At 71.6% G+C, this 114,822-nt stretch carries 100 protein-coding genes and 3 pseudogenes (2 of these 103 only partly in view); 58 read left to right on the forward strand and 45 right to left on the reverse strand.

Annotated features, from left to right (window positions below; genetic code table 11):
* Positions 1-470, reverse strand: the 5' portion of a protein-coding gene (locus ACFOX0_RS09790; RefSeq protein WP_377543802.1) for a TrmH family RNA methyltransferase. The gene continues 364 nt to the left of window position 1, outside the view; only the first 470 of its 834 coding nucleotides appear in the window; its start codon is at positions 468-470; its stop codon lies off the left edge, out of view.
* Between the two features lie 315 nt (positions 471-785).
* Between ACFOX0_RS09790 and ACFOX0_RS09795 the strand changes: the two genes are divergently transcribed.
* Together ACFOX0_RS09795 and pulA are read left to right on the forward strand one after the other, a co-directional pair.
* Entirely contained in the window at positions 786-1,466 is a 681-nt protein-coding gene (locus ACFOX0_RS09795) for a cellulose binding domain-containing protein (RefSeq protein ID WP_377543804.1), read from the forward strand.
* Positions 1,467-1,661: 195 nt separating this feature from the next.
* Positions 1,662-7,121 carry a pullulanase-type alpha-1,6-glucosidase gene (gene pulA, locus ACFOX0_RS09800; protein WP_377543806.1) on the forward strand — a complete coding sequence of 1,820 codons (5,460 nt, stop codon included), beginning with the start codon at positions 1,662-1,664 and terminating at the stop codon, positions 7,119-7,121.
* 197 nt (positions 7,122-7,318) lie between these two features.
* Here the strand turns inward: pulA and ACFOX0_RS09805 are convergent, their stop codons facing one another.
* The 5 genes from ACFOX0_RS09805 to ACFOX0_RS09825 form a co-directional block, all read right to left on the reverse strand.
* Positions 7,319-8,701 (reverse strand): right-handed parallel beta-helix repeat-containing protein, encoded by a 1,383-nt coding sequence (locus tag ACFOX0_RS09805; protein WP_377543808.1) that lies wholly within the window; start codon positions 8,699-8,701, stop codon positions 7,319-7,321.
* A 283-nt stretch (positions 8,702-8,984) separates the two neighbouring features.
* Entirely contained in the window at positions 8,985-10,130 is a 1,146-nt protein-coding gene (locus ACFOX0_RS09810) for a right-handed parallel beta-helix repeat-containing protein (RefSeq protein WP_377543810.1), read from the reverse strand.
* Between the two features lie 730 nt (positions 10,131-10,860).
* On the reverse strand, positions 10,861-11,343 hold the full coding sequence (locus tag ACFOX0_RS09815; protein ID WP_377543812.1) for a hypothetical protein: 483 nt from the start codon (positions 11,341-11,343) through the stop codon (positions 10,861-10,863).
* 20 nt (positions 11,344-11,363) lie between these two features.
* Positions 11,364-13,130, reverse strand: a complete 1,767-nt coding sequence (locus tag ACFOX0_RS09820) for a RyR domain-containing protein (RefSeq protein WP_377543814.1) — start codon at positions 13,128-13,130, stop codon at positions 11,364-11,366.
* A gap of 131 nt (positions 13,131-13,261) precedes the next feature.
* Positions 13,262-14,764 (reverse strand): aminopeptidase P family protein, encoded by a 1,503-nt coding sequence (locus ACFOX0_RS09825; protein WP_377543816.1) that lies wholly within the window; start codon positions 14,762-14,764, stop codon positions 13,262-13,264.
* A 115-nt stretch (positions 14,765-14,879) separates the two neighbouring features.
* On the opposite strand from ACFOX0_RS09825, the gene asnB reads away from it, so the two are divergent.
* Positions 14,880-16,835 carry an asparagine synthase (glutamine-hydrolyzing) gene (gene asnB, locus ACFOX0_RS09830; protein ID WP_377543819.1) on the forward strand — a complete coding sequence of 652 codons (1,956 nt, stop codon included), beginning with the start codon at positions 14,880-14,882 and terminating at the stop codon, positions 16,833-16,835.
* 77 nt (positions 16,836-16,912) lie between these two features.
* Here asnB and ACFOX0_RS09835 read toward each other — a convergent pair whose 3' ends face one another.
* Positions 16,913-18,013: a lytic polysaccharide monooxygenase gene (locus tag ACFOX0_RS09835; RefSeq protein WP_377543821.1), complete on the reverse strand. Its 1,101-nt coding sequence runs from the start codon at positions 18,011-18,013 to the stop codon at positions 16,913-16,915.
* A gap of 320 nt (positions 18,014-18,333) precedes the next feature.
* Here ACFOX0_RS09835 and ACFOX0_RS09840 point away from each other — a divergent pair, with 320 nt between their 5' ends.
* A complete protein-coding gene (locus ACFOX0_RS09840; protein ID WP_377543824.1) occupies positions 18,334-19,266 on the forward strand; it encodes a carbohydrate kinase family protein in 933 nt (310 codons plus the stop codon).
* 58 nt (positions 19,267-19,324) lie between these two features.
* Here the strand turns inward: ACFOX0_RS09840 and ACFOX0_RS09845 are convergent, their stop codons facing one another.
* From ACFOX0_RS09845 to ACFOX0_RS09865, 5 genes are all read right to left on the reverse strand, one after another.
* Positions 19,325-20,155, reverse strand: coding sequence for an MBL fold metallo-hydrolase (locus tag ACFOX0_RS09845; protein ID WP_377543826.1), 831 nt, complete (start codon positions 20,153-20,155; stop codon positions 19,325-19,327).
* The gene (locus ACFOX0_RS09850) at positions 20,148-20,558 is read right to left on the reverse strand and encodes a thioesterase family protein (protein WP_377543829.1); all 411 of its coding nucleotides are present in this window, start codon (positions 20,556-20,558) and stop codon (positions 20,148-20,150) included. The genes ACFOX0_RS09845 and ACFOX0_RS09850 overlap by 8 nt, the downstream gene beginning before the upstream one ends.
* Before the next feature lie 197 nt (positions 20,559-20,755).
* The gene (locus ACFOX0_RS09855) at positions 20,756-22,195 is read right to left on the reverse strand and encodes a PH domain-containing protein (protein WP_377543831.1); all 1,440 of its coding nucleotides are present in this window, start codon (positions 22,193-22,195) and stop codon (positions 20,756-20,758) included.
* Positions 22,192-22,704, reverse strand: coding sequence for a PH domain-containing protein (locus ACFOX0_RS09860; protein ID WP_377543834.1), 513 nt, complete (start codon positions 22,702-22,704; stop codon positions 22,192-22,194). Before ACFOX0_RS09860 ends, ACFOX0_RS09855 begins: the two co-directional genes overlap by 4 nt.
* Entirely contained in the window at positions 22,701-22,931 is a 231-nt protein-coding gene (locus ACFOX0_RS09865; RefSeq protein WP_377543837.1) for a hypothetical protein, read from the reverse strand. The genes ACFOX0_RS09860 and ACFOX0_RS09865 overlap by 4 nt, the downstream gene beginning before the upstream one ends.
* A 253-nt stretch (positions 22,932-23,184) precedes the next feature.
* Here ACFOX0_RS09865 and ACFOX0_RS09870 point away from each other — a divergent pair, with 253 nt between their 5' ends.
* Genes ACFOX0_RS09870 through ACFOX0_RS09880 form a run of 3 tightly spaced genes read left to right on the forward strand, consistent with a single transcriptional unit; the run spans position 23,185 to position 26,308 of the window.
* Entirely contained in the window at positions 23,185-24,306 is a 1,122-nt protein-coding gene (locus ACFOX0_RS09870) for an AAA family ATPase (protein WP_377543840.1), read from the forward strand.
* Between the two features lie 44 nt (positions 24,307-24,350).
* The gene (locus ACFOX0_RS09875) at positions 24,351-25,361 is read left to right on the forward strand and encodes a DUF58 domain-containing protein (RefSeq protein WP_377544240.1); all 1,011 of its coding nucleotides are present in this window, start codon (positions 24,351-24,353) and stop codon (positions 25,359-25,361) included.
* A complete protein-coding gene (locus ACFOX0_RS09880) occupies positions 25,358-26,308 on the forward strand; it encodes a VWA domain-containing protein (RefSeq protein ID WP_377543842.1) in 951 nt (316 codons plus the stop codon). The genes ACFOX0_RS09875 and ACFOX0_RS09880 overlap by 4 nt, the downstream gene beginning before the upstream one ends.
* A 310-nt stretch (positions 26,309-26,618) precedes the next feature.
* On the opposite strand, the gene ACFOX0_RS09885 is transcribed toward ACFOX0_RS09880, so the two are convergent.
* The 4 genes and pseudogenes from ACFOX0_RS09885 to tnpB all read right to left on the reverse strand — a co-directional run bounded on the left by ACFOX0_RS09885 (position 26,619) and on the right by tnpB (position 30,835).
* Entirely contained in the window at positions 26,619-27,344 is a 726-nt protein-coding gene (locus ACFOX0_RS09885; RefSeq protein WP_377543844.1) for an alpha/beta hydrolase, read from the reverse strand.
* Positions 27,345-27,411: 67 nt separating this feature from the next.
* Entirely contained in the window at positions 27,412-28,077 is a 666-nt protein-coding gene (locus tag ACFOX0_RS09890) for a response regulator (protein ID WP_377544241.1), read from the reverse strand.
* Between the two features lie 516 nt (positions 28,078-28,593).
* Positions 28,594-29,382 (reverse strand): annotated as a pseudogene (locus ACFOX0_RS09895) (sensor histidine kinase); the annotation flags it as partial.
* Positions 29,383-29,455: 73 nt separating this feature from the next.
* On the reverse strand, positions 29,456-30,835 hold the full coding sequence (tnpB, locus tag ACFOX0_RS09900) for an IS607 family element RNA-guided endonuclease TnpB (protein WP_377543846.1): 1,380 nt from the start codon (positions 30,833-30,835) through the stop codon (positions 29,456-29,458).
* A 361-nt stretch (positions 30,836-31,196) separates the two neighbouring features.
* Here tnpB and ACFOX0_RS09905 point away from each other — a divergent pair.
* The 5 genes and pseudogenes from ACFOX0_RS09905 (at position 31,197) to ACFOX0_RS09925 (ending at position 36,017) form a co-directional block, all read left to right on the forward strand.
* Positions 31,197-32,124 (forward strand): annotated as a pseudogene (locus ACFOX0_RS09905) (IS110 family transposase).
* A gap of 345 nt (positions 32,125-32,469) precedes the next feature.
* The gene (fabG, locus tag ACFOX0_RS09910; RefSeq protein WP_377543848.1) at positions 32,470-33,174 is read left to right on the forward strand and encodes a 3-oxoacyl-ACP reductase FabG; all 705 of its coding nucleotides are present in this window, start codon (positions 32,470-32,472) and stop codon (positions 33,172-33,174) included.
* Between the two features lie 101 nt (positions 33,175-33,275).
* On the forward strand, positions 33,276-34,043 hold the full coding sequence (fabI, locus tag ACFOX0_RS09915; protein WP_377543851.1) for an enoyl-ACP reductase FabI: 768 nt from the start codon (positions 33,276-33,278) through the stop codon (positions 34,041-34,043).
* A gap of 101 nt (positions 34,044-34,144) precedes the next feature.
* Positions 34,145-35,176, forward strand: a complete 1,032-nt coding sequence (locus tag ACFOX0_RS09920) for a ferrochelatase (protein WP_377543854.1) — start codon at positions 34,145-34,147, stop codon at positions 35,174-35,176.
* A 61-nt stretch (positions 35,177-35,237) separates the two neighbouring features.
* Entirely contained in the window at positions 35,238-36,017 is a 780-nt protein-coding gene (locus ACFOX0_RS09925; protein ID WP_377543857.1) for an HAD-IIA family hydrolase, read from the forward strand.
* A gap of 112 nt (positions 36,018-36,129) precedes the next feature.
* Here ACFOX0_RS09925 and ACFOX0_RS09930 read toward each other — a convergent pair whose 3' ends face one another.
* Entirely contained in the window at positions 36,130-36,915 is a 786-nt protein-coding gene (locus ACFOX0_RS09930) for a hypothetical protein (protein ID WP_377543860.1), read from the reverse strand.
* A gap of 99 nt (positions 36,916-37,014) precedes the next feature.
* Here ACFOX0_RS09930 and ACFOX0_RS09935 point away from each other — a divergent pair, with 99 nt between their 5' ends.
* A complete protein-coding gene (locus tag ACFOX0_RS09935) occupies positions 37,015-37,833 on the forward strand; it encodes a DUF3097 domain-containing protein (RefSeq protein WP_377543862.1) in 819 nt (272 codons plus the stop codon).
* Between the two features lie 6 nt (positions 37,834-37,839).
* On the opposite strand, the gene ACFOX0_RS09940 is transcribed toward ACFOX0_RS09935, so the two are convergent.
* Positions 37,840-39,159 carry a serine hydrolase domain-containing protein gene (locus ACFOX0_RS09940; RefSeq protein WP_377543864.1) on the reverse strand — a complete coding sequence of 440 codons (1,320 nt, stop codon included), beginning with the start codon at positions 39,157-39,159 and terminating at the stop codon, positions 37,840-37,842.
* Positions 39,160-39,268: 109 nt separating this feature from the next.
* On the opposite strand from ACFOX0_RS09940, the gene ACFOX0_RS09945 reads away from it, so the two are divergent.
* Both ACFOX0_RS09945 and ACFOX0_RS09950 read left to right on the forward strand, forming a co-directional pair.
* The gene (locus tag ACFOX0_RS09945; RefSeq protein ID WP_377543866.1) at positions 39,269-39,730 is read left to right on the forward strand and encodes an NfeD family protein; all 462 of its coding nucleotides are present in this window, start codon (positions 39,269-39,271) and stop codon (positions 39,728-39,730) included.
* Positions 39,731-39,759: 29 nt separating this feature from the next.
* Complete coding sequence (locus ACFOX0_RS09950; protein ID WP_377543869.1) at positions 39,760-40,905, forward strand: SPFH domain-containing protein; 1,146 nt, start codon at positions 39,760-39,762, stop codon at positions 40,903-40,905.
* A gap of 177 nt (positions 40,906-41,082) precedes the next feature.
* Here ACFOX0_RS09950 and ACFOX0_RS09955 read toward each other — a convergent pair whose 3' ends face one another.
* Positions 41,083-43,956 carry a hypothetical protein gene (locus tag ACFOX0_RS09955; RefSeq protein WP_377543871.1) on the reverse strand — a complete coding sequence of 958 codons (2,874 nt, stop codon included), beginning with the start codon at positions 43,954-43,956 and terminating at the stop codon, positions 41,083-41,085.
* A 194-nt stretch (positions 43,957-44,150) separates the two neighbouring features.
* Between ACFOX0_RS09955 and ACFOX0_RS09960 the strand changes: the two genes are divergently transcribed.
* Positions 44,151-45,008, forward strand: coding sequence for a hypothetical protein (locus ACFOX0_RS09960; RefSeq protein WP_377543873.1), 858 nt, complete (start codon positions 44,151-44,153; stop codon positions 45,006-45,008).
* Positions 45,009-45,018: 10 nt separating this feature from the next.
* On the opposite strand, the gene ACFOX0_RS09965 is transcribed toward ACFOX0_RS09960, so the two are convergent.
* On the reverse strand, positions 45,019-46,206 hold the full coding sequence (locus ACFOX0_RS09965) for an FAD-dependent monooxygenase (RefSeq protein WP_377543876.1): 1,188 nt from the start codon (positions 46,204-46,206) through the stop codon (positions 45,019-45,021).
* 158 nt (positions 46,207-46,364) lie between these two features.
* The gene (locus ACFOX0_RS09970) at positions 46,365-47,012 is read right to left on the reverse strand and encodes a PadR family transcriptional regulator (RefSeq protein WP_377543878.1); all 648 of its coding nucleotides are present in this window, start codon (positions 47,010-47,012) and stop codon (positions 46,365-46,367) included.
* A 67-nt stretch (positions 47,013-47,079) separates the two neighbouring features.
* Between ACFOX0_RS09970 and ACFOX0_RS09975 the strand changes: the two genes are divergently transcribed.
* Together ACFOX0_RS09975 and ACFOX0_RS09980 are read left to right on the forward strand one after the other, a co-directional pair.
* Positions 47,080-47,559: a GNAT family N-acetyltransferase gene (locus tag ACFOX0_RS09975; protein WP_377543881.1), complete on the forward strand. Its 480-nt coding sequence runs from the start codon at positions 47,080-47,082 to the stop codon at positions 47,557-47,559.
* A gap of 93 nt (positions 47,560-47,652) precedes the next feature.
* Entirely contained in the window at positions 47,653-47,994 is a 342-nt protein-coding gene (locus ACFOX0_RS09980) for an MmcQ/YjbR family DNA-binding protein (protein WP_377543884.1), read from the forward strand.
* Between the two features lie 162 nt (positions 47,995-48,156).
* On the opposite strand, the gene ACFOX0_RS09985 is transcribed toward ACFOX0_RS09980, so the two are convergent.
* Complete coding sequence (locus tag ACFOX0_RS09985; RefSeq protein WP_377543887.1) at positions 48,157-49,341, reverse strand: serine hydrolase domain-containing protein; 1,185 nt, start codon at positions 49,339-49,341, stop codon at positions 48,157-48,159.
* A gap of 87 nt (positions 49,342-49,428) precedes the next feature.
* Between ACFOX0_RS09985 and ACFOX0_RS09990 the strand changes: the two genes are divergently transcribed.
* Genes ACFOX0_RS09990 through ACFOX0_RS10000 form a run of 3 tightly spaced genes read left to right on the forward strand, consistent with a single transcriptional unit; the run spans position 49,429 to position 51,698 of the window.
* Positions 49,429-50,085, forward strand: coding sequence for a response regulator transcription factor (locus ACFOX0_RS09990; protein WP_377543890.1), 657 nt, complete (start codon positions 49,429-49,431; stop codon positions 50,083-50,085).
* Positions 50,082-51,266 (forward strand): sensor histidine kinase, encoded by a 1,185-nt coding sequence (locus ACFOX0_RS09995; protein ID WP_377543893.1) that lies wholly within the window; start codon positions 50,082-50,084, stop codon positions 51,264-51,266. The genes ACFOX0_RS09990 and ACFOX0_RS09995 overlap by 4 nt, the downstream gene beginning before the upstream one ends.
* Positions 51,267-51,299: 33 nt before the next feature.
* Complete coding sequence (locus ACFOX0_RS10000; protein WP_377543895.1) at positions 51,300-51,698, forward strand: MmcQ/YjbR family DNA-binding protein; 399 nt, start codon at positions 51,300-51,302, stop codon at positions 51,696-51,698.
* Between the two features lie 45 nt (positions 51,699-51,743).
* Here the strand turns inward: ACFOX0_RS10000 and ACFOX0_RS10005 are convergent, their stop codons facing one another.
* From ACFOX0_RS10005 to ACFOX0_RS10015, 3 genes are all read right to left on the reverse strand, one after another.
* Complete coding sequence (locus ACFOX0_RS10005; RefSeq protein WP_377543897.1) at positions 51,744-52,451, reverse strand: polysaccharide deacetylase family protein; 708 nt, start codon at positions 52,449-52,451, stop codon at positions 51,744-51,746.
* 99 nt (positions 52,452-52,550) lie between these two features.
* Positions 52,551-53,666 (reverse strand): polysaccharide deacetylase family protein, encoded by a 1,116-nt coding sequence (locus ACFOX0_RS10010; RefSeq protein WP_377543900.1) that lies wholly within the window; start codon positions 53,664-53,666, stop codon positions 52,551-52,553.
* A 238-nt stretch (positions 53,667-53,904) separates the two neighbouring features.
* Entirely contained in the window at positions 53,905-55,527 is a 1,623-nt protein-coding gene (locus ACFOX0_RS10015; RefSeq protein WP_377543902.1) for a glycoside hydrolase family 43 protein, read from the reverse strand.
* A 256-nt stretch (positions 55,528-55,783) separates the two neighbouring features.
* On the opposite strand from ACFOX0_RS10015, the gene ACFOX0_RS10020 reads away from it, so the two are divergent.
* The 5 genes from ACFOX0_RS10020 to ACFOX0_RS10040 all read left to right on the forward strand — a co-directional run bounded on the left by ACFOX0_RS10020 (position 55,784) and on the right by ACFOX0_RS10040 (position 60,586).
* A complete protein-coding gene (locus ACFOX0_RS10020) occupies positions 55,784-57,073 on the forward strand; it encodes an extracellular solute-binding protein (RefSeq protein ID WP_377543904.1) in 1,290 nt (429 codons plus the stop codon).
* A gap of 43 nt (positions 57,074-57,116) precedes the next feature.
* A complete protein-coding gene (locus ACFOX0_RS10025; RefSeq protein WP_377543906.1) occupies positions 57,117-58,097 on the forward strand; it encodes a carbohydrate ABC transporter permease in 981 nt (326 codons plus the stop codon).
* Entirely contained in the window at positions 58,094-58,933 is an 840-nt protein-coding gene (locus ACFOX0_RS10030; RefSeq protein ID WP_377543908.1) for a carbohydrate ABC transporter permease, read from the forward strand. Before ACFOX0_RS10025 ends, ACFOX0_RS10030 begins: the two co-directional genes overlap by 4 nt.
* Before the next feature lie 133 nt (positions 58,934-59,066).
* Positions 59,067-60,083 carry a LacI family DNA-binding transcriptional regulator gene (locus tag ACFOX0_RS10035; protein WP_377543911.1) on the forward strand — a complete coding sequence of 339 codons (1,017 nt, stop codon included), beginning with the start codon at positions 59,067-59,069 and terminating at the stop codon, positions 60,081-60,083.
* A 47-nt stretch (positions 60,084-60,130) separates the two neighbouring features.
* Positions 60,131-60,586 carry a cellulose binding domain-containing protein gene (locus ACFOX0_RS10040; RefSeq protein WP_377543913.1) on the forward strand — a complete coding sequence of 152 codons (456 nt, stop codon included), beginning with the start codon at positions 60,131-60,133 and terminating at the stop codon, positions 60,584-60,586.
* A 453-nt stretch (positions 60,587-61,039) separates the two neighbouring features.
* On the opposite strand, the gene ACFOX0_RS10045 is transcribed toward ACFOX0_RS10040, so the two are convergent.
* Positions 61,040-61,447 (reverse strand): MerR family transcriptional regulator, encoded by a 408-nt coding sequence (locus ACFOX0_RS10045; RefSeq protein WP_377543915.1) that lies wholly within the window; start codon positions 61,445-61,447, stop codon positions 61,040-61,042.
* Between the two features lie 87 nt (positions 61,448-61,534).
* Between ACFOX0_RS10045 and ACFOX0_RS10050 the strand changes: the two genes are divergently transcribed.
* Entirely contained in the window at positions 61,535-62,596 is a 1,062-nt protein-coding gene (locus tag ACFOX0_RS10050; protein WP_377544244.1) for an aldo/keto reductase, read from the forward strand.
* A 350-nt stretch (positions 62,597-62,946) separates the two neighbouring features.
* Here ACFOX0_RS10050 and ACFOX0_RS10055 read toward each other — a convergent pair whose 3' ends face one another.
* Positions 62,947-63,276, reverse strand: coding sequence for a hypothetical protein (locus ACFOX0_RS10055; protein ID WP_377543918.1), 330 nt, complete (start codon positions 63,274-63,276; stop codon positions 62,947-62,949).
* Between the two features lie 252 nt (positions 63,277-63,528).
* Here ACFOX0_RS10055 and ACFOX0_RS10060 point away from each other — a divergent pair, with 252 nt between their 5' ends.
* The gene (locus ACFOX0_RS10060) at positions 63,529-64,329 is read left to right on the forward strand and encodes a helix-turn-helix domain-containing protein (RefSeq protein WP_377543920.1); all 801 of its coding nucleotides are present in this window, start codon (positions 63,529-63,531) and stop codon (positions 64,327-64,329) included.
* Positions 64,320-64,502: a DUF397 domain-containing protein gene (locus tag ACFOX0_RS10065; protein ID WP_377543922.1), complete on the forward strand. Its 183-nt coding sequence runs from the start codon at positions 64,320-64,322 to the stop codon at positions 64,500-64,502. Before ACFOX0_RS10060 ends, ACFOX0_RS10065 begins: the two co-directional genes overlap by 10 nt.
* Before the next feature lie 243 nt (positions 64,503-64,745).
* On the opposite strand, the gene ACFOX0_RS10070 is transcribed toward ACFOX0_RS10065, so the two are convergent.
* Complete coding sequence (locus ACFOX0_RS10070) at positions 64,746-65,393, reverse strand: FMN-dependent NADH-azoreductase (protein ID WP_377543924.1); 648 nt, start codon at positions 65,391-65,393, stop codon at positions 64,746-64,748.
* 118 nt (positions 65,394-65,511) lie between these two features.
* On the opposite strand from ACFOX0_RS10070, the gene ACFOX0_RS10075 reads away from it, so the two are divergent.
* The 4 genes from ACFOX0_RS10075 (at position 65,512) to ACFOX0_RS10090 (ending at position 69,181) form a co-directional block, all read left to right on the forward strand.
* On the forward strand, positions 65,512-65,997 hold the full coding sequence (locus tag ACFOX0_RS10075) for a MarR family winged helix-turn-helix transcriptional regulator (RefSeq protein ID WP_377543926.1): 486 nt from the start codon (positions 65,512-65,514) through the stop codon (positions 65,995-65,997).
* Positions 65,998-66,157: 160 nt separating this feature from the next.
* A complete protein-coding gene (locus ACFOX0_RS10080; RefSeq protein ID WP_377543928.1) occupies positions 66,158-66,967 on the forward strand; it encodes a TrmH family RNA methyltransferase in 810 nt (269 codons plus the stop codon).
* Positions 66,968-67,008: 41 nt separating this feature from the next.
* Positions 67,009-68,460 carry an argininosuccinate synthase gene (gene argG / locus ACFOX0_RS10085; RefSeq protein ID WP_377543930.1) on the forward strand — a complete coding sequence of 484 codons (1,452 nt, stop codon included), beginning with the start codon at positions 67,009-67,011 and terminating at the stop codon, positions 68,458-68,460.
* Between the two features lie 100 nt (positions 68,461-68,560).
* Positions 68,561-69,181, forward strand: a complete 621-nt coding sequence (locus ACFOX0_RS10090; protein WP_377543932.1) for a TetR/AcrR family transcriptional regulator — start codon at positions 68,561-68,563, stop codon at positions 69,179-69,181.
* 5 nt (positions 69,182-69,186) lie between these two features.
* Here the strand turns inward: ACFOX0_RS10090 and ACFOX0_RS10095 are convergent, their stop codons facing one another.
* Both ACFOX0_RS10095 and ACFOX0_RS10100 read right to left on the reverse strand, forming a co-directional pair.
* Complete coding sequence (locus tag ACFOX0_RS10095) at positions 69,187-69,474, reverse strand: ribbon-helix-helix domain-containing protein (protein WP_377543934.1); 288 nt, start codon at positions 69,472-69,474, stop codon at positions 69,187-69,189.
* A complete protein-coding gene (locus tag ACFOX0_RS10100; protein ID WP_377543936.1) occupies positions 69,471-69,746 on the reverse strand; it encodes a hypothetical protein in 276 nt (91 codons plus the stop codon). Before ACFOX0_RS10100 ends, ACFOX0_RS10095 begins: the two co-directional genes overlap by 4 nt.
* A 194-nt stretch (positions 69,747-69,940) precedes the next feature.
* On the opposite strand from ACFOX0_RS10100, the gene ACFOX0_RS10105 reads away from it, so the two are divergent.
* A complete protein-coding gene (locus ACFOX0_RS10105) occupies positions 69,941-71,662 on the forward strand; it encodes a PucR family transcriptional regulator (protein ID WP_377543938.1) in 1,722 nt (573 codons plus the stop codon).
* A gap of 36 nt (positions 71,663-71,698) precedes the next feature.
* Here ACFOX0_RS10105 and ACFOX0_RS10110 read toward each other — a convergent pair whose 3' ends face one another.
* A complete protein-coding gene (locus ACFOX0_RS10110; protein ID WP_377543940.1) occupies positions 71,699-73,042 on the reverse strand; it encodes a hypothetical protein in 1,344 nt (447 codons plus the stop codon).
* 48 nt (positions 73,043-73,090) lie between these two features.
* Between ACFOX0_RS10110 and murD the strand changes: the two genes are divergently transcribed.
* From murD to ACFOX0_RS10125, 3 genes are all read left to right on the forward strand, one after another.
* Positions 73,091-74,479 carry a UDP-N-acetylmuramoyl-L-alanine--D-glutamate ligase gene (gene murD, locus ACFOX0_RS10115; protein ID WP_377543942.1) on the forward strand — a complete coding sequence of 463 codons (1,389 nt, stop codon included), beginning with the start codon at positions 73,091-73,093 and terminating at the stop codon, positions 74,477-74,479.
* 97 nt (positions 74,480-74,576) lie between these two features.
* Complete coding sequence (locus ACFOX0_RS10120; protein WP_377543944.1) at positions 74,577-75,053, forward strand: hypothetical protein; 477 nt, start codon at positions 74,577-74,579, stop codon at positions 75,051-75,053.
* A gap of 94 nt (positions 75,054-75,147) precedes the next feature.
* A complete protein-coding gene (locus tag ACFOX0_RS10125) occupies positions 75,148-76,995 on the forward strand; it encodes a glycoside hydrolase family 15 protein (RefSeq protein WP_377543946.1) in 1,848 nt (615 codons plus the stop codon).
* 51 nt (positions 76,996-77,046) lie between these two features.
* On the opposite strand, the gene ACFOX0_RS10130 is transcribed toward ACFOX0_RS10125, so the two are convergent.
* Complete coding sequence (locus ACFOX0_RS10130; protein WP_377543948.1) at positions 77,047-77,520, reverse strand: DUF2231 domain-containing protein; 474 nt, start codon at positions 77,518-77,520, stop codon at positions 77,047-77,049.
* Positions 77,521-77,559: 39 nt separating this feature from the next.
* Positions 77,560-78,576: a hypothetical protein gene (locus ACFOX0_RS10135; protein WP_377543950.1), complete on the reverse strand. Its 1,017-nt coding sequence runs from the start codon at positions 78,574-78,576 to the stop codon at positions 77,560-77,562.
* A gap of 132 nt (positions 78,577-78,708) precedes the next feature.
* Between ACFOX0_RS10135 and ACFOX0_RS10140 the strand changes: the two are divergent.
* A pseudogene (locus tag ACFOX0_RS10140) lies at positions 78,709-78,990 on the forward strand (aminotransferase class III-fold pyridoxal phosphate-dependent enzyme); the annotation flags it as partial.
* Positions 78,991-79,062: 72 nt separating this feature from the next.
* Here the strand turns inward: ACFOX0_RS10140 and ACFOX0_RS10145 are convergent.
* Positions 79,063-80,517, reverse strand: a complete 1,455-nt coding sequence (locus tag ACFOX0_RS10145; protein WP_377543952.1) for an acyltransferase family protein — start codon at positions 80,515-80,517, stop codon at positions 79,063-79,065.
* 166 nt (positions 80,518-80,683) lie between these two features.
* Between ACFOX0_RS10145 and ngcE (ACFOX0_RS10150) the strand changes: the two genes are divergently transcribed.
* The 5 genes from ngcE (ACFOX0_RS10150) to ACFOX0_RS10170 all read left to right on the forward strand — a co-directional run bounded on the left by ngcE (ACFOX0_RS10150) (position 80,684) and on the right by ACFOX0_RS10170 (position 85,345).
* Positions 80,684-82,099, forward strand: a complete 1,416-nt coding sequence (gene ngcE / locus ACFOX0_RS10150; RefSeq protein ID WP_377543954.1) for an N-acetylglucosamine/diacetylchitobiose ABC transporter substrate-binding protein — start codon at positions 80,684-80,686, stop codon at positions 82,097-82,099.
* Between the two features lie 15 nt (positions 82,100-82,114).
* Complete coding sequence (locus tag ACFOX0_RS10155; protein WP_377543956.1) at positions 82,115-83,023, forward strand: carbohydrate ABC transporter permease; 909 nt, start codon at positions 82,115-82,117, stop codon at positions 83,021-83,023.
* Positions 83,020-83,916, forward strand: coding sequence for a carbohydrate ABC transporter permease (locus ACFOX0_RS10160; protein WP_377543958.1), 897 nt, complete (start codon positions 83,020-83,022; stop codon positions 83,914-83,916). The genes ACFOX0_RS10155 and ACFOX0_RS10160 overlap by 4 nt, the downstream gene beginning before the upstream one ends.
* An 86-nt stretch (positions 83,917-84,002) precedes the next feature.
* Positions 84,003-84,554, forward strand: coding sequence for an RNA polymerase sigma factor (locus tag ACFOX0_RS10165; protein WP_377543960.1), 552 nt, complete (start codon positions 84,003-84,005; stop codon positions 84,552-84,554).
* A complete protein-coding gene (locus ACFOX0_RS10170; protein WP_377543962.1) occupies positions 84,551-85,345 on the forward strand; it encodes a zf-HC2 domain-containing protein in 795 nt (264 codons plus the stop codon). The genes ACFOX0_RS10165 and ACFOX0_RS10170 overlap by 4 nt, the downstream gene beginning before the upstream one ends.
* Positions 85,346-85,417: 72 nt before the next feature.
* Here the strand turns inward: ACFOX0_RS10170 and ACFOX0_RS10175 are convergent, their stop codons facing one another.
* Entirely contained in the window at positions 85,418-86,440 is a 1,023-nt protein-coding gene (locus tag ACFOX0_RS10175) for an N-acetylglucosamine kinase (RefSeq protein WP_377543964.1), read from the reverse strand.
* Between the two features lie 203 nt (positions 86,441-86,643).
* Here ACFOX0_RS10175 and ACFOX0_RS10180 point away from each other — a divergent pair, with 203 nt between their 5' ends.
* From ACFOX0_RS10180 to ACFOX0_RS10220, 9 genes are all read left to right on the forward strand, one after another.
* Positions 86,644-87,600, forward strand: coding sequence for a MurR/RpiR family transcriptional regulator (locus tag ACFOX0_RS10180; protein WP_377543967.1), 957 nt, complete (start codon positions 86,644-86,646; stop codon positions 87,598-87,600).
* Between the two features lie 51 nt (positions 87,601-87,651).
* Complete coding sequence (gene ngcE, locus ACFOX0_RS10185; protein ID WP_377543969.1) at positions 87,652-89,088, forward strand: N-acetylglucosamine/diacetylchitobiose ABC transporter substrate-binding protein; 1,437 nt, start codon at positions 87,652-87,654, stop codon at positions 89,086-89,088.
* A 16-nt stretch (positions 89,089-89,104) separates the two neighbouring features.
* Positions 89,105-90,013 (forward strand): carbohydrate ABC transporter permease, encoded by a 909-nt coding sequence (locus ACFOX0_RS10190; protein WP_377544247.1) that lies wholly within the window; start codon positions 89,105-89,107, stop codon positions 90,011-90,013.
* A complete protein-coding gene (locus ACFOX0_RS10195; RefSeq protein ID WP_377543971.1) occupies positions 90,013-90,945 on the forward strand; it encodes a carbohydrate ABC transporter permease in 933 nt (310 codons plus the stop codon). Before ACFOX0_RS10190 ends, ACFOX0_RS10195 begins: the two co-directional genes overlap by 1 nt.
* A 39-nt stretch (positions 90,946-90,984) precedes the next feature.
* Complete coding sequence (locus ACFOX0_RS10200) at positions 90,985-92,001, forward strand: methyltransferase (RefSeq protein ID WP_377543973.1); 1,017 nt, start codon at positions 90,985-90,987, stop codon at positions 91,999-92,001.
* Positions 92,002-92,112: 111 nt separating this feature from the next.
* Entirely contained in the window at positions 92,113-93,021 is a 909-nt protein-coding gene (locus ACFOX0_RS10205) for a hypothetical protein (RefSeq protein WP_377543976.1), read from the forward strand.
* A 34-nt stretch (positions 93,022-93,055) separates the two neighbouring features.
* A complete protein-coding gene (locus ACFOX0_RS10210) occupies positions 93,056-93,427 on the forward strand; it encodes a PIN domain-containing protein (protein WP_377543978.1) in 372 nt (123 codons plus the stop codon).
* 93 nt (positions 93,428-93,520) lie between these two features.
* Positions 93,521-93,784: a hypothetical protein gene (locus ACFOX0_RS10215; protein WP_377543980.1), complete on the forward strand. Its 264-nt coding sequence runs from the start codon at positions 93,521-93,523 to the stop codon at positions 93,782-93,784.
* Positions 93,785-93,850: 66 nt separating this feature from the next.
* A complete protein-coding gene (locus tag ACFOX0_RS10220) occupies positions 93,851-95,563 on the forward strand; it encodes a bifunctional 3'-5' exonuclease/DNA polymerase (RefSeq protein ID WP_377544250.1) in 1,713 nt (570 codons plus the stop codon).
* Positions 95,564-95,633: 70 nt separating this feature from the next.
* Here the strand turns inward: ACFOX0_RS10220 and ACFOX0_RS10225 are convergent, their stop codons facing one another.
* The 4 genes from ACFOX0_RS10225 to ACFOX0_RS10240 all read right to left on the reverse strand — a co-directional run bounded on the left by ACFOX0_RS10225 (position 95,634) and on the right by ACFOX0_RS10240 (position 99,238).
* Positions 95,634-96,275 carry a hypothetical protein gene (locus tag ACFOX0_RS10225; RefSeq protein ID WP_377543982.1) on the reverse strand — a complete coding sequence of 214 codons (642 nt, stop codon included), beginning with the start codon at positions 96,273-96,275 and terminating at the stop codon, positions 95,634-95,636.
* Positions 96,272-97,696, reverse strand: a complete 1,425-nt coding sequence (locus ACFOX0_RS10230; protein ID WP_377543985.1) for an AAA family ATPase — start codon at positions 97,694-97,696, stop codon at positions 96,272-96,274. The genes ACFOX0_RS10225 and ACFOX0_RS10230 overlap by 4 nt, the downstream gene beginning before the upstream one ends.
* A gap of 55 nt (positions 97,697-97,751) precedes the next feature.
* Positions 97,752-98,114, reverse strand: a complete 363-nt coding sequence (locus tag ACFOX0_RS10235) for a hypothetical protein (RefSeq protein WP_377543987.1) — start codon at positions 98,112-98,114, stop codon at positions 97,752-97,754.
* Between the two features lie 737 nt (positions 98,115-98,851).
* The gene (locus tag ACFOX0_RS10240; RefSeq protein ID WP_377543989.1) at positions 98,852-99,238 is read right to left on the reverse strand and encodes a hypothetical protein; all 387 of its coding nucleotides are present in this window, start codon (positions 99,236-99,238) and stop codon (positions 98,852-98,854) included.
* 112 nt (positions 99,239-99,350) lie between these two features.
* On the opposite strand from ACFOX0_RS10240, the gene ACFOX0_RS10245 reads away from it, so the two are divergent.
* Both ACFOX0_RS10245 and ACFOX0_RS10250 read left to right on the forward strand, forming a co-directional pair.
* Entirely contained in the window at positions 99,351-100,196 is an 846-nt protein-coding gene (locus tag ACFOX0_RS10245) for a helix-turn-helix domain-containing protein (protein ID WP_377543991.1), read from the forward strand.
* 7 nt (positions 100,197-100,203) lie between these two features.
* Positions 100,204-100,413, forward strand: coding sequence for a DUF397 domain-containing protein (locus ACFOX0_RS10250; protein ID WP_377543993.1), 210 nt, complete (start codon positions 100,204-100,206; stop codon positions 100,411-100,413).
* A gap of 110 nt (positions 100,414-100,523) precedes the next feature.
* On the opposite strand, the gene ACFOX0_RS10255 is transcribed toward ACFOX0_RS10250, so the two are convergent.
* Positions 100,524-100,661 (reverse strand): hypothetical protein, encoded by a 138-nt coding sequence (locus ACFOX0_RS10255; RefSeq protein WP_377543995.1) that lies wholly within the window; start codon positions 100,659-100,661, stop codon positions 100,524-100,526.
* 52 nt (positions 100,662-100,713) lie between these two features.
* Between ACFOX0_RS10255 and ACFOX0_RS10260 the strand changes: the two genes are divergently transcribed.
* Positions 100,714-100,920 carry a hypothetical protein gene (locus ACFOX0_RS10260; protein ID WP_377543997.1) on the forward strand — a complete coding sequence of 69 codons (207 nt, stop codon included), beginning with the start codon at positions 100,714-100,716 and terminating at the stop codon, positions 100,918-100,920.
* Between the two features lie 336 nt (positions 100,921-101,256).
* A complete protein-coding gene (locus ACFOX0_RS10265; protein WP_377543999.1) occupies positions 101,257-101,850 on the forward strand; it encodes a nucleotidyltransferase family protein in 594 nt (197 codons plus the stop codon).
* A 39-nt stretch (positions 101,851-101,889) separates the two neighbouring features.
* Here ACFOX0_RS10265 and ACFOX0_RS10270 read toward each other — a convergent pair whose 3' ends face one another.
* From ACFOX0_RS10270 to ACFOX0_RS10280, 3 genes are all read right to left on the reverse strand, one after another.
* Positions 101,890-102,837, reverse strand: coding sequence for a carbohydrate ABC transporter permease (locus ACFOX0_RS10270; RefSeq protein ID WP_377544001.1), 948 nt, complete (start codon positions 102,835-102,837; stop codon positions 101,890-101,892).
* Entirely contained in the window at positions 102,834-103,856 is a 1,023-nt protein-coding gene (locus ACFOX0_RS10275) for an ABC transporter permease (protein ID WP_377544003.1), read from the reverse strand. The genes ACFOX0_RS10270 and ACFOX0_RS10275 overlap by 4 nt, the downstream gene beginning before the upstream one ends.
* A 71-nt stretch (positions 103,857-103,927) precedes the next feature.
* On the reverse strand, positions 103,928-105,622 hold the full coding sequence (locus ACFOX0_RS10280; RefSeq protein WP_377544006.1) for a hypothetical protein: 1,695 nt from the start codon (positions 105,620-105,622) through the stop codon (positions 103,928-103,930).
* A 452-nt stretch (positions 105,623-106,074) separates the two neighbouring features.
* Between ACFOX0_RS10280 and ACFOX0_RS10285 the strand changes: the two genes are divergently transcribed.
* Positions 106,075-108,948 (forward strand): glycoside hydrolase family 3 C-terminal domain-containing protein, encoded by a 2,874-nt coding sequence (locus ACFOX0_RS10285; RefSeq protein ID WP_377544008.1) that lies wholly within the window; start codon positions 106,075-106,077, stop codon positions 108,946-108,948.
* The gene (locus ACFOX0_RS10290; protein ID WP_377544010.1) at positions 108,945-110,933 is read left to right on the forward strand and encodes a beta-galactosidase; all 1,989 of its coding nucleotides are present in this window, start codon (positions 108,945-108,947) and stop codon (positions 110,931-110,933) included. Before ACFOX0_RS10285 ends, ACFOX0_RS10290 begins: the two co-directional genes overlap by 4 nt.
* 231 nt (positions 110,934-111,164) lie before the next feature.
* Here the strand turns inward: ACFOX0_RS10290 and ACFOX0_RS10295 are convergent, their stop codons facing one another.
* The gene (locus tag ACFOX0_RS10295) at positions 111,165-112,646 is read right to left on the reverse strand and encodes an alpha-L-fucosidase (protein ID WP_377544013.1); all 1,482 of its coding nucleotides are present in this window, start codon (positions 112,644-112,646) and stop codon (positions 111,165-111,167) included.
* A gap of 61 nt (positions 112,647-112,707) precedes the next feature.
* Positions 112,708-114,822: the 3' portion of a glycoside hydrolase family 2 TIM barrel-domain containing protein gene (locus ACFOX0_RS10300; protein WP_377544015.1), read on the reverse strand. The gene runs 936 nt beyond the window's last position; the window shows 2,115 of its 3,051 coding nt (coding positions 937-3,051); its start codon lies beyond the right edge, outside the window; its stop codon occupies positions 112,708-112,710.

Raw genomic sequence — 114,822 nt, forward strand, 5'->3', positions numbered from 1 at the left:
GGGTCGGCGGCGTGCCCGGTGACGACCAGCCCGGCGGCGCCGAACGCGTCGGCCGACCGGACCAGGGTGCCGATGTTGCCGGGGGTGGTCGGCCGGTCGAACACCACCGCCAACAGGTCCGGTCCCGCCGGTACGCGGGTCAGGTCGTCGGCGCGCAGCCGGACCACGGCGAGCAGTTCCGGCGCCTCGTCGGACTTCCCGCCGAGTTCGTGCAGCAGGTCGGGGGCCATCGCGACCGGGGTCGCCCCGGGGACCTCGGCCAACGTCCGGCGGGCCCATTCGGACAGCGGCCGGTCGTCGGCGTACAGCAGCGCCGTGACGTCCCAGCCGTGTTCGACGGCGAGGCTGACCGGTCGTACCCCCTGGACCAGGAACTCGCCGGTCCGCTGGCGTTTGGTGCGGTTGGTCAGCAGGGCCTGCCACTGCTGGAAGGTCGCGTTACGCGTGGTGACCCGCAGGGTCCTGGGCATCGCCGGTCCTTTCCGGCCGGTGGCGGCGCCGGCACGCGACGTAGTACACCAAACCAGGGCGGTCCCCGGCGAACGGACTCCCGGCGCGACCGAGGTGAGCACGGCGGAGCGTCCCGCATCCACCGGCTGCGCGGGCGGAAAACCTGGTCCGACCGGACATCTCCCGTTGCCGAGATAGTCAGGGATCGCTACGCTCTGCGGGCCGAAAACTTCCGGAGACGGAAGGCTTGAGTCGTAACGGGACCGGGGAGGCAAATGTCCGGCGCTCATGCCGTTGCCAAGGACGAGGGGCGGACACCCGGGCCACTCGCCTCGGTGCCATGGCTCGTGGTGGTGGTCGGCGCGGCGATGATGGTGAGTCTCTTCCTCATCGCGCTCGGCACGCTGATCCCACAGCGACGTCCCGGCCTGCCGTTGACCGACCCGCCGGGCGCGCCGCTGCTGCCACCGGCGGTCGGCCAGCCCGCGCAGCAGGAGCCGTTCCCGGTGGCGTCCGGCGGTCCGATGGTGCCCGACTCGCCGACCCCGGTCACCGGCGGTCGCGGTGCCGCGAGCCGACGGGCCGAGCCGCCCCCACCGGCGGAGGCGCCGCCACCGGGCCAGCCGCCGGCCGGCCAGAACCCGCCCGCCGGTCAGAACCCGCCTGACCCCGGGCCGCCGCCCGGTCCGCCGCAGATGAGCGGCCGTTACCAGGTGACCCAGGGTTGGCCGGACACCTTCATCGGCGAGGTGCTGGTGCGCAACGTGTCCTCGTCGACCCGGTCCTGGACGGTGACGCTGACCTGGCCCGCGCAGGTGGGGGAGCTGCGGACCTTCTGGATCGAGGGTCAGCCCCAGGGCACCGGCCACCGCTCCGGCGCCCGGTCCGTCTTCACCAGCGGCGTGGCGCTCCGGCCGGACGGCACGGCGTTGTTGCGGTTCCAGTACAGCCGTACGGGCGGCGACGGCCGGCCGAGCGGCTGTCAGGTGAACGGCGCCAGCTGCGTCGTGACCTGACCTTCCACCTGCTCCGATGTGGATCGACGGGCCTCGCCGTGCCCGTCGATCGGCGTTTCTTGCGCAAGTATTGGTTCATGTTGCGACCGTGTTTGCAAGGTATTGCACAAGCGCTTTCACAGGGGCTAGCGTGCGGGCGAATCAGCGACCACAGAAAGGCCGTCGATGACACCCCCGCATCGTCACCGAGCCACCGTGTTCGCAGCCGCCGGGCTGCTCGCTCTCTCCCTGGTCGGCGCGCCGGTCGCCGTACCCCAGGTCGGCGCCGACGCCGCGCCCCGACCGGCGGCCTCGGCCACCGGCGCGCAGCAGTGGGCCGCCGAGCCGTCCGCCGACGTCCTGGCCGCGGCCGCCACCCGCCCGCGGGCCAAGGGCGAGCAGTACTACTTCATGCTGCCGGACCGGTTCGCCAACGGCGACCCGCGCAACGACCGCGGCGGTCTGACCGGCGACCGGCTCGCCACCGGCTACGACCCGACCGACAAGGGCTTCTACCACGGCGGTGACCTGTTGGGGGTGCTGGACCGGCTGGACTACATCCAGGGCCTCGGCACCACCGCGATCTGGCTCGCGCCCATCTTCAAGAACCGTCCGGTGCAGGGCACCGGCTCGGACGTGTCGGCCGGCTACCACGGTTACTGGATCACCGACTTCACCCAGGTCGACCCGCACTTCGGCACGAACGCGGACCTGAAGCGGCTGATCGACCAGGCGCACCGGCGGGGCATCAAGATCTTTCTCGACGTGATCGTGAACCACACCGCCGACGTCATCCGGTACGCCGAGAACAAGTACACCTACGTGGACAAGACCACCAAGCCGTACCGGGACGCCCAGGGGCGGGCGTTCGAGGACCGCAACTACGCCGACGGCAGCCGGGCCTTCCCCGCGGTGAACCTGCGCTCGTTCCCGTACCCGCCGACCTTCGCCACCCCGGCCGACGCGCGCGCCAAGACCCCGGCCTGGCTCAACGACCCGACCATGTACCACAACCGCGGCGACTCCACCTTCGCGGGCGAGAACAGCGAGTACGGCGACTTCTTCGGCCTCGACGACCTGTGGACCGAACGACCCGAGGTGGTCCGGGGCATGACCGACATCTACGCCGACTGGGTCCGCGACACCGGCATCGACGGCTTCCGGCTGGACACCGTCAAGCACACCAACCTGGACTTCTGGCCCCAGTTCAGCCAGGGCATCAGGCGCGCCGCCGACCGGGCCGGCAAGCCCGACTTCTTCATGTTCGGCGAGGTCTACAGCGCCGACCCGGAGATCGAGTCGACGTACGTGCGCCGCGGTGGCCTGCCGGCCACCCTGGACTTCAGTTTCCAGGAGGCGGCCCGCGGTTACGCCGCGGCCGGCGGCCCCGCCAAGGCGCTCGCCGACGTCTACGCCAAGGACGACCTCTACTCCTCGCGGGACACCGACGCGAACCGGTTGCCGACCTTCCTCGGCAACCACGACATGGGCCGGATCGGCTCGTTCATCGCGGCCGGGAAGCAGGACCCGGCCGCCGAACTCGCCCGCGACCGGCTCGCCCACCAGCTGATGTTCCTCACCCGGGGCCAGCCGGTCGTCTACTCCGGCGACGAGCAGGGCTTCACCGGACCGGGCGGCGACAAGGACGCCCGGCAGGACATGTTCGCCTCGAAGACCGCCGACTACCTCGACGACGACCTGATCGGCACCGACCGGACCCACGCGTCCGATCAGTTCGACCCGAATCACCCGCTCTACCGGACCATCGCCGAACTCGGCGCGCTGCGCCGCCAGCACCCCGCGTTGCGCGACGGCGTGCAGGTCACCCGGTACGCCGCGGACACCGCCGGCGTCTTCGCCTTCTCCCGGATCGACCCGACCGACCGGGTCGAGTACCTGGTGGCGGTCAACAACGCGAACACCGGACGAAAGGTCACCGTGGACACCTGGTCGGCGGGCACGACCTTCACCGGCGTCTACGGCGCCACCGGCGGCACGACGGCCGGCGCGGACGGCAAACTGGCCGTGACCGTGCCGCCGATGTCCGCCGTCGTCTACCGGGCCGGCACCCCCGTCCCGCTGCCGTCGGCCGCGCCGACCGTCCGGATCACCGACCCGGCACCGAACGGGACCGTCGCCACCCGGGCCGGCGTGGTCGCCGACGTGACCGGTGACCCGCTCGCCACGGTGACGGTGGCCGCCCGGGTCGACGGCGGCCCGTGGACCCTGCTCGGCGCCGCCGACCGGGCACCGTACCGGGTGTACCACGACCTGACCGGGTTGCCGGCCGGGGCCCGGATCGAGTACAAGGCGGTGGTGCGCGACACCACGGGACGTACCGCCACCGCCCGGTCCACCGCCCGGGTGGGCACCCCGCCCGAGGCGGCCTCCCGGGACTGGGCCGTGGTGCACTACCAGCGTCCGGCCGGCGGCTACGACGGCTGGGGCCTCTACGCCTGGGGCGACATCGACCCGGCGTACGTGACCACCTGGCCGGCCGGGCAACCGTTCGCCGGCGAGGACTCCTACGGCCGGTTCGCCTGGGTGAAGCTCAAGCCCGGCGCGAAGTCGGTCGGCTTCCTGGTGGTCGACAAGGCCGGCGACAAGGACGTCGCGGTGGACCGGACGATCGACGTGACGCAGACCGGTGAGGTGTGGGTCAAGCAGGGCGACCCGGCGATCTATCCCACCCGCCAGGCGGCCACCGGGCAACCGGATCCGCCGGGTGACGAGTCCACCGCCGCGATCCACTACCGGCGGGCCGACGGCAACTACGCCGGTTGGGGGCTGCACGTCTGGGACGGTGCGGCCGACCCGACCGACTGGGCGCACCCGCTGACCGGCACCCCGGACGCGTACGGGGTCACCTTCCGGGTGCCGCTGGCCGCCGGCGCCACCGGGCTGAACTACATCGTCCACAACGGTGACGCCAAGGACCTCCCCGACGACCAGCGGCTCGACTTCGCCGCGGCCGGCCGCGAGGTGTGGCTGCTCGCCGGCACCCCCGGCCGGCTGCTGCCCGGCACCGCCGGCGTCAAGCACGACCTCGACATCACCAAGCAGAGGGCACAGTGGATCGACCGGGCCACCGTGGCGTGGCAGGCCGGCCCCACCGACGGCCGGCGGTACGACCTGGTCTCCGCCCCGAACGGCGGGCTCTCCGTCGTGGACGGCAGGCTGACCGGGACGTACACGTCGGTGGAACTGCACGCCCGGCGCGACGGGCTCACCGAGGCCCAGCGGGCGCGGTTCCCGCAGTTGTGGAGCTACCACACCTTCGGCCTGGACGCACGCGACCAGGCCCGGGCCAAGGACCTGCTGCGCGGGCAGCTCGTGGTCACCGAGCGGGACGACGCGGGCAACCTGCTGTCGGCCACCGGCGTGCAGATCCCCGGCGCGCTCGACGACCTGTACCCGGCCGCGACCGACGCCCGGCTGGGCGCCACCTTCGCCGGTGGCCGGCCCACCCTGTCGGTGTGGGCGCCCACCGCGCGCACCGTGTCGCTGCAACTGTTCGACACCCCGACCGCCGCGCCGCGTACCGTCGCCATGCGCCGCGACGAGCGCACCGGGGTCTGGTCGGTGCGCGGCGACCGGAGCTGGACCGGCCGCTACTACCGCTACCAGGTCGAAGCCTGGCAACCGGCGGCGCGGAAGATGGTCACCGCGGCGGTGACCGACCCGTACTCGGTGGCCCTGGCCGCCGACTCGACGCACAGCCAGATCGTCGACCTCGCCGACCAGCGGTTGGCGCCGACCGGCTGGGCCGGGCTGCGCAAGCCACCGGCCGTCCCGGCGGCGAAGGCGCAGGTCCAGGAGCTGTCGGTGCGCGACTTCTCGATCGCCGACAGCAGTGTGCCGGCCGCGCAGCGCGGCACCTACGGCGCGTTCACCGACCCGGCCAGCGTCGGCATGAAACACCTCAAGGCGCTCGGCGACGCCGGGGTCACCCACCTGCACCTGCTGCCGGCGTTCGACTTCGCCACCGTCCCGGAACGCCGGGCCGACCAGCAGCAGCCGCCGTGCGACCTGGCGGCGCTGCCGCCGGACTCCGACCGGCAGCAGGCCTGCGTCGCAAAGGTCGCCGACACCGACGGCTACAACTGGGGGTACGACCCGCTGCACTACACCGTGCCGGAGGGCGGCTACGCGGTCGACCCGGACGGCGCGCACCGGACCACCGAGTTCCGGCAGATGGTGCAGGGCGTCAACGACGCCGGGCTGCGGGTGGTGATGGACGTCGTCTACAACCACACCTCGGCCGCCGGCACCGACCCGAAGTCGGTGCTGGACCAGATCGTCCCGGGCTACTACCACCGGCTGCTCGACGACGGTACGGTGGCCAACTCCACCTGCTGCGCCAACACCGCGCCGGAACACGCGATGATGGGCAAGCTGGTGGTCGACTCGATCGTCACCTGGGCGACGGCGTACAAGGTGGACGGTTTCCGGTTCGATCTGATGGGTCACCACCCGAAGGCCAACATCCTGGCCGTCCGGGCCGCCCTGGACAAGCTGACGGTCAACCGTGACGGCGTCGACGGCCGGGCGATCCTGCTCTACGGCGAGGGCTGGAACTTCGGCGAGGTGGCCGACAACGCCCGGTTCGTCCAGGCCACCCAGGCCAACATGGCCGGCACCGGGATCGGCACCTTCAACGACCGGCTGCGCGACGCGGTGCGCGGCGGCGGTCCGTTCGACGCCAACCCGCGCGTGCAGGGCTTCGCCTCCGGCCTGTTCACCGACCCGAACGGCGACCCGGTCAACGGAACGGCGGCCGAGCAGAAGGCCCGGCTGCTGCACTACCAGGACCTGCTCAAGGTCGGTCTGACCGGCAACCTGGCCGGTTACCGGTTCACCGACTCGGCCGGGCGGCCGGTCACCGGCGCCGAGGTCGACTACAACGGTGCCCCGGCCGGCTACACCGCGGCGCCGGGGGAGGCCGTCACGTACGTCGACGCGCACGACAACGAGATCCTGTACGACGCGCTGGCGTACAAGCTGCCGCAGGGCACCGACGCGACGGACCGGGCCCGGATGCAGGTGCTCGCCCTGTCCACCGCGCTGATGTCGCAGGGCACCGGGTTCGTCACGGCCGGGTCGGAGCGGCTGCGCTCCAAGTCCCTCGATCGCAACTCGTTCAACTCCGGTGACTGGTTCAACCAGATCCGCTGGAACTGCGCCGACGGCAACGGCTTCGGCGCCGGCCTGCCGCCGGAGCAGGACAACAAGGACAAGTGGCCGTACGCGAAGCCGCTGCTGGCCGACCCGAAGCTGGTGCCGGACTGCGCGGCGATCGACCTGACCGACGCCCGCTACGCCGAGCTGCTGCGGATCCGGGCCTCGTCGCCGGTGTTCGGCCTGCCCACGGCGGCCGACGTGCAGCGGCGGGTGTCCTTCCCGCTCTCCGGCGAGCAGGAGACCCCCGGCGTGCTCACCATGCGGCTGGACGGTCGCGGCCTGGACCGGCAGTGGACCTCGGTGACCGTGGTCTTCAACGCCGGTCCGGCGGCGGCGAGGCAGACCGTCGCGGGGCTGCGCGGCGCCGACGTGGCGCTGCACCCGGTGCTGCGCGGGTCGGCCGACCCGGTGCTGCGCACCGCGTCGTTCGACCGGGCGAGCGGCACGTTCACCGTGCCGGGGCGCAGCGTGGCGGTCTTCGTGCAGCGGGGCTGACCCTTCCCGTACGGCGGGAGGCCGGCGCACCCGCTCGCGGGTACGCCGGCCTCCCGGAGTCGGGCTCGCCGGGCTCAGCCGACGCAGTTCGGCACCAGGCGGGCGTGCGGTGAACCTTTTCAACCTGAACCACGCGGCGCTTGGGCACCGTTTCGACCTGCGCCAACGACGGACCGCAAGGGGAGGTTGAAAAGCGTTCAGTCGGTCGGCCGGTTGCGCCCGATGACCGACTTGGCGTCCACCGTGATCGGCACGTTGGTGGCGATACCGCCGGGCGCGATGGCGGCGGAGTTGTCGGTCACCCTGGTCTCGGTGAGCGAGACGGTACCGCCGAGGTTGGCGATGCCGCCCCCGGCCGAGGCCGGCCCGATCGCCTCGTTGCGAACGAGCCCGGCCTGCCGGACGACCAGCGCGCCGGTGTTGCGGATGCCCCCGCCGTCGCCCTGGGTGGCGAAGTTGCCGCGGACCTCGCCACCCTCGATGACGGTCTGCCCCGCGGCGTTGTCGATGCCACCGCCGGCGGTGGCGGTGTTCCTATTGACCGTGCACTGCCGCAGGGTGAGCTGACCGCCGTTCTCGATGCCGCCGCCGCTGCCGGTGGCCCGGTTGCCGCTGACCGTGCAGTACATCAGCTTGACGGTCGTGGCCGGGTTGACGAAGATGCCGCCGCCGAGGGTCCCCGCGGTGTTGTGGTGCACCGTCACCCCGTCCGTCAGCAGGCTGCCGGCCGACACGAAGAGGCCGCCGGCGCGCTGCGCGGCGCTGTTGTGCAGCACCTCGACGTCCAGGAACGTCAGGATGCCGGTGCTCCGGATGCCGCCACCGCTGCCGAGCGTGCTGTTGTCGCTGATCAGGGTGTGGGAGAGGGAGGTCGAGCCGTTGTTGGAGATCGCGCCGCCGCCCGGGGCGTCGAGGGCCTGGTTGTGGGTGAGGCTGCTCGCACGGACGGTGAGGGAACCCAGGGCGTCGACCAGGATCCCGCCGCCGCCCCGGGGGTCGGCGGCCGGGGCCTGACCGCCGTTAACGGTCAGGCCTTCCAGGGTGAGGTCCCCGCCGGGGGCGACCTCGAAGATCCGGAACGCGGCGGCGCTGGCCGCCCGGACGATCGAGGTGTTCTTGCCGGTGAGCGTGATGCGCTGGGTGATGGCCGGCAGGCCGTTCCCGGTCCCGGTCGGGCTGTTCGGGTTGAATGCCTGCCCGGCGGTCAGCAGGTAGGTGCAGTTTTCGGCGAGCTTGAGAGTGCCGCCGCGGCCGCTGTTGGCCAGGTCGACAGCCGCGATCAGCTTGTCGGCGGCGCAGGCGACCGGCTGGGCTGCGGGGTCGTCGCCGGGCTGCTCGCTCGAGCCGGTCGGCGCGCTCGGACCCGGCTGGCCGATATTGGCCGGCGGGCCGCCGTAGACCGCGGCCGGGTCGACGTTCCGCCGGAACAGCACAGCCAGGTGCGGTGTGGCGGCGAGGACGCCGACCGTGGCGACCGCGGCGACACCGGTCATGCCGGCGACGAGCCGGCGAACTTGTCGCCCGCCGGCCCGGCTGACCGGGCGCGGCGGGTCTGGATAGCTCTGTTGGTCGTTGGACATGACGCTCCGTTCCCCCGCGTACCTGGGCTCCGCCGCATCGGGACGTCGACGGCTGATTCGCCCAAGAAGGATTTAAATGATCAATCGTCACGATAGCGGTGCTACTGCCGGATATTGGCTGCCACTTGAAACATCGCACCTTAGATACAAAACAGAACAAACTTGCACGAGTGGGCTGGAAAGTTGAGCGGCCCGTCCCACCGGTTGCCGGATGAGACGGGCCGCTCGGTTTCCAGGTGTGTCGGCGCGGTCGCTCCACCGTGGAGCCGCCGCGGATCCCGGCTCAGCCGAAGCAGTTCGGGACCACGCCGGCCGTGCAGTTGCTCGGCCGGTTGCGAATGGCCAGCGACTGCGCGTCCACCGTCAACGGCGTCGTGCTGAAGATGCCGCCCGGCCCGGTGACCGCGGAGTTGTCGATCACCGTCGTCCCGATTTCCGAAATCGTGCCGCCGAGGTTCGCGATACCGCCACCGGTCGTGCCCGCGGAGTTGCGGCTGATCTCGTCCCGACGCAGGACCAGCGTGCCGGCCGCGCCGTTGAGGATCCCGCCGCCGGCCTGGTTGGCCGTGTTGTCGGAGACCGTGGAGTCCTCGCTCACGAACTGCCCGTTGTTGTAGACACCACCGCCGTTGGTGATGGCATCGTTCCGGTGAACCGTGCTCCCCAGGAGCGTGAACGCACCGAGGTTGAAGATGCCGCCACCGTTGCCGAGTGCGGTGTCCTCGCTGATCTCGCTGTCCTGGACCTGGGTGATGCTACCGCCGGCGGCGAAGATGCCACCGCCGTTGCCCGCTGCGGTGTCATTGCTGACGGTGGTCCGCACCAGCAGCGCGTTGCCGCCGGCCGCATTGGCCAGTCCGCCTCCGTTGCCGGCGGTGCTGCGGTCGTCGGTCAGATTGACGTCCGTAAGCCGCAGCAGGCCGGCGTTCAGGATGCCGCCGCCGTCGCCGGTGCTGGTGTTGAACGTGACGTTGCTGGTCTTGATCTCGGCGGTGCCGTAGTTCGCGATGGCACCGCCACCGGCACCGGCACCCAGCACGGCGTTCCGCGAGACGCTGGTGTTCTCGACCGTGAGCGATCCACCGGCCCGGACCAGGATGGCCCCGCCACCCTCGGTCCCCGTGGCGCCCTGGGTCCCCGTGGCGGTCACCTGGCCGCCGTTGAGGGTCAGTCCCTTGAGCGACAGGGAGCCACCGACGCCGACATCGAAGAGCCGAAACGCGGCCGCGCTGGCGGCGCGGACGATCGAGGTGTTGTTACCGACGATGCTGATGGGCTGGGTGATGACGGGCAGCCCGTCGTTGGCCGCCGCTCCCACCCCGACCGTCGAGAGGCTGTAGGTGCAGTTGTCGGCCAGTTGCAGGATGGCGGCACCACCGGCATTGGCCAGGCTGATCGCCGCGATCAGCCGGTCGGGATCGCAGGGCACCGACCGGGTGTCGGAGTTCTGGCCACCGGGCGCTCCCGGGCTGGTGGGTGCTCCTGGGCTGGTGGGTGCTTGTGGGCTGGTGGGTGCTTGTGGGCTGCCGGGTGCTTGTGGGCTGCCGGGTGCTTGTGGGCTGCCGGGTGCTCCTGGGCTGGTGCTTGCTCCTGGGCTGCCGGGTGCTCCCGGGCTGCCGGGTGCTCCTGGGCTGCCGGGTGCTCCTGGGCTGCCGGGCGCTCCCGGGCTACCGGGCGCTCCTGGGCTGCCGGGTGCTCCCGGGCTGCCGGGTGCTCCCGGGCTACCCAGGCCGCCGGGGCTGGTCGAGGCGCTCGAGCTGGGTCGGGTCAGGGCGCCCAGGGCCGGCACGCCGGTGATCGCGCTGACCGCCGCGAGTCCGGCCACGCCGGCCACCCCGGCGGCGAGCCACCGGGCCCGACGCCCGACTCCACGCCCCAACGGGGTCGAGGAGTGTGCATGCTTCGATGAATTCTGGGACATGATGCTCCGTTCTTTCTCGCTGCGAGACGTGGTCGCACCGCCATGTCGGGCGTGGACCGCTACAAACGGGCTGTAGCAACTGAAAGCACCGTATAGCGGATGTAACGGACCTCGCGGGCCTATACGAAAACACCGCACATTGGGTACATAAAAACCCGAACAGCGCGAAAGTGGCTCACAATTCGCGATGTGCTCCGCCCTCCGGGTCCGGCCGGAGGGACTGGATGCGAGTCGGCGGTCAGCCGCGGCGGGCGCCGGCCGGCCAGAGGACCGTCACCGGCACCCCCTGCGCCTGGGCCGCCCGGACCACGTCCGCGGTGTCACCGAGCACCGCCGACGGGCGGCCGTCCCAGACCGCAAGCAGCAGGTCGCACCGGCGCAGCAGCTCCTGGCTGGCCGCCATGTACGCCGGTCGCCCCGACCGGGCGAACGGCATGTACGACACCGTCGACGCCCGGTTCAGCAACTCGTCGAAGGCGGGCAGGTTGTGTCGGGTCACCGCCCGGCTGCGGTAGTCGGTGGCCGGGATGACCACCTCGTAGGTGCCGCCCCGGGCGAGGATCGCGCGGGCGAACAACTGATCGGCCCCGTCGGCCAGGCAGGTGACCCCGTGCAGGTCGGCCGCGGGGTAGCCGGCCAGGGTCTCGGCCAGGCAGGCGTAGACCAGATCGGCGGTGCCGTCGGCGAGCGAGACGTGTCCGGTGACCCCGATCCGCGGCATTGTGCACCGTCCGTTCCTCGTCACGCGTCACCGACCCGGACGATCCGGAAGCCGGCATCGGCCAGGATGGCCGGGAGTTCGCGGATCGCGTCGTGGTTCCGCTCGCGCATGTCGTCGTGCAGGTGGTCCCACGCCCGGACGGCCGGATGCAGCAGCCGATCGTCGTCGCGGTCCTCGGCGTAGCGCCAGCCGGCGGCCACCCGGGCGGAGAGCCAGCGCTGGTGTTCCAGGATCGCCAGCCGTTCGATCTCCGACTCGGCCAGCGAGTGCTCCTCGCCCGGACCGACCCGGGGCGACAGCGCGCAGCCCAGCTCGCGCAGCTTCCGCCCGATGTCCTTGGCCTGGTCCCGGTTGGTCCGCCGCAACGGCTCGGGCAGATCCTCCCAGGGCACCAGGGCCGGGTTGGCCTCCGGCTGCTCGCCGTGCCGCCGACGGGACATCAGGTAGCTCTCGTGGATCACCCGGGCCAGCCGTTCGACCAGGTCGTCGCCGATCAGCGCGGGGTCGCAGGCGGCGTGCACCACGCCGTACAGCCGCAGCGCGCCGGACAGGTCGTCGAGCAGGTGGTCGCCCCGCTCGTGGTCGAACGCGGCGCGCAGGCTGGCCAGCCGGTCCAGCCGGACCACCACCGAGCCGGGGCCGCCGTGCCACAACTGCTCGGCCGTCAACGCGGTCTTGAGCGCCCGCTCCTCGTCGTCGTAGCAGATGAACACCCGGTCCGGCGGCAGCGCGAACCGGTCGTCGTTCAGCAGCTCGGGCAGCCCGCCGTCGTACGGGATGATCCGGCAGACCCGGGACAGGAAGGGATACCGGTGGGTGAGCTGCGCGGCGGTCGTCGTCGCCTCGTCGTCGACCAGCGCCACCGGCACCTGGTTCGGACCGTGCGGCTCGCGGACCCGCCACCGCCGGGCCAGTTCGGCCAGCACCGCCCGGCCGAACGCGGTGGCCCCGAGGATCACCACCCGGGGCGGGCCGCCGCGGACCGCGACCAGCGGCTCCTGGACGAACAGCTTGCGGGCGGCCAGGTCGTCGATGTTGAAGAAGTCGACCCGCGCCCCGGGCGGCTCCGCCAGCCCCAGGTGCCGGGCCTGCAGGGCCAGGCAGAGTTCCGGGTCGGCGACCTGGGCGTACACGCAGAGCGGGGTGCGTCGGCCGCGCCGGGCGGCGGAGAGCGCGATCGCGGTGTTGCCGGCGCTGTCGTCGGTGCAGGCGTACAACGCCCGGGCCCGGTCGATGCCGGCGGCCCGCAGCACGTCGGGGTCGCGGGCCGCGCCGGCCACCCGCAGGGCGTCCGGGCCGGCGTCCGTCGGCACGGCGCCGGACCCGGTGCCGGTCACCGCCCCGGACGGTACGGTCACCACCTTCTCGCCGGCGGCCCGGAGCCGGCGGGTCAGGGTGCTGGCGACCATGCCGTCCCCGCAGACGATCACGTGATCCCGGGACCGCCGGATCCGCCACCGGCGCAGTTCGGTGGCGAACAGCGCCCGGCCCGCCTCGACGAACGCGTAGACGGTGAACGCCGGCGCGCTGAACCGGGCGATGTCCAGCAGGACCGGGTACGGCCCACCCTCGTCCAGCGGCGGTGACCCGAGCACGAACAGTTGGAGGTCGTAGTACAGCAGGTCCAAAGGGCTGCCGCTGAGGCTCTGACCGTCGGGGGCGTACTCCCGCAGTCCGAAGTAACCGAACACCACGGAGACCACGCCGATGGCGGCGAACAGCAGCCGCAGCACATTGGCTGTCGGCGCGCGGCGCGGATCGCCGAAGCCGCCGTCGGACACACGCATCCCCTGTCCATCGCCGCAGGTGGTGACGCAGCGCTATCGTACCGTCGGCGCTGGGCAGCGGAAAGCGTGAAAGATCCACAGTGGGGTCGCGGCGGGCCTGGACCGCCGCGACCCCGGTCACCGTCGGTGGCTCAGCCGGGCAGCCGCGGCCCGGCCTCGCGCTGGGCGGCGAGCCAGTTCTCGACCTCGTCGGCGGTGCGCGGCAGGCCGGCCGAGAGGTTGACCGCCCCGTCCGGCCCGACCAGCACGTCGTCCTCGATCCGGATACCGATCCCGCGCAGTTCCTCGGGGACCAGTTCGTCCTCGGGCTGGAAGTACAGGCCCGGCTCGACGGTCAGCACGTAGCCCTCGCCGAGCGTGCCGTCCCGGTAGGTCTCCTTGCGGGCGTTCGCGCAGTCGTGCACGTCGATGCCGAGCATGTGTCCGAAGCCGTGCAGCGTCCAGCGCCGGTAGACGGTGGACTTCTCGTCCATCGCCTCGTCCACACTCACCGGCAGCAGGCCCAGCTCCGACAGCCCCTCGGCCAGCACCCGCATGCAGGTCAGGTGGACGTCCTTGAAGGCCACTCCGGGCCTGATGAACTCGATGCCGGCCTGCTGCGACGCGTACACGATGTCGTAGACCTGGCGTTGCAGCGGGCTGAACGTGCCGGAGACCGGCAGCACCCGGGTGACGTCGGCGGTGTAGAGGTGCCGGCCCTCGACGCCCATGTCCATCAGCAGCAGCTCGCCGGGGCGGGTGGTGCCGGTGTTGCGGACCCAGTGCAGGATCGTGGCGTGCTCGCCGGCGCCGACGATCGAGCCGTACCCCACGTCGTTGCCGTCGTGCCGGGCGCGCAGCCCGAAGACGCCCTCCAGCAGCCGCTCGGCGACCGGCCGGTCGGCCGGCAGCACCCGGGCGACGTCCTCGAAGCCGCGTACCGTGGCGTCGATCGCGTCCTGCAGCTGGGCGATCTCCCACTCGTCCTTGACCAGCTTGAGCTCCGAGATCGCGATCGCCAGCTCCCGGTCGCGGGCCGGCTTGTCGCCGGGCCGGTCGGCCTCGTCGAAGGAGCGCACCGCCGCGTCCACGCCCGCGTCGAAGCCGCGCAACACCCGGGTACGCCGGGGCGCGAGATCGGCCAGCGCGGCCGGCAACTCGGTCAGCGGGGCGGTTTCCACCCCCAGCTCGGTGGCCTTCTCGGTGAGCGTGTGCCGGCGGCCGACCCACAGCTCGCCGTGTCGGCTGCGGAAGAACTCGTCGTTGTCCCGCGACGAGCGGGGCCGCATGTAGAGGGTGGCGTCGTGGCCGGAGCCGGTGGGCCGCAGCACCAGCACGCTGTCCGGTTCGTGGTCACCGGTCAGGTACGCGAAGTCGCTGCCCGGCCGGAACGGGTGGTCGGTGTCGTTGGCGCGCACCTTCTCGGTGCCGGTCGGGACGACAAGCGTCTCGCCGGGGAACGCGGCGGACAGGGCGGCCCGGCGCTTGGCGTAGTTGGGCACCTCCGGCCGGGGGCCGACCGGTAGCGAGGTGTCCCGCCACCCGGTGCGCATGAACGTGAGAAACTTTTCCGGAAAGTCCGGATCGTGGGACTCCGTTCCCTCCGGCGTCGTACCGACCTCGGCCCGCTCGTCACCCACCCGCTCGTCACCCATCTGCCCGCTCCCTCACCTGCCGACGTTCACCCGCGACGGTACCTCCCCGCTGGGGCCTCCCGGTGTCCGACCGGTGCCGGCACGGGCCGCATCCACGCGTGGAAGGATGGCTCCCATGTGCGGACTTCTGGCCTTTTTCAGCGCGCACGGCGACGCCGGCGCGCACAGCGATGCGATCGCCGGCGCGTTGGAATGCCTGCACCACCGGGGGCCGGACGAGACCGGCGTCGAAGTGATCTCCGAGGGTTCCTACGCGGACGCGGTCTTCGCCCACAAGCGGCTGGCGATCATCGACGTGGCGTCCAGCCACGAGCCGCTGTCCTACGCCGGTGGTCGGTACCTGCTCACCTTCAACGGTGAGATCTACAACTACATCGAGTTGCGGGACGAGCTGATCCGCAACCACGGTGCCCAGTTCGCCACGGCCGGCGACGGTGAGGTGATCGTCGCCGGTTACCACTACTGGGGCGAGCGGGTGCTCACCCGGCTGCGCGGCATGTTCGCCTTCGTCATCTGGGACCGCCAGGAGCGGCGGGCGTTCGGCGCCCGGGACTACTTCGGGATCAAGCCGCTGCACTACCTGGAGACCCGCGACGGGGTCTACCTGGCCTCGGAGAAGAAGGCGCTGATGCCGTTCGCGCCGGCCGCGCACGCCGGTGACGCCGGGATCGACACCGCCAGCCTGTCGCACTACCTGACCCTGCAGTACGTACCCGAGCCCGGCACCCTGCACCAGGGCATCCGCCGGATCGGCTCGGGGGAGTACCTGACCTGGTCGCCGGGCGGCCGGATCGACGTGCGCCGGTGGTACCGGCCGGTGTTCCGGCCCACCGCGCCGGACGACCCGCAGAAGCTCTACGACCGGATCCGGGAGACGCTGCGGGAGAGCGTCCGGATGCACATGCGCTCCGACGTGCCGGTCGGGTCGTTCCTGTCCAGCGGCATCGACTCGACCGCCGTGGTCGCGCTGGCCCGCGAGTTCAACCCCAACATCCTCACCTTCACCGTCGGGTACGACGTGCCGGGCTACTCGGAGATCGAGGTGGCCCAGGACTCGGCGCGGCACCTGCAGGTCACCACCATCCCGACCAAGATCGGGCCGCAGGACATGATGGACGCGCTGCCGAGGATCGTCTGGCACCTGGACGACCCGGTCGCCGACCCGGCGCTGGTGCCGCTCTACTTCGTGGCCAAGAAGGCCGCCGAGCACGTCACCGTGGTCCTGTCCGGCGAGGGCGCGGACGAGTTCTTCGGCGGGTACACCATCTACCGCGAGCCGCTGTCCCTCGGAGCGGTCAACGGCCTGCCCGGCGGGGTCCAGAAAGGGCTGCGCGCGGTCTCCAAGGCCATCCCGCAGGGCGTCAAGGGCAAGAGCTTCCTGGAGCGCGGCACCACCCCGATCGAGCAGCGCTACTACGGCAACGCCCGGATGTTCACCGAGGAGGAGAAGCAGGACCTGCTGCGCCGGTACGACCCGGCCGTGCGCTACACCGACGTGACCGCGCCGATCTACGCCGAGTGCCAGGAACTCGACGACGTCACCAAGATGCAGTACGTCGACCTCTACACCTGGCTGCGCGGCGACATCCTGGTCAAGGCCGACCGGATCTCGATGGCGCACTCGCTGGAGGTGCGGGTGCCGTTCCTGGACCGGGAGGTCTTCGACGTGGCCGCCACCGTACCGGTGGACCTGAAGCTGCCGCCCCGCTCGGACGCCACCAAGTACGCCATGCGACAGGCCCTCGACGGCGTCGTCCCGCCGGCCATCGTCAACCGGCGCAAGCTCGGCTTCCCCACCCCGACCCGGGTCTGGCTGCGCGGCGAGATGTACGAGTGGGTCCGGCACATCTTCTCCATCTCGGGTGCCGGTGAGCTGCTCGACCTCAACTACGCGATGCGGCTGCTCGACGAGCACAAGCGGGGGGAGGCCGACCACTCGCGCAAGGTGTGGACCGTGCTGATCTTCTGCATCTGGCACGCCATCTTCGTGGCCCGCACCCTCGACCCGGGCATCCAGCGCAACCAGTCGGCCCTGCTGACCAAGCCGGTGGTCGGCTCGATGGTGCGCTGAGCCGCCCGTACACCCGAACCGGGCCCGGCGCGTGGATGGCGCCGGGCCCGGTCGGCTCCGTGGGGAGGAGTCGGCCCTTACGGGCTGGTGCAGGTGATCGACGGCGGGGTGTTCGGCGTGCTGGCGTTGCCGATGAAGCCGAACGTGGTGCTGCCGTCCGGTGCCACGGTCCCGTTGTAGGCCGCGTTCTTGACGGTCACCGCGCTTCCGCTCTGGGTGAAGCTGCCGCTCCACAGCGAGGTGATGGTCTGCCCGTTGGCCCACGACCATTTCGCGGTCCAGCCGTTGAAGGCCGCGCTGCCGTGGTTCATGATCTGCACCTCGGCCTGGAAGCCGCCGGACCACGCGCTGGTCACCCGGTAGATCGCCATGCAGTTGCCGGTGGGCGGCGGGCCGGTGGTGGGGTTGCTGGTCGGCGGGTTGGTGGTGGGGTTGCTGGTCGGCGGCGCGGTGGTCGGCGGCGGGTTCTGTCCGCCACCGATGCCGGTTACCTCACCGTTGCCACCGTCGAAGGTGACGTCCGAGCAGCCGAAGAAGTTCTCCTGGCTGTCCGAGCGCACCCAGCGGGAGTAGATGATGTGCCGGCCGCTCTTGCCCGACGGCAGGTTGCCGCTGAAGTAGTAGTGGCCGTCGTTGGTGCCCGGCCCGCCGATCGACGGCGGGTTGGTCACCGTCAGGAACGGTTGGTCCTCCAGGTCCGACCAGGCCAGCGGCCGGGTCGGGCTCCAGCTGTCCTTGGTGACGTAGAAGTAGAACGTCCCGGGGTGGTGGGCCCAGTTGCTGTAGTTGAAGTTGAAGTTCCGACCCGCGGTGAGGTGGGTCAGCGGCCAGTCGGTGCGGGCCAGGTCGTAGCCGGCGAAGCCGGTGTTGCCGCCGCTGCACAGCTTGCCGTCGGGGATGAAACCGGTGGTACGACCACCGGCGTCCGAACGCAGCACGCTGAACCAGTTGTAGAGCGAGTTCGTCCCGCTCTGCGCGACGGCGGCCGCGCACGCCGGGTTGTTGGGCTTGATCTCACCGGTGCTGGTGAGGCCGTCCTTCCAGCACAGGTAGGTACGGGCGCCGGGGGTCATGGCGGCACCGTGCGCGTTCGCGGCGGGTGCCGCGACCACGGCCACGACGCCGGCGGTCAGCGCGGCCACGGCCGCCACCGCCAGGGCTCTGGTCAGGGGTTTCACCGGTTTTTCTCCTTCCGGGACCGGCTCCTGATGGGAGCGGTCGGTCCCGTGGACGACGAGCGGAATGGTGCGACGTCGGTCCGGTGCGCGCGTGTGCCGCGGAGGTGCCGAGGGGCGATGGGCACTACGGCGGAACGCACGTCCGGTCACGACGTGTGCGTCGCGTGGCTCCCAGCCGGCACCCGCGAGCGGCGTTCAGCCCCACGCCGCCTCGGTAACGGTCATCGCACCACAGATCGGTCGTTCATTCAATAGGCAGCGCTCGATTTGCTGGATGATGCGGCATGCTTGTCGCCACGGTGACGTGAAGGAGAGATCAAATGGGGTACGCGGCGGTGCTCGGCGAGGCACTGATCGACCTGCTGGACGGCGAGTGCGACGGGAAACCGGTCTACCGGCAGGCGGTCGGCGGCGGCCCGCTCAACGTCGCCGTCGGCGTCGCCCGGCTCGGCTCGGCCGTGGAGTTCGTCGGTTCGCTCGGCGACGACGCGCTCGCCGGCCGGATCGCGGACTTCCTCACCGCCGCCGGGGTCGGCCGGCGTGGCCTGGTGACCGTACCGGCGCCCACCACGCTCGGCGTCGCCACCTACGCCGGCGCCGAGCCGGAGTTCCGCTTCTACGGCGACCCGCCGTCGTACGGGCTGCTCACGCCGGACCACCTCGACCCGGACCTGATCGAGGGCGCCGACGTGCTCTACGCCGGCTCGATCGCCCTGCTCTGCGCGCCCACGCTGGCCGCCGCCCGGCGGGCCTGGGCGCTCGGTCGCGGACTGCGGGTGTTCGATCCGAACGTCCGGCCCAGCCTGCTCACCACCCCGGCCGCACCGGCCGACCTGCGGGCGACGGTGGCCGAGTTCGCCGCCGGGGCGCACCTGGTGAAGCTGAGCGCCGCCGACGTCGAGGTGCTCTACCCCGGCAGCACCGTCGAACGGGCCGCCGCGGAGCTGCGCTCGCTCGGCGCCGGTGCGGTGGTGGTGACCCGGGGCGCGGACGGCGCGCTGGTGCTCGCCGGGGCGGACCCGGTGCCGCTGCCGGCGCCACGGGTCCACGCGGTCGACGCCACCGGCGCCGGGGACTCGGTGATGGCCGCCCTGATCGCCGGCCTGCTCGCCGACGGTCCGGTGACCGACCCGGCCGGCTGGCCGGGTCGGGTGGCGTTCGCGTTGCGGGTGGCCGGCCTGGTCTGCGAGTCGCCCGGCGGCGCGGTCTCGATGCCCACCCGGGCCGAGGTGGCCGCCCGCTTCCCGGACTGACCGGCGCGGTCCGCGCCCCGGTCGCCCGGGTCGGCGGCGGAACGGCTGCGCGGTCCGCTCAGCCGTCCCCGGCCAGCTGGGCGTAGCCGCGGCGGACGGCCACCTCGGCGGTGCCCGGCTCGAACGGCGCCCGCGGCACGAGTTCGTCCACCGGCGCGCCGTCGGCGTGCCCGTCGCGGATCAGCCAGGCCAACCTCGCCAACCGTTCGTGCTGGGCGGTCAGCTCCTCGGTGCCCAGCACCGCCCCGTGCCCGGGCACCACCGCGGTACGCGGCGTGACCAGCCGCGCCAACTCGGCCACGGTGTCCGGCCAGTCCACCGGATAGCCGTCCTCGAACGAGGGCGACGAGCCCTCCTCGACCAGGTCACCGGCCGCCAACACGTCGGCGTCCGGCACGTGCACCACCAGGTCGCCGGCGGTGTGTCCGCGGCCGAGGTGCAACAGCAGGACGTGCCGGTCGCCCAGGTCCACCGTGGCGCTCTGGTGCACCGTCCGGTCCGGCGGGACGATCGGCGTGCCGAGCAGGTCGGCCGCCAACGCGGGATCGGTCGGCAGGATCTCCTCGTACGCCTGCCGGCGCAGCCGCTCGGGCTGCTCGGCCAGCAGTCGGGCGGTCACCTCGTGCGCCCAGATCGGCCGGGGCGGGTCGGTGCCCAACACCGCGTTGCCGTAGCAGTGGTCGAAGTGGTGGTGGGTGTTGACCAGCACCAGCGGCGACGGGGTGACCTGCCGGACCGCGGCGGCCAGTTCGGTCGCCTGGGCCGTGCTGGACAGCGTGTCCACCAGCATCGCCTGCTCGGCGCCGACGATCAGCGTGACGTTGACGTCGAGGATCGGGTACCGCAGCACGAAGACGCGGTCGCCGATCTCGGTGAAGCCGTCACTCATGGGTGCCCGAGGCCCGTTCGACGAACCGGTGCCGGTCGACCAGCACCCGTTCGATCCGGCCCTCCGCCACGGTCGTCGTCCCCTCGGTGACCCGCACCTCGAACTCGAGCCGGTGGCCGTCCACCCGGACCAGCCGGGCCTGCGCGACCACGGTACGGCCGATCGGGGTGGGCGCCCGGTGGTCGAGTTCGACCCGCGACCCCACGGTGGTCGTTCCGGAGGGCAGGTCCCGTGCCGTCGCGGCGACCGTGGCCGCCTCGGCCAGGGCGAGCACCCGGGGCGTGCCGAGCACCGGTACGTCGCCCGAACCGACCGCCTGGGCGGTGTCCGAGTCGGTGACGGTCAGCTCCACCCGGGCGGTCAGCCCGGCGGTGAGGGTGCGCTCCCGCTGCTGCTGTTCCATCCGCACAGCCTAAGCGGTGCACCGCCCGTCGGCCGGGGGCTCGCCCCGGACGTACCGGGAATCCGGACCGGGCGTGGCCGGTCGGCCGACGGGTGGACGCCGCCCCGGGCGGAGCTTCCTTCGGTGCCGCCGTGCGGTCGGTCCTGGGGCGGGCCGGGGACGGTGCCCACGCGCGGCGTGGTCCGGGGTCGAGCGCATCAGCGGCCGTCGGCGGCGCGCGCGGCCCGGGCCCGGTCGGTCAGCTCGGCGGCCAGCGCCCAGGCCTCCCGGACGTCCCGGTGGTGGGCCACCGCGTCCCGGCCCCCCGCGGTGTCGGCGTGCACGGTGGCCAGGCCCAGTCGGCGCTGAGCCGGCCCCTGGACCACCCGGACGCTCTGGATCCGGGCCAGCGGCACCACGACCACCTGTCGGGTCAACAGCCCGTGCCGGACCGCGAAGACGGCGTCGGACACCCCGGCGCCGAGCACCTGCCGGGACAGCGGACGCAGCCAGCGGGCCCGCGGCGGCGGCGCGGTCAGCGGCAGGGCGAGCAGGTCCACCCCGGGCAACACCTCGGACACGATCGCCCGCGCGGTCGGCAGGCCGCCGACCGGCAGCAACCGGTCGGCCTGGTTGCGCTCGTCGTGCTCGCCGGGGGTGATCCCGGCGACGTCCAGCCGCAGCCGCAGCCAGCCCGGCATCCGCCACAGCAGCGGCCAGGTCGCGGCCACCGCCTGCACCCGGGGCAGGGGTACGGTCTGCGCCCGGGTCTCCAGCAGGCCGTGCCGGATTCGCAGCGTCGCGTCCAGCCGGTGCAGCCGGAAGTTCCAGTCGTCCAGCACCCGGCGGACCGGTTGCAGCAGGACGCCGGCCATGGCGGTCAGCGTGCTGGCGACCGCGATGAACGACCAGGAGCCCTCGGAGAGGAACTGCGCGATCACGAAGGCGACGCCGAGCGGCAGCAGGAACGCCTGTGGCGTGAGTAGCTGGCTGACCAGCAGGTCCCGGTTGGCGACCGCGTGCACCGGCCGGCCGGGCGCCGGCCCGGCACCCGGTACCCGGCGCCACGCCGGCCCCTCGACGCCGACCGGCGGCGGCCCAGCCGCGGCGGTCCCGGCGGGGCCCGGTGATCCATCGGTCGTCGGCGCCCCGGTGACCGGGCCGTCGCCCGGCCGGACGCCGCCGGGCGGTCCGCCCGGTCGGGCCGGGAGGCGGCTCGCCAGCCCGAGCAGCCGGTCCCGCAGCGCCACCGCCTCGGCCACCGACAGGTAGGCCAGCGGTGCCTCGGTGCGACCGCCGCCGACCACCTCCAGCCGCAGCTCGGCCAGGCCGGTGAGCTGCGCCAGCAGCGGCCGGACCACCTCCACCGCCTGCAACCGCTCCAGCGGGATGGCCCGGGTCCGGCGCCACAGCAGGCCCTCGTGGATCCGCAGTTCCCGACCCACCACGTGGTAGCCGGTGTTGTACCAGCTGACCACCGACAGCACGACCGCCCCGCACACCAGTACGGCGACCAACGCGGCGAACCAGCCCAGCCCCAGCCGGGACAGGGTCGACCAGGACAGCCCCGCGACGATCACGACCAGCGACTTGGCGCCGTGCAGCAGCGGGCTCAGCGGGTGCAACCGCCGACGGGGTTGCGCCGGCGGCTCGGTCACAGGCCCTCCGCGCGGTCTTCGCCGAGCGCGGTGAGCCGGTCGCGCAGCCGGGACGCCTCGGCGGGCCGCAGCCCCGGCACCCGGGCGTCGCTGGCCGCCGCGGCGGTGTGCAACTGCACGGTGGCCAGGTCGAAGGCGCGTTCCAGCGGGCCGGCGCTGACGTCGACGAACTGCATCCGGGCGTACGGCACGATGGACAACCGGCGGACCAGCAGGCCGTGCCGGACCAGCAGGTCGTGATCCCGCTCGGCGTAGCCCCAGGCCCGGACCGCCCGGACGATCACCCAGACCCGCCACCCGCCGAACAGCACACCCAGCCCGAGAACCAGGCCGAACAACCCGTAGCCGGTGAGCGCCCAGGCGACCCCCGCCCCGCCGAGCAGCACCAGCAGGACGCCGGCCAGCCGGAGCAGCTCCACCCAGATCAGGTCGGTGGAGACCGCCTGCCAGCGTACGGTCGCCGGCCACGGCTCCAGCGGGCTCGTCGGACCGTCCCCGGCAGTAGTCACGTGTCGAGCGTAGGCGATGGCGGGAACGGTTCCACCTCGCGTAGGAAGCCGCGCCCGGCGAGGAAGTCGCCCAACGTGGGCCGGTGGTCGGCACAGGCGAGCCAGGTCTTGCGCCGGTCCCGGTCGTGCAGGCGGGGATTGTTCCACCGCAGGGCCCAGACGGCCGAGGCCCGGCAGCCCTTGGCCGAACAGACGGCCTCGGTCAGCGGTGGGGGAGAGTGGGTCACGCCTGGAGAGTCTACGGCGGTGGGTCGGACGCCAGGCGCGGCGAAGTTTTTAGCGCCGGGCGGCCACGGGGGGAGCCGCCCGGCGACGGCTGAATCGTACACGCGGAAAACCCCCTTCTGTCTACCCGTGTCGGCCACCAGTTTGTGATCATGCCGGTCGGAGCCGTAAATCCGGTTCTCGCCGTACGCCCTCGGGACGGGACGTGCGAGGCTTGTACCGCAGCCGTTGACGACACCCCGCCGTGGAGGACAGGTGGCCCAGCCGACCACGCCCGACGCCCCGACACCGTCCGACGCCACGCCCACCCCGGGGCCGGCCGCCCCGGGCGGCGCCAGCACCCCGGCCCAGGACGCGACCCTGCTCGAACGCGCGCTGTTCGAGGTCAAGCGGGTGATCGTGGGCCAGGACCGGATGGTGGAGCGGATGTTCGTCGCCCTGCTGGCCCGGGGGCACTGCCTGCTGGAGGGCGTACCGGGGGTGGCCAAGACCCTCGCGGTGGAGACCATGGCCAAGGTGGTCGGTGGGACCTTCGCCCGGGTCCAGTTCACCCCGGACCTGGTGCCGGCGGACATCATGGGGACCCGGATCTACCGCCAGTCGAGTGAGAAATTCGACGTCGAACTCGGCCCGGTGTTCGTCAACTTCCTGCTCGCCGACGAGATCAACCGGGCGCCGGCCAAGGTCCAGTCGGCGCTGCTGGAGGTGATGGCGGAGCAGCAGGTCTCGATCGGCGGCCAGACCCACGAGGTGCCGCATCCGTTCCTGGTGATGGCCACCCAGAACCCGATCGAGCAGGAGGGCGTCTACCCGCTGCCCGAGGCGCAGCGGGACCGGTTCCTGATGAAGATCCTCGTCGGTTACCCCACCGACGCCGAGGAGCGCGAGATCGTCTACCGGATGGGGGTCACCCCGCCGGAGCCGGTGCCGGTGTTCAGCCCCAGCGAACTGATCGCCCTGCAGCGCAAGGCCGACCAGGTGTTCGTGCACAACGCCCTGGTCGACTACGCGGTCCGGCTGGTGCTGGCCACCCGCTCGCCGGCCGAGCACGGGATGCCCGACGTGGCGCAGTTGATCCAGTACGGCGCCAGCCCGCGCGCCTCGCTCGGCATCGTCCGGGCGACCCGGGCACTGGCCCTGCTGCGCGGCCGCGACTACGCCCTGCCGCAGGACGTGCAGGACATCGCCGGTGACATCCTGCGGCACCGGTTGGTGCTCAGCTACGACGCGCTCGCCGACAACGTGCCGGCCGACCACATCATCGGGCGGGTGCTGACGACCATCCCGCTGCCGTCCGTGGCGCCCCGGCAGAACGCCACACCCACCCCGTCGACCTCGCCCCAGCCGGGCAGCAACTGGCCCGGCCGGCTGCCGTGACCGCACCGGCGGCCGGCACCGGTGCCGGTGGGTTCACCGGCGCCCTGGACGCGTCCGCCGCCGGCACCGGGGCCACCGCGGCCCGCGCCGAGGCCGTGCTGTCCCGGCTGCAACTGCTGGTCACCCGCAAGCTCGACGGCCTGCTGCAGGGCGACTACGTGGGCCTGCTACCCGGTCCGGGCAGCGAGGCGGGCGAGTCCCGGGAGTACCGTCCCGGCGACGACGTGCGGCGGATGGACTGGCCGGTGACCGCCCGTACCACCACGCCGCACGTCCGGCGCACCGTCGCCGACCGGGAGTTGGAGACCTGGTTGGCGGTGGACCTGTCGGCCAGTCTCGACTTCGGCACCGGCCGTTGGCTCAAGCGGGACCTGGTGGTCGCCGCGGTGGCGGCGGTCGCCCACCTGACCGTGCGCGGCGGCAACCGGATCGGTGCCGTGGTGGGCACCGGCACCGGGACCACCGCCGGCCCCACCGCCGGACGGTCCCGGTTCGGCCGCCGCGCCCGTACGGCGGCCGGGCCCGAACCCACGCCGGGAGCCGTCCGGCGCCTGCCCGCCCGATCGGGACGCAAGGAGGCGCACGGGCTGCTGCGGGCGGTGGCCGGCACCGAGATCCGACCGGGCCGCAGCGACCTCGGCGCGCTGGTGGACATGCTCAACCGACCGCCGCGCCGGCGTGGCGTCGCCGTAGTGATCTCCGACTTCCTGGCGCCCCCGCAGCAGTGGGGCCGGCCGCTGCGCAAACTGGCCGTCCGGCACGACGTGCTGGCGATCGAGGTGGTCGACCCGGTGGAGCTGGAACTGCCCGACGCCGGGGTGCTCGAACTGGTCGACCCGGAGACCGGTGGCCTGCACGAGGTGCAGACCGCCGACCCGCGGCTGCGCCGCCGGTACGCCGAAGCCGCCGCCGCCGGCCGGGCGGCGATCGACGCCGAACTGCGCGCCGCCGGGGCGGCGCACCTGCGCCTACGTACCGATTCCGACTGGCTGCTCGACATCGTGCGTTTCGTGGCCGCCCAGCGGCACGCGCGCACCAGGGGGACCACGAGATGATCCGTTTCCTGCAACCGTGGTGGCTGCTCGCCCTGCTGCCGGTGCTCGCCCTCGCCGCGGCGTACGTGTGGCGGCAGCTGCACCGCCGGGCGTACGCGGTGCGGTTCACCAACGTCGACCTGCTGCGCACCCTGGCGCCCAAGGGTCTGGGCTGGCGGCGGCATGCCGCCGCCGGCGCGTTGCTGCTGGCCCTGCTGGTCCTGGCCACCGGGCTGGCCCGGCCCTCGGTGGACACCAAGGAGCCGCTGGAACGGGCGACGGTGATGCTGGCCATCGACGTCTCGCTGTCGATGGAGGCCAATGACGTCGCGCCGACCCGGCTGCAGGCGGCGCAGGAGGCGGCGAAGCAGTTCGTCGCGGAACTACCGCCGACGTTCAACCTCGGGCTGGTGGCGTTCGCCAAGTCGGCGAACGTGCTGGTGCCGCCGGGCAAGGACCGCGGCGCGGTGACCGCCGCCATCGACGGGCTGGTGCTGGCCGAGGCGACCGCGACCGGTGAGGCGGTGTTCACCTGCCTGGAGGCGATCCGCTCGGTCCCGGCCGACGGCGCCCAGGGCATCCCGCCGGCCCGGATCGTGCTGCTGTCCGACGGCTACCGGACCTCGGGACGCTCGGTCGAGGAGGCGGCCGCCGCGTCGGCGGCGGCGAACGTACCGGTCTCCACGATCGCGTTCGGGACCGACTCGGGACAGGTCGACATCGGCGGGCAGACCCAGCGGGTGCCGGTGGACCGGGCCGCCCTGGCCCAACTGGCCGAGACCACCCAGGGGTTCTTCTACGAGGCGGCCTCGGTGACCGAGCTCAAACAGGTCTACCAGGACATGGGCAGCTCGATCGGGTTCCGCACCGAACCCCGGGAGGTGACCCAGTGGTACGCCGGGATCGCGCTGCTGCTGGCCCTCTGCGCGGCCGGGATGAGTCTGCTGTGGACGTCCCGGCTGCCCTGACCGGCGGCGCGTCGCGCGTCCGCCGGCCTCGGCTGCGCGTGGGTCAGTGGGTTGTCCCGCTGACCAGCACGAACAGGTAGACGACCCAGACGGCGGCGAGGGTGAAGCCCACGGGGGCGACGTAGCGGCTCATAGCGGCTCTCCGGTGGTGACAGGCACTCGATGATCGGGACGAGGGTGCTGGAGAGAGTCGCAGCCGGGCGCACGCCGCCGCGCGACCCCGCGTGGTCAGCCCGGAACGGGCGTCGAGGATCCGGCGCGGGTGGTGCGGGGGCGTGGGAAGCTGGGTCGGCTCAGGCTGAGTCGGTGCTCAGCGGAGCGGACCGAAGGCCCGGCTACGACTGGGAGGATCGCTATCTCGCACAGCGATCACCTCCACTGGTCGGCCGGACGGAATGGAACCGGAGGCGATGTTACACCGCGTCGCGGTGGCCCGCCCGATAGGCCGACCGGTTCGAGTTGGCCGATCCGAACGGCCGACAGCGTCCGTACCGCGGCCATGACCGGCAGCCGGACCGGTGGGTGACGGAGCGGTCCGGCGCCGGCGGACGATCGCCGACCCGGCCAGCGTGATGATCGTCACGGTCGACCCGCCGTCCGCAGTGGACCGTCGATGGGCGGACGCCGTGGCCAGCCGCCCGATCCGGACCTCCGGCACCCGTCGGATCCAGTCGTCCGGGGCCAGCGCGGCCCAGACCCGGGCTCCGGTGCCCAACCGGTCCATCCGGTCGGCACCCATGCCCGGCGCTCCGAGCGCCACCAGGTCGGTGACCTGTGGGCCCAAGGCGGGCGCGGCGAGCCCGACGACGAGCGCGCCGTAGCTGTGCCCGATGACGGTGACCCGGGCCGCCGGCCGCCCGGCGGTCAGGCCGGCCAGGAACGCGACCAGCGCCCGCGCGCCGGCCCTGGCCCGGTCGTCCCGGGCCACCGTCAGGCCCAGGCCCTCGGGCGGGTCGTAGCCGAGCCAGGCCAGCACCGCGACCCGGGCGGTCGGTGCGGCGCTACGCAGGGCGTCGTACACGACCCGGGCCTGCACCGCCGGTGCCCGGCGGGCGACGCCGCCCAGCCCACCGTGGAGCCGTTGTCCGCCCCCTACGGCGGGGTTACTCGCCGGCGGCCACCAGACCCGACTCGTACGCCACCACGACGGCCTGGGCGCGGTCGCGCAGGCCGAGCTTGCCGAGGATCCGTCCGACGTGGGTCTTCACGGTCTGCTCGGCGACGAACAGCTCGGTGGCGATCTCGGTGTTGGACCGGCCCCGGGCGATCAGCCGCAGCACCTCGGTCTCCCGGGCGGTGAGCGCCGCCAGCGAGGTGGGCCGGGGGCGGTCCCGACCGGGCCGGGCGGCGAACTCGGCGATCAGCCGCCGGGTCACGGCGGGTGCCAGCAGCGCGTCCCCGGCGGCGACCACCCGTACCGCGTGCACCAGGTCGGCGGCGGGGGCGTCCTTGAGCAGGAAGCCGCTGGCCCCGGCGCGCAGCGCCTCGTAGACGTGGTCGTCGAGGTCGAACGTGGTGAGGATGAGCACCCGGGGCCGGTCCGCGCCGGGCCGGTCGCCGACCAGTTGCCGGGTCGCCGCCAGGCCGTCCAACACCGGCATCCGGACGTCCATCAGCACCACGTCCGGGTCCAGCCGGCGGGCGGCGGCGACCGCCTCGGCGCCGTTCGCGGCGTCGCCGAGCACCAGCATGTCGTCCTGGGCTGCCAGCAGCGCGCCGAAACCCTGGCGCACCATGGCCTGGTCGTCCGCGATCAACAACGTGATCATGCGGGGGGGTTCCTCCTCCGGGTGGTGGTAGGGCAGCCGGGCGGTGACGGTGAACCGGCCGTCGGCCGGTCCGGCGGTGAACCCGCCGCCGAGCAGGGTGGCCCGCTCGCGCATCCCGATCAGCCCGTGTCCGGCCGGCCGGCCCGGATCGGGCGGCCCACCGAGCGGGTTGTCGACGTGCAGGTCCAGGTCGCGCCGGCCGACCCGGACGGCGACCCGCACCGGCTTGCCGGGGGCGTGCCGGGCCGCGTTGGCCAGCGCCTCCTGGACGATCCGGTACGCCGCCAGCCCGACCGCGTCGCCCGGCCCGGTGGTGCCGGCGTCGTCCCCCGGCCCGGCGGCTCCGGCGTCCGGGCCGGTTCCGGCGTCCGACGCGGTTCCGGAGTCCGGGCCGGGGTGCCGGGCGACGGTCAGTTCGACGGTCATCCCGGCCCGCCGGGCGCCGTCGACCAGGTCGGTCAGGTCGGCCAGGCCGGGCTGCGGCGCCGTCCGAGGCTCGGCGGACTCGCTGCGCAGCACGCCCAGCAGCCGGCGCATGTCGGTCAGCGCGTGCCGGGCCGATCCGGCGATCGCCCCGAACTCGGTCCGGGCGTCCTCCGGCAGCCCGGTGAGCCGGTACGGGGCGGTCTCGGCCTGCACGGCGATCATCGACATGTGGTGGGCCACCACGTCGTGCATCTCCCGGGCGATCCGGGTGCGTTCCTCCAGCACCGCCCGGCGGGCCTTCTCCAGCTCGCTGAGTTCGGTCTGCGCCACCAGTGCGCTGCGGGACAGCCGGTTGCGCCGGATCAGGTGGCCGAGCGCCAGCAGCACGGCCAGCAACAGCAGCACGCCAGTGATGTTGTTGCCGTTGACGAAGACCAGCACCGGCGCCGCGCTGATCAGGCCCACCCAGACCAGCACGCCCCGGTCGGCGCGCAGCGCCGTCACGGCCAGCACGAGCGGCGCGAGGAGCACCAGCGGCGGACTCCACGGCCACGGCGCCCGCGGGTCGGCGTTGAAGGTGCACAGCAGCAGCGCGACGACGGTCAGCCGCCAGGCCAGCAGCGGACGCCACGGCAGCGCCACCAGCGGGGCGACGGTGAGGGCGCTCAGCAGCCAGGCCGAGCCGATCGGCAGCGGCCAACGGTGCGGGTCGGTCAGGTACGCGACGTTGATCGCGAACAACCCGGCCAGGACCAGCACGCCGACTGGGCCGGCGTACCGGACGACCCGGTGGCTCCGGGGGCGGATCGCCGGGATGTCCGGGCCGATCAGCGTGCGGCGCAGGGCGCGCAGCGCGTCCGCGGGTTTGATGTCCACCATCCGGAGGGTACGGCCCGACCGCCCGTCCGGTCGTGCCGCACGGGAGTGACGTCGCACGTCGTACCGTTACCTCTCAGTGCACTGTGGTGAGCGCACGGTTGGTAGTCCCGCCTTGCGTTGGGACGGTCCCGGTCTTGTCGGCGGTTGCCGTGCCGGGTTCACGCTTCACAGCCACCTGCCCGCGTAGGCGGGTCTTCTGGTCGGCTCCACGTGCTGCCACCGGACCACTCCCGGCGGTGTCGAACTCGGCCGCCAGGGCGGCCAGGTTACGTGCGGCGTTGTAGTCCCGGTCGATGACCAGGCCGCACACCTCACACGCGTATTCACGCTCGCGCAGGGCGAGTTTGGTTTTCACCGCACCACAGCCCGAGCAGGTCTTCGAGGACGGATACCAGCGGTCGGCCACGATCAACCGGCCACCGTTCCACCCGGTCTTGTATCCCAACTGCCGGCGGATCTCGGCGAACCCCGCATCAGCGATGTGCCGGGCCAACCGCCGATTCCGCAGCATGCCCGCGACGTTGAGGTCTTCCACCACGACCGTGCCGTACTCGCGGGTGAGCCGGGTGGTGAGTTTGTGCAGACCGTCGCGGCGCAGGTTCGCCACCCGGGCGTGCGCCCGGCCGAGGCGGGCGGACGCGCGCTGCCACCGCCGCGACGGCTGCCGTCCGGTGCGCCGGTCCGGGCCGGTCTTGCGTGACAGTGCCCGGTTCAGCCGCCGTAGCTGCTGCCGGGCGGCGGTCAGGTGGCGTGGGTTGTCGATCAGTTCGCCGGTGGACAGCACCGCGAGGTGTCGGATCCCGACGTCCACCCCGACCACACCGTCCGGCCGGGCCGGGGCCCGGTCGGGGCGGTCGACCTCGACGGTGAACGCCACCTGCCACCGACCACTGTCCCGACGAACGGTCGCGGACATGACCCGCGCGGTGCCGGCCTCCAGGCGGCGGGCGAGCTTACGGGCCGACTCGTGCAACTTCAACCGACCCAACCGAGGCAACACCACATGCTTCCGATCCCGCTCGACCCGGATCGTCCCGGTGGTGAACCGCACCGACGGGACTGTGCGGTGCTTCACCTTGAACCGCGGAAACCCCACCCGCCGACCGGCCCGCCTACCGACCCGCGAGTCCGACCAGTTCCCGAGTGCGCGGGCCAGGGCGTCCAGGCCGGTGTTGAACGCCTCCTTGGAACACTCCTTCCACCACGGCGCAACCTCGGCCTTCGCCGCGTTCCACGCCCTGCGCAACGCCGGCAATGACCACCCGATCGTCGGAGTAAGCAGTTCCTCGGGGACGCCGTAGGAGCGTTCAGCCGCCCGCTGGTCCAACTCCGCCTTCACTCGCGCCAACGCCCAGTTGTACGCGAACCGGGCAGCCCCGGCATGCGCCAGGACGGCACGCTCCTGAGCCGGGGACAGATCAAGCGCGAACCGGTACGCCTGCACCACCCGCACACCCACCACCCCCAGCGATCACGATCAGTATCGGGCAGGTGTACGACACTCCCGCCGGCACACCCGCGCCGCTGACACCAAAACGAACCACCGAACACCAAAGCTCACTCAAACGACAGCAGTTGACACCCGTTACCTTTTTGATCGTCCCCACCGCGGACTGCTCGATCGCTCGGTCCGGTATGACTTATCGCCCCTGTCGCACGCATGATCTGGGGGTGTTGTCTCCGGGCCGCGTGGCGTCGGCGGACCGCTGATAGGGACCCGGCCACCCTCGGGTAGGTCTCTCCGTAACGTGGCTGCCGCAGTCCAACGCTCTGACCAGCGGCCGAGCCCATTTAGACCGTTGGAGAGGCGAGGCGTGGACAACGAGTACGGCGTTTTCCTGGGCCTGTATGTCGGCAAGACCGACCATCATGCGGTCGCGTTGGGCCCGGCAGGCAAGCGGCTGCACGACGCGGCACTCCGAACACCGAGGCCGGGTTGCAGAAACTGTTCGCCAAACTCGGCCGGCACGGCCGGATTCTGGCCGTGGTCGACCAACCTGCCTCAATCGGCGCACTGCCCGTCGCGGTCGCTCGTGCCTGCGGGCATCAGATCGCCTACCTGCCCGGCCTGGTGATGCGCCAGCTGGCTGATCTGCAATCCGGCACGGCCAAAACCGACGCCCGTGACGCCTACGTGATCGCCGACGCCGCCCACACTCTGCGCCGCGTCGACACCGGCGACGACACCCTCGCCGAGCTGGAGATGATGGTCGGCTACAACGACGACCTTGCCGGCGAGGTCACCGCATCAGCAACCGCATCCGCGGCCTGCTCACCCAGATCCATCCACCGCTGGAACCCGTCCTGGGCCCGAAAGTGCAGCACCCAGCCGTGCTGGAGGCATTGTCGCGGTGCGGTGGGCCGGCCGGGCTGCGCAAGACCGGCGGGTCGAAACTCGCCCAGATCGTCAGACCCCGAGCTCCACGCATGGGTGACCGTCTGGTCGAGCAGGTCTTTACCGCCCTGGACACCCAGACGGTGGTAGTTCCCGGCAGCACTGCGGCCGAGACCATCCTCCCGAGGCTGGCCGACAGCTTGCGTGAGCTGTTGAAGCAGCGTGACCAGGCCCTGGTCGACCCACTCAGCCGGGCCTACTACGACCGCAACCGCGCTGAGGGCAAGAAACACAGTGCCGCCCTTATCTGCCTCGCCCGCCGCCGCGTCGACGTCCTCCATGCCATGCTCCGCGCCCAAACCCTCTACCAGCACAAACCGGCAGAAGAGCTCGCACTGGCTGCTTGACCGACCCGAGAGGCAACGACTACTCAGGCTCACTCACCGCGGAACCGGCCTCCGGCGGGTCCCCGCACACCGGGCAGTCGTATTCATCGACCGATTTCATCTTGACCGGGTGTCCGCAGAAGTCGCAGGGACGCATGTCTTCGTTCTCCAAGACTCCCGTCGCCGGATCGACTTCCATGCCTGCCAGAGTGCCAGACGGGCCATCTCACCAGCGACAGCCCTTTGACCAAACCCACAGGGACACCACCCCCCGGGTTCGTCGTTACCTGCCGGTAGCGCCTAATCTCCAACCGCAGTGTCCGCACCCGCCGAGCCGGCCGGGTGGTACGTCGAAGAGGGGGACCCGTGGCCCGTACTGTGCTGGTGACCGGCGGTAATCGTGGCATCGGGCTGGCCATCGCGCAGGCCTTCGCCAAGCAGGGCGACCGGGTGGCGGTGACCCACCGGAGCAGCGGCGCGCCGGACGGGCTGTTCGGCGTGCGGTGCGACATCACCGACTCGGCCGCCGTGGACGCCGCGTTCGACGCGGTCGAGGCGGAGTTCGGGCCGGTCGAGGTGCTGGTGGCCAACGCCGGCATCACCGACGACACGCTGTTGCTGCGGATGTCCGAGGAGCAGTTCACCTCCGTGGTCGACACCAACCTCACCGGCGCGTTCCGGTGCGCCAAGCGCGCGTCGGGCAAGATGCTCCGGGCCCGCTGGGGGCGAATGATCTTCGTCTCGTCGGTGGTCGGCCTGCTGGGCGGCGCCGGCCAGGTCAACTACGCGGCCAGCAAGGCCGGTCTGGTCGGGGTGGCCCGGTCGATCACCCGCGAGTTGGGCAGCCGGAACATCACCGCCAACGTGGTCGCGCCCGGCTTCATCGAGACCGACATGACCGCGAACCTGACCGACAGCCTCAAGGCGGAGTACAAGAAGTCCATCCCGGCCGGTCGGTTCGCCGAGCCGGAGGAGGTGGCGAACGTGGTCACCTGGCTGGCCAGCGACGCCGCCGGCTACGTCTCGGGCGCCGTCATCCCGGTCGACGGCGGCCTGGGCATGGGCCACTGACACCCGGCCCCCGCGGCCCGGGTCACTGACACCCGGCACCGCCCGCGGCCGGCCCGGCCGCCGACGGAACCGGTCATCTCGCGAGTACGGAGGATCCACACGTGTCTGGACTGTTGGCCGGCAAGCGGCTGCTCGTCACCGGCGTCATCACCGACCAGTCGATCGCCTTCTCGGTGGCGCGGCTCGCGCAGCAGAACGGCGCGCAGGTCGTGCTGACCGGCTTCGGCCGGTTGTCGCTGGTCGAGCGGTTCGCCAAGCGGCTGCCGGAGCCCGCGCCGGTGATCGAGCTGGACGTCACCAACGCCGACCACCTGGCCGGTCTGGCCGACAAGGTCCGCGAGCACGTCGACGGGCTGGACGGGGTGGTGCACTCGATCGGGTTCGCGCCACAGAGCTGCCTCGGCGGTGGTTTCCTGGACGCGCCGTGGGAGGACGTGGCCACCGCGGTGCACGTCTCGACGTACTCCTACAAGTCGCTGGCGATGGCCGCGCTGCCGCTGATGGGGGCCGGTTCGTCGGTGGTCGGGCTGACCTTCGACGCGACCAAGGCGTGGCCGGTCTACGACTGGATGGGCGTGGCCAAGGCCGGGCTGGAGTCCGCGTCCCGCTACCTGGCGCTGCACCTGGGTCCGAAGGGCATTCGCAGCAACCTGGTCTCGGCCGGACCGCTGCGTACGATGGCCGCCCGGTCGATTCCCGGGTTCGAGCAGTTCGAGCAGACCTGGACCGACCGGGCGCCGCTCGGCTGGAGCCTGACCGACCAGGAACCGGCCGCCCGCGCCTGCCTGGCCCTGCTCTCCGACTGGTTCCCGGCCACCACCGGCGAGATCATCCACGTCGACGGCGGCTACCACGCCCTCGGTGCCTGACCCCGACGTCGAGCGGTGCCACCGGTGCCGGCGGCGCCGGTGGGGCAGGTAACAGGCGGCCGGCGGTGAGGCCGGCCGGCCGGGCGGGAAGAATGGGAACCATGTCGTACGAAGCAGTGGTGCTGGTCTCGTTCGGTGGCCCGGAGCGACCCGAGGACGTGTTGCCGTTCCTGGCCAACGTCACCCGGGGCCGGGGCGTGCCGCCCGAGCGGCTGGCCGAGGTGGCCGAGCACTACCAGCACTTCGGCGGCGTGTCGCCGATCAACCAGCAGAACCGGGACCTGCTCGCCGCCCTCGGCGCGGACTTCGCCGCGAACGGCTTGGACCTGCCGATCTACTGGGGCAACCGGAACTGGCACCCGATGCTGGCCGACACGGTCGGCCGGATGCGTGACGACGGGGTGCGCTCCGCGCTGGCCTTCGTCACCAGCGCGTACGGCGGTTACTCCTCCTGCCGGCAGTACCAGGAGGACATCGCCGCCGCCCGGGCCGCCGTCGGCGCGGACGCGCCGGTGATCGACAAGATCCGGCAGTTCTGGGACCACCCGGGCTTCGTCGAGCCGCACGCCGACGCCGTACGCCACGCGGCGGCGACCCTGGACCCGGCCCGGCGGTCCACCACCCGGCTGGTCTTCACCGCCCACTCGATCCCCACCTCGATGGCCGCCACCGCCGGTCCCACCGGCGGTCGGTACGAGGCGCAACTGCGCGAGACGGCCCGCCTGGTGGCCGCGGCGGCGGCCCCCGACCTGCCGTACGACCTGGTGTGGCAGAGCCGGTCCGGCCCGCCGCAGGTGCCCTGGCTGGAGCCGGACGTCAACGACCACCTGACCGCGCTCGCCGCCGACGGGGTGACCTCGGTCGTGGTCAGCCCGATCGGCTTCGTCTCGGACCACCTGGAGGTGGTCTGGGACCTGGACAACGAGGCGGCCGACACGGCGAAGCGGCTGGGCCTGGACTTCGTCCGGGCCGGTACGCCGGGCACCGACCCGCGGTTCGTGTCGATGATCCGGGAGTTGGTCACCGAGCGGCTCAACCCGGCCGACACGCGCCCGCAACCCGGGCTGGGTAGCCTCCCAGTCTGGGACACCTGCCCGGCGGACTGCTGCCCGCCGCCCCGCCGCCGCCCCTGACCCGCCGCTGCCCCTGACCCGACGCCGCCCACGACCCCGCCCCCGGCGAGGAGATGTTCAGATGAGAGACCGGAAACCGGTCGAGAGTTGGCTCACCGACATGGACGGTGTGCTGGTGCACGAGGGGCAGCCGGTGCCCGGCGCGCCCGAGTTCGTCAACCGCCTGCGCGGTTCCGGCAAGCCGTTCCTGGTGCTGACCAACAACTCGATCTACACCCCGCGCGACCTGCGGGCCCGGCTCACCCGGATGGGCTTCGAGGTGCCCGAGCACGCCATCTGGACGGCCGCGCTGGCCACCGCCCAGTTCCTGTCCGACCAGCGGCCGGGCGGCACCGCGTACGTGATCGGCGAGGCCGGCCTGACCACCGCGATGCACGCCGTCGGCTACATCCTGACCGACTACTCGCCGGACTACGTGGTGCTGGGCGAGACCCGCACCTACAGCTTCGAGGCGATCACCAAGGCGGTCCGGCTGATCGACGACGGCGCCCGGTTCATCTGCACCAATCCGGACCCGACCGGCCCGTCGGCCGAGGGGGCGTTGCCGGCGGCCGGTTCGGTGGCCGCGATGATCTCCAAGGCGACCGGGGTGGAGCCGTACTTCGTCGGCAAGCCCAACCCGATGATGATGCGCTCGGCGCTGAACACCATCGAGGCGCACTCGGAGACCACGGCGATGATCGGCGACCGGATGGACACCGACATCCTCTGCGGCCTGGAGGCCGGGCTGGAGACCGTGCTGGTGCTCACCGGCATCAGCACCCGTACCGAGGCCGAGCGGTACCCGTACCGGCCGTCGCGGATCGTCGACTCGGTGGCCGACCTGATCGACGAGATCTGACCCGTCCGGCCGGTGGGCCCGCCGGACCGGGCGGTCGGCCGCGACCGGGTCGGGCGGTCCAGAATCCGGGCGGTCGGCACCGTCAGGTGGGACAACACCCGGGACCGGCGGTTCAGGGACGAATCGGGGCGTTGCAGGCGGCGACCAGGGCCCGCCGGCAGGCTGCGGTGAGCGGGCGCAGGGCCGCGTCCCGCTGCTGCGCCTCGTAGGTGTTCACCGCGCCGCCCGGTGCCGCGTGCTCGGCCAGCGCCAGCACCTGGTCCAGGACGCTGGCCCGGGCGAACAGCCGCCGGGCCCGCGGGTCGAACCCGGGCGGCAGGTCGGTCGAGCCGTCCGGACGGCGCAGCGCGGCCAGCGCGCCGGCCAGCTCCGGCCGCCAGGCCGCGACGTCGAGCCGGGTCAGCGCGGCCGTCGCCTCGGCCAGCGCGGTGGCCAGTTCGGCCTCCGCCTCGGCCGCGCCCGGGTCGAGGTAGGCGCCGCGCCGCTCGGGCAGCGGGTAGACCGTCCACAGCACCGTCTCGAAGGTGTCCCCGGAACCGGACGTGTGGCTGCGTACCTCGGGCACCAGCCCCAGGTCGCCGGCCAGCACGGCCTCGCCGGCCAGCAGCGCCGCGCCGGCGAACGGACCCGGGCCGGGCAGGCCGCGCGGGTCGCCCGGGGCGGGCAGACTGAGCCGGACGTCGTCTGGCGTGATCTTGGACAGGGTGGGGAGGGCCTCGCGCAGCGGGACGTCGGTCCAGGTGCCCGGTGCGTCGGCGACCAGATGCTCCTCGTCGCCGGCGATCTGCTCGGCCACCTCGTCGTACGGCACCAGCCCGGCACGCCACGCGCGCACCCAGGTCACGAACCGGCTCGACCGGCGGGGAGCGAGGGTCACGGCGCCCACTGCTGGGAACATGCAGGCAAGAGTACGTGGTCCCCGCGGCCGTGTCTCGACCCCGGACCGAAGCGGCGCGCCACCGTGCCCGGGACGCCCCGACGCACTAACGTCGGCCGGATGGGGAGATACGGCAACGACGTGCTGGCCGGCGACTGGCGGCGGCGCAAGGTGACGCCGACGGTCGACGCCGAGATCGACCTGGTGGTGGAGGACGCCGACTCCGGTTTCTGCGGCGCGGTCGTCGGGTTCGAGGCCGGTGCGGTGGTGCTGGAGGACCGGCACGGCCGGCGGCGCAACTTCCCGCTGCTGCCGGCGGCCTTCCTGCTCGACGGCGAGCCGGTGACCCTGCGCCGGCCGGCGCCGACCGCGGCCCCGGCGGCCCGCCGACGGACCGCCTCCGGGTCGATCGCCGTCGACGGGGTACCCGCCCAGGTGGCCAAGGCCAGCCGGATCTGGGTGGAGGGCGTGCACGACGCCGCCCTGGTGGAGCGCATCTGGGGCGACGACCTGCGGATCGAGGGCGTGGTGGTGCAGCCGCTGAACGGCATCGACGAACTGGCCGGCGAGGTGCGTGACTTCGCGCCCGGGCCGACCCGCCGGCTCGGCGTGCTGGTGGACCACCTGGTGCCCGGCTCCAAGGAGAGCCGCCTCGTCGCCGCCGTCACCTCGCCGTACGTGCTGGTGACCGGCCATCCGTACGTGGACGTCTGGCAGGCGGTGAAGCCGGCCGCGCTGGGCATCCGGGCGTGGCCGGTGGTCCCGCCGGGACGGCCGTGGAAGGAGGGCGTCTGCGCGGCCCTCGGCGTCGACGAGCCGGCCGTGCTGTGGCGGCACATCCTGTCCAAGGTGGACAGCTTCGCGGACGTCGAGACGCCGCTCATCAACGCCGTGGAACGGCTGATCGACTTCGTGACCACCACACCGGACGTCGGCTGACCGGCCTCACTCGACCCGGTCGGGGTCGCGGGTGAGGACGAAGGTGGCGACGTCGAGGGTGTCCACGGTACCGGCCGCGTCGCGGCGGACGGTGAGGATCTCGCCCCGGTTCTGGCCGGCCCGACCGCGCCACCGGTCGGTGCCCTCGCGGACGAACCGCCACGGCACGCCGCGCGCCGGGCGGAGCAGGGTGAAGACCAGTTCCTCGGTGTCCGGGTCCCACTCGGTCTCGTACTCCCGGCCCATCCACCACCAGCGGCCGGCCAGCTCGGCGGCGTCGGCCGGCAGCCCGTCGACCGGACGCCAGGGTCGCACGGCCGGCGGCGGTTCGGTGTCCAGCACGGTGTCCAGCAGGCGTACGCCCAGGCCGCCGAGGTGGCCGGCGCGGAACCCGTACGCGTTGGCGAAGCCGACCACGCCGGTGCGCGACGGCCGGTGCACGCTGACGGTGGCGACGTAGCCGGGCATCGAGCCGCCGTGGCCGACGTAGATCCGCTCGCCGGAGCGGGCCAGCTCCACGCCGAGTCCGTGCCCGCCGGTCCAGGTGTCGTTGATCGCCACCGGGACGGTCATCTCGGTGAGCGTCTCCGGCCGCAGCACCGCCGGGTCCGGGTCGGCCAGGAAGGCCGCCCAGGCGGCCAGGTCGGCCGTGGTCGACCAGAGCTGCCCGGCGGGGGCCATCGCGCCGGTGTCGGTGCGCGGCTCCTCGCGCAGCGTCCCGCGCCACGGGTGTACGACGTAACCGCGGGCGAACGGCTCCTCGGCCTGGTACGTGGTGCGGCGCATGCCCAGCGGTGCCAGCAGCCGGGTCCGGACCTGGTCCCACCACGCCTCGCCGACCAGCCTCTCCAGTACCCCGCCGAGCAGCCCGAAGCCCAGATTGGAGTAGTGGTACGTGAAGTGCGGCGGGTGGGCCAGCTTCTCCGGGCCCAGCCCGGCGAGCAGGGTCGGCAGGTCGGCGCCCGCGCTGCGTTCCCACCAGTCACCGTCGGGTTCCCGCTGCAGGCCGGAGGCGTGGCCGAGGAGCTGGCGCAGGGTCACCGCGCCGACCGGCGTGCCGGGCAGGTGCCGTTCCAGCGGGTCGTCGAGGTGCAGCCGTCCCTCGTCGCGCAGCCGCAGCACCAGGACCGCGGTCATCGTCTTGCTGATCGAACCGATCCGGTACTGGATGTCCGGGTCCGGCGCCGGGTGGACACCGGCACCGGCCACGTGCACCAGGGCGCCGTCGCGGACCACGCCGGTGATCAGGGAGGGCACCCGTCCGGCCGACTGGGCGTCGGTCACCAGGGCGTCGATCCGGCGTACGGTCTCCGGCAGCAGCGACACGGTCGTGGGTCTCCTCGGGCACGGGATCCGGCAACGGGCTATCGCACTCTACCGACAAAGGTGATCTTCGCGGTCGCACCCACGTGCGCGGACGTGACACTATCTGTATATGGAACCGGTGCTGTGGATCGTCCTGGGCGTCGTGCTGGCCGTCGCCGAGATCTTCACGACCACGCTGTTCCTGATCATGTTCGCGGTCGGGGCCCTCGCCGCGGCCGGCGCGGCCGCGCTGGGCGCCCCGATCGCCCTGCAGGCCCTGGTGTTCGCCCTGGTCTCCGCGCTGACCGTGGTGGCCGTCCGACCGACCATCAAGAAGCACCTCGAGTCCGCGACCGACGACCACGGCACACCGATCGGGGTGGCGGCCATCGAAGGCGCCGACGCGTTGGTGCTGGACCGGGTGGACGCCGACGGCGGCCAGATCAAGATCGACGGCGAGCTCTGGACCGCCCGCGCGTACGACGGGACCCAGGTCTTCGAGCCCGGCGAACGGGTCCGGGTGATCGAGGTCAGAGGCGTGACCGCCATGGTCTGGCGGGACGAGCCGACATCCAGCGGACTGCCCGAATAGAAACCACCGGAAATGAGAAGGTGACCTGTATGGGGACTGCGATCGCGGTGCTGCTCGGCGCCGTGGCCCTGATAGTGGCGATAACCCTGATCCGCGCGGTGCGGATCGTCCCGCAGCAACGGCAGGACGTGGTCGAGCGACTCGGCCGTTACAAGCGCACCCTGAACCCGGGACTCAACCTGCTGGTGCCGTTCGTCGACGCGGTGCGCACCAAGGTCGACATGCGGGAGCAGGTGGTCAGCTTCCCGCCGCAGCCGGTGATCACCTCGGACAACCTGGTCGTCTCGATCGACACCGTGCTCTACTTCAAGGTTGTCGACTCGGTCCGGGCCACCTACGAGATCTCCAACTTCCTCCAGGCCATCGAGCAGTTGACCGTCACCACCCTGCGGAACGTGATCGGCTCGCTGGACCTGGAGCGGGCGCTGACCAGCCGGGAGGAGATCAACCGGCACCTGTCCGGGGTGCTCGACGAGACCACCGGCCGGTGGGGCATCAAGGTCACCCGGGTGGAGATCAAGGCCATCGAGCCGCCGCCCAGCATCCGCGACTCGATGGAGAAGCAGATGCGCGCCGAGCGCGACCGGCGGGCGGCCATCCTCAACGCGGAGGGGCACAAGCAGTCGCAGATCCTCTCCGCCGAGGGTGAGAAGCAGGCCGCCGTGCTGCGCGCCGACGGTGACCGCCAGGCCCGGATCCTGCAGGCCGAGGGTCAGGCCAAGGCGATCCGTACCGTCTTCGACGCGATCCACCAGGCCAACCCGAGCCAGAAGGTGCTCGCCTACCAGTACCTGCAAGCGCTGCCGCAGATCGCCAACGGCCAGGCCAACAAGGTCTGGATCGTGCCGACGGAGCTGACCAAGGCCCTGGAGGGCCTGGGTGGCGCGCTGGGCGGCCTGGGCAACATGGTCGGTGACGCGCCGTCGGCGGCGGTGGACGCCGGCGCCGTCGAGCGGGAGGCGGCCGAGGCGGCCGAGGCCGCTGCCGCCGCCGCGCAGGAGGTGCACAACGAGGTACGTGCCGCCGAGGCGCAGGCCAGCGGCTCGGACAAGAAGTCGCAGGAGTTGACCCAGGGCGATCCGGTCCCGCCATCCGCCGTGCTGGGGGACGACGATCCGGAGCGCACCGCGGTCCTGCGGACCACCGACCCGGACCGCACCGAACGCCTGCACTGATCCGGCCCGGCGGCCCTCCCGGCCGCGCCGAGGTGAGAAAAACTCGGCAAACCGCCGCGCGACGCCCCGGCCCCTGACACGATCGGCTGTGACGGCCCGATCTCAGATCAGGCGCCGGGGCGTCGCCGTCCGTCCGGACGGGTCGGGGGGCCGCCCGGCCGGACGGCGACCGCCGAATCAGCGTGGGCAGGACAGTTCGTCCGGCGCGGCGGTTCCCACGAACAGTCGCCAGTCGGCCCTGGTCAGGTCGCGCCCGGCCACGTCGCAGGCGGCGCGGGTCCAGTCCGCCGGATCGACGCTCCAGCGCAGCACCTCGCCGGAGTCGGTCGCGGTGACGAACTCCCGCCCGCCCGGGTCCGCGACCGCGCCGGTGGCTCCCCAGGGCGCCAGCCCGGTGGAGCGGCCCGGCAGCGGCAGCGCGACCCGGCCGAGTTCGTCGCCCGAGCGGACGTCGACGAAGACCAGGGTGCCCTGACCGGTGAGCCGGACGGCGAGACCGTCCGGGGAGCCGGCGAGAATGTCGGTGTAGGCGGCACCCGGACCGACCAGCCGGTCCGGCTCCCGGCCGGTCCGCCAGACCGCCAGCAGGCCGTCCGCACCGCCGACGAGCAGGTTGTCGCCGGCGTAACCGACCGCCCGGGCGTTCGACCCGGCTAGTTGGCGAACGTCGTCGGTACCGACGGAGACGACCCGGACGGTGCCGTCCGGTGCGACGACCGCGGCGCTGCGTCCGTCGGGGCTCACCGCCGCGGTGTTGGCGCGCCGCTCCGGCGGCAGTCTGCCCGGCCCGGGAACGCTCCACCGGACCGTCCCGGTGGCCGGATCGCGCCACTGGACGCCGCCGTCGGCGGTCACCACGACCAGCCGCCCTCCGTCGGGGGAGAGGCCGACCGCCCGTACGCCCGGCGGTGCCGGCTGCGTCCACGTCGGCCGGTCGGGCCAGCCGGTCGGCGGCCCGTCGGAGAGCACAAGCAGCCGTTCGGCGGACAACCAGACCGGGATCCCGGAGTAGGCGTCGAGATCCGCCTCCGTCGGCCGCGCTGGTCCGTCGAGCTGTTCGATCCGTAGGTGTCCCTCGCTGAGCACGGCGAGGCGGTGGCCGTCGGGTGCGACGGCCAGCTGCGGCACCGGCCCGGCGTTGCTGGTGTCCGGCGCGTCGGTAGGCGGTCCGGCGAGCATCCGGGACACCTGGTCGAAGTCCCACAGGACCAGCGTGCTGCCGGCGGCCGTGGCGGTGACCAGTCGGTGCGTGCCGAGGAAGGCCATGGCCCGGGTGCCGGACGTGCCGGGCAGTCGTTTGACGCCGCCGTCGGTCAGATAGGCGTACAGGGCCTCGCCACCGGCGGCCGCGACGGCCCGACCGTCCGTGGCGACGGCGAACCGGTCCGGTTCCTCGATCGGGATCGCCGCCGGTTCGGCCGGGGACCGGGGCTGCCCGGCGCCGTCCGGTCCGGCGGGGTGGGCGGTCAGCCAGACCTGACCGTACTTGGCCCAGGCGAAGTAGCTCGTGTCGGGGGAGTAGCCGCAGCAGTAGTACTGGTCGGCCGGGGTCACCTGCTCGTCGGACCCCTCCCGGCGGGCGAAGTCGGCGGCGTCGAGGCGGGCCCATGCCCCGGTGCCGTCGGCCAGGGCCACCGTACGGTCGTCCGGCAGGCCGACCGCCGCCCAACCGGCATCCAGCCGGTGCCGGCGCAGTTCCTTACCGGTGCCCGGGTCGAAGAGGATCAGCGGATCACCGGCCTGCCCGCCGACGACCGCGGCGGTGCGGCCCGAGGGTGACACGGCGACCGCGGCGACCCGACCCGCGAACACGGCCCGCGGCGGGTCGCCGGGGTGCCAGACGTACAGTTTCGTCCCGTCGCTGGCGACGACCCGGTCGCCGGCGTCGTCCGCGGCGAGCGCCGTGATCCCCCGATCGGCGGCCCGGACGCTGATCACCGCGTCGGCCGGTGACGCACCGCCGGCGTCGGCGGTCGGTGTGCCGGTGGCACCGGCCGCCGGTCGGCCGGTCGGTGTGCCGGCTGTCGGCTGGCCGACTGGTGGTCCCGTGCCGGCGCCGGGCGGCGCGTCCCACCGCAGCAGCCGCCCGTCGTCGCTCCCGGCGAAGACCGACCGGCCGTCACCCGACGCCGCGAGCGCTGCCACCGTCGCGGGCAGCGGTTGGAACCGCCGCAGGTACGGGCTCGCCGCCGTCACCTGGAACAGCGCGGACCGGGTCTGCGCGTCCTGGTCCATCCGGTACGCCTCGGCGGCCAACAGCGCCGCGACGTCCAGGTGGGTGTCGATGTTCGCCACCGCCGTGGCTGCCAGCGCCCGAGCCGTCGCCAGCCGAGCCTGGCGGATGGCGTTGTCCCGTTGGCGTACCGCGACGCTGGCCGCGACACCGGCGGCGACGGCCAGTACGACCAGCGCGGTGACCGCCCCGACCACGGCCCGGACGGTCCGCCGGCGCTGCCGGATGTGCTCGCCGACCAGGAGGTCCTTCGGCACCCCGCGCACGGCGCAGGCCAGGTCGGCCACGCAGTCGATCAGCCGTGGGTTGGCCGGTTCGACCTGTTCGGCGTCGCGCAGCCAGCGCAGGTCCACCCACCGCGGCTCCTCGCCGAGCCGGGTCCGCAACGACGGTGGCAAGGCCGTGGTGCGGTCCGGGTCGAACCGGCCGCTGTCGGCGTCCCAGGCGAGTTCACCGTCGGTGAGCACGATCAGCAGGCGGTCCGCCGGTCGGTTCGCCAACCACCAGCGCACCTCCCGGTCGACCCAGACCGACGCGGCCGCCTCCGGCGAGGCCATCAGGATCAGCCACCGTGAGGCGGCCAGGGCGGCCTCGATGGAGGGCCAGAGGCCCGCGTTCGCCGTCAGGTTGGCGTCGTCCCGGAACACCCGCAGCGAGCGGGTACGGTGCCAGGGCTTGGCGAAGCGTTCCAGTTCCCGTTGCAGGGTGGGCGCCAGCCGACCGTCCAGGGCGTGGCTGTAGGAGATGAAGGCGTCGAAACCGGTGGCCGGCGTCCGATGCGGCGCCGCCGGCCACCGACCTAACAGAGGTGTCCGCACCCGTCCATGGTATGGGCCCTCGTCTATTCTTCCAGCCGGCCCGGTTCGGGCGGCCGGTCGAATCGGTGAACCGGCCGTGCCCGGTCACCACATCTGCCACCATCAGAAATGAGACCGATTCCGATCAGCCGGATCCGGTCGGCGGCCTCTGAGACTCATCGAAAGCCGAACCCGGCCGGAAGAGAGGTGGCGTGATGACCGATTCCGATGGCGCCGCACGGGGGCCGGCACCGACCGGGGCGAGCCGATCCGCCCTGGCCCGACCGGTACGGGTGATCGGCCGGGTGGGGATCAACCTGTTGCCGTTCTTCGACGAGTCCGAGCCGGCGAAGCCGGCCACCAACGCGAGCTGGGCCTGGTCCCTGCGCCGCTTCGCCCGGGCCGCCGTGTGGCTGTTGCCCGGTTATGCCGCCCTCTACATCATCGTCACCTTCGGCGGCACCAGCCTCGCCACCATCGCCACGGTCGGCGGGTCGGTGCGGTTCTTCGGTCTGCTGCTGGCCAACTGGCTGGGGATGCTCGCGCTGCTGTCGCTGGCCTGCCTGCTGGCCACCGCCCGCAGCCGGCAGCAGGCCACCGCCGGGGCGTTGATCGCGCTGTTCGGCACGTTGCTGATGCCGCTGTCCGGGGTCGGCGTCGACGCGACCGGCTACGCCGGCCACGCCCGGGTGCTGGCCCTGGTCGGCGGCGCGGTCTTCAGCGTCGGGTTGCTGTTCAGCGGGCTCGCCGTGGTCCGCTCCGAGGTGTTCGGTCCGACCGACGGCACGTTGCTGATGATCGCCGCACCGATGCTGGGCCTGGGCGGCCTGCTGCTGCCGGTGCTGCGGACCGTCGGCGCGCTGCTGGTGCTGGCGGCCGGGGTGGGCATCGCCTGGAAGACCGGCCGGCTGTTGCCCCGACCCACCCCGACCCTGGGCGGCGACGCGCCGGCCCGTACCGCGGCGTCGGCGGCCACCGCCGCGGTCTCGTCGGCCGCGACCGCGGCGGTCGCCGCGACCACGCCGAAGATCACTCCCGGCGTCGCCACCGGCGGCACCCCCGCCGCCCCGTGAGGCGGGAACCTCAGCGCGCGGCGGCGTCCCAGTCGATGACGTAGCGCTGCTCGGGGCCGAGCGTCTTCTCCGGCTTCATCGCGGTCCGGACCAGCAACGGCATCATGATCGGCATCAGGGTCCGGGCCACCGGGCCGGGGGCCTTCGCGTTGTTGATCCGCGCCGCGCGGGCCGCGATCCGCTCCACCCGCGCCCGCCGCAACCGCTCGAAGGCGGCGAACGCCGACGGTACGTCCGGCAGGTCGCGCAGGCAGCGGGCCACCTGTACGGCGCTCTCGATCGCCAGCGACGCGCCCTGGCCGGAGCTGTTCGACGGCGCGTGCGCCGAGTCGCCGACCAACACCATCCGACCCCGCCACCAGTGCGGCACCGGCGGCATGATGTGCAGCGCGCCGACCGACCGCACCGATTCGACGTCGCTGGTGTCCGCCAGGTCCCGCCCCGGTTCGTCGTCGCCGTAGGCGGTGCGCAGCGTACGCAGCCACTGCTCGCGGGGCACCTCGCGCGCCTCGGTGAAGCTCATCGGCCGGTCGCGCGGCAGGTTGGCGCCCCATCGGGTGCCGCCACCGGGTTCGCGCCAGAACAGGTAGTAGGCGTTGCGGCCGAAGGCGAACGTCATGGTGCCGGGCTCGACGTCCACCTCGTGCCGGGCCAGTGCCTCGAAGCCGAGCATTCCGGTGTACCTCGGGCCGGGGGCGGCCGGGTCGATGAGTCGCCGTACGGTCGAGTGGACGCCGTCGGCGCCGATCAGGACGTCCGCGTGTGCGGTGCTGCCGTCGGCGAAGCTCGCGGTGACCCCGTCCGCGGTCTCCCGCGCGCCGACCAGCCGCTTGCCGTACGCGAAGGGGACGCCGTCGGCGACGGCCCGGTCGTGCAGGATCCGGTGGAGGGCGGCGCGGTGAACCACCCGCAACGGCGGCGCGTCGGTCAGGCCGGGCATCTCGATCCGGCGGGTCCAGACCAGCATCACCGTCTGGTGGATCGGGGTGGCGATCGCGGCCACCGCCTCGTCGGCACCGACGTGCCGCAGCGCGGCGACCCCGTTCGGCGCGAGCGCGAGCGTCCCGCCGATGCCGTCGGTGCTGCCCGGGTACGCCTCGTGGACGGTGGCCGTGATGCCGGCCCGGCGCAGTGCCATCGCGGTCACCGGGCCGGCGATTCCGCCGCCGACCACGATCGCCGTCTTTACCTTGGACATTGTCGTTCTCCCTGGGGTGCGGTTGCGGTACGTGCCGAACCGACCTGGGAGGGACCCCGGCTATCCTCGTGGTTGCGGCCTCGGGCCGGACGCCTTCCCAGGTGTGGTTCGAGGTGTGGCCCCGGTGTGGTGTTGGCGCACCGCGCCGGGGCCGTCCTTCACTCGGTGGAAAGCCCTCTCTCCGCGAGTGCGGTCAGCTCCGGCGGCAGCTCGCCGGTTTCGTGGACGGTCCGCCAGATGTCCAGCCCCGGGTAGCTGCCCGAGGTGAGCTCGGCGAGCAGCGCGCGGATCCAGGCCGCCTCCGCCTCCCGTAGGGCCAGGTCGTACTCCGACTCGACCAGGAACAGCCGCGGGACCTGCCGGGTGTGCTCGGCGAGTGCGGCCCGGTCGGCGACGATCTGCTCGGCCAGCCGGTCCAGTCGCTGCCGCAACAGGTCGGTCGCCTCGTCCGGGTGCAGCACCGCGAGCACCGACAGGCCGGCGCGGAACCGCGGGCGCTCGGGCATCGGGGTGGAAACCAACTCGCGGGCCCAGTCGATCAGCTCCGCGCGACCGGGTTCGGTGATCCGGTAGACCGTGCGCTCGGGCCGCCGGCCCTCGCGCACGCTCTCCATCGCCTCGATCAGGCCGTGCTTGTCCAGGTTGCGGACCACCGTGTAGAAGGACCCCCACTTGAGGTCCATGTCCTGGTCCTTGCCCCAGGACCGCAGGGCCGTGGCGATCTCGTACGGATGCATGGGGCGCTGGGCGAGCGCGGACAGCACGGCCAGCGCCAGCAGATTGCCGACCTTGCGTCGCTTGGCCATCCCGGAACACCGTCCTCGCTAACGATTACTCGTGAACGAGCATATGGTGGCGAGTACCATCTGGCAAGTGACCGGCGAGGAGAGGTCAGTGATCGGGTTGCGCCCGGCCACCACGGCGGACAGCGAGTTCTGCTACCGGTTGCACCGTGCGGCGATGCGGGATCACGTCGCGGCGGTCTGGGGCTGGGACGAGGCCGAGCAGCGCGGCTTCCATGAGCGGCAGTTCGACCCGACCCGGACGATGATCGTCACCGTCGGCGGGCGGGACGCCGGCGCGCTGACGGTGGAGTACCGGCCCACCGAGATCTATCTGGCCCGGATCGAGCTCGCCCTGAAGCACCAGGGCCGGGGCATCGGCACCCGGCTGATCCGGCAGCTCCTCGCCGAGGGCGCGGCCCGCCGGCAATCGGTGCTGCTCGACGTGTTGGCGATCAACCACCGGGCCTACGCCCTGTACGAACGGTTGGGCTTCCGGGTTGTCGCCCGGCACGGCGACAACGACGTCAAGATCCGCATGTGCGCCGATCCCGCCGACGGTCCGTCATAGGGCGATGACCCGCGGAGCTCCGTCCAGATCTTCTTGCTGCCGGGCGACCGAGCTGGGAACGCGACGTCGGACCTCATGCGTACGGTTGGGCCCATGGTCACCGTTGCCGACGTCCGGGCGCTGGCCCGGACACTGCCACGAAGCAGTGAGCACCTGATCCGGGACCGGGTCAAGTTCCGGGTCGGTTCCATCGTGTACGTCGCGTTCTCCCGCGATGAGGAAACGATGGGCTTCGGGTATCCGAAGGAGCAGCGCGACGGGCTCATCGCCGGCGAGCCGGACCTGTTCTTCCTGCCCGGCGTGTCCGACCAGCGCTTCAACTGGGTGTGTTGCCACGTCGCCCGGCTCGACCACGGGTACATGACCGAGCTGGTGACGGAGGCGTGGCGCATGGTCGTGCCCAAGTTCCTCGCCCGGCAGCGACTCGGCAGTTGACAGAGTTCGTGTCGGTGTCACGCCTGATGCCGAAGGCACAACATTGAACCTTTTTCAACCTGAACCGCGCGGTGCGCAAGCCGCGTCTTCGACCTCGACCGACGCCGGAGCGCAAGGAGAGGTTGAAAAAGGTTCATTGACGACATCAGGCGTGGCACGGTCCTACCGCTGGCCGGCGATCAGATGCCGGGCCATTCCGGCGACGGGTTGTACTGCGGGCGGGTCGTAGTTGCTGAACACCACGACGGTCCACCGGCTGTCGGGAAAAACCTCGAGGCTGGTGGAGATCCCGGAGGATCCGCCGCCGTGGCTCAAGGACCACTGACCGCCCGTGACACTTCCGATCGGGCCGTAGCACTGCAGCGTCACCGGCGGCGGTCCCGGAGGCGGCGGTGGCGACCCGGGCGGCGGCTGCATCGGTGGCAGGGGTACCTTCCCACCGGCGTACAGCTGAAGGAACGGCGGGCTGATCAGCTTGCCGCGCAGTAGCGCCTGGGTGAAGCGGTCAAGGTCGGCGCAGGTGCAGAAGGCCTCGCCGGCCGGCGTCCCGATGAAGTAGCGGCTGTCGATGTCGTCGGTTCGCTCGCCCGACTTCGGGCCGGTGTAGGGGTGGGCGATCCGGGGATCGGTACGCCATTCCGGTTTGGTGTAGAAGTCCGAGCTGCTCATCCCGGCGGGTTGGAAGACGTTCCGCCGCACGTAGTCGTAGTAGGACAGCCCGGATACCTTCGCCACGATCGCCCCGAGCAGGTGGAATCCGGCATTGCTGTAGGCCTGTCCGGAGCCGGCGGGGAATGCCACCGGCATCCCCCGGATGACCTGGGTGATCCCGTCCATGACCTGCTGGGCGCTGGCCCAGGTGCGCGCAGTCTCCCAGAAACCGGGCACCTGGTGGAAGTCGCCCAGCCCAGACGTGTGCGTGAGCAGGTGGTGGATGGTCACCGCCTCCGCGATCTCGGGTGCGAACCCGTCGAGGAGCGTGCCGAGCCTGGCGGCGAAGGAGAGCTTGCCCCGCTCCACCAGCTGTACCACGCTCAGCGCGGTGATCACCTTGGTCACCGAGGCGAGGGCGAAAATGGTGTCGGGCCCGTTACGTATGCCCCGCGCCTTGTCAGCCATACCGTATGACCGGCTCAGCACGGGCCGCCCGCGGTGGGTGAGCAGCAGGGAGCCGGAGAACTCGTCCTTGGCCGCCAGGTCGGCGACGAACCTGTCAAGTTCCCCACCGGCTTTGAGGCCACCGGGCACTTTCGCGCCACCCGGGTCCGCTCCGGCGGGGTTCCCGAGCGCCAGGGCCAGCGGCGCCGCGCCGGCCAGCGAGAGGATCGTTCTTCGTGTAGTGGTCATGAGCCACAGGTGTACCGGCGGGCGCATCTGGCCGGCCGATCGAGGGACCATACGTGGGCCATATGTTGGCCTACGCATACTTGTCCGATGCGAGTGCTGCTGGTGGAGGATGAGCAGCCGCTGGCCGGCTACATCGCGGTCGGGCTACGCAAGCACGGGTTCGCCGTCGATGTCGCGTTCGACGGTCGGTCCGCGCTCGACAAGTGCGAGCTGACCGCGTACGACGTGGTGGTGCTCGACCGTGATCTGCCGGTGCTGCACGGGGATGCGGTGTGCCGGTGGCTCGCGCGGGACGGCACCGCCCGGATCCTGATGCTGACCGCGTCCGGTACGGTCGAGGACCGGGTGTGCGGCTTGACCCTGGGCGCGGATGACTACCTGGGCAAGCCGTTCGCCTTCTCGGAACTGGTCGCGCGGGTACGTGCGCTGGCTCGGCGCAACACCTCCGCGCGCCCTCCCGTGTTGCGGCACGCGGACGTGGTGCTCGACCCGGCGCGTCGCGCCGCCGAGCGGGCCGGGCGGCTGCTTTCGTTGACTCCCAAGGAGTTCGGTGTTCTGGAGGAACTGCTGGCGGCGGCCGGCGATCTCGTCAGCGCGGAGACGTTGCTGGAGAGGGTGTGGGACGAGCACGCCGACCCGTTCACCAACGCCATCCGCATCACGATCGGGACGCTGCGCCGCAAGCTGGGCGATCCCCCACTCATCGAGACGGTGACGGGCGCCGGATACCGGATGATCCCGTGAAGGCCAGGCTCACCGCCCGCGCCCGGCTCACCGTCCTCTACACCGGTTTCGTGGCCGCCGCCGGACTCGTCCTGACCGGGCTGACGTACCTGTTCATGCGGCGCAGTCTCGGACAACGGTTGGTACGCATCGACATTCGCGGCCCTGACGGAACGGTCCAGACCGCCCCGCGCCCCGAAGACCTGCCGAATCTGGGCCGGTTGCAGGACGCGACCCTGCATGAACTGCTGATCCAGGCGCTAATCGCCCTCGCCGTCGTGACCGCGCTCGCGGCGCTGCTGAGCTGGCTGGTGGCCGGTCGCGTGCTGCACCCGGTCCGCGCCATCGCCAGCACCGCGCAGCGGCTGTCGGCGGAGAACCTCTCCGAGCGGGTTCCGGTCAACAAGCCCCGCGACGAGTTGGCCGCGCTCGCCGCGACGGTCAACGGCATGCTCGACCGGATCCAGGCCGGGGTGGCCAGCCAGAAGCTGTTCACCGCCAACGCCGCGCACGAGTTGCGCACCCCGCTGACCACGATGCGCACGGCGATCGACGTCACCCTCGACGGTGAACCCAGCCGAGATGAGCTGATTACCATGGCGGAGGACATTCGGACGGCGATCGGCACGAGCCAGCGGACGCTCGACGGGCTGCTCGCGCTGGCGCTCAGCCAGGCGGCCACGGGACGCCGGCGCGTGGTCGACCTGTCCGACTTCGTCGGTGTCCCGGAGGAGTCAAACCTGCGGCCCGCCCCCGTGGTCGGTGACCCGGTGCTGCTGGAGATGATGGTGGCCAACCTCGTGGACAACGCGTTGCGCCACAACGATTCCGAGGACGGCATCGAGGTGGAGACCGGGGTCGAGGGTACGGAGGCGTTCCTGCGCATCGCCAACGGCGGCCCTGCGATCGCTCCGGGCGAGGCCGAGCGCCTACTGGAGCCGTTCGTGCGTGGCGGGGGCGGCCGCACCGGCGGCGAGGGCGTGGGGCTCGGGCTGGCCATCGTGCACGCGATCGTCCTGGCCCACCGGGGCCGGATCCGCCTGGACCCGCGAGCCGGCGGTGGGCTGTGCGTGACGCTGCACTTCCCGCTACCGGCCGGATGCGGAGGGAAGTCGCCACGGGTCACTACGGGATCGGGCGGTGGTGGGGTGGCTGAACCTCGGAGCCCGGGTACCCGAAGACGTCGTCGAGCGGCACGTTGAAGCGGACGCCCACACGTGTGTTTACCCTCTGGTATGCCGCACCCCATCATGTTCGACGAGGCCGACCCGATCCTGGGCCGGCTGCGGGCGCTCGCCCTGGCCTTCCCGGACGCGGCCGAGAAGGTCTCCCACGGGCATCCCGCCTTCTTCACCACCAAGGTGTTCGCCTACTACGGCGGGTCGGTGAAGGTCGACGGCGTCCATCAGCGACACGAGCAGTCGGTGATCGTGCTGGTCGATCCGGACGAGCGCACCGCCCTGCTGGCGGAGGACCGCTGCTACGTGCCGGCCTACCTGGGTCCGTCCGGGTGGCTCGGGGTGGACCTGACCGGTGACACCGACTGGGGCGAGATCGAGGAACTGCTCGACGCCAGCTACCGACGGACGGCCGGCCCACGCCGGGTCGCGCGGCTCGACTCCCGGCGACCCTGAGGGGGGCCGCGGCCGAGGCGGTCGAACCGCCCCGGCCCGGCGGAGTCAGCGGCAAGGATCGGGGCGGGTGAACCGCCAGTGGCGGGACTGCAGGATCGGGATGACCCGGTCGACGGCCGCGACGGTCTGGCTGCGGTCGCCGCCGCCGTCGTGCATGAGCACCACGGCGCCGGGCGTGATGCCGTCGAGCAACCGGTCGACCAGCACGTCGGTGCCGGGCGGCTCCCAGTCGCTGATCGCCAGCCGCCAGCCCAACGACCGCATCCCCAGCGACGCCGCCACCGTGGGTGCCTGTCCCCACGCGCCGTACGGCGCGCGGAAGAACGGGATCCGGGCGTGCGGTACGGCGCGGCGGATGGCGGCCGAGGTCTGCCGCAGGTCGGCCTCGACCTGCTCCGGGGTCCAGGCGCTCAGGTCGTCGTGGTGCATGCTGTGGTTGCAGAGCGTGTGCCCGGCGGCGACGATCCGCCGGACCAGTTCGGGGTGGGCCTCGACCTGGTCGCCCACCAGGCAGAACACCGCCTTGACGCGGTGCCGGCGGAGGACCTCCAGCAGGCGTGGGGTGTCGACCGGGTTCGGGCCGTCGTCGAAGGTGAAGCCGACGACGTTCCCGGTGCCGCCGGTGGTGTCGATGACGTCGGTGCCGACCGGGGGACGGGCCTGGGCGGTGCCGGCGGCGCCGAGGGTGAGGCCGACGGCGCCGAGCGCGGCGGCGAGCCGCAGGACCCGACGGGCCAGGGTGGACGAGCGCATGGGTGATCCTCCCGGGAATGACGAACGGCCGGACAGCGCCGACCGGTAGAGGTCCGCGCGGGTGGGCGGGGACCCCTACCGGGGACGCGACGCCGCGGGTTACGAGGCGGTGCAGGTCGGGTTGAGGGTGCCGGCGGTGCCGGTGCCCTGGAACCCGAATTCGGTGGACTGGCCCGCGCCGAGTGAGCCGTTGTAGTTGACGTTGGTGAACCGGACCGTGCCGGAGTTACCGCTGGCGTTGGCGTTCCAGGCGTTGGCGACCCCGGCTCCGGACGGCAGGGTGACGGTCACCGTCCAGCCACCGATCGACGCGGAACCCGCCGTCACCCGGATCGACGCGGTGAAACCGCCGGTCCACTGGTTGACCGACACCGACGCCGAGCAGCCGGTGCCGCCCCCGGGCGGGGGAGTGGTCGGCGGTGCGGTGGTGGGCGGCGGGGTCGTCGGCGGCGGTGCGGTGGTGGGTGGTGCGGTGGTGGGCGGCGGGTTGCCGCCGTCGGGGGCCACGGCCCGGCCGGTGCTGGGCGAGATCATGCCGGGACACAGGTTGCGGGCCGCGAGGTTGGCCACGATCTGCGGTACGGCGTTGACCGTGGTCTGGTAGCCGTCGTGCATGAGGATGACGCCACCGCTGCGCAGGTTGTTGGCGGCGGCGACGATCTGCGCGGTGCTCGCGCCGTTCCAGTCCTGCGAGTCGACGTCCCAGATGATCTCGGTCAGGCCCAGTTGCTGCTCGACGCTCTTGACGGTGGCGTTGGTCTCCCCGTACGGGGGTCGGAACAGCCGGGGCGCGGTGCCGACGGCCTGCTGGATGGCCTGCTGGGTCTGGCTCAGTTCGCTGTTGATCTGGCTGGCGCTCAGCTGGGTCAGGTGCGGGTGCGTCCAGCTGTGGTTGCCGATCCACATGCCGGCGTCGCGTTCGGCCCGGACCAGGGCCGCGTTCTGCTGCGCGCGCTGGCCGATGTTGAAGAACGTGGCGCGGGCGTTGGCGCTGCGCAGCGCGTTGAGCAGGTTGGTGGTGTTACCGGCGATCGGGCCGTCGTCGTAGGTGAGCCCGACGTAACCGCCGCTGCAGTCGGCGGCCGCGGCCGACGGCGCGGCCAGCGCCGTGAGCGCGACGCCGGCGGTCAGCACGGTCGCGGCGCCGGCGGTGAGCGCCAGCCGGAGCCGGGACGGCCGCCGGGGTGGTGCACCGGGAGCGGATCTGCTGAACACTGTTGCTCCTCTCGGGGGTACGCACCGACGGACCGGTGCGTGGGAGATCCGCGAGCGACAGTGCCGTACCGGGCCTCGCCTCCAGGCCGGGATTCGGTGTCGCGAGGGGGCGATCGCCATGGAGGCGGGCGATCGATCCTTCTGGAGGACATCCATTCGCGAACATCATTGTTCGCAGGGTGTTTCCGCAGCGTCAACAGGTTCCGGGAATTACCGGTATGCCAGGTGGCGGTCGGGTTCACTCCTCCCGGTAGGTGGCGTGGTCGAAGTCGGCCCAGATGCCGTCGTTGCCGAGGTCCTGCACCCACAGACCGAGGAACGCGCCGGTGAAGCCCCACGCGGCCGGCTCGCCGTCGATGATCATCGCGGCGTGCTCGTCGGACAGGATGGTGGCGTCCAACTCGACGGGCAGGTCGTGCCAGCCGTCGCCGAGGTCGTAGCCGAGCCGGACCACCGGCCCGTCGAAGACGGCCCGCAGCCCGACCCGTACGGCGGTGCCGGCGTCGACGGTGAGTTCGGGATGGGCGGTGCGTCGGCCGCTGTTGCTGCTCAGCAGTTCCAGCGCGTTCCGCCCGTCGTCGGCCCGGGTGAGGTAGAGGTAGTACCAGTTCATCGTGTTGTAGTAGGCGGTGATCCCGGCCAGGTGCCGGTAGTCGGTGGGCGCGAACTCGACGACCGTCTCCAGCGAGCAGCGTTCCGCGCCGACCCGGTGGCCCACCAGGCTCGGGGTCTGCTTGCCGACCGGTGACTGGCCGCCGCGGATCCGCAGGTACGACGGGCGGCTGTCCAGGTCGATCCAGTCCGGGCCGGCCGGGCGGCGCAGCGTGGACCAGCGGGTGTCCAGCACCGGCGCGTCGAAGTCGTCGGTGGCCGGCTCGTCGGGCCACGGGTGGGCGGGTAGTTCGGGGGCCGGGAACTCGTCGGCAGGTACGCCACCCGCCACGCTGGGCCAGCCGCCGGGCGCCCAGTCCACCTTCTGGATCGCCGTCTCCCGCCCCAGCACGCAGTTGCCGCGCGGCGAGTACGGGCGGCCGACCAGGTGCGCGAGGTACCAGTCACCGTGCTGGGTGCGCACCATGCTGCCGTGGCCCGCCTTCTGCAACCGCAGGTCCGGCCGGTCGACCGAGGTCAGCAGCGGGCCGGCCGGGTCGACCTCGTACGGGCCGAACAGCTCGCGGGACCGGGCGACGGTGACCTGGTGCTCCCAGCTGGTGCCGCCCTCGGCGGTGACCAGCCAGTACCAGCCGTCGTGCCGGTACAGGTGCGGCCCCTCGGTGAGGCCCACGGGGGTACCCCGGAAGATGATCCGCGCGGGCCCGACCAGCCGCCGCTCTTCGCGGTCGTAGCGCTGGATCTCGATACCGCCGAAGCGGTCCCGGCCGGGGCGCCAGTCGGCGCTCATCGCCAGCAGCCAGCTGCTGCCGTCGTCGTCGTGGAACAGCGACGCGTCGAAGCCGTGCGCGTGCAGCACCACCGGGTCCGACCACGGCCCGGTGATGTCGGGCGCGGTGATGAGGAAGTTCTGCGGGTCCCAGTAACCGCTGGCGAAGCTGGCGACGTCGCTGTAGACGAGGTGGAACAGGCCGTCGTGGTACGACAGGTCCGGTGCCCAGACCCCGTTGGAGTCCCCGCAGCCGCGCAGGTCGAGCAGCCGGCGTTCGTTGATGATGCCGCCCAGCGCGCGCCAGTGGACCAGGTCGCGGGAGTGGTGCACGCGGACCGCCGGATACCACTCGAAGGTCGACGTGGCCAGGTAGTAGTCGTCGCCGACGCGCAGGATCGACGGGTCCGGGTGGAATCCGGACAGCACCGGATTGCGGATCGACCGGATTGCGGCGATGTCAGCGGTCTCGGTCGACATGGGCGGCTCCTCGTGGTCGTGCTTCCGGCAATTTCCGGAAGTTGGTGCCTTGCTGCTTCCGATTTTCCCGACCACCGTATCGGCAGCGATGGACATTGGACAGCCCCTTGACCACGTGGGCACGGACGTCGTAACGTGCCCGCCATCAATATGTAGTACCGGCAGGACACCGAAAGTTTCGGAGACCGGTATGGCTTCCACACCGTTGACCCGGATCGGCGTCCGAGCACCTCTGACTCCCTTGAAGGGGTGGCACATGACAGCGCACATCTCCCGCCGGACGCTGCTCGGTCTCGCCGGGGCCGGCGTCGGCGCCTATCTGCTCGCCGGTTGCAGCGACGACAAGAACAAACCGGGCGGTCCGCAGACCATCAACTGGTGGCACATCCAGAACACCGAGCCGATGCTCCCGGTCTGGGCGGCCATCGCCAAGGAGTACGAAACCGCGCACAGCGATGTGAAGATCGCGATCCAGCCGCTGGAGAACGACGCGTTCAAGGCGAAGCTCACCCCAGCCATCCAGGGCGGAACCCCGCCGGACCTGTTCCAGTCCTGGGGCGGCGGTGTGCTGTCGCAGCAGGCCGAGGCCGGGCTGGTCAAGGACCTCACCGACGACTTCAAGCCGCTGTTCGACAGCATGCTGCCGGCCGCGACGAAGCCGTTCACCATCGACGGCAAGATCTACGGAGTGCCGTTCGACACCGGCATGATCGGGTTCTGGTACAACAAGGACCTGTTCGCCAAGGCCAACATCACCGCCCCGCCGACCACCTGGGCCGAGCTCCTCGACACGGTCCGCAAGATCAAGGCTGCCGGCATCACGCCGGTCTCCCTGGCCGGCAAGGCGAAGTGGCCCGGCCACTACTACTGGGCCTACCTGGCCATGCGGATCGGTGGCCTGGGCGCCCTGGAGCAGGCGGGCAAGGACAAGAACTTCGACACCCCGGACTTCATCGCCGCCGGCCAGCGCCTCAAGGAACTGGTCGACCTGGCGCCGTTCCAGAAGGGCTTCCTGGGCGCCGACTACGGCACCCCGGACGGGCAGGCCGCCACCATGGGCAACGGCGGCGCGGCGATGGAGCTGATGGGCCAGTGGGCGCCCACCGTCCAGAACTCCTCGTCCACCAGCAAGAAGGGCCTGGGCGACAAGCTCGGCTTCTTCAAGTTCCCCACCGTCGACGGCGGCAAGGGCGCCATCACCGAGGCGTTCGGCGGCGGCAACGGCTTCGCGGTCGGCAAGAACGCGCCGCCGGCCACGATCGACTTCCTGAAGACGCTGGTGAACGCGGCGAACCAACGCAGGTCCGCCGCGACCGGGGCGGTCCTGCCGGCGGTCAAGGAGGCCGCCGACGCGATCACCGACGCCAACCAGAAGATCGTGGCCGAGACCCTCGCCTCGTCGACCGGCTTCCAGCTCTACCTGGACCAGGCGTACCCGCCGGCGGTGGGCCAGCAGGTCAACGACAGCGTCGCGGAGCTGATCGCCGGCTCCAAGTCGCCGGAGCAGATCGTCAAGGACATCACCCAGGTGGCGAAGACCCAGTGAGAGCGAGCACCGGAGCCGGGGACGAGGAACGAGCGGAGCGCACATGACGACCTCATCGACGGTGGCCGGGCCACCGCGCGGGGAGCCGCTGGCCGACCGGCCGGTCGCGGCCCGCAGGCGCCGGCCCCGGCGGGTACGCGTCGGCACCGTCGCCGTCTTCCTCGCCCCGGCCCTGGTGCTGTTCCTGCTGCTGGTCATCGCCCCGATCCTGATCGCCGGGTACGGCAGCGTCTTCAAGTGGAACGGCTTCGGCCTGCCGGAGAACTTCGTCGGCCTGGGCAACTTCACCCGGGCCTTCGACGATCCGACCTTCCTGGGTGACCTGTGGCGGGGCGCGATCCTGCTCGTGCTCTCCCTGGTGATCCAGCTACCGGTGTCGCTGGGCCTGGCCATGCTGCTCAACCAGCGGCTGGCCGGGCGCAGCGTCTACCGGCTGGTGTTCTTCGCCCCGTACGTGCTCTCCGAGGTCACCACCGGGGTGCTGTTCACCCTGGTCTTCTCGCCCAACCGAGGGTTGGGCGAGACAATGGCGTCGTTGTTCGGCGCCGATGCCGGCGCGATCTTCGCCGATCCGGACACGGTGCTCTACGCGCTGTTCCTGGTGGTCTCCTGGAAGTACTTCGGCCTGCACATGATCCTCTATCTGGCCGGGCGGCAGGCCATCCCGCGCGAGCTGACCGAGGCGGCCGCCACCGACGGCGCCACCGCCTGGCAGACCTTCCGGCACGTCACGCTGCCGCTGCTCGGCCCCACCATCCGGATCAGCGTCTTCCTGTCGGTCATCGGCACCATCCAGCTGTTCGACATGGTCTGGGTGCTCACCGGCGGCGGCCCGATCCACGCCTCGGAGACCATGGCCGTGACGATGTTCCAGTACGGCTTCCGGCGCATGGAGGTCGGGTACGCCAGCGCCATCAGCATCGTCATGTTCCTGTTGAGCTTCGTCTTCGCGCTGCTCTACCAGCGCTTCGTCCTGCGCCGCGACGTCGAGGGCGCGCTCACCACCCGGGGGGTCCAGGGATGACCGGCAGGAGGAGTCCGGCCGTCCGGACACGAAACGGGGTTCTGCACCTCATCTCGGTGGCGGTCGCCGCCGTGATCGTGGTGCCGATCGTGTTCGGCGTGCTCGGCGGCTTCAAGGACAACGGCCAGCTGTCCAGCAATCCGCTCGGCCTGCCGCACCCGTGGCAGCCGGGCAACTACACCGGCATCCTCGCCTCCGACATCTTCTGGCGGCAGCTCGCCAACAGCCTGTTCATCGCCGTGGCCACCGTGGTGGTGATGGTCGGCGCCGCGGCGATGGCGGCGTTCGTGTTCGCCCGGTTCGCCTTCCGCGGCCGGGAACTGTTGTTCACGCTCTTCGCCATCGGTCTGATGTTCCCGTTCGCGGTGGCGATCCTGCCGCTGTTCGTGCTGCTGCGCGGCCTGGGACTGCTGGACAACCCGTTCGGGGTGATCCTGCCCCAGGCCGCCTTCGGGCTGCCGGTGACGATCATCATTCTCCGGCAGTTCTTCCGGACCGTGCCGGGGGAGTTGGAGGAGGCCGCCACCCTGGACGGTTGCGGTGCGTTCGGCTTCTTCTGGCGGGTGCTGCTGCCGATGGCCCGCCCCGCGCTGGCCACCGTCTCGGTGCTGGCGATCGTGGCGAGCTGGAACAACTTCATGTTGCCGCTGGTCGTCTTCACCGACCAGAGCTGGTGGACCCTGCCGGTCGGGGTCCAGCAGTTCCAGGGCCAGTACTCCGACGACACCGGCCGCGTGCTGGCGTACGTGGTGCTGTCGATGGTGCCGGCGTTGGCCTTCTACGCGGTGGCCGAACGGCAACTGGTCGGTGGTCTCGCCGGCAGCGTCAAGGGCTGACCGGTGTGGGCGCGGGTGCCGACCGGCACCGGTGCCGGCGGGCCGGCCGACGGCGGCGTCCAGGGGCTTCCGGTACCGGAAGAAGTACCGGAAATCAGCCGCCGTAGGCTCGACTGATGGAAAGGGGCGACCCGTGGTAGGCGACAGCCGGAAAGTTACCATCGCGACCATCGCGCGCCTGGCCGGCGTGTCGGTGCCGACGGTGTCCCGGGTCATCAACGGGCGCTCGGACGTCGCCCCGCAGACCCGGGAACGCGTCGAGGAGCTGCTCACCCGGCACGGCTACCGCCGCCGTCCGCCGAGCATGCGGGCCAGCTCCGGCCTGGTCGACCTGGTCTTCCCGGACCTGGACAGCCCCTGGGCCGTCGAGATCATCCGCGGCGTCGAGGACGTCGCGCACGCCGCCGGCATCGGCACCGTGATCTCCGCCATCCACCGCCGGACCTCCTCGGCGAAGCAGTGGCTGGACAACATGCGGACCCGGTCCACCGAGGGCGTCATCTTCGTGACCTCCACCCTCGAACCGCCGCTGCAGGCCGAGCTGCGCCGGCTCAACATTCCGGTCGTCATCGTGGACCCGGCCGGGGTGCCGCCGCAGGAGGCGCCCACCATCGGCGCCACCAACTGGGCCGGCAGCCTGCGCGCCACCGAGTACCTCATCGGCCTCGGCCACCGCCGGATCGGCTTCATCGCCGGCCTGCCGCAACTGATGTGCAGCCGGGCCCGGCTCGACGGCTACCGGGCCGCGCTGGAATCGGCCGGCATTGCGGTCGACGAGAAGCTCATCTACCCGGGCAACTTCTATCACGAGGCCGGGTTCGCCGGCGGCACGCAACTGCTCGGGCTGCCCGAACCGCCCACCGCGATCTTCGCCTCCAGCGACCAGATGGCGCTCGGTGTCTACGAGGCCGTACGCCGGCGCGGGCTGCGGGTGCCCGACGACGTCAGCGTGGTCGGCTTCGACGACCTGCCCGAGGTCCGCTGGTGCTCGCCGCCGCTGACCACGGTCCGGCAACCGCTGGCGGAGATGGGCATGCTCGCCGCCCGTACGGTGCTGCGGTTGTCCCAGGGGGAAAAGATCGAGAGCCCACGGGTCGAACTCGCCACCGAACTCGTGCTGCGGGACAGCGCCACGGCACCCCGTACGTAGCCAACTCTCGATCGTTTCGGGAAGCCGTACCTGGAGAAGGAGAGACGATGGCGCATCACCGCGTCTCCGGCGTACCGCGCCGACTCACCGCCCTGGCCGCACTGACCCTGACCGCGGCGCTCGCCGCCCCCGTGGCGACGGCGGCGCCCGCCTCCGCCGTCGTCTCGACGCGCGCCCCGGCCGTGGTCGTGGACACCGCGTCGGACGACTGCACCGTCACCGCCGCCGTGCTGGCCCAGTGGCCCGGCGGATACCTCATGCAGGTCACCGTCACCAACACCGGCGCGAGCACGTTCACCTGGAGCGGCGTCACCTTCACCCTGCCGGCGGGGCAGTTCGTCTCCGGCGGGTGGAACGGAAGCCTGGTGCAGACCGGGCAGAAGGTCACCTACCGCCCGGCCTACTACAGCACGCTCGCTCCCGGCCAGAGCGCCGGCTTCGGCTTCCAGGCCAGCCGGCCGTTCGGCGACAACACCGTCGCCGGCGACTTCCGCTGCGGCTGACCCGGGTTCCCGCCCGGGCCAACGCGTCCCGCCCTATCCGCACCCCTGCCCTCCCGGGGGATCGCAGAGCGGGCAGCGGCGGCGGGTCAGCCGGTGGTAGTGGTAGGTCGCCGCGCCGAGCAGGCCGTACGCCACCAGGTGGCGTGGTCCGACACCGCCGGATCCGTCGCTGCCCGCCGGTACGTCCCCGTGGCGTCGGTCGAGGTCGACCGGTCCGCCCGTACCGACGGGGCGAGCGGCGGCACCGCCAGCTCGAGGAGCGCGACGGCCAGGCCCAGAAGCAGGAACGCCAGCCCGACGGCGCCCTAGCCGGACCAGAACGGCAGGCTGGCCAGGTGATCGGCGCCGCTGCCGTCACCCGTCGATCGTCCCGGCCCCGGCGACCGCCGTCCTGCCCCCTACCGGGGACCCTCCTCCCCCCTTCGGGGGAGCGACCGTGGGGGTGGGTGGGGGTCACACCTGTGTCGGGTGGCAGGTACCGTTCCGGTCGATCAGGTCCTCGTACACTCCGATCTTGAATTTGATCAGGTCGAGGCACTGGGTGAGCTTGCCGATCTGGCCGGTGACCTGGGTCTGGTGCTCGCGCAGCAGCGCGAGCCTCTCCCGCTCGGTCCCGTCGCCCGTCCGGACCAGCTCGGCGTACCGGCGCAGCGCGGGCAGCGGCATCCCGGAGGCGCGCAGGATGATGCAGACGGTGAGCCAGTCCACGTGGTCCTCGGTGTAGACGCGGCGCCCGCCCGGTCCGCGCCCCACCGGCTCGACGAAGAGTCCCTCGTTCTCGTAGAAGCGCAGCGCGTGGACGCTCAGGCCGGTGCGTTCGGCGACCTGCCCGATGCTCAAGCTGTTCGTGGGCTCGGCCATGGCGACGAGGATAGCGGGGTTGACCTAGAGCCGACTCTAGATCCTAGGGTCGCCTGCGACGTGAACGAGCAAGGGAGCAACCAGATCATGCGCTATCGCACCCTCGGCGGGACCGGCATCGAGGTCAGCGCCTACTGCCTCGGGACCATGATGTTCCAGGCCGGCGACGGGTCGCAGGTCAACCCCGACCACGACGACTGCGTCCGGATCATCCACGCGGCGCTCGACCAGGGGATCAACTTCGTCGACACCGCCGACATGTACGGGCGGGGCGAGTCCGAGGAGATCGTCGGCAAGGCGCTGCGGGGCCGCCGCGACGACGTGGTCCTCGCCACGAAGGTGCACTTCCCGATGGGTGAGGGCCCCAACCGGGGCGGCAACTCGCGGCGGTGGATCGTCCGTGCGGTCGAGGACAGCCTCCGGCGGCTGGGCACCGACTGGATCGACCTCTACCAGATCCACCGCCCCGACCCGAGCACCGACGTCGAGGAAACCCTCTCGGTCCTCACCGACCTGGTGCGCCAGGGCAAGATCCGTACCTTCGGCTGCTCGACGTTCCCCGTCGAGGAGATCGTCGAGTCGCACCAGGTCGCCGAACGGCGCGGCCTCGGACGCTTCCGCACCGAGCAGCCGCCGTACTCGATCCTGGCCCGCGGCATCGAGGCCGCGCTCCTGCCGGTCTGCCGGCGCTACGGGATGGGTGTGCTGGTCTGGAGTCCGTTGGCCTTCGGATTCCTGACCGGGAAGTACCGCAAGGACCGGCCCGCGGACCTGTCCACCGGGCGCGCCGCGATCCGGCCGGCGCAGTTCGACCCCACCACCCCGGCGAACGCCGCGAAGCTGGACGCCGTCGAACAGCTCATCGAACTGGCCACGGACATCGGCTGCACCCTGCCGCAACTCGCCATCGCGTTCACCGTGGCCCACCCCGCCGTCACCTCGGCGATCATCGGACCGCGGACCATGCCGCAACTGGAGGATCTGCTCACCGGCGCCGCGCTCACCCTGGACGACGCCACCCTCGACCGGATCGACGAGATCGTGCCGCCCGGCACCAACCTCTACGACCCGAACGCCCTCGCGCCGCCGCGGTCGCTGACCGACCCCGCGCTGCGCCGCCGCCCGGTCACCGACCGCGCCGCCGCCTGACCGACAGATCGACCGACCGGAAGCGGGCCCGGCATCCGCCGGTCACCGACCCTGGGTGCGCGGTGCCGACCGTGGATGCGGTGCTGAACGCCGGGCGGGACATCGACGCCGGATGCGACGTCGACCGGGCACCGGCGTCGGGTGGCGGTACAAATTTCGGCGCCACATCAAAAACGTAGTAGCTACAACATTTTTGATGTGGCGCCAAAGCCGCCACCGCCACCGCCACGATCGACCGGCCGGCTGGTGAGCTGTCCGAACCGCGTCATCCGGCGTTCGGCGCGGACGAGGCCCCGGCTCCCGGTTGCCGCCGGGATGCCGGGGCCCCGTCCATTCGGGTGGGAGAACAGCTAGAGGTCCGCTGTCGGGATCGCCGGCCGCTTGAACGGCGGCCACACCAGGAACCGGTCGAACATCACCCGCGGACCGGGCGCGTCGTCCGGGTTGAGCCGGTACAGGTCCTTCATCGCCTCGGCCATCTCCGCCGCCATCCGGATCGACAGCCCGACCGGGTCACTGTCGTACCGTCCCTTCAGGTGCAGCCGCGCGCTGGCGCACGGCCACGGCTGCGGGCACGCCCGGCACGACCACATCGGCCGCCGGGGCTGATGCGCCGCGAGCGGCGCCGGGTCCGGGAACATCACCGGTCTTTCAGCGGTACGGGCAGCCGGGTCATTCATCGCTTTGGCTCCTTCACGGTCGTGGTGGATGGGGGCCGGTCCACGAGGGGAGTGGACCGACCCCGCACGGTTCCGCCCGTTCGCAGTTCGGTCCGTGGTTCTGGCAGACCCGAGCGGTCCCGCTGGGGTCACAGTCTGGTGAGAGCGGCGCTACTCTGAGAAGTCTTTTCGCGCTGTCGCGGTGGGTCGCTGGCGCCCGGACGCGGCGAGCGCACTTCCGAAGAGGAATCGCGTCGACACTGTGGAGGCACTGTGGAGGAATCGACCGCCGACCTGATCCGCGCACAGCTTCGCCGGCTGCGTACCGGCGCCGGCCTGAGTCAGGAGGAGTTCGGCAAGCTGGTGCACTACTCGGCCTCGATGGTGTCGGCCGTCGAGACCGGCGTGCGGCCACTGGACCGCCCATTCCTGTCCCGCGCCGACGAGGTACTCAACTCCGGCGGCCTACTCGTCTCCCTGTTCAAGATGATGGAGCGGGAGCGACAGCCGAGCTGGTTCCGATCCTGGCTGGACGCGGAGGCCGCCGCCCGCCAGCTCCGGTGCTTCCATCCCACCCTCGTCCCGGCCCTGCTCCAGACGGAGAACTACGCCCGCGCGGTGATCCGCTGCGACGACATGCTCAGCGACGAAGAAGTGGAAAAGCGTCTCGCATCCCGGATGGACCGGCAGGCGGTCCTGGCCCAACCAGAACCGCCGCAACTGATCGCCCTGTTCGACGAGGTGGCCCTACACCGGCGAAACGAGAGCTTCCGGGGGCTCATGACTCGGCAGGTGGAGCATCTGTTGGCCTGCGCCGAGCGCCCCAACGTCAGCATCCACGTCATCCCACTTTCGGTCGGGCTGCATGTCGGTCTGTCCGGGCCGTTCACGTTGGCCCGCAGCGATGACGGCGGCTGGGTCGGCACCATGGAAAGCCAACTGGGAGGTGGAGTCATCGACAGCGAGGCCCGGCTGGCTACGCTGTTGGCGAGATGGGAGACCGTGCGCAACGAAGCACTGCCCCGCCAGCAGTCACTGGACCTCCTGAAGGAAGTGGTGATGTCATGGACCTGAGCAGCGCAGCCTGGCGTAAGGCCACCCGCAGCGGCAACACCGACTGCGTTGAGGTGGCCGACAACCTGCCTCGGGTGGTCGCCGTGCGGGACAGCAAGGACCCGGCGGGCCCGGCGCTGGTGTTCAGCCCGGCCGGCTGGCGCTCGTTCGTCGACTTCGTCAAGCGGCACTGACGTCAGAAGGCGATGGGAAGGCCCAAACCGAAGCCCCCGGATCCGAAAGCAATCTATCTTGGACAGTTTCTGTTCCGACTGAACAGAAACTGTCCAAGACTCACGCGGCCGAGCGTTCGGGCGAGGCGCGGGTGGGGGGCGACGTACGTGGTGGGTGGTTTTCAGGCACGTGAGTGGGGCCAATGACGGGCCCTCGGCGCGAAGCTGAGGGCCCGCCGTCGTGAGTGGGTGGCAGCGGCGGCGTCAGGCCGCGACGGGCGCCCCGGCGAGCGCCCGGCCGGCCTCCCGGGCCGCCTCCAGTGCCCCGGCGTGCAGCTGCGCGGCCTGCTCGGTGAACGCGTCCAGGGCGGGGTTGACCCCGACCAGGGTGAACTCCCGCTCGACGACGGTCAGGTCGGCGCCCCAACTGTCGGCGATGATGCGACGCAGGTACGGGGTGGAGTGGTCCCAGCCCTCGCGCGGCGTGCCGCTGCCGTACGCGCCGCCGCGGACCGTGGCCAGCACCACGGGCTTGCCGGCCAGGAAGGGCGTGCCGAACGCGCGCGGGTCGGTGCAGACGAGATCGATGTACGCCTTGAAATGCTGGGAAACGCCGAAGTTGTAGAGCGGCACGGCGAACAGGATCGCGTCCGCGGCCAGCAACTCGTCCACCAGCGTCGCGGCGAGGGCGACGGCCTGCCGTTGCTCGTCGGTGTGTTCCTGCGGCGGGGTCATGCCGGCGCCGACCGCCGCCGCCCATGCGGTCGCGGGGAGGGTGTCGACGCCGATGTGGCGGCGCTCGATCGAATCGCCCGGGTGGGCGGCGAGCCACTCCTTCTCGACGATGTCCGCGATCTCGCGGCTCGCGGAGCCGTGGGTACGGATGCTGGCGTCCAGCCGGAACAGGGTCACGATTGCTCCTAGAGGTGAGCTTCAAGCTTGAAGTGACCCTATGTCCGTCAAGCTTCAAGCTTGAAGTGATTGTGGCGGGGCTCACTTCACGACTAAAGGCAGGTCGTAGGCTTGCGGCATGCCGGACGAGCCGCGGTGGTTGACCGACGATGAGCGCGACGCCTGGATAGCCCTCGCCAAGCTCGTCTTCAACCTGCCCGGAATGCTCGACGCGCAGCTGCTGCGGGACAGCAAGCTGACCCTGTTCGACTACTTCGTGCTCAGCGGCCTGTCGATGGCACCGGACCGGACGCTGCGGCTCAGCGACCTGGCCGGCAACATCGGCAGTTCGCTGTCCCGGCTGTCGAACGTGGTCAAGCGTCTGGAGCAGCGGGACCTGCTCCGCCGTGAGCCGGACCCGGACAGCCCCCGCTACACCAGAGCAGTGCTGACCGACGCCGGCTGGGACGTCGTGGTGGCGGCGGCGCCGGGCCACGTCGCGGCGGTGCGACGCTTTGTCATCGACGGGCTCACCGAGCAACAGGTCGACGTGCTGCGGGAGATCGCCTGTCACGTCACCCGGCAGCTCGGCAAGGCCACCGAGGAAGGCGTACGGCGCTGCTAGCCTCCCTCGACGGGCTCGGGGAGTTCGTCACCGGTTCTGCCGTTCGATGCCGCGCCGGACGAGGTTCCGGACGCCGGGGAGCGTGATCGCCGAACCGACGTAGGGCCTCGCCGCCCGTCCCGCCACGGGGGCGGGTCGGGCGGGCCGGCAGAATCGGCGGGTGCCCATTCAGCAGATCACCGACCCGGACGACGAGCGGATCGCCGACTACCGGGCGCTCACCGACGTGGAGTTGCGGACCCGGTGGGAGCCGCCGAACGGCCTGTTCATCGCCGAGGGGGAGCTGGTGCTGCGACGGGCGCTGCGCGGCGGCTACCCGCCCCGGTCGTTCCTGGTCGACGCCAAGCGGGTGGACCAGCTCGGCGATCTGGACACCGGGGACGCCCCGGTCTACGCCGCCGGCCAGGACGTGTTGGCGGCGACCACCGGGTTCCACGTACACCGGGGGGTGCTCGCGTCGTTCCACCGGCGGACGCTGCCCACCGTGCCGGACCTGCTGGCCGCCGCCCGGCGGGTGGTGATCCTGGAGGACGTCAACAACCACACCAACCTCGGCGCGATCTTCCGGGGCGCCGCGGCGCTCGGCATCGACGCGGTGCTGTTGTCGCCCACCTGCGCCGACCCGCTCTACCGGCGCAGCGTACGGGTGAGCATGGGTGAGGTGTTCGCGGTGCCGTACGCCAAGTTCACCGGCTGGCCGGACGGGTTGGCGCAGGTGCGGCAGGCCGGTTTCACGGTGCTCGCCATGACCCCGGCGCCGGACGCCGTACCCATGCAGCGGGTGACTCCGGCGCAGCGCGAGCGGGCGGCACTGCTGCTGGGGGCCGAGGGCCCCGGCCTCACCGCGGCGGCCCAGTCCGCCAGCGACGTCCGGGTGGTCCTGCCGATGCGGCGTGGGGTGGATTCGCTGAACGTCGCGGCCGCGGCCGCGGTGGCCTTCTGGGAACTCGGCCGGGACGATCCCCGGTGAGCCTGTTTGCATGATGATGCGGACTGGCGCATAATCTTCCTGTGTCCAAGGTTCTCACCTCCCTGCCCCCCGGCGAACGCGTCGGCCTCGCCTTCTCCGGCGGCCTCGACACCTCGGTCGCGGTCGCCTGGATGCGCGACAAGGGCGCCGTCCCGTGCGCCTACACCGCCGACATCGGCCAGTACGACGAGCCCGACATCGCCTCGGTGCCCGGTCGCGCGCTCAGCTACGGCGCCGAGGTCGCCCGCCTGGTCGACTGCCGCGCCGCCCTGGTCGAGGAGGGCCTGGCGGCGTTGACCTGCGGGGCCTTCCACATCCGCTCGGGCGGCCGGGCCTACTTCAACACCACCCCGCTGGGCCGGGCCGTGACCGGGACCCTGCTGGTCCGGGCGATGATCTCCGACGACGTCCAGATCTGGGGCGACGGCTCGACCTTCAAGGGCAACGACATCGAGCGGTTCTACCGGTACGGCCTGCTGGCCAACCCGCAACTGCGCATCTACAAGCCGTGGCTCGACATCGACTTCGTCACCGAGCTGGGTGGGCGTAAGGAGATGTCGGAGTGGCTGCTCGAACGCGGCCTGCCGTACCGGGACAGCACCGAGAAGGCGTACTCCACCGACGCCAACATCTGGGGCGCCACGCACGAGGCGAAGACCCTCGAACACCTCGACACCGGCATCGAGACGGTCGAACCGATCATGGGGGTCCGGTTCTGGGACCCGGCGGTGGAGATCCCCACCGAGGACGTCACGATCGGGTTCGACCAGGGCCGTCCGGTGACGATCAACGGCAAGGAGTTCGGCAGCCCGGTCGACCTGGTGCTGGAGGCCAACGCCATCGGCGGCCGGCACGGCCTGGGCATGTCGGACCAGATCGAGAACCGGATCATCGAGGCCAAGAGCCGGGGCATCTACGAGGCGCCCGGCATGGCGCTGCTGCACGCCGCGTACGAACGGCTGGTCAATGCCATCCACAACGAGGACACCCTGGCGAACTACCACAACGAGGGTCGCCGCCTCGGCCGGCTGATGTACGAGGGCCGCTGGCTGGACCCGCAGGCGCTGATGCTGCGCGAGTCGTTGCAGCGCTGGGTCGGCACGGCGGTCACCGGCGAGGTGACGTTGCGGCTGCGCCGGGGCGAGGACTACTCGATCCTGGACACCAGCGGTCCGGCGTTCAGCTACCACCCGGACAAGCTGTCGATGGAGCGTACCCAGGACTCGGCGTTCGGCCCGGCGGACCGGATCGGCCAGCTCACCATGCGCAACCTGGACATCGCCGACTCGCGGGCCAAGCTGGAGCAGTACGCGAACCTGGGCATGGTCGGCGGTGCGACCCCGGCGCGGATGGTGGGCGCCGCGCAGGCGGCCTCGACCGGGCTGATCGGCGCCATGCCGCAGGGCGGCGCCGAGGCCATCGCCTCGCGGGGCGTCTCCTCGGCCGACGACGAGGCGCTCGACCGCGCCGCGATGGAGTTCGGCGTCGACTGACCGACCGGTCGGGACGGGCGGGCGGCGACGGCGTGACCCTGCCGTCGCCGCCCACTCGCTGCCGGCCCCCGGCTAGGCGTACGGCGTAAACTGTCAAGCCGTGCCCAGACCGCGTTCGCTCAGCCAGGACCGGATCGCCGACGCCGCGCTGGCCGTCCTCGACCGGGCCGGGACCGACGGACTGACCATGCGGGCCGTCGCCGGGGAGCTCGGCACCAGCCCGATGGCTCTGTACCGCTACGTCGACGACCGCGGGCAGCTCGAACGCTGGGTGGTGGAACGGGTGCTGAGCCGGGTCGACCTGGCGCTGCCCGAGGGCCTGCCGTGGGCCGGCCGGATCGAACTGCTGCTCGACCGGGCCCGGGCCGCGGTGGTCACCCATCCGGCGGTCGTGCCGCTCGTGCTCACCCACCGGCATGCCGCACCGTCGTCACTGCGGCTGATCGAGACCATGCTGGCCGTGCTGACCGAGGCCGGCTTCACCGGTACGGACCGGGTGGTCGCACAGCGCGCGTTGATCGGTCACCTGCTCGGCACCCTGCTGCTGGACCACCTCGGCCCGCTGCCCGGCGACGGTACGGAGACCATGGCGGCCCTGCCCGTCGACGCCTTCCCGCACCTCGCCGCGACGGCCGCCCACGCCCGGCAGGTCGCCCCGGCCGACGAGTTCCGCCTCGGGCTCGCTGCCCTCCTCCGCGGCCTACGCCCCGGATCCGACTGAGCGCCTCAGGCGGCTTCGCCGGTATGCCGGGCGAGGAACTCGTCGATCGCCCGACGGATGAGGCCCGAGCGGCCCCCCTTGTCGTTGCCGGCGAGTTCGTCCAGCCGGCGTACGGCGGTGGAGGACAGCCGTACGCCGGTCACGATCATCGGCACGCTCTCCGGGGCGGGCGCCGGGCCCAGATCGGGGCCGCTGGTCGCGTCGCGGAGCAGCTCCGAAATGTCTCCGCCGCCGTCGAAGTACGCCACCAGTTCCTCGCGACTCATCGTTCGCGGATTTCGCTTCCTGGTCATGAAGTTCCCTCCATCCACTGCTTGACCTCCTCGGGGGTGGCCTCCCGTACCGCCAGGATCGCGTAGCTGTTGACCTTGCCGACCCGTTCGCACAACACCATGATCACGCGGGCCGTCTCGGCCAGGCCGGCCACTGCCAGCAGTAACGTCTCGATGTGGTTCTCAATCCGCTGTGGCGAGTAGAGCGCCTCGACCGCTTCCCGTTCGGAGACGCCGTGCCGTGCCGCGCTGGCCTTACCGGCGTCGGTCCATCCGTACTCCCGTTCCACCACCGTGCCAGCGTATAACGCGTATAACAATGGCGGGTCGCCGATGCGCCCTGCCATTGCTCCCATCGCCAGCGGCAGCTGCGGTGTCGGTGGCTTCGAAGAGGTCTTGGCGCGTGCCGGCCCTGCTGGCTTGGCGGCTCCGCGCCAAGATCCGCCCCGGCCCGCCGCACGACGTCACGGAGGGTAGCCTTCCGGGGGTGTTTCCTACGGTGCGTGAGGTCTTGGCACTCGAACCGGTGCGGGTGGGTGCGCCGCGGGTGGTGGCGGGGGAGGCCGCGCTGGACCGGTTGGTGCGCTGGGTGCACGTCGCGGAGGTGCCGGACATCGCCACCCTGCTCGGCGGCGGCGAGTTGGTGCTGACCACCGGCATCGGCCTGCCCGCCGACGACGACGGGCTGCGGGCGTTCGTCACCGGGCTGGCCGACGTCGGCATCTCCGGCCTGGTGATCGAGCTGGGCCGCCGGTACGCCGCCAGCGTTCCCCGGGTGATGGTGGTCGCCGCCGAACGGCGCGGCCTGCCGCTCGTCGAACTGCGCCGACCCACCCCGTTCGTGCCGATCACCGAAGCGGTGCACGCGCTGATCGTGGACGCCCAGCTCACCGAGTTGCGGGCCAGCGAGCAGATCCACCAGCGGTTCACCGAGTTGTCCGTCGACGGGGCGGAACCGGCCGAGGTGGTCCGGCAGGCCGCCGAGTTGGCCGGCTGCCCGATGGTGCTGGAGAACCTGTCCCGGCAGGTGCTGGCCTACGACGCGGCGGGGGAGAGCGCGGGCCGGCTGCTGGACGGCTGGGAGCGGCACTCCCGGCGGATCCGGGTCGACGGCCGGACCGGCTACCACCCGGATACCGGCTGGCTGGTCACCATGGTCGGCGCGCGCGGACAGGACTGGGGGCGGCTGCTGCTGCGCTGGCCCGGGCCGGACACCTCGTCGGCACCCCACGACATGCCGCCGTCGGGTGTGGCCACGCCGCCGTCCGGGCAGGTCACAGCGCCGACCCGGCTGGTCATCCTGGTCGAGCGGGCCGCCTCGACGCTCGCCCTGGGGAGGTTGATCCGGCGCGACGCGGAGGGGTTGGAACGCCAGCTGCACCGCAACCTGCTGACCGCGCTGCTCGACCACGCCCGCCCGGTGGACGAGGTCGCGTTGCGGGCCCGGGCGCTGGGCGTACCGCTGGAGCGGCGGTGGCTGGTCGGCGTGGTGGTCCGGCACCGGGCCGACCAGCCCGGCCCGGAACCGGGCAGCGAGGCCGCCCAGGTCCGGCTGCGCGACCTGAGCGAGGCGGTGAGCGACGCGGTGCGCGAGGCCGGCCTCGCCGGCCTGGTCGCCGCCCTGGACGAGCAGGCCGTCGGGGTGCTGCTCACGCTGCACGACCAACAGGTCGAGGGGGCGGCGCTGGCCGCGTTCGCCGCGACCCTGGACCGGGTACGCCTCGGCGCGGCGCCGCCCCCGGCCGGCCCCGCCCCGGCCGGCGCGGTGATCGTCGCGGCCGGTTCCGGGGTGGCCACCGCCCGGGAGGCCCGCCGGTCGCTGATCGAGGCCCGGCAGGTGGCCGACGCGGCCCGGCGCGGACGCTGGGACGTCGTCGTGTTCCGGCTACCCGACGTCGGCCTGGCCGGGCTGCTGCACCTGCTGCGCGACGAGCCGCGGCTGCAGACCTTCGTCGAGCGGGAACTCGGCGCCCTGCTGTCGTACGACGCAGAACACCCCCGCGACCAGCTCCTGGACACCCTGCGGGCCTACCTGGACCACGGCCGGAACAAGTCCGCGGCGGCCGCCGCCGCCCACCTGTCCCGGCCCGCCTTCTACGACCGCCTCACCCGCATCGCGAAGATCACCGGCGCCAACCTCGACTCGGTAGAGGCCACCCTCTCCCTCCACGTAGCCCTCCGCGCCCGAGACGCCATCCAAAACCCCTAACCCGCCCCTCCGCCCCCGGGGCCACCGGTTAGGCGGTTAGGCGGGGAGGGTTTTGAGGTAGTGAGGGGGGATGTGGTGGGTGGGGTGGGGGGTGAAGACGTCGGAGGCCGTGGCGGCGGGCCAGGCTTCTTTGGGGACGGCGGTCAGGATCGCTTGGAGGGGCTGGGCGTCGCGCCATTGGGGCTGGTCGGCCAGCAGGGACAGGGCCACCAGGGACTCCTCGACCTCGCCGACGCACTCGAACGGCTTGTGCGCGTCGATGCCGAGCAGTTCCAGGTAACCGGGCACCTGGGCCGGATCGGCCAGCATGTCCTTGCCGAAGATCCGGGTGAGCCGCTCCCGGGGCATGAACGGCGCCAGGGCCAGGAAGACGAACCGGCACTTCGGGCAGTCGCCGCACCACCGGGCGCTCGGGTCGTGCAGCTTGAACGCCCGGTTGCAACTGGTCACCACGTCGTCGTAGCGGTCGTGCCGGGCGAACAGCCGCGCGATGTGCAGCTCCGACAACGGGCGCAACAGCGAGAAGTACGGTTCTACCAGCCCGGCGTGTTCGGTCAGTGCGGCCCGCACCAGCCCTTCCGCCTCGACCCCCTTGGACCACTGGTGGTTGACCTCGTGACCGTTCCAGATCAGGTTCGGGTCGGACGCGGACCGCTCGTTGGACATCACCACCGGGCCCAGCCCGTGCAGCACCGCGGTGGCCACCGCGATCAGCGAGTTGATCGCGGTGACCGGGATGTGACCGTTCAACGCGCCGGCCGCGTTCAGCTCGAACAGCGCCGGGTCGAGCTTGCGTCGGGCGGCCAGCGGGGTCAGCCCGGACGCCTCGTTCACCGAGACGATCACGTGGTTCGGGTTGACCGAGAACGGCACCGGGTCCAACCCGGCCTCGCGCAGCGCCTCCAGGGTGACGATGGAGTCCTTGCCGCCACCCACCGCCGACAGCGGGCGCCGGTCGGTGGTGTCCACCGGGTCCGCGGGCGGGACCACGCCGCCGGGCACCTCGGGGACCAGTTCCAGCACGTGCGGCAGGTCGTTGCGGTAGGCGTACTCGGCGAGGCCCTTGGTGTAGATGGCCCGCAACAGCGCGACGGTGGCGTCGCCCAGCGGTGTCGGCGCCACCAGCCGGCGCGGCGCGGCGGCCTTGTAGTAGCTCACCCCGGCGAGCAGGTGCAGGATCTGCAGGACCCGGTCGAGGGTGGCCAGGGTGGCCTCGGACGGCGGCTCCGGCGGCACCGGAAGGGTGATCTTCTCGGCGAACCGCAGCTCACCGGCGGGACCGGTGAGGGCGTATTCGAAGGTGGCCTCGCCAGTGGCAAGATCCAACGAATAGGTCGGGAACGAGAAGGCGTCCATCTGCCGAAGCTGGTCGTTGAGCACACGCCATACTAGTCCCGGCCCGGCCGTCGGCGAGTGAGGAGATCACCAGTGCGCCTGTCTGACCTGCGCGGACGTAGCGTGGCAGTCTGGGGGACCGGCCGGGAGGGCCGGGCCGCCGTCACCGCCGTCGCAGCAGCCGGACCGGCCAGCCTGGTCGCCGTCGACGACAGCGCCAACTTCCTGTCGCTGCCCTGGGACGGCCCGCTCGCGGCCGCCGCCCCGCTGTACGGCGGGTCGGAGGGCTTCGACCAGCTCGCCGCGGCCGACGTCGTGGTGCGTTCGCCGGGCGTGCCGCAGACCCACCCGTGGGTGATCGAGCTGCGCCGACGCGGCGTCACCATCACCGGCGGTACGGCGCTCTGGATGGCCGACCACGCCGCCCGCACCGTCGGGGTGACCGGCAGCAAGGGCAAGAGCACCACCTCCAGCCTGATCAGCCACCTGCTCACCGAGTTGGGCCGGCCGAACGTCTTCGGCGGCAACATCGGGGTGCCGCTGCTGGGCCTGCCCGAGGCCGACCTGTACGTGCTGGAGCTGTCCAGCTACCAGTGCAGCGACCTGGTCGACTCGCCCCGGGTCGCGGTGGTGACCGCGCTGTTCCCGGAACACCTGGACGCGCACGGCGGCGAACGGGAGTACTACCGGGACAAGCTCAACCTGCTCGCCCACCAGCCGGAGACGGTCGTGCTCAACGGCACCGACCCCCGGCTCGCCGCCGAGGTCGGCGACCTGCCGGCGGTTCGCGCGGGCCGGCCCGACTCCTGGCACGTCGCCCCCGGCCCGGACGGCACTCCCTGGCTGCACGCCGTCGACCGGCCGATCTTCCCGCGCGCGGTGTTCCCGCTGGTCGGCCGGCACAACGAGGGCAACCTGTGCGTGGCGCTGGCGGTGCTCGACGCGCTCGGGATCGACTGCGTGGCCGAACGGGACGCCGTCGCCGCCGCGGTCGCCGGCTTCCACGCGCTGGACCACCGGCTCAGCGAGATCGTCGACCCGACCGGGCTGACCTTCGTCGACGACACCCTGGCCACCAGCCCGTACGCCACCATGCACGCCATCGACGCGTACGCGGGTCGGCCGCTCACCGTGATCGTCGGCGGCAACGACCGGGGGGTGGACTACGCGCCGCTGCGCGAGCACCTGACCGACCGGACGGTCACCGTGATCGGGATCCCGGACAGCGGCGAACGGATCGTCGCGGCGCTGCGCGACCTGCCGGCCGTACGCACCGAACTGGTCGAGGACCTGCCGGCGGCGGTACGGCTGTCCCGCGAGCTGACCCCGGCCGGCGGGGTGGTGCTGATGTCCCCGGCGGCGCCCAGCTACGGCCGGTTCCGCAACTACGAGCACCGCTCCGAGGTCTACGCCGCTGCCATCCGGGACAGCGCGCCGGACGCGGAGAGCGCCGCCCTTCCCGCGTCCGACGCCGGGCGGTGAGGTCGTCCCGCCCGGCGAGCCGCCCGGTTTTGCCGGCCTGGTGGCTTAGGGTGAGCCTGGCACGACCGACGGCGCATGTCGGTGTGGGGGCGATGAGATGGACTGGGCTGGATGGGCGTTGTTCGGACTGGTCGCCACCGCCGCCCTCACCGCGGCGATGATCGCCGCTCAACTGGCTGGGCTCACCCGCATCGACTTTCCCCTGGTGCTCGGGACCCTCGTCGCCGAGGACCCCGACCGGGCCCGGGTCGTCGGGTTCGTCATCCACCTTGTCGCCGGGCAGGGCTTCGCCCTCGGGTACGCGGCCGCGTTCACCCTGCTGCACCGGGCCACCTGGTGGCTCGGTGCGCTGTTCGGCCTGCTCCAGGCCACCATCGCGCTGACGGTGCTGCTGCCGCTGCTCCCGGGCGTCCACCCGCGGATGGCCTCGCTCCGGGCCGGGCCGGCCAGCACCGCGGTGCTGGAGCCGCCGGGCCTGCTCGCGCTCAACTACGGCATCCAGACGCCCGGGGTCACGATCGCCGTCCATCTCGTCTACGGAGCCGTCCTCGGACTGCTCCTCCGGGCCGGTTGACCCGCGCCCACCCCCGCGCCCACCCCCGCGACCGGTCTGGTCCGACGCGTCTGTCCCGGCCACGCCCCGCGCCACCGGTCGGCGGGGGTTCTCCATGACCGACGGCCGCGACGAGACGTGCCCCCGGCCACCGTCGCCGATCGTCGACTACGGGCTGCTGGGTGACACCCGTACCGCCGCCCTCGTCGCCGCCGACGGCGGGATCGACTGGCTCTGCGTGCCCCGTTTCGACGGTGAGCCGCTGTTCGGTCGGCTGGTCGGCGGCCCGCTGGCGGGAACCTTCCGGACCGGGCCGGGCCGACCGGCCGCGGTCGTCCGGCGACGTTATCGGAAGCACACCGCCACGCTGGAGACGACCTGGGCGGTGAACGGCTGCCGACTCACCCTCACCGAGGCGATGGTGGCGGAGGTCGGCGGCCGCCTGCTGCCCACCACGCTGATCGTGCGACGACTGTCGGCCGAGGGAGGAACCGCCGGCGCCGTCGTCGAGTTCGACCCCCGTCTCGGCGTACGGCATCGGCCGCCCCGGGTCCGCCGGCGGCGCGGGGTCCTGGTGTGCGAATGGGGGGCGCTCGCGGTCTCCCTGAGCTGCACGCCCGGGCTCACCGTCGAACCGGGGCGGCCCACCCCGGTCACGGTCAGGCCCGGTCGCCCGGTCATCCTCGTGCTGGCCGTGGCGCACCGCGAACCGCTGGTCCACGTCGAGCCGGCGGCGGCCTGGGAACTCCTCCTCGCCGACGAACGCCGCTGGCGGGCCTGGACCGCCGAGATCGACGGGTCGCTGCCCTTCCGGGAGCACGTCGTACGCAGCCTGCTGACCGTGCGGCTGTTGACCTACTCGCCCTCGCAGGCCCTGGTGGCCGCACCGACGACGTCACTGCCCGAGGATCCCGGCGGGGTACGGAACTGGGACTACCGCTATGTCTGGCCCCGGGACGCCAGCATCGGCGCCAATGCCTTCCTCAGCGTCGGCAAACCGGAGGAGGCGCGCGGTTTCCTCGCCTGGCTGCTGCACGCCAGCCGGTTGCAACGGCCACGCCTGCCGGCGCTGTTCGCCCTGAACGGTCGCCATGTGCCACCCGAACGGGAACTGCCCGGCTGGGTCGGCCACCTCGACAGCGTGCCGGTGCGAATCGGCAACGGCGCCGCGGGCCAGCACCAGCTCGACGGCTACGGCTGGGTGGTCGACGCCGCCTGGGCGTTCGCGCAGGCCGAGAAACCCCTCTACGCCGAGACGTGGCGGGCGGTGCGCGGCTTCGCCGAGCAGGTCGTCCGTTGCTGGCAGGAGCCCGACGCCGGCATCTGGGAGGTGCGCGAACCCGACCAGCACGTGCATTCCAAGCTGATGGGCTGGCTCGCGCTGGACCGGGCCCTGCGCATCGCCGAGACCCATCCGCTCACGGACCGACAACGCCGCCGATGGCGGGACGTCCGGGACGCCATCGCCGCCGATGTCCGGGCGCGCGGCTTCGACCCGGTGACGGGCAGCTACGTCCGCAGCTACGGCTCGACGGAGCTGGACGCGGCTCTGCTCGTCCTGCCGTTGCTCGGCCTGGACGACGCCGGGTCTGCCCGGATACGAGGCACCGTCGACGCCGTCCGCGACAGGCTCTCCGCCGGCGGACCGCTGCTCTACCGCTACCCGCCGGGACACGACGGCCTTCCCGGCACCGAAGGCGCGTTCCTGCCCTGCTCGTTCTGGCTGGTGCAGGCCCTCGCCGGCACCGGGCGACGTGCCGAGGCGGTCGAGCTGTTCCGGGCGCTGCTCGACCGCGCGAGCCCACTCGGCCTCTACGCGGAAGAGATGGACCCGACGACCGGCGCCCACCTCGGCAACTACCCGCAGACCCTGACCCACGCCGCGCTCATCCAGGCCGCCCTCGCGATCCGGGACGCACCCGGTGGATCCGGCCAGGACGGCCACCGGGCAGCGACCGACTGAACGGGCCTCGAGCAGGGCCCGCGACCGGACGGTCGCCCACGCTCCGTCCGGTCAGTGGGACAGCGAACTCGGTGCGTCGACGGCGGCGTTCGCGCTCACTCCGATGCCCAGCCGCTCGACCAGTTCCCCACCGAGCCATGCCGTGAAAAGGGCCAGAATGACGCCGACGAAGCTCAGAATCAAGGCCCCCGCAGAGGGCTCCCAGTTGTCGGCGCCCAGCCGCAACAGCCAGCTCACGGCGAAGAGCAGCACCACCACGACGTTACCGAGACCATGGACGGCCCCGACCCGTTTGGCCCGGGTGCCGGCCGGGATGGCCCGCCAGTCGATCGCGCCGAACAACGCGGCGAACAGCCCGCCGATCACGCCGGCGGCGATGGCGTACGCGGCAGCGATCTGGAAGCCGGTCCGGTCCGTGATCAGGTACAGGATGTCGAAGATCACGGATGTTGCCAGTAACCCCAACGGGAAGACGATCAGCATGGGGTGTATGGCGTGCCCCATGGCCTTGGCCCGGCTCTCCACCGCAATCCCCTCTCGGTGTCCAGTGCTGACGCGCGCCGGTTACCCCCTTGTCGGCTCTTCACACCCGGTTGCGCGCTGACGCGTCGAGCGATGGTGATCGACCAGTTCGGCGTGCAGGGCGCGCATCGCACGGACCGCCGAGCGGACCTCCTGGAGGTAACGCCCGGGAGTCAGGGTGGGCTCCGGCAGCGGGCCGAGGTCCAGGGTGGGATCGACGCCGATGGTGTCGATCCCGCACCCGTACGGCAGGGCGAGCGTGCGCAGCGCGTCGCAGTGCTGGAACGGAACGTAGATCGGGGCGGTCACCATCAGCACCCGGTCGGCGGCCGACAGGGTCACCCGGCCGGCCCAGAAGCGTTGCGTGTCGGCGGTGTGCGCGCGGCGTACCGCGGGTTCGCCGGACGGGGCGGCGAGCACCCGTACCGTGGTGTCGTCGGCGGTCCGGTAGCTGCGGACCGACCAGGAGGCGTGCGGGTCGGCGCCGGTGTGGCCGGCCTGATCGACGAGGGTGACCGGCGCGAACGCCGTCCGTACCCCCTGGTCCAGCGCGTCCACCTCGGTCCGGCAGCCGTGGATCCCGGCGTCGGCCAGGGTCCGCCGCTCGGCCGGGCCGAGCGGCCGGAAGCTGCCCAGCACCGCGACCTCGCCGGTCACCTCGACGCCCGCGCGCAGCAGGTGGGCGGCGTAGCCGGCGCGCCGGACGCAGGCGTGCGCCAGGCCGCCGAGCACCAGCAGATGCCGGTACGTCCGCCGGGGCGCCCGGGCGGCGTGCACCATGCCCAGCGCCCGGGCCGCGGCCAGCACCCGGTCGGCGACGTGCGGGTGCAGGTCCGGTTCGGCGGCCTCGTGGCGTTCCCGGCCGGCCCGGAAGTCCCAGTGCCGGGCGGTGAACTCGTCCAGCCAGTGCAGCAGCGCGCCGGTGCCGCCGGCCGGCCACCGGCCGCCGAAGGCGTGCACCAGGTCGCGTACCGGTTCGGCGGTGACCCACCGGTCGACCCCGGCGGCGACGGCGTGCGGCGGGCCGCCCGGGGGCAGCGGGACGTGGGCTGCGGACACGCCCGGATGCTATCCGCCGACCGGCGTACCGGCCGGTGTCCCGCGGGCGGGGGTGTTGCCCGGGGCGGGCCGGGGTGGCAGCGTGCAGGCACCCGTCCCTCCCTCCCGAAGGGGTGCCGTCGATGACCTGCCGGTCTGCGGGAGGCCGCCGACCGGTACGACATCGTCGCCGAGGTGCGCGGCAAGGGGCTGATGCTGGCCGTCGAGTTCGTCCAGCCGGGCAGCCGGGAGCCGGACCCGACGGCGACCGTACGGGTCTTCGAGGCGTGCCGCCGCGGTGGCCTGCTGGTCGGCAAGGGCGGCCTGTACGGCAACGTGCTGCGGATGGGCCCGCCGTTGACGCTCACCGAACAGGAGGCGCGGGAGGGGTTGGCGATCCTGCTCGACGCGATCGCCTCGGTGGCGGGGACCTGATAATCCGTGGCCGGCGGCGGACTCCCGGGCGGCGGCTTCCCGAGCGGCGGCTTCCCGGGTCGTGGCCCGGTCTCAGCGGCGGTCCGGGGTCGGCGCGGTGGGCAGCACCCGGACCAGCCGCAGCGCCGCGGCTCCGGCGAGGTAGGCGACCAGGGCGGCGGCGGGCAGGCCGAGCGCCGCGGGTTCGTCGTTCGCCGTCAGGCTGTTGCCGAGCAGCCCGGCTACGGTGGCCAGGTACCCGCCGACGACGAGCCCGGCCCGCGGGGCGGTGCGGGACGCCGTCCGGCAGGCGGCGGGCAGCCAGCGCGGCGGGGTGTCCGGTCGCCGGTCGCCGCGTGCCTCGATCCGGCCGAAGACCGCGACCAGTCCGGCCAGCAGCACCAGCAGCCCGGCCAGCCACGGCAACCGCAGCAGCCACCAGAACGCCGTGTTCGGTGCGACGGTCGGCAGCAGATGGAGCCGGTCCAGCAGGCCGACGAGCAGGATGGTGGCGCTGACGTGCCAGAGGAAGATGGTCAGCACGACCGCGTTGACCCCCACCACCACCCGCCACGGTCCGGGCCGGCGCAGCCAGCGTTCGGCGGGCCCGCGCAGCAGCACCACGACGCCGAGTTGGAAGGTCGCGGTGGCGAGCAGGGCCAGCGTGGGCGGGGCGGAGTTGCGGAGCTCGCCGGGCAGGTCGAGCATGCTCACCGGGTACGGCCCGACCACGGTGAGCAGCACCAACGCCACCAGCCCGACGGTCACCAGGACGACGCCGGCCCGGCCCGACATCGGCAGCCGGGTGCGGGTCGACCCGTCGCGTCCGGTCCGGGCGCCCCGACCGGCCTTTGCCGGCCCGGTCCGCTCCGCCGGGTCCGGCGCGCTGGCTTCCCGCCAGGCGAAGCCGACCTGGTGGATGGCGAGCCAGCCGAACAGGAAGTTGGCGTCGGCGAGGGACTCCGGTCCGCGGAACCGGGCCAAATCGCCGATTCCCACCAGGCCCACCAGCACCAGCGGCACGGCCAGCCCGAACCGTCGGTGCAGGGCGTACATCACCGGGGTCAGCAGGACCACCGCCAGGTAGGCGGAGAGGAACCAGAGCGGGATGGTGGCGAACCAGACCACCTGACGGGTCTGGACCCCGGCCGCTCCGACCAGGGTGGCCCCCGCCGCGGCCGCCGCGAGCACCACGATCAGGACCGTGGTCGGCCGGACCAGTCGGCCGCTGCGGGTGGTGAGCCAGTCCAGGGCGGTTCTCCCGGTACGCCCGCCGCGGTCGTACGCCTTGCGCAGCGAGGCCGCGTTGGCGTACCCGCCGACCAGGAAGAAGACCGGGATGACCTGGAACAGCCAGGTCAGCGGCGGTGCCCAGGGGATGGCGTCGAGCGCCGAGTGACCGGTGAGCCGGCCCCCGGAGGGGTGTGTGACCTCGATGATCAACCAGTGGCCGAGCACCACCAGCACGATGGCGATCGCGCGCAGCAGATCGACGTACCGCTCGCGCCCGGCCGGCGTGCCGGCCGCGAGCCGTCCGAGCCGGCCCATCTGGTCAGGCTATCGAGTGCACCGCCCGCGCAAGGTGATAACGGTTCGGCCGTCGGGTCTTGATGATCCCGGCCGGCTGCCGTAGAAATTCTTCAACAACATTCTGTGACCTGAAGACGAGCAACACATATCACTCCCCGCGCTTCCGTCGATCCGAGGAGAAATCATGAACAGGCGTGACCTGCTGCGTCGTACCGCCACGGCCGGTTTGCTGGCGACCCCGGCCGCCGGGCTGCTGTCCGGCTGTGCCCTCGGCGGCGGTGGCGACGACAAGGGCGGCGGCGACAACCGCGGTCCGAAGAGCGAGCAGAACCCGTTCGGCGTCAAGGAGGACCTGCCGCTGGAGGTGGTCATCTTCAACGGCGGCTTCGGCGAGGAGTACGCCAAGGCGCACGAGGCGATGTACAAGGAGAAGTACGGCAAGGCGGAGATCAGGCACTCGGCCACCCAGGAGATCAACAAGACGGTCCAGCCGCGGTTCGTCGACGGCACCCCGCCGGACGTGCTGAACAACTCCGGCGCCGGCCAGATCGACCCGAACGGCCTGGTCTCCCAGGGTGCCCTCGGTGATCTGAACGAGCTGCTCGCCGCGCCCAGCCTCGACATCCCGGGCAAGACGGTCAGGGACACCCTGCTGCCCGGCGCCGCCGACGTCGGCACCTACGACGGCAGGTTCCTGGTGCTCAACTACACGTACACGGTGTACGGGATCTGGTACTCGACCAAGCTGTTCACCGACCGGGGTTGGCAGTACCCGAAGACCTGGGACGAGCACATCGCCCTGTGCAAGCAGATCAAGGCCGCCGGCATCGCCCCGTGGACGTACCCCGGCAAGCACCCCCGCTACATGAGCTGGCCGGTGTTGTCCACGGCGATCAAGTTCGGCGGCAAGCAGGTGGCCACCGCGATCGACAACCTGGAGCCGAACGCCTGGAAGTCGGACGCGATGAAGACCGCCGCCGACGCCTGGCACCAGATCGTCAAGGACGGCTACATCCTGCCCGGGTCGGCCGGCCTGGACCACGTCCAGTCGCAGACCGCCTGGTGCCAGGGCAAGGCCGCGTTCGTCTCCTGCGGCTCGTGGCTGGAGAACGAGCAGGCCAAGGTGACCCCGGCCGGGTTCGCCATGACCGTCGCGCCGACGCCCGGCCTGGGCACCGGTGACAAGCTGCCGTTCGAGGCGCTGCGGGGCACCGCGGGCGAGCCGTTCGTGGTGCCGGCCAAGGCCAAGAACCTGCCCGGCGGCCTGGAGTACCTGCGCGTGATGCTGTCGAAGAAGGGTGCGCAGGACTTCACCAGGAAGGTCTCCAGCCTCACCGTGGTGGCCGGCTCGACCGACGGCGTCGAACTGCCGCCGGGCCTGTCCACGGTGACCAAGGCCCTGGCGGCCTCCGGTGACAACGGCTTCAACTGGGTGTACCCGAACTTCTACCGCAAGCTGGAGCGGGAACTGGTGGACGCGGCCTGCGGGGAGTTCTTCGGCGGCCGGATCGGCCCGGACGAGTTCCTCGACCGGTGCCAGCAGGGTGCCGACACGATCGCCAAGGACAGCTCGGTCAAGAAGTACAAGCGCAACGCCTGAGGAGAGCGTCGTCCCGTGCGACACGGCAAATATCCGCTGATCATCACCTTCCTGGTGCCGCCGCTGCTGCTGTACGGCGTCTTCGTGCTGTCGCCGTACCTGCAGGCGTTCCAGATCTCCACCACCGACTGGCTGGGCTACTCGCCGAACGCCAACTTCGTCGGCGGGGAGAACTTCACCCGGCTGTTCCGGGACGGGTACGTCTGGAACGCGATCACGAACAACGCGATCATGCTTGCCGTGGTGCCGGTGGTGACCATCTTCCTCGGCCTGTTCTTCGCCGCCATGCTCAACATGGGCGGCCGCGGCGACCGGGCCGGCGTGACCGGGGTCCGTGGCTCGGCGTTCTACCGGCTGGTCTACTTCTTCCCGCAGGTGCTCTCGGTGGTGATCATCGCACTGCTGTGGAAGGAGGTCTACAACCCGAACAGCGGCCTGCTCAACGGCGCGTTGCGGGCGGTCGGCCTGGCCACCCCGGCCTGGCTCGGCGACCCGGACACCGCCTTCTGGTGCGTGTTGGTGGTGATGGTCTGGAGCAACGTCGGCTTCTACGTGGTGCTGTTCGGCGCCGCGATGTCGGCGATCCCCCGGGACATCTACGAGGCGGTGATGCTGGACGGCGCGTCCCGGTGGGTGACCCTGCGACGGGTGACCATCCCGCTGCTGTGGGACACCGTGCAGGTGGCCTGGATCTACCTCGCCATCGCCGCGCTGGACGGCTTCATCCTGGTGCAGCAGATGACCGACGGCGGACCCGACTTCTCCTCCGACGTGATCGGCCTGCGGATGTACAACACCGCGTTCGGTTCGGAGACCAAGTTCGGCTACGCCTCGGCGATCGGCGTGGTGATGTTCTTCATGACCCTGTCGGTGGCGGTGCTGGCACTGCGCACCTCGCGGCGCGAACGGATCGAGTACTCGTGACCACTGTGGACGTCAAGGCCGAGGCCGCCCCGGCGGCCCGCTCGGGAGACCGGCCGCCGCGCCGCGAGTTGGGCGTGGCGAACGCCTTCTCACACGGCTTCCTGCTGCTGTGGGCGGCGCTGACCGTGCTGCCCCTGCTGTGGATGATGATGGGCTCGTTCAAGAACGACGCGGAGATCCTCGGCAGCCCGTGGAGCCTGCCCGGCGCGCTGCGGTTCGATAACTGGGCCCGGGCCTGGACCGAGGCGCACATCGGCCGGTACTTCCTGAACAGCGTGATCGTGGTGACCGGCTCGTTGACCCTCACCATGCTGCTCGGCGCCGCCGCGGCGTACGTCTTCGCCCGCTACGAGTTCCGCGGCCGGCAGTTCGCCTACTACCTGTTCGTCGGCGGGATGATGTTCCCGGTCTTCCTCGCCCTGGTGCCGCTGTTCTTCGTGGTGCGCAACGCCGGGCTGTTCAACAACTGGATCGGCCTGATGCTGGTCTACGCGGCCTACTCGCTGCCGTTCACGGTCTTCTTCCTGACCGCGTTCTTCCGTACCCTGCCCAGCACGGTGGCCGAGGCGGCCCTGATCGACGGGTGCGGACACTTCCAGGTGTTCTTCCGGGTGATGCTGCCGATGGCCCGGCCGGGGCTGATCAGCGTGGCCATCTTCAACTTCCTCACCCACTGGAACCAGTTCATCCTGCCCCAGGTGCTGATGCAGGGCGACGAGTCGAAGTGGGTGCTGGCCCAGGGCCTCGCCGCGCTCGCGGTCAGCCAGGGCTACCAGGGCGACTTCTCCGGCCTGTTCGCCGGCCTCACCATCGCGATGTTGCCCGTCCTCGCGGTCTACGTGATGTTCCAGCGTCAGATCCAGTCCGGCCTGACCGCCGGGCAGCTCAAGTAGTCCGACCACCCGGGATCGACGGCGGAGTGTGATCCAGGTCACCGACGACGGAGAACCCGGCGCGGGATCATGTCGTCCTGCCTGATGTGAGACGAAGTCTGGACGAGCTCGACGAGGGCGAGCTGGTGCGCCGCGTCGCGCGGGGCGACCGGCGCGCGTTCGACGAGTTGTACCGGCGTACCGCTCCCTGGTTGACGGTCCGGCTGCGGCGACGCTGCGCCGACCAGGACGTGGTGGCCGAGGTGCTGCAGGAGACCTACCTGGCGGTGTGGCGGTCCGCGGGCAGCCAGGCGAGCGCCGCGGCCGGCGGCAGCGCGCTGGGCTGGCTGTGGACGATCGCGGCCCACCGCCTGGTCGACGCGTTCCGCAGCCGGGCCCGCCGGGAGCGCGTCCCGGCGGTACGGACCTTCGAGGCGGTGGCGCCCGCGGCCGAGGAGCAGGCGTTGGCCGGTCGACTCGACGGCGACCTGGAACGCGCCCTGCTGGCGTTGCCGCCGGAGCTGCGCCAGGTGCTGCGGGCGATGGTCCTCGACGGGTTGACCGTGCGGGAGACCTCGGTGCTGCTCGGGATGCCGGAGGGCACCGTGAAGACCCGGGCCCGGCGGGCCCGGATCGCGTTGCGGGAGGCGCTGTCATGAGCCCGTGTCCCCGACCGGACCTGATCTCCCGGTACGCCGCGGGTGACGTCGGACTCGACGACGCCGCGGGGTGGGCGGTGGAGGCGCACCTGGAGTCCTGCGCGTCCTGCCGGGCCCTGCTCGTCGACGCCGTCGACCCGCCGACCCAGGACTTGCTGGACCGGGTGGCGCGGACCGTCGCCGCCGGAATCGCCGTCGGTCCCGCCCCGGTGCGCCGTCGCCCGTGGCGGCGTACCGGTGTGTTGGGCCGGTCCCTGCCCTGGCTGGCGGTCGCCGCGGGCCTGATGCTGGCGGCCGTCGGCTTCGAGAAGGTCTACCCCGACCTGCCGTCGCTGGTGCTGTTGGTGGCGCCGGTGGCGCCGCTGCTGCCGGTGGCCGCGGCCTGGAGCCGGCGGACCGATCCCGCCTGGGAACTGCTGGTCAGCACGCCCCGCAACGGGTTGGGCCTGCTGCTGCGGCGGACTCTGACGGTGCTGGCGGTGGTGCTGCCGGTGCTGGCGGCGGCGGGGTGGGGGACCGGGCACTCCCCGGCGCTGTGGTTGCTGCCGTGCCTGGCCTTCACCGCCGGAAGCCTGGCGCTGGGCGCGCTGGTGGGGGTGGACCGGGCCGCGGTCGGACTGGCGGCGGCATGGGCCGCGGGGGTGATCGTGCCGAGCATCTCGGTCGGGCACCTGCCCGCCGTCCTGGGCGCCGGCAGTTGGCCCGGCTGGGCCGCGGTCACCGGGGCGCTGACCGCGGCGGTGTCCCTGCGCGCCGCCGGAATCCGCCGCCCGGGCGGCCACCGGTCCTGACTCCGCGTCCGGCCGTCCGCCCGGTCAGCCGTCCGCCCGGTCAGCCGTCCGCCCGGTCAGCCGTCCGCCCGGTCAGACCCTGCTCGCCGCGGTGTCCCGGTCGGACCCGGGGCCGAGCAGCCGCCGGTGCAGGCGCGTCGCGCGTTCGGCGTCGACCCCGGGCAGCGTACGGGCGGCGAGCCAGGCGGCCGCGACGGCGCCGTCCCCGGCGACGGCCAGCGGCGCCGCCGGCCACCGGTTACCCAGCATCAGCGTGACGGCCTCGGCCAACGGCGTGCCCCCGGTGAGCAGCCCGCCGCCGAGCACCACCGGCCCGGTCGCCTCGGCCGGCCGGATCCGGGCCACGCTGTCGGACAGCTGCCCGGCGGCGTCGGTGACGATCGCCGCCGCGGTGGGGTCGCCGTCCCGGGCGGCCCGGACCACCAGCGGCGCGAGTTCGGCCAGCTCCACCGGCGGACGGCGGGTGACCGTCTGCACCAGCGCGTCGACGGTGTCCCGGGGGCGGTCGGCGACCCGGGCCGAGCCGAGCAGCTCGGTGAGCACGGCCGCGCCGAACGGGCCGGCCGCCGGACCGCTGTCCAGGGCGGCCAGGGTCCGCCGGACGGCCTCCCGGCCCAGCCAGAAGCCGGATCCGGCGTCGCCGAGCAACCAGCCGTGCCCGTCGGCGACCCGGCCCAGGGCCAGGTCCCGGACCTCGGCGGCGATCGCCCCGGTGCCGGCGATCAGCACGGTCCCGCTCGACGCCGCGGTGCCGGACGCGTACGCGACCAGGGCGTCGCCCCGGACCTGGTAGTCGCAGCGCAGGCCGGCCTCCCGCCAGGCCCGGTCGAACGCCACCCGGCCGGCCGGGTCGGCCGACAACCGGCCGGCCCCGGCGAGCCCGATCAGACCGGCGCCGACCCGGCCCGGATCGACGCCGACCAACGCCGATTCCAGCGCCGTACGCAGCGCCTCGGCGGCCCGGTCCGCGCCGTGGCTGGTCGGGTTTCCGCCGCCGGCGCGTCCGGTGCCGAGCCGCTCACCGTCGAGGGAGACGACCGCCGCCCGGGTCGACGTGCCGCCGACGTCGAGGCCGACCACCACCGTGTCGGACATCCGCCGCGCCTCCTCCCACCACCCGGACAGGTCCCGTCCATGCTGGTCGGCCGGGCTTTGCCGGGCAAGTGGTGCCGGCCCGGTCCGGTCGCCGCTCCAGGTCACAGTTTGAAAACTTCGCCCACCGCCGTTGACACGGAGGGGGGTTCAGTAAGAACTTTTACCACTAACAGTTAACACTCTTTCGTGATGAAGGGCCTTCGATGGTTGAGCACGGGATGGGCACCGGCGCGGTGGGCGCGGGCATCGACGCCATCCCGGTCGACCGGCGGGCGCCGCTGCCGCCGACGGACAGCGTGCTGGCCCGCATCCGGTCCCAGCTGACCGAGTTCACCGGCGCCCTGCAACGGGTCGCCGACCAGGTGCTCGCCGATCCGGCCGGCGCGGCCCGGGCCACCATCGTGGAACTCGCCGAGCGCAGCGGTACGTCGCCCGCGACCGTCACCCGGTTCTGCCGGGCGCTCGGCTTCGAGGGCTACGCCGGGCTGCGGCTCGGCATCGCCGCGGAGACCGGCCGGGCCCGGTCCGCCGGCTGGAGCGTCGACATCGGACGCGAGATCCAGCCCGGCGACCCGCTCGACCGGGTACTCGACCAGATCATGGCGGCCGACACCCGGGCCATGCACGACACCGCCGCCCTGCTCGACCTCGACGAGGTGGCCCGGGCGGCCGAGGCGATCGCCGGCGCCGACCGGGTCAACATCTTCGGCGCCAGCGGCAGCGCCCTGGTCGGCGAGGAGATGCAGTTCAGCCTGCACCGCATCGGGGTGGCCGCCTGGGCCTGGAGCGACGTGCACGAGGGACTGGCCGGCGCGGCGTTGCTGCGTCCCGGCGACGTCGCGCTCGGCGTCTCGCACAGCGGGCAGACCCGGGAGACCATCGAACTGCTCGCCGAGGCGGGCAGCCACGGCGCCACCACCGTCGCGCTGACCAGCTTTCCCCGTTCGGAGCTGGCCGAACTGGCCGACATCGTGCTGCTCACCGCCAGCCAGGCCACCACCTTCCGGCCGGACGCGCTCTCCGCCCGGCATCCCCAACTGGTCGTGCTGGACCTGCTCTACATCGCGGTGGCCCAGCGCACCCACGACCGCGCCCACGCGGCGTTCCAACGCACCGCGCAGGCCGTCCAGGGCCACAAGTCGGCCGGCCGCCCCACCTGAAGACGACACCCGACAGGCCGCATCCACCACCAACCATCCGAGGAGAACCCGATGTCCGTCACTCCCGACCGACCGGCGGAACTGCCCCGCCGTACGCTGCTGGGCCGGGCCGCCGCGGCCGGTCTGCTGGTCACCCCGGCCGCCGGCCTGCTCAGCGCCTGCGCCACCGGCGGCGACGATGACAAGTCCACCGACCAGGCCGTCGGCACCAAGAGCGCGGAGAACCCGCTGGGCGTCAAGGAGGACGCGCCGCTGGAGGTGGTCATCTTCAACGGCGGGTACGGCGAGAAGTACGCCACCGACGTGCACGAGCCGCTGTACAAGAAGAAGTTTCCCAAGGCGGAGATCAAGCACCAGTCCTCGCAGGCGATCTCGACCGTGCTGCAGCCCCGGTTCGCCTCCGGCCAGCCGCCCGAGTTCGTCAACAACTCCGGCGAGAAGTCGATGGACTTCGGCGCGCTGGTGGCCGACGGACAGTTGCAGGACCTGACCGATCTGTGGGACGCCCCGTCGGTGGACGACCCGTCGAAAAAGGTCCGGGACACCGTGGTCCCGGGCACCGTCGACGTCGGTTCGTTCAACGGCAAGCCGTACGTCCTGTACTACGTCTCCACCGTCTTCGGTCTGTGGTACTCGGGCAAGCTGTTCAAGGCCAACGGCTGGCAGCCGGCGAAGACCTGGACCGAGTTCACCGCCCTGCTGGACGCCATGAAGGGCAAGGGCATCACGCCCTTCGGCTACGCCGGCGCCAACGCCGCGTACTACCAGTGGAACGTGATCCTCACCCACGCCGCCAAGATCGGCGGCGAGGAGGTGCTGAAGAACATCGACAACCTGGAGGACGGCGCCTGGAAGGCCCAGCCGCTGATCCAGGCGGCGACGGCGTGGGCGGAGATCGGCGCGAAGTACATGAGCAAGAGCTTCGAGGGGCTCAAGCACACCGACGTGCAGTTGCAGCAGAACCAGGGCAAGGTCGGCTTCTACCCCAGCGGTGACTGGCTGGAGAACGAGCAGAAGAAGGACACGCCGCCCGGCTTCGAGTACCAGATGATGCCGATCCCGAGCCTGTCCGCCTCGGACAAGCTGCCCGCCACGGCGGTACGGGCCACCGCGGCCGAGGGCTACTTCGTCTCGGCCAAGAGCAAGAACCCGCGCGGCGGCATGGAGTACATGCGACAGATGCTCTCCAAGGCCGGCGCGAAGGGCTTCACCGAGACGGTCGGCTCGGCGACCACCGTCGTCGGCGGGGCCGGCGACTACGCCTTCCCGCCCGGGGTGAAAAGCTCCCAGGCGGCGCTCGCCGCGGCCGGCCAGAACGTGGTGAACCTGTTCTTCGACGGGTGGTACAAGGAACTGGACAAGGAGGCCCGTACCGCCACCAACGAGCTGATGTTCGGCCGGATCAAGGCCGAGGCGTGGGCGGAGCGGATCCAGAAGCAGGCCGACGCGATCAAGAAGGACTCGTCGGTCACCAAGTTCAAGCGCTGATCGGAGCGGGGCAGTGATCCGGCTACGCAAGTACCTGTTCGTGATCGGCTTCCTGTTCGTGCCGGTGACGTTGTACGTCGTGTTCGTCATCGCGCCGTACGTGCAGGCCTTCCAGATCTCGATGACCAGCTGGCGCGGCATCGGCGCGCCGAAGTGGATCGGCTTCGAGAACTACCGGAAGCTGCTGGACGACGGCAGCTTCTGGAAGGCGGTCGAACACCACGGCGTACTGCTGGTCGCGCTGCCCCTGATCACGCTCGGCATCGCACTGTTCTTCGCCTTCCTGCTGAACGTGGGCGGGCGGGCCAGCGGGGGAGTGCGACGGGGTGTCTGGGGGTCGAAGTTCTACCGGGTGGTGTTCTTCTTCCCCCAGGTCCTCGCCGTGGCGATCGTGGCGGTGCTGTTCCAGACCGTCTACCGCCCCAACGAGTCCGGGCTGATCAACGGCGTACTGATGAAACTCGGCCTGGATCCGGTGCTGTTCCTGATCAAGCCGGGTCTGGCGCTGTGGTCGATCATCGGCGTACTGGTCTGGCAGGCGGTCGGCTTCTACGTGGTGCTGTTCTCCGCCGGGATGGCCAACATCCCGGGGGAGATCTACGAGGCGGCCGAGGTGGACGGGGCCTCCCGGGTGGTGCTGTTCTTCCGGATCACCCTGCCGCTGCTCTGGGACACTCTCCAGGTGGCCTGGGTGTACCTCGGCATCGCCGCGTTCGACGCGTTCGCCATCGTCAACGTCCTGTCGGTGGACAGCGGCGGCCCGGACGGCGCGACCACCGTGCTCGCCGTGGAGATCTACCGCAACGCCTTCACCTACCAGAAGTACGGCTACGCCTCGGCCTTGGGCGTCGCGCTGTTCTTCCTCACCATCACCTTCGCGGCCCTGGCCCTGCGGGTGACCAAGCGGGAAAGCATCGAATACTGATGGACGTGCGGACGACGAACAGGGCCGGGAAAACCGCCGCGCCGGCCGCCGCCGGGCCCGAGCCGACCGGTGGGTCGCGGCCCGCCGCCACCCACCGCTCGGAGGTACGCCTGCTGGCCGGCCTCGGCCACGTGTCGCTGGCGGTCTGGGCGCTCATCGTGATCGCGCCGATCCTGTGGACCGTGCTGGCCTCGTTCAAGAACACCACCGAGATCTTCAGCAGCCCGTGGACCATGCCGGCCGAGTTGCGCTGGGAGAACTGGGGCCGGGCCTGGACCAGGGCGCACATCGGCCGGTACTTCCTCAACAGCGTCCTGGTGGTCGGCCTCGGCACGGCCGGCACCATGCTGTTCGGCTCGATGGCCGCCTACGTGCTGGCCCGGTACAAGTTCTGGGGCAACCGGATCATCTACTACCTGTTCGTCTCCGGGCTGGCCTTCCCGGTGTTCCTGGCCCTGGTGCCGCTCTTCTTCGTGGTCAAGAACCTGGGCCTGCTGGACACGCACACCGGCCTGGTGCTGGTCTACATCGCGTACTCGCTGCCGTTCACGGTGTTCTTCCTGGCGGCGTTCTTCAAGACCCTGCCGACCTCGGTGGCCGAGGCGGGGATGATCGACGGATGCTCGCACACCCGGCTGTTCTTCCAGGTGATGATGCCGATGGCCAAGCCGGGCCTGATCAGCATCGCGATCTTCAACATCATCGGCCAGTGGGCGCAGTACCAGTTGCCGCTGGTGCTGCTCTCCAGCGGCGCGAAGGACAAGTGGGTGCTCACCCAGGGCATCGCCGACATCTCCGTCAGCGCCGGCTACGAGGCCGACTGGTCCGGCCTGTTCGCCGCCCTGACCATCGCCATCCTGCCGATGATCGTCGTCTACGCCATCTTCCAGCGTCAGATCCAGTCCGGGCTGACCTCCGGCGCGGTGAAGTGACGCCCGTTCGTTGTCGGGGGCACTGGTTAGCCTGACGCCATGACGGCGAACGAGACCGAGGCATCGGCCTGGCAGCGGCTGCTCCCGATCACGGACCTGGTGACCCCGATGGCGGTCCGGGTGGCCGCCACCCTGCGGCTGCCCGACCTGATCGCCGAGGGCGTCGAGCACGTCGACGAGCTGGCCGAACGGACCGGCACCGACGCCGACGCGCTCGGCCGGGTGCTGCGTCACCTCACCTGCCACGGGGTGTTCACCGAGCCGTCGCCGGGTCGGTTCACCACCACCGAGACGGCCGACCTGCTCCGGTCGGACCACCCGGCCGGCATGCGGGCGGCGTTCGACCTGGACGGGTTCGGCGGCCGGATGGACCTGGTGTTCACCGAGCTGATGCACACCGTCCGCACCGGCCGACCCGCCTGGGAAAAGGCTTTCGGCGCACCCTACTGGGACTATCTCAGCGCCAACCCGGCCCTGGCCGCCTCGTTCGACGCGATGATGGCGGGCTCCTCGCGGACCGCGGCCGCCGCCGCGTACGACTGGTCGGGGGTGCGTCACGTCCTCGACGTCGGCGGCGGGACCGGCGCGCTGCTGGCCGAGGTGCTGCGGGCCGATCCCGAGATCCGGGCCACCCTGGTCGACCTGCCCGACACCGTGGCCCGGGGCCGGGAGTTCCTGGCCGAGCGCGGGCTGGCCGGGCGGTGCGAGTTCGCCGGGCAGAGCTTCTTCGACCCGCTGCCCCCGGGTGGTGACGTCTACCTGCTCAGCGCCGTGATCCACGACTGGGACGACGAGTCGGCCGTCGCGATCCTGCGCCGCTGCGCGGAGGCCGCCGGCGACACCGGCCGGGTGGTCGTCGTCGAGTCACACGGCACCGCTGGCGACGACCCGGCCATGTTCGCCGAGATGAGCCTGCGGATGCTGGTCATCGCCGGCGGGCGGGAGCGCACCGTCGAGGACTACCGGGCGCTCGTGGCGGCTGCCGGGCTGACCACCACCGACGTCCGCACGACCGCGTCCGGCCTCGTCATCCTCGACTGCCGCCCCGCCGTCTAGGAGGATTCGGCTCGGTCTGGAAATCCCGCCCGCTCACACGGCGAGTGCGGTGCCTCGAACCAGTCCCCGAACGCGTAGTCTGTTCGAGGTCAGCGGTGACGCAGCGTCAGGGTGGTGATGATGGTGAGTGACGATTCGCCCATTGTCGACCTGACGCTTCGGGCGGTCGGACCGGCCACCGAGGGCGGCCGCCTTCCACTCGCGGAGTTGTCCCGCCTGACCAGTGGGCTGCAGGCAGCCCTGGAACTGCTGGCCCTGGGGATTGCCGGCAAGGCCGCCGGTCCTGGAAGGAGACCCCGCGAGATAGTCGACGCGGTACGGCTCGACTTCGTGGGCTTCCGGGCCGGCTCGGCTGTGCTGGACATCGCTCGGACCGGACAGTTGTCTCTCGACGAAGGGCTGTTGGACCAGGCGCTGACGGCTCTCGAGGAGGGCACGAACAGCCTTCGGGAACGACCGGACGTCCTCCCGCCCTACTTCGGTCCCCAGGTGCTCAACCAACTCAGAAGCCTGACCGGAGGCATAAGTGCCAGGAATGTCACCCGGGTGGAACTCTGGCAGAAGGATCGGGCGAGGTTCGTGATCGATGAGGCGCTGCAGCGGGCGGTCCGCCGAACGTCGTTCGAAAAAATCGCCCAGGAATCGACCGTGGTCGGACGGCTCCACATGGGTGATTTTTCGCCTGCGACCCTGCGCTGCCGCATCGATACGTACGCCGGCAGCATTCTGTGCGACTTCGACTCCGATCTGCGGGATGCGGTGCTTGACGCGATGGACGAGGTGGTGATGGCGGAGGGCGTCGCCGAGCTTGAGCCAAACGGCGCGACCATCCATATCCTGCACCTCTCCAGCCTTCGAAGAATCGACAGCGTGACGCCGAAGAGCTTGGCTGACCTGGCCCGGGCGCAGGGTGTGGGACCAGTTCGTTCGATCGACGAGCTGCGGGGCCTGCCGGTAGGTGAGATGGACGATTTCCTGGCGGCACTGCGTTCGGCCAGGGGTGAGGACGAAGACGCGTGAAGCGGATTCTTGTCGACACCGATGCTTTTTTGTCGTGTGGCAAGGAACGGATGACCACATCGCGCAGCAACCGGTGGGTGCGATCCCCGTCCTCAGCTTCGCGACGGTCGCCGAGCTGCACTATGGTGCCGCAAAGGCGCGGTGGGGCGACCGCCGCGTCTTGGCCTTGGAGGAGGCCGTGCGGCGTTATGTGATAGCTCCCTACGATCAGGATTTGGCCCGGCTGTGGGGCCGGCTCAAGGCGCAGGCCCAGTCCGCCGGTCACGCCTTGGGCCAAGTGGCGCAGACCAACGACCTGTGGATCTGCGCCACCGCCATCTACCACGACGCGCCGCTGTTGACGTTGAACCGTCGGCACTTCGAGGGCTTTCCTGGCCTTGCCATCATCGACTGTCGATCCGCCTGATTCGCCGATTCACCGGGTCCCCCGCGACGCAGAAGTAAGCGTGTCGTGCTCGCCGCACTCCCGAAGGCGGCCCGGCAGTACCTGGAGGCTCTGATGACCAGCGCGACCTACGAATACCAGAGCGACTTTGCCCGCCGCTACTTCCACCAGGGCAAGACCGAAGGCAAGGCGGAAGGCAAAGCGGAGGGCAAAGCGGAAGGGGAGGCCGCCGCGCTGCTGACGGTGCTCGCGACCCGGGGCATCGCGGTGCCCGACCCGGCGCGAAAGCGGATCACCGAGTGCACCGACCCCGAGCAACTCGAGACCTGGATCCGGCGCGCCATCACCGCCGGCTCCATCGACGAGATCTTGGAATAAGGGACGACGCCGGGCCAGGGCGTGCCCGCGGGGTGACGCCGGAGCGGCCTGACCGAAGCTGAGAACCTGTCGGTGTCGGCGGGCAGAATCGTCGGCGTGCTGGTGGCGGTGCGGGCGGAAGAGGGCGGCGGGGGCGAGTTGCGGCCCCTGCGGCCCGGCGGCGCGCCGGCCGGCCCGGCCGAACGGGTCACCGACCTGGTCGCCGCCGTCCGGGACCGGGAGATCGCGGACCGCCCCCGCTGGCTGTGGGCCTCGACCGCAGAGATCTACCCCGCGCTGCACCGGGCCGGGGTCCGGATCGACCGCTGCCACGACGTCGAGATGACCGAGGGACTGCTGCTGGCCCACGCCGGCCGATGGGGCGAACCGCGGGCGCTCGCGGCAGCCTGGGGCCGGCTCACCGGCGGCCCGGTCCCACCCGATCCGCCGGCCCGGACCGCCGCACCGCCCGGTCACCGGCAGGACACGCTGTTCGACATGTCCCCGCCCGCCCCGGACCTCGGCCTGACCGAACTGGCCCGGGTGTACGCCGACCAGCAGCGCCGGATCGAGGCCATCGACCGCCGGTTCCGGCTGCTGGTGGCGGCCGAGTCGGCCGGCGCGCTGATCGCCGTGGAGCTGGGCGCGGTCGGTCTGCCCTGGCGGGCCGACGTCCACCGGGCACTGCTGGTGGAGTTGCTCGGCGAGCCGTCCCCGGTGGGCGGGCCGCCGCGCCGGTTGGGTGAGCTGTCCGCCCGGATCGCCGAGGCCTTCGGCGTACGGCAGGTGCACGCCGACTCCCCGGCCGAGGTGCTGCGGGCCTTCGCCAAGGTCGGGGTGGACCTGCCCAACACCCGGGCCTGGGTGCTGCGCGGGGTGGACCACCCGGCCGCGCCGCTGCTGTTGGAGTACAAGGAGCTCTACCGGATCTGGACCGCGCACGGCTGGAACTGGCTGGACGCCTGGGTCCACGACGGGCGGTTCCGCCCGGAGTACGTCCCGTCCGGCGTGGTCTCCGGCCGGTGGGCCACCCGGGGCGGGGGAGCGTTGCAGATCCCCAAGGTGATCCGCCGCGCCGCCGTGGCCGACCCGGGCTGGCGGCTGGTGGTGGCCGACGCCGGTCAGTTGGAACCCCGGGTGCTGGCCGCGATGTCGGGCGACGCCCGGTTCGCCGCCGCCGGCGCCGCCGGTGACCTCTACGCGGCCCTGGCCGCCGACTCCTTCGCCGGAGACCGGGCCAAGGCCAAGGTGGCCCTGCTCGGCGCCATGTACGGCCAGACCGGGGGCTCGGCGATCCCGGCCCTCGCCGTCCTGCGCCGCAGCTATCCGACCGCCTTCGAGTACGTGGAGGCGGCTGCCCGTACCGGGGAGGCGGGTGGCCTGGTGCGGTCCTGGCTGGGCCGGACGAGCCCGGCCGGCTCGGTCGGCCTGCGCGACCCGGACGGCGAACCGGCCGAGGTGGAGGCGGCCGGCGACGGTGACCCGTTCGGACCGCGGGCCCGGGCGGCGGCCCGGGCCCGCGGCCGGTTCACCCGCAACTTCGTCATCCAGGCGACCGCCGCCGAGTGGGCGGCGACGCTGCTCGCGGTGCTCCGCGGCGGCCTCGCCGGGACCCCCGCCGAGTTGGTCTTCTTCCAGCACGACGAGGTGCTGGTGCACTGCCCGGCGGAGCAGGCCGACGCGGTGACCGAGGCGGTGGTGGCGGCCGGGGCGACGGCGACCCGACTGCTCTTCGGCGATACGCCGGTACGCTTCCCGCTCGATATCGCCGCCGTCGAGTGCTACGCCGACGCGAAGTGACACGAGCCAAAGTGCACGGATCGTCGAACCTCGGATGCTGGGCGCGGGCTCGCCCGCCCCGGTGACCGCACTATTCCTCACTCCACCTGTTCGTGACGGCGTCGATCTCGGTCGTCAGTTGTTTCCAACTGGTCAGTGTGGTCACCGAGCCGAACCGGTCGAGCCGTTCCAGCAGTTGGCGGCGGTGCTGGGGGAAACGCTTGCGGAGGCTTTCCCGTTTTCGGCCGGTCACGTCGGCGGCCCGCAGCAGGCACTGCTGCAAGACGTGTTTCGGGTCGGCGCGGGACTCCACCTCGTGCGGCCGGGGCAACTGGAGGTCACCGCGGCCACGCGGGTTGCCCGCCACCTGTCGGATCAGCCCTTCGTCGAGTAGTAGCCAAGCCTCGGTCATCCGTACCGGGATCACCGGCAGGCAACTGCTGTCTCCGGCCACGGCCGAAGCCGCTTCGGTGATCTCCCGGCGTCGCTCTTCGGCACCGGCATTGTCGGCGTCCCGGTGCACCACCACGACGTCCACCGGCCCGGTGAGGCGTAGGCCAGCGTGGATTTTGGACCGCACGTCGCGGGCCACCCGAGGGAGCAGAACGAAGTCCGGGCGGCTGAGGAAGAGGTTGACTCCCCGGTCCAGGAAAAGCGCCTCGATCAGATCCGCCAAAGGCAGGTCCGAGGTGCCTTCCGAGACGAACAGGCCACTGTACGTACGGGCGGTCATCCGACCATATCCAGCGGCAGGCGTAGCTGTGCTCCAGGCGGGGCGGCGAGAAAGGCGACCACGTCCGCCTCGGAGAAGGTGGGCTCTCCGGACTTTGCCCGCCAGGACCCTCGGAACGGCAGCAGCGAGAGGGCACGGGCGATCCCGCCGTCGGTGGTCCGGCGTGCCCGGACCTCAGCGAGCAACAGGTCGTCGCCCTTGCAGAGCTGCACGACCCCGGGGGAATGGGTGTTAACGATGACCTGCCGGAACGGGTTGTCGTCATCGGGCGCCTCGTAGGGGTTCACCGCCAGGTCCCGCACCAACTCCACCATGGCGGGCAGGTTGGCCGGATGGATGCCGTTCTCCGGCTCCTCCATCGCGATCAGGCCCGTGAACGTCGGGTCCTCCAGAAGCACACAGAGAGCCAGGAACCGGAGAGTCCCTTCGGAGAGCGCCCTGGCCGGCAGTCGCAGGTCGCCCTTTTCTTCGAGCAGGAGTGTGAAGACCTCGCGGACCGGGTCCAGTTCGACGGTGAGCCCTTCGACGCCCACGCCGGACAGGTCCGCGAGTCTGCCCGCCACCCTCGCGTAGACCGCCTCCGGGTCGACATCCGTCCCGTCACTGGTGGAGCCGTGCGCTATCCGGTACAGCGCGGCGGCTAGGTGCCGGCCGTCGGTGCCCAGCGTGCGGGGGTCGCCGAGGCCGTCGGGCGTGCGCAGCGCCGTCGGTTCCAGTGCCAGTCGTCGCCAGCTTTGCATCTCGCGCCGCGCGGCGAGGATGGTCGGGTAATCGTTGGTGGTGACGGTGCTCAGCACGGTGCGGCCGGCCCGACCTGCGGCTCGGGCGTGTGGCCTGCCGAGACTTTCACCGTCGGGATGGACGTTGATAACCGTGCCACCCTCACGATGCTCCGTCGAGAGAAAAGCCGAGCGACGGTCACCGGAGATCACCGTGCCGCGGAATCTCCCGGCGCTGTGCCCGAACCGGAGATGGTGTGCCGCCTCGCCCCGCCGGATGTGCCGGAGTTCCTCGCCGAGCAGGCTCAGCCTGCCCAGGCTGCTGGCATTGACCGGTCGCTCGAAGCCGAGGGTGACCTCGTAGCGAAGGAAGGTGGTGGTCGGCTTCGCCGGGGCGCCCAGGTCGTCCTCCACCTGGGTTGGCACGATCATCTCGGCCGCGAGCTTGATCCGGTGCTCGTGGTCGCGGTAACCGTCCCAGAACAGGTCCCTCGGGTCACCGCCCCGCATGCCGGACGCCCCCCGGACCCGCTGTGACGCTTCGACGAGCGGCTCGGCCGCCAGGTAGGAGAGAAACTCGATGGCGTCGAAGACGTTGGACTTGCCCATGCCGTTCGCACCGGCGATGCAGGTGAAGGGTCCGAAATCGATCGCCACGTCCACCAGGTTCTTGAAGCCCTGCACCTCCAGCCGCGTCAGCATGTCCGCAGCTTAGCCTTGAGGGCTCCGGCCCCACGCATGGCTTGCCCGACAGGGCTCACGGCGCCGGGTCCGGGACTGGTTCGTCGGCGGGATCCGGAACCAACCCGGCGGCGGGCACGGCCGGTTGTCGTCGGGCCAGGTTCTCGGCGGCGGTGAGAAAGTCGTCCAGCTCCGACCGGGGCATGCCTTCGTCCTCCAGCAGGCCGAGCACCAGCAGGGTCTGCGCCGCCACCGCCGGTCCGACCACCGGCGACGGTTCGGCCTCGCCGAGCGCCGCCCAGATGAGCCGTTCGGCGGTGGCCGGGTCAAGGTCGTGGCCGGTGTGGTCGTAGCGTTCCCGGACGGTGGCGACGAACCGGGTGATCGGCGCCCGATCCTGGCCGGCCCGGAAGCGGCGCCGCACGGCGAGCAGGAACACCCCGGACAGCAGGTCGCCGTAGCGCTGCCAGTCCCGGCTCGGAGAAGTGCCGCAGCCGGCGGTCGTAGCCGCGGACGTGTCCGTCGAGCAGGTCCCGCAGGGCAGCCTTCGGGTCGTTCACCATCGTGTCTCCTTGCGCAGCTCGTGTCGTATCCGGGTCCAGCGGGTGGGGCGGTGCGGCGGCACCGGGCGACCAGCCGGCCCGCGACGGCGGCGCCCGGGGCGAGGTCGGCCCGGCGGCGGACCACGGGCGCCGGTGGCGCCGCGGCCCGGACGTGCGCGGCGGCCGGCACGGGCGGCGGGGGCGTCGGGCCGGGCGCGGCGATCACCGCCGCGTACCGGTCCAGGGCCACGCCGCCGACGGCGAGCCGCGCGGCGACCAGGTCGAGGCGGGCGATCGCCGCGCCCCACCGCCGGGCCGCGACCACTGCGGCGGGCGTTCCGGTACGGCGCAGCCGGTCTTCGGCCACCGTGAGGCGCAGCCGGACGGCGACGGCGAGCGCGGCAGCCCGGTCGGCGGCAGCCCGGTCGGCGGCGGCCTGGACGGCCAGGGCGGCGTCCCGCAGGTCGTCCATGGCACCGGTCGCGGCGGTGATCGCCAGGGCGGTCGGTGTGGTAGGCGGGGTGGGCAGGTTGGGCCGGGTGTAGTGGGCGGCGGTCTCCTCGGCGGCCCGGCGAGGGCAGCCCTTTCTTCATCGGCGGTGGCGCTGCCGGTAGTCGGGGTAGGGGCAGCGGAATCAGATCGACGCATAGCTTGACCGAGGTCTCTCACACGACACATCGGCAGGGTCGCGGAGACGCGCGGTCCAGTAGGTGAGGTCGGCGTGGTGCTCAACCAGCGTCACCGCGACATCGCACTCTTGCTTGATCAGTCTGGCGGCCTCGTCCAAGCTGGCGAGGTCGCAGTCCCAATCGTTGTCGAGGTAGAGCTTCAGGCCAGGGTCGTCCCGCAGGAGGCCGATTGCCTCCGCAGTCTCCGGCGGAACGAGCACCACCGTGTAGCGCTCGATCTCGGCCGCTGCACCAGTGCTCGTATCCTCTTCGGTACGCCGTGGCCGGAACCGTTCCACCACCGATGGGATCGGACCGGGACTGTCCGCCGGGTCGTACGGCTTGACTGTCATCAACATAATGGCACCATCTCCGTGAGTGCTGTAGCTGATGTGAGGGCAACGTTGCCTCGACAATGGCAGTGGTGCCCGCCTGTGTCAAGCATGGTCGATGCGAGGAGTTGTGATGCCAAGTCGGAGTCGACCGACGATCGCCGTACGCGGACTTGCTGGGGAGTTAAAGGCATTGCGCCAAGCGTTGGGCCTCAGCGTGCGGGGTGTGGCCGACCGGCTTGGCTGGCCGCCGTCGAAGCTGTCGAGGATCGAGACCGGCCGACAGGGCATCCGGATCGAGGATGTCGCTGCGTTGCTGGTGGTCTACGAGGTGGTGGGTGACGAACGCGAGCGGCTGCTGGCGATGTCAGAGCGCTCCGAACCGGGCTGGTGGGAGGTGCTTCCTGGTCTACCGGTGGAGTCCCGGACCTTGATCCAGTTGGAAGCGGAAGCGACTGGGGTGTTCAACTTCGAGCCCCTGCTTGTGCCTGGCCTGCTCCAAACTGCGGATTACACACGAGCCGTGATGCAGGCGTGCGGTGTCAATGACGAAGATGCGCAGAGCAGGGTGAGGGCACGCCTTGGGCGGCAGGCGATCCTCGCCCGTGAGGAGCCTCCTGAGCTGCGCGTGATCATCGACGAGGGGGCGCTGCGGAGGGTTCTGGGTGGTCCTTGGGTGATGGCCCGCCAGCTACGGCACCTGCTGGACGCCGCCGATCGGCCTACCGTCACGGTCCAGGTCATCCCGTTGGCGGTAGGTGGCTACACCGGGCTGGACGGCCCGTTTGCCATTTTGGACTTTCGACGCAACCAGTCCATCGTTCACCTCGAACACAAGATCTCCGGCCTGTTCTTGGAGGAGCCTGAGCAGGTCTCATACTTCCGTCAGGAGATCGATAAGCTGGACGCCGTAGCATCGAGCCCGACCGAGTCGGTGAAGCTCATCGCTCAGATTGTCAGGACGTTCGACCGAGAGTGAGGCTGTTGTGACCACGCGCGACTCGACGACCGATCTGGCGTGGCGCAAGTCCAGTCGCAGTGGCTCCAACTCCAACTGCGTTGAGGTGGCCGAGTTAATGAGCGGGATGGCGATCCGCGACTCGAAGGACCCGGCAGGTCCCGCCTTGGTCTTGCCCAAGCGCGCATGGTCCAAGTTCTTGGTGACGCTGGGGTCGAGCGCTCTCGACCGCGTCTAGGCCAAGGGGCAGGGACGGCCTATTGTCAGTGCCGGTGCCCGGTGTCCTGACCAGCGGCTTCGGGCTGGTCGGCAACGTGAACGGGCTGTGGGACCGGGCCGCGAAGGTGCTCAGTGAGCAGGCCGGCGGTCACCGGCGACGAGCCACAGCGCCAGGAAGATGCCGTAGAAGATCCCCGACGTGACGGCGCCGACCGTGAGGTACCGGGCGCGCTCGTCCCGCAGGAGGCGGGCCACCAGGTTGCGCACGGCCTGTTCAACGGATGGTGGGCACGTCACGGACCCGGCCGGTGCTCCGGGGTTGCCGGAGATCCGTAGGGTCGGCGCCCACTACCTCTACCGCCAGGACTTCCGGGACGAGCCCGAGATCCGGGCCGCGGGCGAGGCACCGACCCTGCGAAATGTGATCGCCGAGATCGGCTACCCGAACGGTTCGACCCGTGCGGTGAGCCTCCCCGTGGGGCGACCGGACGGTGACTGGAAGATGTGCGGTCCAGAGGCGCGTTGACGTACCGGCGGCGACGTCGCCGGGCAGGTCGCGTCGGATAGCCGATCCGGCGTCCAGAATAGCCCGTTTTGGCCGACACTCGGGGCGGGGCGGATCGTTGGGTTCGGTGTGCGATCAAAGGCTACGACGCCCAAGGCTGCCACCGCCAAGGCGGCGACATCGAAGGCCGCGACATCGAAGGTCACGGCGCGCCGCTCGCGCGGCGCCAACCAGACGGCGGGCTCCGCGACCACACGGCGGACCTCCGCGGTCGACGCGCTCGCCGAGCGGCCCGCCCCCGCTGCCGTGCCGACCGATGGTACGACGGGGGCGATCCCACTGAGGCGGGTCGCCGGCATGATCATCGCGGCGGGTGGCGGGCGACGCATCGGCGGGCCGGAGGCGCTGCTGCGGCACGGGGAGACTCCGCTGGTCACCGAGATGCTGCGGACCGTCGCGGGCGCCGGTTGCGACCCGGTGGTCCTGGTCCTCGGTGCCGGCGCCGACCAGGTACGTGAACAGGCCGACCTGTCCGGCGCCCGGGTGGTGGTGAACGCCTCCTGGGGCACCGGGATCGGCTCGTCGATGCGGATGGGCCTGGACGCGCTGGCCGACGACACCGTCGAGGCGGTGCTGGTCGTACCGGTGGACATGCCCGGCCTGACCGCGGCGGCGATCCACCGGGTCGCCGCGCTGCCCTACCCGGACGTGCTGGTCTGCGCGACCTACAACGGGTTGCGCGGCTACCCGATGCTGTTCGGCCGCCGGCACTGGGCCGGCATCGCCACCCTGGCCAACGCGGACGTCGGTGCCCGGCCCTACCTGCTGGCGCACAAGGACGAGATCGTCGACATCTCCTGCGACACGGTCGCCGACGGCAGCCGGGTCGACTCGCCCGAACTGATGGCGCTCTGGGGACTCAGCGTCCCGACCCAGCGGCTCGGCGGCTGACCCGGACGGATCGGCGGCGCAACCGGGACGCCCGAGCCGTCAGCCCTTTATCGCGCCGGTCAGGGCGCCCTTGGCGAAGTGCTTCTGCACGAACGGGTAGACGATCACGACCGGCACCAGCGTCAGGACGACCACGGCCATCTGCAGCGACAGCGGCGCCGGTTTGGAGTGGCCGGCCACCTCGTGGGCAGCCACGCCCGGCATGCTCGCGCCCTGGTTGACGTACTGGTAGAGCACGTACTGGATAGGCCACTTCTGGCTGTCCGCAGGCATGTAGAGCATGACGTTGAACCAACTGTTCCAGTATCCGACCCCGTAGAACAGGGCCATCACCGCGCTCACCGCCTTGGAGGTGGGCAGCACCACCGATACCAGGATCCGCCAGTCGCCGGCACCGTCGATTCTGGCCGCGTCGATCAGGTCGCGCGCCGTGTTCATGTAGAAGGCCCTGATGATCAGGATGTTGAACACCGACACGGCGCCGGGCAGGATCAGCGCCCAGTACTGGTCGTAGCCGTGGAAGACGTTCGCCACCACGATGAAGGTCGGAATCAGGCCGCCGCTGAAGAACATGGTGGCGATGAACGTCAACAGAATGGTCCGGTGACCGAGGGAGCCCTGCCGGGACAACCCGTACGCGCAGAGCACGGACACGACCATCGAGACCGCGGTGCCGACGAGGGTGATCAGCAGGGCAATGACCAGCGCGCGGGTGACGACCTCGCCGCTGAGCATCGCGCGGTACGCGTCGAGGGTGAGGCCGTGCGGCACGATCACGATGCCTCCCGCGATGTTGATCGAACCCTGGGTGGAGAAGCTGGTGATCACCACGCAGTACAGCGGGAAGAGGATGAGGGCGAGGATGACGGCCAGGCTCAGCGCCTTTCCGAGTTGGCCGATGAGGGTGGGCTTCTCCTCCCACACCGGTCGTCTCGGACGGCGTCCGGTGGTCGCGGTGCGGGCCCGGACGGGGGGTGGGATGGTCATTTGCTGCTCCTGTACAGGCCGTCTTCGCCGAGGAGGTGGGCCAGCTTGTTCGCCGCGAAGATGAGGATGAGCGAGACGACCCCCTTGAAGAGGCCCGCTGCCGCGCCGAGACCGAAGTTGTTGGCCACGACGCCGTAGTAGTACGCGTAGGTGTCGAGAACCTCGGACGCGTCCGAGCCGACCGCGAAACGCTGGATGAGGAACTGCTCGAACCCGACGCTCAGGGCGTTGCCCAGGCGCAGCACCAGCATCAGCACGACGACGCCGCTCATCCCGGGAAGCGTGATGTGCCACATCCGGCGCCAGCGGCCGGCGCCGTCGGCTGCGGCAGCCTCGTACAGCTCCGGATCGATCGCGGCGATGGCCGCGAGGAAGACGATGATGCCCCAGCCGGCTTCCTTCCAGACCGCCTGGGCCGTGACCAGGTACTTGAACGTATCCGGGTCGGCCATGATGTTCCAGGGCGACATGTCCTGCGTGGCCAGGAAATGGTTGAGCACCCCGGCGCCGCCGAGCATCTGCTGGAACAGCGTGATGACCAGCACCCAGGAGAAGAAGTGCGGCAGGTAGACCACCGCCTGGACGAACGAGCGGGCCTTGGAGCTGAGCACCGAGTTGAGCATGATGGCCAGCGCGATCGGAATCGGGAAGAACAGCACCAGCTGGACGAAGCTGAGCACCAGGGTGTTCTCGAACGCGTGCCAGAAGGCAGGGTCGACGAACAGTTGCCGGAAGTTCTCCACCCCCGCCCAGGGGCTGTGCATGACGCCGGCGATGTAGTCGTAGTACTGGAACGCCGTGACCGTGCCGAACATGGGCAGGTAGTTGAAGGCGATGATCAGCAGCATCGCCGGCAGCGTCATGATGATCAGGCTCTTGTCGCGGTGCAGCCGGACGCGCCAGCTCAGGCTCGGCTTTCTGGCCCGTCGGCGTCGCCCGGTCCTCGATCGGCCCTTGTCCACCGGGACCGGTTGCAGGCTGTCGGGTCCGACCGGGCCACCTGTGGTGATGGTCGCCACCGGGTCCTCCTCTCCACCGTTCGGTCCTCGTCCTGGAGTTGGTAGGCCCCGGGACGAGGACCGGTTCGTCGTTACTGGCCGGTGCCGTACTTGTCGAGGACCTCGGTCTGATGCCACGCGACCATCGCGTCGCCCCCGGCGGATTTCCAGGACTTGACCGCGGTCTGGAAGTCGCTCACCGTCTTCGTGCCGTGGGTGACCTGCACGATGGTGTCGGTGATCTGCTGGGCCGACAGCGCGCTGGCGAAGCGGTTGGGCACCGTGATGTTCATGTTCCAGAACACCGGCTTGACGGCGCGCTTGACCGCGTCGGCCGACCACTCGCAGAAGGCGCGGGTGACGCTCTCGTAGCCTGGGTTGACCACCGCGCTCTGCGGTGCGCAGAGGAAGCCGTAGGTGACCTGGTTGGCCTCCTTCTGGCCGGTGGGCGTGTAGCTCGGCCCGTGCGCACCCCTGGTCCAGTCCACGCCCTCGACGCCGTAGTTGATCAGCGTGTACTCCGCGGACCCGAAGGGAGCCGCGAGGAAGTCGGCGATCCGCAGGCACTCCTCGATCTGTTCCTTGGACAGCCGCTTGTTCAGGTAGCTGAGCTGCCGGGTCGGGGAGCCGAGCAGGATGGTCGGTGTCGAGCCGTCGAAGGAGAAGAGCTTGAACGCGTCGCGCGTGTACCTGGGGTTGGCCGCCTGACCCTGCTGGGCGTCCATCACGTTCCAGCCGCCGGTGCCGCCGGCCTGCACCAGTTCCTTGCCACTGTAGAAGCGCTGGGTTTCGTTGCTCGTGTCGTTCGCCAGGGCATCCGGGTGGACGTAGCCGGACTTGGCGAGCTTGTACGCGTACTCGAGCGCGACAATGATCTGTGGCGACTCGTACGCACTGCGCAGCTTGCCGCCGTCGACGATGAAGCCGTTGGGGGAAGGCACGTTGAAGATCTGCTGGATCGCCAGCCAGAGCACGTCGAAGGCCCAGACGTTCGCCTTCGCCGCGGTCAGTTCGGCGCCGAGGTGGAACAGGTCGTCCGCGGTCTTGATGTCGTCCGGGTTGATGCCCCGATCCTGGAGGACGTCCTTGCGGTAGAAGAGGGTGCCACCGAACGACTGTGCCGTGGTGAACGACGGAATGCCGTAGAGCTTGCCGTTCCACGCCCCGGATTCCCAGCCGCCGGTGGGGATCGCGGCGAGGTTCGGGTACTTGCGGATGTTGGCGCCCGAGAGATACGGCGTGAGATCGGCGAACCGGGTTTCGGTGAGGCCGCCCGTGTTGAACGTGGAGTTCCACCAGGCCGGTAGCTGGATCCAGTCCGGCAGCTTGTCACCGGCGGCCAGCGTCGGGATCGTCTTGTCGTAGGTGGCGCCGTTGGCGGGGCTCACCACGAGGTTGGCGCCGAGGGCCTTGTTCACCGCCTTGTAGTACGCGTTGCCCGCTGGCGGGATGGCCCCCCACAGCGGGGTGATGGCCTGGTAGGTGCCGCCCGATCCGGGCGGCTGGGCCACGGTTTTGACCAGCTCCGTCGGGTAGCTCAGGTAGCCCGGATCGGTCAGGGTGCCGTTCGCGCCCGCGACACTGGGGATGTCGGGCTTCACACCACCCTGTAGTGGCACGTAGTGGGGCAGTACCGCCTTCAGTCCGTTCGAACTGACGCCCCCGCGACCGCCCTTGCTGTCGCCGCAGGCGGAGATCAACGGTGTGGCCAGCGCTGCGGCGCCCAGGCCGAGCGCGGTGTCGCGCAGCAGCCTCCTGCGGGTGAACGCTGTGTCGCCGATTCCCATGAGGGTGGCCTTTCTGGTCGAGACGGTGATCTGGGTCGGTGCGCGGCGTCGGACCCGACGTGGAAGCCCGGCGCGGTGGGGCGGATGCGCGTGACGGGATACCTGGGGCATTGCCGCGACAACTGGGGGGAGCCGTGGTCGGGCGACGGCACACGAGGGCGACGGGTCGACGCGGAACAGCAGGTGCGGCCGGGAGCGCGGCCGGACAGCCTTCGTCGAAGCGCTTCGATTGCCCGAGACGATACGACAGCGGATGTCCTCGTGCAACAGGCTGCCGGAGAAGGCGGCGGGCGACGTTCCCGCGACGTGGGGGGCGGCCGGTGCCGCCGCGCCGGCCGTCTTGACAGCGCCCAGCGGTCATGCCAGTTTGTCGAAACGCTTCGATGCTTGGCGGATCATCCGCAGTACGCCGCTACCGGCCGGCCCACTCAGATGCTCGATAGGAGCGTGCCATGACCCGGCATCCCTTCCGCGACCCCACCCTGCCCGTCCCGCGACGGGTCGAGGATCTTCTCGCCCGCCTGACGCGGCAGGAGAAGGTGGCCCTGCTGCACCAGTACGCGCCGGCGGTGCCGCGGCTCGGCCTCGCCGAGTTCCGCACCGGGACGGAGGCGCTGCACGGCGTCGCCTGGCTCGGCGAGGCCACCGTCTTTCCGCAGGCCGTCGGCCTCGGTGCGAGCTGGAACCCGGAGCTGGTCGAGGCCGTCGGTCGGGTGTCGGCCATCGAGGTACGCGCGCTGCACGCGAAGGATCCGATGGTGAGTTTGAACGTGTGGGCGCCGGTGGTGAACCTGCTCCGCGACCCGCGCTGGGGCCGCAACGAGGAGGGATACTCCGAGGACGTGCTGCTCACGGCCCGGATCGCGATCGCCTACTGTCGGGGCCTGCGCGGTGATCATCCGTACTATGTGCGTACCGCGCCGACCCTCAAGCACTTTCTCGCCTACAACAACGAGACCGGGCGTGACGTGACGTCCTCGACGGTGCGTCCGCGGGTGCTGCGCGAGTACGACCTGCCGGTGTTCACGCAGCCGATCGCCGCCGGTGTCGTCGACGCCGTCATGCCCGCGTACAACCTGGTCAACGGGCGCCCGGCCCACCTGAGCCCGTACCTGAACGGCGAGCTTCGGGCCCTGGCCGAGCGGGACCTGCTGGTGGTCAGTGACGCGTCGGCGCCGAGCAACCTGGTCGACTCCGAGCACTACTACGACGATCACGAAACCGGTCACGCCGCGGCGCTGCGCGCCGGGGTCGACAGCTTCACCGACCACGGCACCGACTCGTCGGTCACCGTGGCCCGCCTCGGCGGGGCGCTCGAACGTGCCCTGATCAGTCAGGAGGACATCGACCGGGCGGTGGCCCGCGTCCTCGCGCTGCGGATCCGTACCGGGGAGTTCGACCCCGACGTCGATCCCTACGCCGCCATCTCCGAAACCGCGCTCAACCTCCCGGAACACCGGGCGCTCGCCCGACGGGCGGCCCGCGAGCAGATCGTGCTGCTCAAGAACTCGGGTGACCTGCTGCCCCTGTCGACGGGCACCGGGTTGCGCGTCGCGGTTCTCGGGCCGTTCGCCGAGGAGCTGCGCGCCGACGCGTACAGCGGCACTATGCCCTACCGGGCGACGGTCGCGGACGGGCTGCGACGAGCCCTCGCACCGGACGGCGGCGAGGTGGTGAGCACGAACGCGGCCGACCGGGTGGTGCTGGTGGTCCGCGGCACCGGGCGGCCGGTCCGGTTGGCCGCCGACGGGTCCCTCACCTGCGCTCCCGGCCCGGACGGCGAGCCGTTCGACCGGCTCGACTGGGGGCAGGGCCTCAGCACGCTCCGGAGCGTGACCACCGGTCGGTACGTGACCGTCAAGACCGACCCGACCGACGACGACCTCGCGGCGGGCGCCCCCGCGCCGCGGACGCGAGCGGACCGGCTGACCGCCGAGCAGCTCCAACCGACGGGTTGGTTCGTCCGGGAAACCTTTAATCTCATCGATCAGCCGGCGGGCACGACCGTGCTGCGGCACGCGCAGCTGGGTACGTACGTGGTCGTCGACGCCGAGACCGACGAACTCGTCGCCACCGCGCGGCGGCCGCAGGACGCCGAGCAGTTCAGCCTGCGGATGGTGCGTCCCGGCCTCGCGCACGCCCGTGAACTCGCGCGGGACGCGGACGTGGCGGTCGTGGTGGTCGGCAACGACCCGCACATCATCGCCCGGGAGACCCTGGACCGGGACACCGTCGCCCTGCCGCCCGCGCAGGAGGAACTCGTGCGCGTGGTCGGCGCGGCGCAGCCACGCACCGTGCTCGTCGTCATGAGCAGCTACCCGTACGCGTTCCCCGACGACCTCGTCCCGGCGATCCTCTGGACCAGCCACGCCGGCCAGGAGACCGGCGACGCGCTCGCCGACGTGCTGCTCGGTCGGTACGCGCCGACAGGCCGGCTGCCGCAGACCTGGTACCGGAGCGACGAGGACCTGCCTGACCTGCTCGAGTACGACATCATCAAGGCAAGACGCAGCTATCTGTATTTCGAGGGCGAGCCGCTCTACCCGTTCGGTCACGGGCTGACCTACACCACGTTCGACTACGGCCCGCCGCAGGTGGTGCTGGACGGCGCGACGGTGGCGGTGACGCTGGAGGTCGGCAACACCGGGAAGCGGGACGGGACCGAGGTCGTCCAGCTCTACAGCCGGCCGGTCGATCCATCCGTCGTTCGCCCCTCCCGCCAGCTACAGGCCTTCGCGCGCGTCGAGCTGGCCGCCGGACGCAGCCGCCGGGTCGAACTCACCTTCCCCGTGTCCGCGCTGGCGTACTGGGACGTGGCCGTGGGTCGGCACCGGGTCGAGCCGGGAGAGTACGAGCTGATGGTGGGCCGGTCCAGCGCGGCACCGCAGGTGCGCGCCCGCCTGCTGGTGCCCGGTGAACCGACCGGCGGCCGCGACATCCTGGGGATCGACGTACGCGCCGTCGACTTCGACGACTACGAACGGGTGGCGCTGGTCGACACGAGCCGCGAGTCGGGCGACGCGGTGGCCGTTACCGGCTCCGGCGCGGGGTGGCTCCGATTCCGCGCGGTCCACCTCGACCGGGCCGCGCTGCGGATGACGGCGCGCGTCGGCCGCCTGGAGCCGGGCGAGGCCACCATCACCGTACGGCGGGACGATCCCGTCGGTGGCGCCGTCCTGGGACGGCTGCGGGTCGGTCGCACCGGTGGGCAATACACCTGGACGACGGTCAGCGGGGGCGTCGACGCGCCCGCCGGAACCTACGACCTGTACCTGGTGCTCGCCGGGGAGCAGCGGCTCGATTCGTTTCGGCTGGACGTGTCGTGACCGGCTTGTGGTACGGCGGCGACTACAACCCCGAGCAGTGGCCCGACGAGGTGTGGGCCGAGGACGACGCGCTGATGCGCCAGGCCCGGGTCAACACCGCGACCGTGGGCGTCTTCGCGTGGTCGAGCATCGAGCCGACCGAGGGTCGTTTCGAGTTCGGGTGGCTGGACCGTACGCTCGACCGGCTGCACGCCAACGGTGTCCGGGTGATCCTCGCGACGCCGACCGCGTCCCCACCGCCGTGGTTCACCGTCGCGCATCCCGAGGCGATGCCGGTGACGAGGCAGGGCACCCGGCTGTGGCACGGTAGCCGGGACACCTATTGCGCGGCGTCCCCGGCGTACCGGGAGGCGGCCGGCCGGGTGGCCGCCGCGTTGGGCGAACGGTACGCCGACCATCCGGCGGTCGTCCTGTGGCACGTGCACAACGAGTATGGTTCGGCGTGCTACTGCGATCGCGCGGCGGTGGCGTTCCGGCGGTGGCTCCGCGGGCGGTACGGCGACCTCGACGCCCTGAACCAGGCCTGGTACACCAGATTCTGGAGCCAGGGGTACACCGACTGGGAACAGGTGGTGCCACCGCGCGACACGGCCTACCTGCCCAACCCGACGCAGGCGCTCGACTTCTCCCGCTTCTGGTCGGACGAACTGCTGGCCGCGTTCGTGGAACAGCGCGACATCCTGCGCGCACACACCCCCCACACGCCGGTCACGACGAACTTCATGCTTCCGGACGACTATCAGATGCTGGATTTCTGGCGGTGGGGCGAGCAGGTCGACGTGGTCGCGATCGACCACTACCTGAACGCGACCGGCGTGCCGGGCAGCGTCGATGTGGCCTTCGGCGCCGACCGCGCGCGTTCCTTCAACGGCGGTCGGCCGTGGCTGCTCATGGAGCAGGCCACCAGCACGATCCGGCCGGCCGGCGACCTGGTGGTGGCCAAGGAACCTGGCCGGCTGTTGCGCGACAGTCTGGCGTACCTGGCGCGCGGATCCGACTCGGTGCTGGTCTTCCAGTGGCGGGCCAGCCGCGCGGGCTCGGAGCTGCACCACGCCGCGATGGTGCCGCACGCCGGTCCGGACACGCGCGTGTTCCGGGAGGTGACCGCGCTCGGGTCGACCCTCGCCCGACTGGGCGAGATCGTCGGCAGCGCGCCGCGCGCCCGGGTGGCGATCCTCTGGGACGCCGACGCCCGCTGGGCACTTGAGCTTCCCGTCACGCCGTCGTCGCACCTGCGGTACGTGCCGGCACTGCGCGACACGCACCGCGCGCTGTGGCGGGCCGGTGTGCTCACCGACTTCGCGCGCATCGACGACGACCTGGCCCGTTACGTGGTCGTGTTCGCGCCCAGCCTCTACCTGTTGTCCCGCGCGGCGGCCGAATCACTCGCCCGCTATGTCGAGGCCGGCGGTCATCTCGTGGTCGGCTGCTGCTCGGGGGTCGTCGACGAGCGCCACCACGCCTGGCTCGGTGGTTTCCCCGGCGGTCTCATGGCGGCGCTCGGCGTCCGGGTCGAGGAGTTCCACCCGATCGAGCCCGGGCGGACCGTGCCGCTCGCCGACGGTGGTACCGGTCGGTTGTGGAGCGAGGACCTCACCTGCCACGAGGCGGAGGTGCTCGTCACCTATCGTGGTGGCGTCCTCGACGGCAAACCGGCGATCACCCGCCGTCGCCACGGCGTGGGTACCGGCTGGTACGTCTCCACCAGCCTGTCGGAGGACTCGGCCGCCGGGCTGGTACGGCGGGTGCTCGCCAGCGCCGGCATCGAGCCCGAGCTTCCCGGCGCACCGGAGGACGTGGAGGCGGTACGGCGCTACGCCGAGGACGGCCGGTCGTGGCTGTTCGTGTTCAACCACGGCAGCGCCGTGGCGGAGGTGGCCGCGACCGGACACGAGCTGCTGACCGACAGGTGGGTCAGCGGCGCACTGGTCCTGGAACCGGGCGCTGTCGCCGTGGTCCGTGAACCCGTACAGGTCTTCCCATAGGCACCCTCGCCAATTCGCGATCCGCGACGTGCGGGCAGGTGTGCGAGACGCTCCTTCTCGCGCACCTGCCCGGGCACCCCGGTGAATCGCTCGTTCTTGGACGGTTGGCACAACTCGTCGGCTCGAAAGTTTCGTGGACGTTGCCCGATATTTTCTCTGGAAACTAGCAAGGCGTCCGGCACGGGTCAAGCTGCCGCAGGCCCGCGTTCCCGCCGTCCGCCGGGTCGTGGACTACGGGCGCAGTGCCGGGATCGGTCCGGAGAACAGCAGACGCAGGACGTAGGCCGGCGCGGGGAACGGGGCCCTGGACGGGAGCACGACGTGCAGGCCGGCCTCGTCCTGGCGACAACCGTCGAGGGCGAGGTACTGGCCGGCTTCCGGGCCGATCAACTGGATCGCGCGCAGTGAACCGAGATCGATCCGGCCGGTCGCGAACGTGGTGAGGGTGAGCGTTCCGTGCGGCCAGGCCAGCACCGTCGCGTACAACACGGTGTTGTCCTTGTTGCGGGTGAACCGGATGTCCTGTTCGTTGCCGGCCACCGGCGGGGTGAACGCTCCACCGCCCATGACGGTCGGTCCCTCGCCGTGGACGGTCCAGGCCCGAGTGGCGTAGATCGACTCGCCGAACCGGCCGAGGTAGTCCCCGATGCCCAGCAGCAGGGCGCGCTGTTCGTCAGGAATCACCCCCTCGGCCGTCGGGCCGACGTTGAGCAGCAGGTTGCCGTTCTTGCTGACCCGGTCGACGAGGGAGTGGAGGATCTGGTCGAGCGAGTGGTAGCTGATGTCGTTCGTGTAGCACCAGGTCGACGTGCTGAGGATGTCGTCGGTGAGCCAGTACGGATGGGTCAGTTCGGCGGGCCCACCACGTTCGTAGTCGTAGACCTCGCCCTTGTTGTTGAAGCCGTCCTTGTAGGTCGCCACGACGTCCGTACCCCACTCGAGGGCGCGGTTGTAGTAGTGGGCCAGGAACTCGAGGCCCGTCGCCTCGTCCACCTGGTCCAGGTTGACGTCCTGGTAGATGATGTCCGGCCGGGCGAGGTCGATGACCTCCTTGAGCTTGTCCAGCCACAGCCGGTTCTCCGCCGCGCTGCCCAACTGACCGTAGAGCTTGCGCAGCGTGGCCGTGGGCTGCGCCGGCACATGGTCGAAGAAGCCGGTGAAGTGGTACGCGTGATGCATGGCCACCAGGACCTTCAGCCCCTGTTCCCGGTAGGCCCGGGTGAACAGTTCCAGGAGGTTCAGACGCGGACCCGTGGCCGTCGAGTTCCACTCGTTGACCCGGCTGTCCCACATGGAGTAGCCGTCGTGATGCTCCGCGACCGGCCCGGCGAACCGCGCACCGGACGCCACGAACAGCCGCGCCCACTCGTCCGGGTCGAATGCGCCACCGGCCGACGCCAGCCTCGGTGCGAACCGCACGTGGCGTCCCGCCCGGTCCTGGCCACCCTCGATGAAGCGGTGGTAGGGCCACGCCGCGGGGTCGCCGTAGTTCTCGATGTGGTGGAGGTTGACCGGACTTCCCGGGATGTACATCTCACGCGGGTACCACTCGTTGTTGAACGCGGGAACGCTGAACACACCCCAGTGGTGGTAGATGCCGAACTTGGCGTCCTGGAACCACTCCGGTGCCGCCACGTGCTGGTCGACCGACGACCAGTCCGGGGTGTAGGACAGCACGCGATCGGGTCCGACGTGGGGCTTCGGTTGGGACATCGCCACCTCCGATTGGTGTCCGTCCGCGGGCTCGGCCGCGCCGGCCGGACCGCGACCAGGGTCAGCGGGTGCCGTCCCGGAGTGCCGACAGGGGAGCGAGGACCAGGCTGAACTCGGCGGCCCTGACCTCCAGGCGGTGCTGCGGCAGGACGCCCGGCCCGACGGCCGCGGTTCCGAGGCCCTGGACGGCATGATCGGTGTACAGGTGGATGGAAGGCCCGGCGACCAGGTCGATCTGGTGGCGCGCGGCGGCGAGCTGGTGGTCATCCCACCGACGTGCGGCGAGGTTGAACACGGGCTCGCCCTCGACCCGCAGACCCGAGCCGGCCGCGTCGGTCAACTCCGCCCAGCGCACGTCGGCGCGGTTGCCGTTCTCCTGCGGACGCACGTACGGGGTCTGCAACCGATCGACCGTGGTCTCGAACCGGTCCGTCCACGCCGCCCGCCGGGAGTCGGGATATGCCTCGCCCGGTCCGGCACCGAACCAGCTGACCCGGGACCAGTCGGCGGGCACCAGCCAGCGCAGTCCGATCCGGCCCAGCGAGGGGGCCTTGTCCCGACGGACGAGTTCGGCGTACCTCTGCGGCGACAGGTCGGGGTCCACCATCGCCTCGCCGAACACGTCGCCCCGCTCGGGCCAGTGCCCCACCGGCTCGGTCCGGACCCGCACGCGTACCCGTCGCTCGTCGCCGTCCCACCGGTAGGTGGTCAGGTAGCCGCACCCGGAGGCGGCGGCGGCGCTGCGTACCACCACGGACAACCCCTCACCGGCCAGGTCGAGGGACACGGTGCGGTCGCGCAGCCGGTGCAGGCCGCGCGCCTGCCAGTACTCCGCGTCGCGCTGCGCCCCGGCGCGGTCGTTGTCGGTCGGTGCGCGCCACAGCGCCAACCGTGGGCCGCGCAGCGGATGGCCGCCGAGGCTGACCAGTGCCCCGGTGTGCCGGTCGAACCGGGCGGGGCCGAGAGCGATCTGCCCGCCGGCGAGCGTGGCGGTGGCGGGCGGGCCGACGAGCCGGACGCGAGTGGGCGCGCTCGCTTCGGCGTCCAACCGGATCTGTCCCCAGGCCACCCGGTGCCCCCGGGGCGCCCACCCGGTTCCCTCGGCCAGTTCGGCGCGTACGCCCAGCCAACGTTCGCCGGTCCCGCGAGGCATCGCCACGGGCAGCGGCACCGGGACCTCGGTGCGTTCACCGGCGGCAAGCTCGGGGGTCGCGAGCACGCCGTCGGCGATCCGCGTTCCGTCCTGGCTCAGCGACCAGGTGAGCCGCAGATGGGCCAGGTCCAGGAAGTCGTAACGGTTCTCGATCGACACCGTCCCGGGTTTTGTGCCGGCGCCGATGCGTACCGGCTCGATGACCTTCCGGTATTCCGCCAGCCCGGGTGAGGGAGTCCGATCCGGCAGGACCAGGCCGTCGCAGATGAAGTTGCCGTCGTGCAACTCCTCCCCGAAGTCCCCGCCGTATCCGAAGAACTCGCGGCCGCGTGCGTCGGTGGTGCGCAGGCCCTGGTCGATCCACTCCCAGACGAAACCGCCCTGCAGGCGTGGGTACCGGTCGCACAGTTCCAGGTACTCGGTCAGTCCGCCCGGTCCGTTGCCCATCGCGTGCGCGAACTCGGTGAAGAGGAACGGCATGCGGTTGCGCGGCTCGTCCGCGGGTTCACCGGCACCGGCGTCGGCGGGGTAGAAGGTCTCACCCGGCCGCAGGCGGCCCTGCCCGATCCGCTTGACGCTGGCCGGTGTGCGGTACATCTCCCCGTAGACATCCGTGTACCGGCCGAGGCGATCGCCCTCGTAGTGGATCGGCCTGGACGGATCGCGCCGGCGGAGCCACGCCGCCATCGCCTCGAGGTTCTGCCCGTCCCCCGCCTCGTTGCCCAGCGACCAGATGATAACGCTGGGGTGGTTCTTGTCGCGCTCCACGGTTCGCCGGATCCGGTCCAGGTACGCGGCCTGCCACCGTGGGTCGTCGGAGGGGTTGCGCTCCCAGGGTCGCCGGTCGACGTACTCGAACCCGTGGGTCTCCAGGTCGCATTCGAGCACGACCCAGAGGCCCAGTTCGTCGCACAGTTCGAGGAACCACGGGTGGGGCGGATAGTGCGAGGTGCGCACGGCGTTGATGTTGTGCTGCTTCATCAGCTCCACGTCGCGGCGCATGGTCTCGCGACCGACCGCCCG

This window comes from Micromonospora zhanjiangensis (genome assembly GCF_042650605.1).
GTDB classification, from domain to species: Bacteria; Actinomycetota; Actinomycetes; order Mycobacteriales; family Micromonosporaceae; genus Micromonospora_J; species Micromonospora_J zhanjiangensis.

What these genes read in the sequence shown, in the direction of transcription:
- ACFOX0_RS10270 (WP_377544001.1), bottom strand. Translation starts at nt 102,837, where the DNA reads ATGACCATCCCACCCCCCGTCCGGGCCCGCACCGCGACCACCGGACGC.
- ACFOX0_RS10055 (WP_377543918.1), bottom strand. Translation starts at nt 63,276, where the DNA reads ATGAATGACCCGGCTGCCCGTACCGCTGAAAGACCGGTGATGTTCCCG.
- ACFOX0_RS10040 (WP_377543913.1), top strand. Translation starts at nt 60,131, where the DNA reads ATGGCGCATCACCGCGTCTCCGGCGTACCGCGCCGACTCACCGCCCTG.
- ACFOX0_RS10240 (WP_377543989.1), bottom strand. Translation starts at nt 99,238, where the DNA reads ATGACAGTCAAGCCGTACGACCCGGCGGACAGTCCCGGTCCGATCCCA.
- ACFOX0_RS10180 (WP_377543967.1), top strand. Translation starts at nt 86,644, where the DNA reads ATGGTTGAGCACGGGATGGGCACCGGCGCGGTGGGCGCGGGCATCGAC.
- ACFOX0_RS10120 (WP_377543944.1), top strand. Translation starts at nt 74,577, where the DNA reads ATGGACTGGGCTGGATGGGCGTTGTTCGGACTGGTCGCCACCGCCGCC.
- ACFOX0_RS10280 (WP_377544006.1), bottom strand. Translation starts at nt 105,622, where the DNA reads ATGGGAATCGGCGACACAGCGTTCACCCGCAGGAGGCTGCTGCGCGAC.
- asnB (WP_377543819.1), top strand. Translation starts at nt 14,880, where the DNA reads ATGTGCGGACTTCTGGCCTTTTTCAGCGCGCACGGCGACGCCGGCGCG.
- ACFOX0_RS09980 (WP_377543884.1), top strand. Translation starts at nt 47,653, where the DNA reads ATGGTCACCGTTGCCGACGTCCGGGCGCTGGCCCGGACACTGCCACGA.
- ACFOX0_RS09935 (WP_377543862.1), top strand. Translation starts at nt 37,015, where the DNA reads ATGGGGAGATACGGCAACGACGTGCTGGCCGGCGACTGGCGGCGGCGC.
- ACFOX0_RS10025 (WP_377543906.1), top strand. Translation starts at nt 57,117, where the DNA reads ATGACGACCTCATCGACGGTGGCCGGGCCACCGCGCGGGGAGCCGCTG.
- ACFOX0_RS09990 (WP_377543890.1), top strand. Translation starts at nt 49,429, where the DNA reads ATGCGAGTGCTGCTGGTGGAGGATGAGCAGCCGCTGGCCGGCTACATC.
- ACFOX0_RS09840 (WP_377543824.1), top strand. Translation starts at nt 18,334, where the DNA reads ATGGGGTACGCGGCGGTGCTCGGCGAGGCACTGATCGACCTGCTGGAC.
- ACFOX0_RS10170 (WP_377543962.1), top strand. Translation starts at nt 84,551, where the DNA reads ATGAGCCCGTGTCCCCGACCGGACCTGATCTCCCGGTACGCCGCGGGT.
- ngcE (WP_377543969.1), top strand. Translation starts at nt 87,652, where the DNA reads ATGTCCGTCACTCCCGACCGACCGGCGGAACTGCCCCGCCGTACGCTG.
- ACFOX0_RS09970 (WP_377543878.1), bottom strand. Translation starts at nt 47,012, where the DNA reads ATGGCCAAGCGACGCAAGGTCGGCAATCTGCTGGCGCTGGCCGTGCTG.
- ACFOX0_RS09890 (WP_377544241.1), bottom strand. Translation starts at nt 28,077, where the DNA reads ATGATCACGTTGTTGATCGCGGACGACCAGGCCATGGTGCGCCAGGGT.
- ACFOX0_RS10045 (WP_377543915.1), bottom strand. Translation starts at nt 61,447, where the DNA reads ATGGCCGAGCCCACGAACAGCTTGAGCATCGGGCAGGTCGCCGAACGC.
- ACFOX0_RS10245 (WP_377543991.1), top strand. Translation starts at nt 99,351, where the DNA reads ATGCCAAGTCGGAGTCGACCGACGATCGCCGTACGCGGACTTGCTGGG.
- ACFOX0_RS10005 (WP_377543897.1), bottom strand. Translation starts at nt 52,451, where the DNA reads ATGCGCTCGTCCACCCTGGCCCGTCGGGTCCTGCGGCTCGCCGCCGCG.
- ACFOX0_RS09945 (WP_377543866.1), top strand. Translation starts at nt 39,269, where the DNA reads ATGGAACCGGTGCTGTGGATCGTCCTGGGCGTCGTGCTGGCCGTCGCC.
- ACFOX0_RS09920 (WP_377543854.1), top strand. Translation starts at nt 34,145, where the DNA reads ATGTCGTACGAAGCAGTGGTGCTGGTCTCGTTCGGTGGCCCGGAGCGA.
- ACFOX0_RS10015 (WP_377543902.1), bottom strand. Translation starts at nt 55,527, where the DNA reads ATGTCGACCGAGACCGCTGACATCGCCGCAATCCGGTCGATCCGCAAT.
- ACFOX0_RS09925 (WP_377543857.1), top strand. Translation starts at nt 35,238, where the DNA reads ATGAGAGACCGGAAACCGGTCGAGAGTTGGCTCACCGACATGGACGGT.
- ACFOX0_RS10030 (WP_377543908.1), top strand. Translation starts at nt 58,094, where the DNA reads ATGACCGGCAGGAGGAGTCCGGCCGTCCGGACACGAAACGGGGTTCTG.
- ACFOX0_RS09815 (WP_377543812.1), bottom strand. Translation starts at nt 11,343, where the DNA reads ATGCCGCGGATCGGGGTCACCGGACACGTCTCGCTCGCCGACGGCACC.
- ACFOX0_RS10230 (WP_377543985.1), bottom strand. Translation starts at nt 97,696, where the DNA reads ATGCTGACGCGGCTGGAGGTGCAGGGCTTCAAGAACCTGGTGGACGTG.
- ACFOX0_RS09930 (WP_377543860.1), bottom strand. Translation starts at nt 36,915, where the DNA reads ATGTTCCCAGCAGTGGGCGCCGTGACCCTCGCTCCCCGCCGGTCGAGC.
- ACFOX0_RS10215 (WP_377543980.1), top strand. Translation starts at nt 93,521, where the DNA reads ATGACCAGCGCGACCTACGAATACCAGAGCGACTTTGCCCGCCGCTAC.
- ACFOX0_RS09845 (WP_377543826.1), bottom strand. Translation starts at nt 20,155, where the DNA reads ATGAGTGACGGCTTCACCGAGATCGGCGACCGCGTCTTCGTGCTGCGG.
- ACFOX0_RS10175 (WP_377543964.1), bottom strand. Translation starts at nt 86,440, where the DNA reads ATGTCCGACACGGTGGTGGTCGGCCTCGACGTCGGCGGCACGTCGACC.
- ACFOX0_RS10285 (WP_377544008.1), top strand. Translation starts at nt 106,075, where the DNA reads ATGACCCGGCATCCCTTCCGCGACCCCACCCTGCCCGTCCCGCGACGG.
- ACFOX0_RS10195 (WP_377543971.1), top strand. Translation starts at nt 90,013, where the DNA reads ATGGACGTGCGGACGACGAACAGGGCCGGGAAAACCGCCGCGCCGGCC.
- ACFOX0_RS10200 (WP_377543973.1), top strand. Translation starts at nt 90,985, where the DNA reads ATGACGGCGAACGAGACCGAGGCATCGGCCTGGCAGCGGCTGCTCCCG.
- ACFOX0_RS09880 (WP_377543842.1), top strand. Translation starts at nt 25,358, where the DNA reads ATGATCCGTTTCCTGCAACCGTGGTGGCTGCTCGCCCTGCTGCCGGTG.
- ACFOX0_RS10265 (WP_377543999.1), top strand. Translation starts at nt 101,257, where the DNA reads ATGATCATCGCGGCGGGTGGCGGGCGACGCATCGGCGGGCCGGAGGCG.
- ACFOX0_RS09805 (WP_377543808.1), bottom strand. Translation starts at nt 8,701, where the DNA reads ATGTCCAACGACCAACAGAGCTATCCAGACCCGCCGCGCCCGGTCAGC.
- ACFOX0_RS09950 (WP_377543869.1), top strand. Translation starts at nt 39,760, where the DNA reads ATGGGGACTGCGATCGCGGTGCTGCTCGGCGCCGTGGCCCTGATAGTG.
- ACFOX0_RS09965 (WP_377543876.1), bottom strand. Translation starts at nt 46,206, where the DNA reads ATGTCCAAGGTAAAGACGGCGATCGTGGTCGGCGGCGGAATCGCCGGC.
- ACFOX0_RS10225 (WP_377543982.1), bottom strand. Translation starts at nt 96,275, where the DNA reads ATGACCGCCCGTACGTACAGTGGCCTGTTCGTCTCGGAAGGCACCTCG.
- ACFOX0_RS10065 (WP_377543922.1), top strand. Translation starts at nt 64,320, where the DNA reads ATGGACCTGAGCAGCGCAGCCTGGCGTAAGGCCACCCGCAGCGGCAAC.
- ACFOX0_RS10020 (WP_377543904.1), top strand. Translation starts at nt 55,784, where the DNA reads ATGACAGCGCACATCTCCCGCCGGACGCTGCTCGGTCTCGCCGGGGCC.
- ACFOX0_RS09820 (WP_377543814.1), bottom strand. Translation starts at nt 13,130, where the DNA reads ATGCGTGTGTCCGACGGCGGCTTCGGCGATCCGCGCCGCGCGCCGACA.
- ACFOX0_RS09850 (WP_377543829.1), bottom strand. Translation starts at nt 20,558, where the DNA reads ATGGAACAGCAGCAGCGGGAGCGCACCCTCACCGCCGGGCTGACCGCC.
- ACFOX0_RS10125 (WP_377543946.1), top strand. Translation starts at nt 75,148, where the DNA reads ATGACCGACGGCCGCGACGAGACGTGCCCCCGGCCACCGTCGCCGATC.
- ACFOX0_RS10295 (WP_377544013.1), bottom strand. Translation starts at nt 112,646, where the DNA reads ATGTCCCAACCGAAGCCCCACGTCGGACCCGATCGCGTGCTGTCCTAC.
- ACFOX0_RS10095 (WP_377543934.1), bottom strand. Translation starts at nt 69,474, where the DNA reads ATGACCAGGAAGCGAAATCCGCGAACGATGAGTCGCGAGGAACTGGTG.
- ACFOX0_RS10000 (WP_377543895.1), top strand. Translation starts at nt 51,300, where the DNA reads ATGCCGCACCCCATCATGTTCGACGAGGCCGACCCGATCCTGGGCCGG.
- ACFOX0_RS10050 (WP_377544244.1), top strand. Translation starts at nt 61,535, where the DNA reads ATGCGCTATCGCACCCTCGGCGGGACCGGCATCGAGGTCAGCGCCTAC.
- ACFOX0_RS10145 (WP_377543952.1), bottom strand. Translation starts at nt 80,517, where the DNA reads ATGGGCCGGCTCGGACGGCTCGCGGCCGGCACGCCGGCCGGGCGCGAG.
- ACFOX0_RS09985 (WP_377543887.1), bottom strand. Translation starts at nt 49,341, where the DNA reads ATGACCACTACACGAAGAACGATCCTCTCGCTGGCCGGCGCGGCGCCG.
- ACFOX0_RS09960 (WP_377543873.1), top strand. Translation starts at nt 44,151, where the DNA reads ATGACCGATTCCGATGGCGCCGCACGGGGGCCGGCACCGACCGGGGCG.
- ACFOX0_RS09825 (WP_377543816.1), bottom strand. Translation starts at nt 14,764, where the DNA reads ATGGGTGACGAGCGGGTGGGTGACGAGCGGGCCGAGGTCGGTACGACG.
- ngcE (WP_377543954.1), top strand. Translation starts at nt 80,684, where the DNA reads ATGAACAGGCGTGACCTGCTGCGTCGTACCGCCACGGCCGGTTTGCTG.
- ACFOX0_RS10075 (WP_377543926.1), top strand. Translation starts at nt 65,512, where the DNA reads ATGCCGGACGAGCCGCGGTGGTTGACCGACGATGAGCGCGACGCCTGG.